At 49.9% G+C, this 115,343-nt stretch carries 103 protein-coding genes, 2 tRNA genes, 1 other RNA gene and 10 pseudogenes; 49 read left to right on the top strand and 67 right to left on the bottom strand.

Annotated features, from left to right (window positions below; translation table 11 throughout):
* Positions 1-21 precede the first annotated feature (21 nt).
* From I6L54_RS14875 to ydiK, 9 genes are all read right to left on the bottom strand, one after another.
* The gene (locus I6L54_RS14875) at positions 22-1,173 is read right to left on the bottom strand and encodes an acyl-CoA dehydrogenase (protein WP_040233722.1); all 1,152 of its coding nucleotides are present in this window, start codon (positions 1,171-1,173) and stop codon (positions 22-24) included.
* A 13-nt stretch (positions 1,174-1,186) separates the two neighbouring features.
* Positions 1,187-2,782, bottom strand: a complete 1,596-nt coding sequence (locus I6L54_RS14870) for an acyl CoA:acetate/3-ketoacid CoA transferase (RefSeq protein ID WP_040233723.1) — start codon at positions 2,780-2,782, stop codon at positions 1,187-1,189.
* 156 nt (positions 2,783-2,938) lie between these two features.
* Complete coding sequence (aroD, locus tag I6L54_RS14865) at positions 2,939-3,697, bottom strand: type I 3-dehydroquinate dehydratase (protein ID WP_005120262.1); 759 nt, start codon at positions 3,695-3,697, stop codon at positions 2,939-2,941.
* 34 nt (positions 3,698-3,731) lie between these two features.
* The gene (gene ydiB, locus I6L54_RS14860) at positions 3,732-4,598 is read right to left on the bottom strand and encodes a quinate/shikimate dehydrogenase (RefSeq protein ID WP_005120260.1); all 867 of its coding nucleotides are present in this window, start codon (positions 4,596-4,598) and stop codon (positions 3,732-3,734) included.
* A 21-nt stretch (positions 4,599-4,619) separates the two neighbouring features.
* Positions 4,620-5,855: an MFS transporter gene (locus I6L54_RS14855; protein ID WP_005120258.1), complete on the bottom strand. Its 1,236-nt coding sequence runs from the start codon at positions 5,853-5,855 to the stop codon at positions 4,620-4,622.
* A gap of 242 nt (positions 5,856-6,097) precedes the next feature.
* Complete coding sequence (locus tag I6L54_RS14850) at positions 6,098-7,318, bottom strand: MFS transporter (RefSeq protein WP_040233724.1); 1,221 nt, start codon at positions 7,316-7,318, stop codon at positions 6,098-6,100.
* Between the two features lie 146 nt (positions 7,319-7,464).
* Positions 7,465-7,821, bottom strand: coding sequence for a YdiL family protein (locus I6L54_RS14845; protein WP_005120255.1), 357 nt, complete (start codon positions 7,819-7,821; stop codon positions 7,465-7,467).
* A gap of 195 nt (positions 7,822-8,016) precedes the next feature.
* Positions 8,017-8,124, bottom strand: an RNA gene (gene rprA, locus I6L54_RS14840) — antisense sRNA RprA.
* Between the two features lie 188 nt (positions 8,125-8,312).
* Positions 8,313-9,422, bottom strand: a complete 1,110-nt coding sequence (gene ydiK / locus I6L54_RS14835) for an AI-2E family transporter YdiK (protein WP_040233726.1) — start codon at positions 9,420-9,422, stop codon at positions 8,313-8,315.
* A gap of 213 nt (positions 9,423-9,635) precedes the next feature.
* On the opposite strand from ydiK, the gene ydiJ reads away from it, so the two are divergent.
* From ydiJ to I6L54_RS14820, 3 genes are all read left to right on the top strand, one after another.
* Complete coding sequence (ydiJ, locus tag I6L54_RS14830; protein WP_005120252.1) at positions 9,636-12,692, top strand: D-2-hydroxyglutarate dehydrogenase YdiJ; 3,057 nt, start codon at positions 9,636-9,638, stop codon at positions 12,690-12,692.
* Positions 12,689-13,099 carry a 1,4-dihydroxy-2-naphthoyl-CoA hydrolase gene (gene menI / locus I6L54_RS14825; RefSeq protein WP_005120251.1) on the top strand — a complete coding sequence of 137 codons (411 nt, stop codon included), beginning with the start codon at positions 12,689-12,691 and terminating at the stop codon, positions 13,097-13,099. Before ydiJ ends, menI begins: the two co-directional genes overlap by 4 nt.
* A 77-nt stretch (positions 13,100-13,176) precedes the next feature.
* Complete coding sequence (locus I6L54_RS14820) at positions 13,177-13,365, top strand: YdiH family protein (protein ID WP_005120249.1); 189 nt, start codon at positions 13,177-13,179, stop codon at positions 13,363-13,365.
* Positions 13,366-13,433: 68 nt separating this feature from the next.
* Here the strand turns inward: I6L54_RS14820 and I6L54_RS14815 are convergent, their stop codons facing one another.
* The gene (locus I6L54_RS14815) at positions 13,434-14,285 is read right to left on the bottom strand and encodes a Vmh family MBL fold metallo-hydrolase (RefSeq protein WP_040233728.1); all 852 of its coding nucleotides are present in this window, start codon (positions 14,283-14,285) and stop codon (positions 13,434-13,436) included.
* Positions 14,286-14,407: 122 nt separating this feature from the next.
* Here I6L54_RS14815 and I6L54_RS14810 point away from each other — a divergent pair, with 122 nt between their 5' ends.
* The 8 genes from I6L54_RS14810 to ldtE all read left to right on the top strand — a co-directional run bounded on the left by I6L54_RS14810 (position 14,408) and on the right by ldtE (position 22,426).
* Entirely contained in the window at positions 14,408-15,283 is an 876-nt protein-coding gene (locus I6L54_RS14810; protein ID WP_040233730.1) for a LysR family transcriptional regulator, read from the top strand.
* 495 nt (positions 15,284-15,778) lie between these two features.
* Positions 15,779-16,147 (top strand): Fe-S cluster assembly scaffold SufA, encoded by a 369-nt coding sequence (gene sufA / locus I6L54_RS14805; RefSeq protein WP_005120243.1) that lies wholly within the window; start codon positions 15,779-15,781, stop codon positions 16,145-16,147.
* An 8-nt stretch (positions 16,148-16,155) separates the two neighbouring features.
* Entirely contained in the window at positions 16,156-17,643 is a 1,488-nt protein-coding gene (sufB, locus tag I6L54_RS14800; RefSeq protein WP_005120241.1) for a Fe-S cluster assembly protein SufB, read from the top strand.
* A gap of 16 nt (positions 17,644-17,659) precedes the next feature.
* A complete protein-coding gene (sufC, locus tag I6L54_RS14795; protein ID WP_005120239.1) occupies positions 17,660-18,406 on the top strand; it encodes a Fe-S cluster assembly ATPase SufC in 747 nt (248 codons plus the stop codon).
* Positions 18,381-19,652 (top strand): Fe-S cluster assembly protein SufD, encoded by a 1,272-nt coding sequence (gene sufD, locus I6L54_RS14790; protein ID WP_040233732.1) that lies wholly within the window; start codon positions 18,381-18,383, stop codon positions 19,650-19,652. Before sufC ends, sufD begins: the two co-directional genes overlap by 26 nt.
* Complete coding sequence (gene sufS / locus I6L54_RS14785; RefSeq protein ID WP_040233734.1) at positions 19,649-20,869, top strand: cysteine desulfurase SufS; 1,221 nt, start codon at positions 19,649-19,651, stop codon at positions 20,867-20,869. The genes sufD and sufS overlap by 4 nt, the downstream gene beginning before the upstream one ends.
* A gap of 12 nt (positions 20,870-20,881) precedes the next feature.
* On the top strand, positions 20,882-21,298 hold the full coding sequence (sufE, locus tag I6L54_RS14780; RefSeq protein WP_005120233.1) for a cysteine desulfuration protein SufE: 417 nt from the start codon (positions 20,882-20,884) through the stop codon (positions 21,296-21,298).
* A gap of 123 nt (positions 21,299-21,421) precedes the next feature.
* Positions 21,422-22,426, top strand: coding sequence for a L,D-transpeptidase LdtE (gene ldtE / locus I6L54_RS14775; RefSeq protein WP_005120231.1), 1,005 nt, complete (start codon positions 21,422-21,424; stop codon positions 22,424-22,426).
* A 67-nt stretch (positions 22,427-22,493) separates the two neighbouring features.
* Here ldtE and lpp read toward each other — a convergent pair whose 3' ends face one another.
* From lpp to ynhH, 3 genes are all read right to left on the bottom strand, one after another.
* Positions 22,494-22,730: a murein lipoprotein Lpp gene (lpp, locus tag I6L54_RS14770; protein WP_003029373.1), complete on the bottom strand. Its 237-nt coding sequence runs from the start codon at positions 22,728-22,730 to the stop codon at positions 22,494-22,496.
* 308 nt (positions 22,731-23,038) lie between these two features.
* Positions 23,039-24,451, bottom strand: coding sequence for a pyruvate kinase PykF (pykF, locus tag I6L54_RS14765; protein WP_003029366.1), 1,413 nt, complete (start codon positions 24,449-24,451; stop codon positions 23,039-23,041).
* A 7-nt stretch (positions 24,452-24,458) separates the two neighbouring features.
* Complete coding sequence (ynhH, locus tag I6L54_RS24355; protein ID WP_245163452.1) at positions 24,459-24,653, bottom strand: protein YnhH; 195 nt, start codon at positions 24,651-24,653, stop codon at positions 24,459-24,461.
* Positions 24,654-25,028: 375 nt separating this feature from the next.
* Here ynhH and I6L54_RS14760 point away from each other — a divergent pair, with 375 nt between their 5' ends.
* From I6L54_RS14760 to I6L54_RS14745, 4 genes and pseudogenes are all read left to right on the top strand, one after another.
* Entirely contained in the window at positions 25,029-26,051 is a 1,023-nt protein-coding gene (locus tag I6L54_RS14760; RefSeq protein WP_040233736.1) for a methionine ABC transporter ATP-binding protein, read from the top strand.
* Entirely contained in the window at positions 26,044-26,712 is a 669-nt protein-coding gene (locus tag I6L54_RS14755; protein ID WP_005120223.1) for a methionine ABC transporter permease, read from the top strand. The genes I6L54_RS14760 and I6L54_RS14755 overlap by 8 nt, the downstream gene beginning before the upstream one ends.
* Positions 26,713-26,733: 21 nt before the next feature.
* Positions 26,734-27,546, top strand: a complete 813-nt coding sequence (locus I6L54_RS14750) for a MetQ/NlpA family ABC transporter substrate-binding protein (RefSeq protein WP_040233739.1) — start codon at positions 26,734-26,736, stop codon at positions 27,544-27,546.
* A 13-nt stretch (positions 27,547-27,559) separates the two neighbouring features.
* Positions 27,560-27,754, top strand: a pseudogene (locus I6L54_RS14745) (penicillin binding protein PBP4B); the annotation flags it as partial.
* A 34-nt stretch (positions 27,755-27,788) separates the two neighbouring features.
* Here I6L54_RS14745 and I6L54_RS14740 read toward each other — a convergent pair.
* The 6 genes from I6L54_RS14740 to ttrB all read right to left on the bottom strand — a co-directional run bounded on the left by I6L54_RS14740 (position 27,789) and on the right by ttrB (position 35,731).
* Positions 27,789-28,187: a hypothetical protein gene (locus I6L54_RS14740; RefSeq protein ID WP_040233740.1), complete on the bottom strand. Its 399-nt coding sequence runs from the start codon at positions 28,185-28,187 to the stop codon at positions 27,789-27,791.
* Entirely contained in the window at positions 28,165-29,634 is a 1,470-nt protein-coding gene (locus tag I6L54_RS14735; RefSeq protein ID WP_072041513.1) for a PAAR domain-containing protein, read from the bottom strand. Before I6L54_RS14735 ends, I6L54_RS14740 begins: the two co-directional genes overlap by 23 nt.
* 11 nt (positions 29,635-29,645) lie before the next feature.
* Positions 29,646-30,224, bottom strand: coding sequence for a hypothetical protein (locus I6L54_RS14730; RefSeq protein ID WP_223236937.1), 579 nt, complete (start codon positions 30,222-30,224; stop codon positions 29,646-29,648).
* 688 nt (positions 30,225-30,912) lie between these two features.
* The gene (gene ttrA, locus I6L54_RS14725) at positions 30,913-33,978 is read right to left on the bottom strand and encodes a tetrathionate reductase subunit TtrA (protein ID WP_040233746.1); all 3,066 of its coding nucleotides are present in this window, start codon (positions 33,976-33,978) and stop codon (positions 30,913-30,915) included.
* Positions 33,971-34,996 carry a tetrathionate reductase subunit TtrC gene (gene ttrC / locus I6L54_RS14720; protein WP_040233748.1) on the bottom strand — a complete coding sequence of 342 codons (1,026 nt, stop codon included), beginning with the start codon at positions 34,994-34,996 and terminating at the stop codon, positions 33,971-33,973. Before ttrC ends, ttrA begins: the two co-directional genes overlap by 8 nt.
* The gene (ttrB, locus tag I6L54_RS14715; RefSeq protein WP_005122827.1) at positions 34,997-35,731 is read right to left on the bottom strand and encodes a tetrathionate reductase subunit TtrB; all 735 of its coding nucleotides are present in this window, start codon (positions 35,729-35,731) and stop codon (positions 34,997-34,999) included.
* Positions 35,732-35,957: 226 nt separating this feature from the next.
* On the opposite strand from ttrB, the gene ttrS reads away from it, so the two are divergent.
* The 9 genes from ttrS (at position 35,958) to ydhT (ending at position 44,910) form a co-directional block, all read left to right on the top strand.
* Positions 35,958-37,691 carry a tetrathionate respiration histidine kinase TtrS gene (gene ttrS, locus I6L54_RS14710; RefSeq protein ID WP_137378468.1) on the top strand — a complete coding sequence of 578 codons (1,734 nt, stop codon included), beginning with the start codon at positions 35,958-35,960 and terminating at the stop codon, positions 37,689-37,691.
* Positions 37,666-38,250 (top strand): tetrathionate respiration response regulator TtrR, encoded by a 585-nt coding sequence (gene ttrR / locus I6L54_RS14705; RefSeq protein WP_005122830.1) that lies wholly within the window; start codon positions 37,666-37,668, stop codon positions 38,248-38,250. The genes ttrS and ttrR overlap by 26 nt, the downstream gene beginning before the upstream one ends.
* 92 nt (positions 38,251-38,342) lie before the next feature.
* Positions 38,343-38,552 carry a fumarate hydratase FumD gene (gene fumD, locus I6L54_RS14700; RefSeq protein ID WP_040233753.1) on the top strand — a complete coding sequence of 70 codons (210 nt, stop codon included), beginning with the start codon at positions 38,343-38,345 and terminating at the stop codon, positions 38,550-38,552.
* 498 nt (positions 38,553-39,050) lie between these two features.
* Positions 39,051-39,677 carry a ferredoxin-like protein gene (locus I6L54_RS14695; protein ID WP_005122832.1) on the top strand — a complete coding sequence of 209 codons (627 nt, stop codon included), beginning with the start codon at positions 39,051-39,053 and terminating at the stop codon, positions 39,675-39,677.
* 121 nt (positions 39,678-39,798) lie between these two features.
* Complete coding sequence (locus I6L54_RS14690; RefSeq protein ID WP_005122834.1) at positions 39,799-41,901, top strand: aldehyde ferredoxin oxidoreductase; 2,103 nt, start codon at positions 39,799-39,801, stop codon at positions 41,899-41,901.
* A 9-nt stretch (positions 41,902-41,910) separates the two neighbouring features.
* Entirely contained in the window at positions 41,911-42,579 is a 669-nt protein-coding gene (locus tag I6L54_RS14685; protein WP_005122835.1) for a YdhW family putative oxidoreductase system protein, read from the top strand.
* A 64-nt stretch (positions 42,580-42,643) separates the two neighbouring features.
* Positions 42,644-43,312: a 4Fe-4S dicluster domain-containing protein gene (locus I6L54_RS14680; protein ID WP_005122836.1), complete on the top strand. Its 669-nt coding sequence runs from the start codon at positions 42,644-42,646 to the stop codon at positions 43,310-43,312.
* Complete coding sequence (gene phsC / locus I6L54_RS14675) at positions 43,309-44,094, top strand: thiosulfate reductase cytochrome B subunit (protein WP_005122837.1); 786 nt, start codon at positions 43,309-43,311, stop codon at positions 44,092-44,094. Before I6L54_RS14680 ends, phsC begins: the two co-directional genes overlap by 4 nt.
* Positions 44,095-44,097: 3 nt before the next feature.
* Positions 44,098-44,910, top strand: coding sequence for a protein YdhT (ydhT, locus tag I6L54_RS14670; RefSeq protein WP_040233754.1), 813 nt, complete (start codon positions 44,098-44,100; stop codon positions 44,908-44,910).
* A 9-nt stretch (positions 44,911-44,919) separates the two neighbouring features.
* Here the strand turns inward: ydhT and I6L54_RS14665 are convergent, their stop codons facing one another.
* Genes I6L54_RS14665 through I6L54_RS14650 form a run of 4 tightly spaced genes read right to left on the bottom strand, consistent with a single transcriptional unit; the run spans position 44,920 to position 48,025 of the window.
* Entirely contained in the window at positions 44,920-45,597 is a 678-nt protein-coding gene (locus I6L54_RS14665) for an ABC transporter permease subunit (RefSeq protein ID WP_005122840.1), read from the bottom strand.
* A complete protein-coding gene (locus I6L54_RS14660; protein WP_040233756.1) occupies positions 45,587-46,372 on the bottom strand; it encodes an amino acid ABC transporter permease in 786 nt (261 codons plus the stop codon). Before I6L54_RS14660 ends, I6L54_RS14665 begins: the two co-directional genes overlap by 11 nt.
* Positions 46,372-47,190, bottom strand: coding sequence for an amino acid ABC transporter ATP-binding protein (locus I6L54_RS14655; RefSeq protein ID WP_040233758.1), 819 nt, complete (start codon positions 47,188-47,190; stop codon positions 46,372-46,374). The genes I6L54_RS14660 and I6L54_RS14655 overlap by 1 nt, the downstream gene beginning before the upstream one ends.
* A 1-nt stretch (position 47,191) precedes the next feature.
* A complete protein-coding gene (locus tag I6L54_RS14650) occupies positions 47,192-48,025 on the bottom strand; it encodes an ABC transporter substrate-binding protein (RefSeq protein ID WP_040233760.1) in 834 nt (277 codons plus the stop codon).
* Between the two features lie 248 nt (positions 48,026-48,273).
* On the opposite strand from I6L54_RS14650, the gene I6L54_RS24615 reads away from it, so the two are divergent.
* Positions 48,274-48,453 (top strand): hypothetical protein, encoded by a 180-nt coding sequence (locus I6L54_RS24615; protein ID WP_005122845.1) that lies wholly within the window; start codon positions 48,274-48,276, stop codon positions 48,451-48,453.
* Positions 48,454-48,898: 445 nt separating this feature from the next.
* Here the strand turns inward: I6L54_RS24615 and I6L54_RS14645 are convergent, their stop codons facing one another.
* Together I6L54_RS14645 and I6L54_RS14640 are read right to left on the bottom strand one after the other, a co-directional pair.
* A complete protein-coding gene (locus tag I6L54_RS14645; protein WP_003832695.1) occupies positions 48,899-49,039 on the bottom strand; it encodes a hypothetical protein in 141 nt (46 codons plus the stop codon).
* Positions 49,040-49,131: 92 nt separating this feature from the next.
* Positions 49,132-49,356 (bottom strand): hypothetical protein, encoded by a 225-nt coding sequence (locus I6L54_RS14640; RefSeq protein WP_005122848.1) that lies wholly within the window; start codon positions 49,354-49,356, stop codon positions 49,132-49,134.
* Between the two features lie 482 nt (positions 49,357-49,838).
* On the opposite strand from I6L54_RS14640, the gene I6L54_RS14635 reads away from it, so the two are divergent.
* The gene (locus I6L54_RS14635; protein WP_040233764.1) at positions 49,839-51,320 is read left to right on the top strand and encodes an APC family permease; all 1,482 of its coding nucleotides are present in this window, start codon (positions 49,839-49,841) and stop codon (positions 51,318-51,320) included.
* A 92-nt stretch (positions 51,321-51,412) separates the two neighbouring features.
* Here I6L54_RS14635 and I6L54_RS14630 read toward each other — a convergent pair whose 3' ends face one another.
* Both I6L54_RS14630 and I6L54_RS14625 read right to left on the bottom strand, forming a co-directional pair.
* Complete coding sequence (locus tag I6L54_RS14630) at positions 51,413-52,111, bottom strand: cache domain-containing protein (protein WP_040233766.1); 699 nt, start codon at positions 52,109-52,111, stop codon at positions 51,413-51,415.
* Between the two features lie 24 nt (positions 52,112-52,135).
* Entirely contained in the window at positions 52,136-52,861 is a 726-nt protein-coding gene (locus tag I6L54_RS14625) for a FadR/GntR family transcriptional regulator (RefSeq protein WP_040233767.1), read from the bottom strand.
* Positions 52,862-53,165: 304 nt separating this feature from the next.
* Here I6L54_RS14625 and I6L54_RS14620 point away from each other — a divergent pair, with 304 nt between their 5' ends.
* The 4 genes from I6L54_RS14620 to I6L54_RS14605 all read left to right on the top strand — a co-directional run bounded on the left by I6L54_RS14620 (position 53,166) and on the right by I6L54_RS14605 (position 58,273).
* On the top strand, positions 53,166-54,593 hold the full coding sequence (locus I6L54_RS14620; RefSeq protein WP_040233769.1) for an aminobutyraldehyde dehydrogenase: 1,428 nt from the start codon (positions 53,166-53,168) through the stop codon (positions 54,591-54,593).
* 11 nt (positions 54,594-54,604) lie between these two features.
* Complete coding sequence (locus I6L54_RS14615; RefSeq protein WP_005121279.1) at positions 54,605-55,078, top strand: ester cyclase; 474 nt, start codon at positions 54,605-54,607, stop codon at positions 55,076-55,078.
* 90 nt (positions 55,079-55,168) lie between these two features.
* Positions 55,169-57,061: an NAD(P)-binding protein gene (locus I6L54_RS14610; protein ID WP_040233771.1), complete on the top strand. Its 1,893-nt coding sequence runs from the start codon at positions 55,169-55,171 to the stop codon at positions 57,059-57,061.
* 3 nt (positions 57,062-57,064) lie between these two features.
* Complete coding sequence (locus tag I6L54_RS14605; protein ID WP_040233774.1) at positions 57,065-58,273, top strand: c-type cytochrome; 1,209 nt, start codon at positions 57,065-57,067, stop codon at positions 58,271-58,273.
* A gap of 77 nt (positions 58,274-58,350) precedes the next feature.
* Here the strand turns inward: I6L54_RS14605 and pdxR are convergent, their stop codons facing one another.
* On the bottom strand, positions 58,351-59,829 hold the full coding sequence (gene pdxR / locus I6L54_RS14600) for a MocR-like pyridoxine biosynthesis transcription factor PdxR (protein WP_040233775.1): 1,479 nt from the start codon (positions 59,827-59,829) through the stop codon (positions 58,351-58,353).
* A 105-nt stretch (positions 59,830-59,934) separates the two neighbouring features.
* Between pdxR and puuE the strand changes: the two genes are divergently transcribed.
* The 6 genes from puuE (at position 59,935) to I6L54_RS14570 (ending at position 67,525) form a co-directional block, all read left to right on the top strand.
* Positions 59,935-61,197 carry a 4-aminobutyrate transaminase gene (puuE, locus tag I6L54_RS14595; RefSeq protein WP_005121273.1) on the top strand — a complete coding sequence of 421 codons (1,263 nt, stop codon included), beginning with the start codon at positions 59,935-59,937 and terminating at the stop codon, positions 61,195-61,197.
* Positions 61,198-61,412: 215 nt separating this feature from the next.
* Positions 61,413-63,545, top strand: coding sequence for a TonB-dependent receptor (locus I6L54_RS14590; RefSeq protein ID WP_040233777.1), 2,133 nt, complete (start codon positions 61,413-61,415; stop codon positions 63,543-63,545).
* Between the two features lie 9 nt (positions 63,546-63,554).
* Positions 63,555-64,565 carry an ABC transporter substrate-binding protein gene (locus tag I6L54_RS14585; RefSeq protein ID WP_040233779.1) on the top strand — a complete coding sequence of 337 codons (1,011 nt, stop codon included), beginning with the start codon at positions 63,555-63,557 and terminating at the stop codon, positions 64,563-64,565.
* Between the two features lie 164 nt (positions 64,566-64,729).
* A complete protein-coding gene (locus I6L54_RS14580; RefSeq protein ID WP_040233781.1) occupies positions 64,730-65,785 on the top strand; it encodes an ABC transporter substrate-binding protein in 1,056 nt (351 codons plus the stop codon).
* Positions 65,772-66,776: a FecCD family ABC transporter permease gene (locus I6L54_RS14575; RefSeq protein ID WP_040233783.1), complete on the top strand. Its 1,005-nt coding sequence runs from the start codon at positions 65,772-65,774 to the stop codon at positions 66,774-66,776. Before I6L54_RS14580 ends, I6L54_RS14575 begins: the two co-directional genes overlap by 14 nt.
* Entirely contained in the window at positions 66,773-67,525 is a 753-nt protein-coding gene (locus I6L54_RS14570) for an ABC transporter ATP-binding protein (RefSeq protein WP_005121267.1), read from the top strand. The genes I6L54_RS14575 and I6L54_RS14570 overlap by 4 nt, the downstream gene beginning before the upstream one ends.
* On the opposite strand, the gene I6L54_RS14565 is transcribed toward I6L54_RS14570, so the two are convergent.
* Positions 67,515-68,234, bottom strand: a complete 720-nt coding sequence (locus I6L54_RS14565; RefSeq protein WP_040233785.1) for a substrate-binding domain-containing protein — start codon at positions 68,232-68,234, stop codon at positions 67,515-67,517. The genes I6L54_RS14570 and I6L54_RS14565 overlap by 11 nt on opposite strands.
* Positions 68,235-68,546: 312 nt before the next feature.
* Between I6L54_RS14565 and I6L54_RS14560 the strand changes: the two are divergent.
* A pseudogene (locus I6L54_RS14560) lies at positions 68,547-68,860 on the top strand (MBL fold metallo-hydrolase); the annotation flags it as partial.
* A gap of 67 nt (positions 68,861-68,927) precedes the next feature.
* Here the strand turns inward: I6L54_RS14560 and I6L54_RS14555 are convergent.
* The 3 genes and pseudogenes from I6L54_RS14555 to I6L54_RS14545 form a co-directional block, all read right to left on the bottom strand.
* Positions 68,928-69,004: transfer RNA gene (locus I6L54_RS14555), tRNA-Val, on the bottom strand.
* Positions 69,005-69,007: 3 nt separating this feature from the next.
* Positions 69,008-69,084: transfer RNA gene (locus tag I6L54_RS14550), tRNA-Val, on the bottom strand.
* 199 nt (positions 69,085-69,283) lie between these two features.
* Positions 69,284-69,577 (bottom strand): annotated as a pseudogene (locus I6L54_RS14545) (glutathione peroxidase); the annotation flags it as partial.
* Here I6L54_RS14545 and I6L54_RS14540 point away from each other — a divergent pair.
* Positions 69,518-69,727, top strand: a pseudogene (locus I6L54_RS14540) (GNAT family N-acetyltransferase); the annotation flags it as partial. The pseudogenes I6L54_RS14545 and I6L54_RS14540 overlap by 60 nt on opposite strands.
* Positions 69,728-69,729: 2 nt before the next feature.
* On the opposite strand, the gene I6L54_RS14535 reads toward I6L54_RS14540, so the two are convergent.
* The 5 genes and pseudogenes from I6L54_RS14535 to I6L54_RS24350 form a co-directional block, all read right to left on the bottom strand.
* Entirely contained in the window at positions 69,730-70,278 is a 549-nt protein-coding gene (locus tag I6L54_RS14535) for a GNAT family N-acetyltransferase (RefSeq protein WP_005121261.1), read from the bottom strand.
* A gap of 33 nt (positions 70,279-70,311) precedes the next feature.
* Positions 70,312-70,584 carry an EmrE family multidrug efflux SMR transporter gene (locus I6L54_RS14530; protein WP_137378465.1) on the bottom strand — a complete coding sequence of 91 codons (273 nt, stop codon included), beginning with the start codon at positions 70,582-70,584 and terminating at the stop codon, positions 70,312-70,314.
* A gap of 77 nt (positions 70,585-70,661) precedes the next feature.
* Entirely contained in the window at positions 70,662-71,702 is a 1,041-nt protein-coding gene (locus I6L54_RS14525) for an IS481 family transposase (RefSeq protein ID WP_040233787.1), read from the bottom strand.
* Positions 71,703-71,796: 94 nt separating this feature from the next.
* A complete protein-coding gene (locus tag I6L54_RS14520) occupies positions 71,797-72,708 on the bottom strand; it encodes a pentapeptide repeat-containing protein (protein WP_040233789.1) in 912 nt (303 codons plus the stop codon).
* A gap of 181 nt (positions 72,709-72,889) precedes the next feature.
* Positions 72,890-73,024: pseudogene (locus tag I6L54_RS24350) on the bottom strand (hypothetical protein); the annotation flags it as partial.
* A gap of 176 nt (positions 73,025-73,200) precedes the next feature.
* On the opposite strand from I6L54_RS24350, the pseudogene I6L54_RS14515 reads away from it, so the two are divergent.
* A pseudogene (locus tag I6L54_RS14515) lies at positions 73,201-73,311 on the top strand (transposase); the annotation flags it as partial.
* A 265-nt stretch (positions 73,312-73,576) separates the two neighbouring features.
* Here the strand turns inward: I6L54_RS14515 and fecE are convergent.
* The 8 genes and pseudogenes from fecE to tnpA all read right to left on the bottom strand — a co-directional run.
* Positions 73,577-74,344, bottom strand: coding sequence for a Fe(3+) dicitrate ABC transporter ATP-binding protein FecE (fecE, locus tag I6L54_RS14510; RefSeq protein WP_005121257.1), 768 nt, complete (start codon positions 74,342-74,344; stop codon positions 73,577-73,579).
* Entirely contained in the window at positions 74,345-75,301 is a 957-nt protein-coding gene (gene fecD / locus I6L54_RS14505; RefSeq protein WP_005121256.1) for a Fe(3+) dicitrate ABC transporter permease subunit FecD, read from the bottom strand.
* Entirely contained in the window at positions 75,298-76,296 is a 999-nt protein-coding gene (gene fecC / locus I6L54_RS14500; RefSeq protein WP_005121255.1) for an iron-dicitrate ABC transporter permease FecC, read from the bottom strand. Before fecC ends, fecD begins: the two co-directional genes overlap by 4 nt.
* Positions 76,293-77,195 carry a Fe(3+) dicitrate ABC transporter substrate-binding protein FecB gene (locus I6L54_RS14495; protein WP_005121253.1) on the bottom strand — a complete coding sequence of 301 codons (903 nt, stop codon included), beginning with the start codon at positions 77,193-77,195 and terminating at the stop codon, positions 76,293-76,295. The genes fecC and I6L54_RS14495 overlap by 4 nt, the downstream gene beginning before the upstream one ends.
* Before the next feature lie 74 nt (positions 77,196-77,269).
* Positions 77,270-79,588 carry a TonB-dependent Fe(3+) dicitrate receptor FecA gene (gene fecA / locus I6L54_RS14490; RefSeq protein WP_040233791.1) on the bottom strand — a complete coding sequence of 773 codons (2,319 nt, stop codon included), beginning with the start codon at positions 79,586-79,588 and terminating at the stop codon, positions 77,270-77,272.
* Between the two features lie 86 nt (positions 79,589-79,674).
* Positions 79,675-80,628 (bottom strand): ferric citrate uptake sigma factor regulator FecR, encoded by a 954-nt coding sequence (gene fecR / locus I6L54_RS14485; RefSeq protein WP_040233792.1) that lies wholly within the window; start codon positions 80,626-80,628, stop codon positions 79,675-79,677.
* Complete coding sequence (fecI, locus tag I6L54_RS14480) at positions 80,625-81,146, bottom strand: ferric citrate uptake sigma factor FecI (RefSeq protein ID WP_005121249.1); 522 nt, start codon at positions 81,144-81,146, stop codon at positions 80,625-80,627. Before fecI ends, fecR begins: the two co-directional genes overlap by 4 nt.
* 164 nt (positions 81,147-81,310) lie before the next feature.
* Positions 81,311-81,505: pseudogene (tnpA, locus tag I6L54_RS14475) on the bottom strand (IS200/IS605-like element IS200F family transposase); the annotation flags it as partial.
* A 176-nt stretch (positions 81,506-81,681) separates the two neighbouring features.
* On the opposite strand from tnpA, the pseudogene I6L54_RS24345 reads away from it, so the two are divergent.
* The 3 genes and pseudogenes from I6L54_RS24345 to I6L54_RS14465 all read left to right on the top strand — a co-directional run.
* A pseudogene (locus tag I6L54_RS24345) lies at positions 81,682-81,817 on the top strand (hypothetical protein); the annotation flags it as partial.
* Positions 81,818-81,998: 181 nt separating this feature from the next.
* Complete coding sequence (locus tag I6L54_RS14470) at positions 81,999-82,952, top strand: pentapeptide repeat-containing protein (RefSeq protein ID WP_040233795.1); 954 nt, start codon at positions 81,999-82,001, stop codon at positions 82,950-82,952.
* A gap of 78 nt (positions 82,953-83,030) precedes the next feature.
* A pseudogene (locus tag I6L54_RS14465) lies at positions 83,031-83,393 on the top strand (transposase); the annotation flags it as partial.
* Positions 83,394-83,442: 49 nt separating this feature from the next.
* On the opposite strand, the gene I6L54_RS14460 reads toward I6L54_RS14465, so the two are convergent.
* Both I6L54_RS14460 and I6L54_RS14455 read right to left on the bottom strand, forming a co-directional pair.
* Positions 83,443-83,802: a TIR domain-containing protein gene (locus tag I6L54_RS14460; protein ID WP_040233798.1), complete on the bottom strand. Its 360-nt coding sequence runs from the start codon at positions 83,800-83,802 to the stop codon at positions 83,443-83,445.
* A gap of 10 nt (positions 83,803-83,812) precedes the next feature.
* Positions 83,813-84,397, bottom strand: a complete 585-nt coding sequence (locus tag I6L54_RS14455) for an NUDIX hydrolase (RefSeq protein WP_040233800.1) — start codon at positions 84,395-84,397, stop codon at positions 83,813-83,815.
* A gap of 87 nt (positions 84,398-84,484) precedes the next feature.
* Between I6L54_RS14455 and I6L54_RS14450 the strand changes: the two genes are divergently transcribed.
* The gene (locus I6L54_RS14450) at positions 84,485-85,240 is read left to right on the top strand and encodes a DeoR/GlpR family DNA-binding transcription regulator (protein WP_005121244.1); all 756 of its coding nucleotides are present in this window, start codon (positions 84,485-84,487) and stop codon (positions 85,238-85,240) included.
* 302 nt (positions 85,241-85,542) lie between these two features.
* Here I6L54_RS14450 and I6L54_RS14445 read toward each other — a convergent pair whose 3' ends face one another.
* From I6L54_RS14445 to I6L54_RS14425, 5 genes are all read right to left on the bottom strand, one after another.
* A complete protein-coding gene (locus I6L54_RS14445) occupies positions 85,543-86,445 on the bottom strand; it encodes an alpha/beta hydrolase (protein ID WP_005121242.1) in 903 nt (300 codons plus the stop codon).
* 793 nt (positions 86,446-87,238) lie between these two features.
* Positions 87,239-88,093 (bottom strand): DMT family transporter, encoded by an 855-nt coding sequence (locus tag I6L54_RS14440; protein ID WP_040233802.1) that lies wholly within the window; start codon positions 88,091-88,093, stop codon positions 87,239-87,241.
* A gap of 278 nt (positions 88,094-88,371) precedes the next feature.
* Entirely contained in the window at positions 88,372-88,797 is a 426-nt protein-coding gene (arsC, locus tag I6L54_RS14435; protein WP_005121239.1) for a glutaredoxin-dependent arsenate reductase, read from the bottom strand.
* A 12-nt stretch (positions 88,798-88,809) separates the two neighbouring features.
* Positions 88,810-90,099, bottom strand: coding sequence for an arsenic transporter (locus I6L54_RS14430; protein ID WP_005121238.1), 1,290 nt, complete (start codon positions 90,097-90,099; stop codon positions 88,810-88,812).
* Between the two features lie 43 nt (positions 90,100-90,142).
* Positions 90,143-90,463, bottom strand: a complete 321-nt coding sequence (locus tag I6L54_RS14425; protein WP_040233803.1) for a transcriptional regulator — start codon at positions 90,461-90,463, stop codon at positions 90,143-90,145.
* A gap of 86 nt (positions 90,464-90,549) precedes the next feature.
* On the opposite strand from I6L54_RS14425, the pseudogene I6L54_RS14420 reads away from it, so the two are divergent.
* Positions 90,550-90,982, top strand: a pseudogene (locus I6L54_RS14420) (NADPH-dependent FMN reductase).
* Positions 90,983-91,121: 139 nt separating this feature from the next.
* Positions 91,122-91,592, top strand: coding sequence for a GNAT family N-acetyltransferase (locus tag I6L54_RS14415; RefSeq protein WP_040233805.1), 471 nt, complete (start codon positions 91,122-91,124; stop codon positions 91,590-91,592).
* A 230-nt stretch (positions 91,593-91,822) separates the two neighbouring features.
* Here I6L54_RS14415 and I6L54_RS14410 read toward each other — a convergent pair whose 3' ends face one another.
* From I6L54_RS14410 to crrC, 4 genes are all read right to left on the bottom strand, one after another.
* Positions 91,823-92,359, bottom strand: a complete 537-nt coding sequence (locus I6L54_RS14410; protein WP_005121234.1) for a GNAT family N-acetyltransferase — start codon at positions 92,357-92,359, stop codon at positions 91,823-91,825.
* 74 nt (positions 92,360-92,433) lie between these two features.
* Positions 92,434-95,550 carry a multidrug efflux RND transporter permease subunit KexD gene (kexD, locus tag I6L54_RS14405; protein ID WP_040233806.1) on the bottom strand — a complete coding sequence of 1,039 codons (3,117 nt, stop codon included), beginning with the start codon at positions 95,548-95,550 and terminating at the stop codon, positions 92,434-92,436.
* A 37-nt stretch (positions 95,551-95,587) separates the two neighbouring features.
* Positions 95,588-96,499, bottom strand: a complete 912-nt coding sequence (locus tag I6L54_RS14400) for an ABC transporter six-transmembrane domain-containing protein (RefSeq protein WP_040233809.1) — start codon at positions 96,497-96,499, stop codon at positions 95,588-95,590.
* Between the two features lie 205 nt (positions 96,500-96,704).
* Positions 96,705-97,094, bottom strand: coding sequence for a colistin resistant protein CrrC (gene crrC / locus I6L54_RS14395; protein ID WP_040233810.1), 390 nt, complete (start codon positions 97,092-97,094; stop codon positions 96,705-96,707).
* Positions 97,095-97,375: 281 nt separating this feature from the next.
* Between crrC and I6L54_RS14390 the strand changes: the two genes are divergently transcribed.
* Together I6L54_RS14390 and I6L54_RS14385 are read left to right on the top strand one after the other, a co-directional pair.
* Entirely contained in the window at positions 97,376-98,080 is a 705-nt protein-coding gene (locus tag I6L54_RS14390; RefSeq protein WP_040233812.1) for a response regulator, read from the top strand.
* Positions 98,077-99,147: an ATP-binding protein gene (locus I6L54_RS14385; RefSeq protein WP_005121228.1), complete on the top strand. Its 1,071-nt coding sequence runs from the start codon at positions 98,077-98,079 to the stop codon at positions 99,145-99,147. The genes I6L54_RS14390 and I6L54_RS14385 overlap by 4 nt, the downstream gene beginning before the upstream one ends.
* Here I6L54_RS14385 and I6L54_RS14380 read toward each other — a convergent pair.
* The 9 genes from I6L54_RS14380 to I6L54_RS14340 all read right to left on the bottom strand — a co-directional run bounded on the left by I6L54_RS14380 (position 99,144) and on the right by I6L54_RS14340 (position 110,253).
* Positions 99,144-100,070 (bottom strand): ATP-grasp fold amidoligase family protein, encoded by a 927-nt coding sequence (locus I6L54_RS14380; protein ID WP_040233814.1) that lies wholly within the window; start codon positions 100,068-100,070, stop codon positions 99,144-99,146. The two genes, I6L54_RS14385 and I6L54_RS14380, sit on opposite strands and share 4 nt — an antisense overlap.
* 296 nt (positions 100,071-100,366) lie before the next feature.
* Positions 100,367-100,861: a 2-thiouracil desulfurase family protein gene (locus tag I6L54_RS14375; RefSeq protein WP_040233817.1), complete on the bottom strand. Its 495-nt coding sequence runs from the start codon at positions 100,859-100,861 to the stop codon at positions 100,367-100,369.
* A gap of 383 nt (positions 100,862-101,244) precedes the next feature.
* Entirely contained in the window at positions 101,245-102,147 is a 903-nt protein-coding gene (locus I6L54_RS14370; protein WP_233614789.1) for a GGDEF domain-containing protein, read from the bottom strand.
* A 1,048-nt stretch (positions 102,148-103,195) separates the two neighbouring features.
* Positions 103,196-104,179 carry an alpha/beta hydrolase gene (locus tag I6L54_RS14365; protein ID WP_005127203.1) on the bottom strand — a complete coding sequence of 328 codons (984 nt, stop codon included), beginning with the start codon at positions 104,177-104,179 and terminating at the stop codon, positions 103,196-103,198.
* A gap of 138 nt (positions 104,180-104,317) precedes the next feature.
* Entirely contained in the window at positions 104,318-104,800 is a 483-nt protein-coding gene (locus I6L54_RS14360) for a glutathione peroxidase (RefSeq protein ID WP_005127202.1), read from the bottom strand.
* Between the two features lie 118 nt (positions 104,801-104,918).
* On the bottom strand, positions 104,919-105,656 hold the full coding sequence (locus tag I6L54_RS14355) for an SDR family oxidoreductase (protein ID WP_040233821.1): 738 nt from the start codon (positions 105,654-105,656) through the stop codon (positions 104,919-104,921).
* A gap of 328 nt (positions 105,657-105,984) precedes the next feature.
* Complete coding sequence (gene trpS / locus I6L54_RS14350; RefSeq protein WP_005127200.1) at positions 105,985-106,989, bottom strand: tryptophan--tRNA ligase; 1,005 nt, start codon at positions 106,987-106,989, stop codon at positions 105,985-105,987.
* Between the two features lie 253 nt (positions 106,990-107,242).
* Positions 107,243-109,027 (bottom strand): diguanylate cyclase, encoded by a 1,785-nt coding sequence (locus tag I6L54_RS14345; protein WP_040233823.1) that lies wholly within the window; start codon positions 109,025-109,027, stop codon positions 107,243-107,245.
* A gap of 116 nt (positions 109,028-109,143) precedes the next feature.
* Positions 109,144-110,253, bottom strand: coding sequence for an AI-2E family transporter (locus I6L54_RS14340; RefSeq protein WP_040233824.1), 1,110 nt, complete (start codon positions 110,251-110,253; stop codon positions 109,144-109,146).
* A 686-nt stretch (positions 110,254-110,939) separates the two neighbouring features.
* Between I6L54_RS14340 and I6L54_RS14335 the strand changes: the two genes are divergently transcribed.
* Positions 110,940-111,638 (top strand): RluA family pseudouridine synthase, encoded by a 699-nt coding sequence (locus tag I6L54_RS14335; RefSeq protein WP_005127196.1) that lies wholly within the window; start codon positions 110,940-110,942, stop codon positions 111,636-111,638.
* A 19-nt stretch (positions 111,639-111,657) separates the two neighbouring features.
* Here the strand turns inward: I6L54_RS14335 and mdtK are convergent, their stop codons facing one another.
* Positions 111,658-113,031 carry a multidrug efflux MATE transporter MdtK gene (mdtK, locus tag I6L54_RS14330; protein WP_005127195.1) on the bottom strand — a complete coding sequence of 458 codons (1,374 nt, stop codon included), beginning with the start codon at positions 113,029-113,031 and terminating at the stop codon, positions 111,658-111,660.
* A gap of 217 nt (positions 113,032-113,248) precedes the next feature.
* Here mdtK and I6L54_RS14325 point away from each other — a divergent pair, with 217 nt between their 5' ends.
* Positions 113,249-113,896: a riboflavin synthase gene (locus I6L54_RS14325; protein ID WP_040233825.1), complete on the top strand. Its 648-nt coding sequence runs from the start codon at positions 113,249-113,251 to the stop codon at positions 113,894-113,896.
* Between the two features lie 41 nt (positions 113,897-113,937).
* Here the strand turns inward: I6L54_RS14325 and cfa are convergent, their stop codons facing one another.
* A complete protein-coding gene (cfa, locus tag I6L54_RS14320) occupies positions 113,938-115,086 on the bottom strand; it encodes a cyclopropane fatty acyl phospholipid synthase (protein ID WP_005127193.1) in 1,149 nt (382 codons plus the stop codon).
* Between the last annotated feature and the right edge of the window lie 257 nt (positions 115,087-115,343).

Raw genomic sequence — 115,343 nt, 5'->3', positions numbered from 1 at the left:
CTATCCGGATGACAGAACGGCTTACTTGTTTTGATAATCTTTCAGGATCTGACGTCCGGCGACGTAGATCATGATTTCATCGGTGCCACCGCCAATGCGTTCGCAGCGCACATCACGCCAGAACCGGGATACACGGGCTTCATCGGTATAACCCAGACCACCCATTATCTGAATTGCGTCGTCGATAACTTCCATCGCTGTGCGCGCACAGTACAGTTTTGCCAGCGCCGCACTGGTACGCAGTGATTGTTCCTGATCGGCCTGCCAGGCGACTTTCAATACCATATTGCGCATGTTTTCGATTTTAACCGCCATCAGCGCCAGTTTTTCCTGGATCATCTGGTTATGACCAATCGGTTTGCCAAAGGCGATACGCTGGTTGGCGTAACGTGCGGCATCCTCGAAAGCGCATTCGGCAAAGCCGGTGCTGCGTGCTGCGTTGATCAATCGCTCCATTTCGAAATTGTACATCACGTTGAGGAAGCCCATACCCTCTTCGCCGACCATATCACTTTCGTCAACTTCAACGTCATCAAGATAGACTTCGCAGGTACTTAACATGTGCCAGCCGATTTTGTGCAGCGGATTAACTTTGATGCCGGGTTTCTTCGAATCCACCCACCACAGGGTAAAGGCTTTCTTCGGATCTTTCGGCTCGGGATCGCGAGCCAGGACCAGCATATAAGGGTACTCTTTGGCACCGGTAATAAAGGTTTTTTGCCCGTTAAGGTACACCTTGCCGTTTTTGCGGGTGTAGCTGGTGGTGGCGCTGTTGTTATCTGAGCCAGCTCCCGGTTCGGTTAACGCCAGCGCATAGGCCGGATCGCCCGTTTCCATGGTGCTTTCAGCGGTTTTACGTAGTTGCTCCGCGGAGCCAAAACGGCGCATACTGTGGATACACTGACCGTTAGTGATCAGAAAGGCAGGCGCACCACATTTTGAGACCTCCATCAGCGCCAGCATTTGCGTGACGTAATCTGCCGGAATGCCACCGAACTCTTCCGGAACGCCCAGCATCGAAATGCCGTTATCCGCAAGCGCGCGCATAAATTCTTTAGGGTAGGTGGAGGTTTGATCGCAGGTGCGGAAATATTCTTCCGGGAAATTACTGGTGATCAGTTCCCGAATGCTGGCAAGCAGCAGTTCTTGTTCTTCAGTTAATGAAAAGTCCATCAGGGTACTCCTTTTAATTGGTGGCGTCGGGCAAAACAAAACCCATCGTGGCATCGATAAATAATCTTTCGTCCATCAGTTTCAGGTCTGGAGAAATAACGGGGGTGAATTCCATTTTGTCCAAAATGTCTTCTTGTACAGAAACACCTGGGGCAATTTCCACTAAATGGAGACCATCTTCTTTTAACGTAAATACGGCGCGCTCGGTGATGTAACGCACATCCAGTCCACGTTCGAGGGCAATTTTTCCACTGAAGGTAATTTCAGGTAATTCGCTAACGAATTTCTTCACCCGACCTTCCTGCACGATATTCAATTTGCCGTTGGCAACATCTGTTTTCAGACTTCCGGCTGTCAGGGTGCCGCAGAAAATAATTTTCTTCGAGGTGGCGCTTATATCAATAAAACCGCCAGTGCCCATGATCTTGCCATTGAATTTATGCACACCGACGTTGCCGTGCTGATCGACTTCGGCGAAACTTAAATAGCACACATCCAGGCCGCCACCGTGGTAGAAGTCAAACTGGGAGGTCATGTCCAGAATAGCGCGGGTGTTGACGTTGGCTCCAAAAGCGATGCCCTGCGAGGTAATACCGCCGATTGGCCCGGTTTCAACCGTCAGTATGAAATCATCGGCGCAGCCTTCTTCACGCGCGACGAGACCAATACCATCGGCAATTCCAACGCCAACGTTACCCACTGCACCTTTGCGCATTTCGAACAGCGCACGTCTGGCTACCAGTTTACGTTGGTTAAGCGGTAGGGCAGTTTGCAGGCTGTCATCAAGGATGAAATCGCCTGAAATAAAGCGGTTAACCGGCGCTCCGCCATACAGCTGAGTCTGTTCAGGATCGATAACGACGATATCCACCAGATAGCCAGGGATCCGCACGGCTTTAGGGTGCAGTGTGGCTTTCTTCACCATTTTTTGTACCTGCATCATGACGATGCCGCCGTTGTTATGCACGGCCTGCGCGATGACCAGCGCATCGAGATACATCACTTCATCTTCAAAGGTGGCGTAGCCTTCGCTATCACAGGTGGTGGCGCGAATAAAGGCGATATTCGGCGCAATGGCTTTGTAGTAGAGATACTCTCTGTTATCAATTTCTACCAGTTTGATTAGATCCTCGGTGGTCACTTCATTGAGTTTGCCACCTTGTTGGCGGGGATCGACAAACGTGCCAATACCGATATCACTCAAAATACCTGGCTGATGGGCCGCAGAGGCTCGCAGGGTTTGAGTTAATACGCCTTGTGGATAGTTGTAGGCGGCAATTTTATTTTGTTCCGCAAGGTCGGATATACGTGGGGATTGTCCCCAGTGGCCGCACAACGCCCATTTAACTAAACCTTCCTGTGCCAATGGACTAATACCCCGGTCTGCGCGGTCGCCCAGTCCTGTCGGGCTAATTAGCGACAAATTACGTGGGGATTGGCAATTTTTATATTTCTCGGCTAATGCATTAATTAATGTTGTGGCTTCAAGTATCCCACCGCCAGCGCCTAATACGCAGAGGGTGGCTTCATCCGGAATATAATCAATTGCGTCAGCTGCAGATAATACCGGTACCCGACCATTTAGACGTGTTGGTCTTGAAAGTTTCATATAAACTCCAGGTTATATTCGTGCGAATGCCTATCGCTATATTCGATAATAGTGTTTTGTGCTATTTGAAAATATTTAATCGTCTGCCAGATATTCGTGGTAAAACGAATATCTGGGGCAGGGCATTATTTATTGCAATTTAAAAATATTCGGCTATTAAGCCTGGTGTAATATTGTCAGAACGGTGCGTAGATCGGTTACGGAGATTTGTCCTGGGGCCGAGGCTTTTTTCACCGCACCAAACGTCGCCGCTGAGCCGAAAACTTCGCCGGACAGTCGTGAGATCACACCGGTTTTCGCCATTGACATGGTAATAATTGGGCGGTCGGCGTAGCGTTCCTGCATCTCCAGCGTTGCGCTAAGCAATGTCAGCACATCCGTTTTGCTTTGCGGCATCAACGCGATTTTGGGAATATCTGCACCAAGTTCCTGCATTTTACGCAGTCGCTGGACAATATCATCGGCCGCAGGTGTCTTGTGAAAATCATGGTTCGACATAATAACGAAGACATTTTTCGCGTGCGCATGCTCGACGGTTGCTTTAACCAGGTCATCACCGGTGAAAAGCTCCAGGTCGATCATATCCACCAGACCGCTGTCCACTGCTGCGCGGTTTAATGCAATATAGTTTTCGACGGACAGCGCCTGTTCACCCCCTTCCTGTGCACTACGGAAGGTGAACAGCAACGGTTTATCCGCCATCACATCACGGATCGCACGTGCGGCTTCCAGTACTGCGTCAATGGAAGCGACATCTGCGAAATGGTCAACACGCCATTCCAGGATGTCGAAATCCGCTTCGCGATAGGCCAGTGCTTCGCTTTTTACCGTTGAGATGTCTTTACCCATCAGTGAGACAATGATCTTCGGCGCACCCTCGCCAATCACGAGGTTTCTTACGGTTACGGTTTTCATTGATTACCCTTTAACTATTCACAAATACTGCCCATCAGGCTGCAAAACCCATAACCTGTTTGACATACTCCAGCGGGAAATCTTTCCCGGTCCAGAGCTTGAACTGCTCAGCCCCTTGCCACAACAACATGCCGTAACCATCAATCGTTTTGCAACCGGCATGTTGTGCTTGTTGCAACAACCTGGTCATATGCGGGTTATACACACATTCGGTCACCAGCAGTTCCGGGCGAAGCAGGGAAACGTCAGTCACAATAGATTCGTTATCCAGCGGTTTCATGCCGACTTTCGTGCCGTTGGTCAAAATATCCGCGCTGGCGAGTGCCTCGGCAAAAGCCTGGCGATCGGCAAGGTCGATCACGGTGACAACGCAGTCGGTGTTTTCATTAACACGTTTAGCGAATGCCTGCGCCTTTGCAAAGAACTCATCTTTACGGTTAAAGATCTTAATTTCTTTGATGCCTTCAATGGCTGCCTGAGCGCCAATGGCTGTAGACGCGCCGCCCGCACCCAACAGTACCATGGTTTTACCTTTAATATCGAAGCCGCTTTCTTTAATCGCGCGAATATGACCGGTGCCGTCGGTGTTGTAACCACGCAGGTAGCCATCATCATTAACGATGGTGTTGATTGCGCCAACCAGTTTGGCGGCAGGTGTTAATTCATCAACGTATTCACAGGCCAGCTGTTTATTGGGCATGGAAACCCCGGTGCCGCGCATTTTTAACGCTTTTAAACCGGCAATTGCATTAGCAAATGTTGAGTTATCGACTTCAAATGCCATGTAGGTAAAAGGCAGACCCGCTTTTTCTAATGCTTTATTTTGCATTTCAGGGGACAGACTGTGTCTGATAGGGTAGGCCATCAGACCAATCAGTTCATATTTTGCAGTTACATCCATTTGATACTCCTTCTAAACAATTTATTGAAAATAACGTTCGCCCAACCGCACATCATTTTGGGGGATATTAAATACGCGGTAATAGCGAATAAAGACGATGATGGCGGTGGTGAATGCCAGCAGAGCAAATGCAAGGTCCAGCAAAATGATGTATTGCAGGCCGATGTTAGAAAGGTATCCGGTGATCAGTGGGATAATAAAGTTGGCTACACCACCCATCATCATATAAACACTGGTGACTTTGGCTTTGCTCTTCGGGAAAAACTCCGACATCACTGAGACACCGAGCTGTAAAATACCGCCAGCAGCAGAGAAGCCAATCAGAAACGATCCTGCGTTACAAACCAGTGGAGAGGGATACAAATAAATGACCGCAGCGGTAATGCTTGCCAGACCAGCATTAAAAACGTTAGCCCAAATGGGGCGAACCATTTTCTTCAGGAGGGCTGCGAAGATGAATACGCAGACCAGCGATCCCATGCTGTAGTAAGAGATGGTTTTTAGTGCGTCAGTTTCTGCCATACCAGCAAATGCCATAGCATATTTCGGCATCCAGACCACGATGACATAAAAGGTTGAGAATGCGGCAACCCCAAACAGCACGGAAGCGACACCTTCCAACCAGACCAGGGGTTTACTGTTCATTTGTGGCAGATCTTTGGCGAGACCCGCGTCCACCATCTGGCTGGGAAAGCGACTTTTTAACAGCATCAGGGTGATGATCACGAACAGTACACCCGGGATGATGACCGCATAGCCGTACCAGACATGGTTGAGCAGCATGGTACTGACGATGATGGGGTAAATCATCTGGCCAAACGACACCATGGCTTTAACCAAAATAACCGCCGAGCCGGATGCTTTAGGGAAACATTCCATTAACGCCGGATAACCGCCGGTATCCAGCGCTGAATTTGCTACGCCGACGCATACCGCGAGAATAAAGGCAATCATCAGATTGGGGCTGGCGGGAATACCGAAGAAGAACAGCATATATAGAATAACGCCTAACAAAATGATAGCCCGACGACCGAACTTATCTGAGAGAACGCCAAAGAATAGAATACTGACCAGTCGACCAAGACCAATACCGGAAATTAGATAGGCAATCCCTGCATTATCGGTTGAAAATTTTTCAGCCAGGGATGTCATGTTTTGCGCCAGTGTGATGACGCTAATACCGTGTAAAAAATAACTTAAATAAATACAGGTTATCGCCAGAAGAAATGGCGTGTTAAAGGTCTTTTTCTGAGACATTTTTTCACAACTCCTTGCGGATTTTAAAATTATTCTGTGCTCGTCGGTGTAGTTTAAATTTCGGCGACCTTGTGATTAATATACCGGGCAGTAGTTATTGTACCTACATAGCATGGCGTTTAAATTACCAGGTATATTGCATATCAAACTGTGAAACCTAATTCGTCAGACCGACGTTTTGCCGTTATTTTAATAATCCGTCAAATTATTTTGCAGAAGAGGGGAACAATATTGCATCCGCGTTATTGTGCGAGTGGTGCCATGTTTAACTGACGCTTTGCTGCAAGCCGGCTGCGATAGCCAATAAACAGTGCCAACAGGAAACCGAGCGCAGCGATACCCGCATCAAACCACATGATGTGCGCAATACTGGTTTCGGAGAGCCTGGCGGTTATTAGTGGGATCGTGAAGGTCGCGATACTGCCCGCGCTGTAGTAAATACCGGTAGCTTTACCTTTCGCCTGCGGAAAGCGAGCGGCCATTAGCGTTAGACCGATTTGCACGACGCCTCCGGCTGATGAGAACCCGATGACAAAGGCGAATGTAATCACGACCCAGGTCGTTGGATGCAGGCAAACCGCCAGCAGCGCGACAAAGGAGATAAAGGTGTACAGCATCAACAGAGACGTTGCACGACCCGCTTTTCTCGCCAGAGGAGCAGTAATGAATACGCACAGCAGCGAACCGCAGGTGTAAATACTTAACAGCTTGATAGATAACGTATACGGCATACCAGCGACAAACTGACCATACTGTGCCAGCCACTGGCTAACCAGATAAAATGTGGCCATCGAGATATATCCATACAGGGTGTAACTCCCCAGATCGAGAAGGGAACAACGATGCCCCGGATGAATAGGTTCCTGTAAAGCGGATGATGGCGTGATGGAATGCTTCGGCCCCGGATGTGCAGGGAAACGGCAGCGGAACAAAAATATGCCGTTGACCGCCATAATTCCCGCCGCCAGCAAGAAGGACCAGCCAAACCAGAGTTCAGCCCACACCAGCAGGCTGATAACCATCGGCAACAGAAATTGGCCGCTGGACACAAAGGCTTTAATCAGGATATTGGCGGTGCTGGGCGAGCGGGGGAAAGCTTCCATCAGGCTGGGGTAGGTTCCGGCATCAAGAAAACTGTTTGCCATTCCCGCTAAAAAACCAAAGGCGTAGGCAATCACAATGCTGTGAGTATTGATGATGCCAAAAAAGAAGATGAGGTAGCAGATCATGCCAAAAATGATAAACGGTCTGCGGCCATAGCGATCGGAGAGCATGCCTGCAACTAATAAGACGCTTAACCGACCGATACCAAGGGAGGAGATGACAATTGACACCCCCGCTGCATTGGTTTGCCACTGCTGTTCAAGTGAGGACATATTGAGGGACATCAGAATGACCCCCATACCGTGTACCAGGTAATTAAGGTACAGCCCTATCGCAGTGGAGAAATAGGTATTTTTCATAATGTGTTACTCAGCGAAGAGGCTAAATGGATATTGTTTTTTGTGTCGCGTAGGGCGTGTTAGCCTAAATAGTATGCAGACTGCGCATGAGCGAGGGCATAATGTCGGGGGCCCGTGTTGCAACGTAGTGGTGGCGTGATGACCGCCTAACACAAACGCTCGAGGTTGTGTGCATAGAGCTCCACTGCAGCAGATTGGTAGATTTTCCAGTCGAGAAAATGGTCGTGGTGATAAACTGCCTGAAAAGAAACCAGATCGGGGAAAAAACGCATTGTGTTATTACCAATACGATTATTTATTTTTTCGATGATCGCGTTAATTCTTAACTTTCTCTTTGCTTTCATTTCTGCACAAATGCGCGCGATGTTTTCCGGGATTTCTTTTTCCCCACTTTCCCATTGTTGCCAGGCAACAATGTCGCCATCACGCGCGATATACGCGGCGCTTTCTTCCACCGTCATAGCAAAAATATGGCGGATAGCCTGCAATTCTAATGCGTTCATTATTTCATCACTTCATAAAAGACGGTGGAATAGTAATAGCATTGTTGTGGATATTTCGGCTTGAAGAGAGTCACAGTATCTTGTGCAATATTATTTGTTATTAATCTGTGAAGTTGGTGCATTTGGCGTGAGAGTGAAATAAAACAATTGGCTAGCTGATGTGATGTAGGTCGTTAGGGGACGTGGAAATGCAGGACAAAAAAAAGCCCATCGTGGGAGATGGGCAAAGACTACACACAGCAATTCGTTGTTTCACTCAGGGGATTTCCATGCTTATAAATCAAAGTGTTGATCTAAAGCCTTGGGGTAATAGTAGGCATGCTGGTTTTTCACGTCGATCAGATTCATCCCAATAGTTTAAAAACTGTAAAGAATTTGCGACATAAATGAGTACTCCCACAGCGCTGGGATTGGGTTTCGTTCGGGGAGCTGTGATGTGTTTATCAGCAATATTAAACAATCAGGCGGCAATGTTGCCGCCTGATGCTGTATTACTTATTACTTTCGATTTCAGCGATTTCTTCGAGGATTTGTTCCGGGTCAGTGCCCGGTGCAGGGGCTTCATTGACCCATGCGGAGAACAGGCGCCATGAAACAGCCAGTACCACTGGGCCGATAAACAGACCAATCATACCGAATGCAATCAACCCACCGATAACCCCGGAAAGAATAAGGATCAGCGGCAAATCAGCCCCCATACGAATCAGCATGGGACGAATAACGTTATCCAGTGTTCCGACCACGCCACTCCACACCAACAGCACCGTGCCCCAGGTAGAATCACCTGTCCAGTAAAGCCAGATAATGGCCGGAATCAGCACCGGTAAAGGCCCCAGTTGCACCAGACAGGAGAGGATCATCAACACCGCCAGTAGCGTAGCGTAAGGTACCCCCGTTACCGCCAGACCAATACCCCCGAGGACGGCCTGCACCAGCGCGGTGACGACCACGCCTAATGCAACCGCACGAATGGCCTGTGCTGCCAACAGGATTGCAGCGTCACCGCGTTTCGATGCAAGACGGCAGGCGAAGTGGCGAATGCCTAGCGCCACCTGCTCACCGCGCCAGTACAGCAGGGCGCTGAATAGCAACATCAAGCCACAGTGCATCATAAAGCGGCCAATATGCGCGGCCTGACCAACAAACCAGGTGGTTGTGGTACCGATATAGGGACGAACCTTAGCCATGATAGCCGAACCGCCCATATCCAACAGGCTGTGCCATGCGCCATAGAGTTTGGCACCCACCAGAGGAATACTGTTTAACCACGTCAGATCCGGCAGCGTCATATCACCGGCGGTCACTGCATGGATCAGAGGACCACTGCCATCAACGATGCTGTTGACCAACAGGGCGATAGGAATAATGAATAACAGAACTAACAACAGGGTCATCACCAGCACGGCGAGTGAACGGCGTCCCCACAGCAATTTTTGTATACGTATCAGGATGGGCCAGGTCGCAATGACCACCGTACCTGCCCAGGCAAAACCGAGAATAAAGGGTTGCACAATCCAGAGACAGGCCACAATCATGATGGCTAAAAACAGCACCGATAGCAGCACTTGTGCAATATCCCTGGGCTGACGGAAATTTACCATAAATACTTTTCACCTTTGTCTTTGCGTCAGAACGTTGACGCGACGTGAACACGTTAATCACACTCTATAATGATGAGCAATTTCAGCGGTTTTGAACAGGCGGATTCTGCCTGTAAATCTGCTGAGCGTATTAGAAAAAAATGTGATACAACAAACAAAGCAACACGCAAACGATTAAATTCACAACACAGACCGCAGGAAAGGGTCACTATAATGATTCCACAAATTTCTCAGGCGCCAGGTGTCGTTCAACTGGTGCTCAATTTTTTGCAGGCGCTGGAGCAGCAAGGGTTCACGGGCGATACGGCAACGAGCTATGCCGATCGTCTGACAATGTCGACGGATAACAGTATCTATCAGCTTCTGCCTGATGCCGTGGTTTTCCCTCGTTCGACGGCTGATGTGGCGCTTATCGCCCGGCTGGCGTCAGAACCGCTCTTTTCGTCGTTGATTTTTACCCCTCGCGGCGGCGGCACAGGCACCAATGGGCAGGCGCTTAATCAGGGCATTATTGTTGATATGTCCCGTTACATGAGCCGCATCATTGAAATCAATGTGCAGGAAGGTTGGGTGCGGGTAGAGGCGGGGGTGATAAAAGATCAGCTTAACCAATATCTGAAACCCTACGGCTATTTCTTTGCGCCTGAATTGTCCACCAGTAATCGGGCGACGTTGGGGGGAATGATCAACACCGACGCTTCCGGGCAAGGTTCGCTGGTCTACGGTAAAACCTCCGATCACGTGCTGGGTATTCGCGCGGTATTGATGGGCGGGGATATTCTCGATACCCAGCCGATGCCGGTTGAATTTGCCGAAATGCTCGGTAAAAACAATACGGCGATTGGGCGCATCTATAAGACGGTTTATGAACGGTGTCGTGAGAACCGACAGTTGATCATTGACAAGTTTCCAAAGCTCAATCGCTTTTTAACCGGCTACGACCTGCGGCACGTCTTCAATGATGAGATGACCGAGTTTGATTTAACCCGCATCCTTACGGGTTCCGAAGGTACGCTGGCATTTATCACCGAAGCCCGCCTTGATATCACGCCGCTGCCTAAAGTTCGGCGACTGGTCAACGTCAAATACGATTCGTTTGACTCTGCATTGCGTAATGCGCCAGTGATGGTGGAAGCGCGCGCGCTGTCGGTCGAAACCGTCGATTCAAAAGTGCTTAATCTGGCGCGTGAAGATATTGTCTGGCACTCCGTCAGCGAATTGATTACCGATGTCCCGGATAAAGAGATGCTCGGGCTGAATATCGTCGAGTTTGCCGGTGACGATGAAGCATTAATTGATTCTCAGGTCAGTGCGCTGTGTGAACGTCTGGACGGGCTAATTGCCCGGCAGGAAGCCGGCGTAATTGGCTGGCAGCTGTGTACCGAACTAGCTGGTGTCGAGCGCATCTACGCCATGCGGAAAAAGGCCGTTGGTCTGCTGGGTAATGCCAAAGGCTCTGCGAAGCCGATTCCGTTTGCCGAAGATACCTGCGTACCGCCGGAACACCTGGCCGACTATATTGCCGAGTTCCGTGCGCTACTCGATAGTCATGGCCTGAGCTATGGCATGTTTGGTCACGTGGATGCCGGGGTGCTGCACGTCAGACCCGCGCTGGATATGTGCGATCCGCAACAAGAAGTGCTGATGAAGCGCATCTCTGATGATGTGGTGGCGCTGACGGCCAAATACGGTGGTCTGCTATGGGGCGAACACGGGAAAGGTTTCCGTGCTGAGTACAGCCCGGCGTTCTTTGGCAAGGAACTGTATCGCGAACTGCGCAAAGTGAAGTCGGTGTTTGATCCGCAAAACCGGCTCAATCCGGGGAAGATTTGCCCTCCGGAAGCCATCGATGCGCCAATGATGAAAGTGGATGCGGTTAAACGAGGGACTTACGATCGTCAAATCCCGCTGGCCGTTCGCCAGGAGTGGCGTGGGGCAATGGAGTGTAACGGCAACGGGTTATGCTTTAACTTCGATGCCAAAAGCCCGATGTGTCCTTCGATGAAAATTAGCCTCAATCGCATTCACTCGCCAAAAGGGCGGGCAACGCTGGTACGGGAATGGTTGCGTCTGTTGGCCGATCGTGGGATCGACCCCGTGAAACTGGAAAAAGAGTTGCCAGAAAAACGTGCCAGTTTACGTACGCTAATCGCCCGAACCCGGAACAGCTGGCATGCACGTAAGGGCGAATATGATTTCTCGCATGAAGTGAAAGAGGCGATGTCCGGGTGTTTGGCATGTAAAGCCTGTTCTACGCAGTGCCCGATAAAAATTGACGTTCCGGAATTCCGCTCGCGCTTTCTGCAGCTGTATCACACGCGCTATCTGCGCCCGCTCCGCGATCACATGGTCGCCACCGTTGAGAGTTATGCACCGCTGATGGCGCGCGCACCTAAAACGTTCAACTTTTTCATCAATCAACCACTGGTACGTAATCTGGCTAAAAAACACATCGGCATGGTGGATTTGCCGCTGTTGTCTGCGCCATCATTACAACGACAGCTGGTCGGGCATCGTTCGGCCAATATGACGCTGGAACAGCTTGAAGCTCTCAGCAAGGAGCAAAAAGCACGTACGGTGCTGGTGGTGCAGGACCCGTTCACCAGCTATTACGATGCACAGGTAGTGGCTGATTTCATCCGACTGGTAGAAAAATTGGGTTTGCAGCCGGTGCTGTTGCCATTCTCGCCTAACGGCAAAGCGCAGCATATAAAGGGCTTTTTAAACCGGTTTGCGAAAACGGCGAAAAAGACCGCTGAATTCCTCAACCGGGTGGCAAAGCTGAATATCCCGATGGTCGGTGTCGATCCGGCGCTGGTGCTATGTTATCGCGATGAATACACGCTGGCGCTCGGCGAGCAGCGCGGTGATTTCCATGTCTTACTGGTCAATGAGTGGTTATCGGCTGTACTGGCGTCACAACCGCCGGTCGCTATCGGTGGTGAACCGTGGTACTTCTTCGGGCACTGTACCGAAGTGACCGCTCTGCCGGGAGCGCCTGCACAGTGGGCCGCGATTTTTGCCCGTTTTGGCGCAAAGTTGGAAAATGTCAGCGTGGGGTGCTGTGGGATGGCGGGTACCTATGGCCACGAAGTGAAGAATCACCAGAACTCTTTAGGGATCTATGAGTTATCATGGCACCAGGCAATGCAACGATTGCCACGTAACCGTTGTCTGGCTGCCGGGTATTCATGTCGCAGCCAGGTTAAACGCGTAGAAGGCACGGGCGTTCGCCACCCATTACAGGCATTACTGGAGATTATAGGATGATCTGGAAACGTGAAGTCACACTCGAGGCGCTCAACGCCATGGGTGAAGGAAATATGGTAGGGCTGCTCGATATTCGTTTTGTGCATATCGGCGACAATACTCTGGAAGCCACAATGCCTGTGGACCATCGCACCAAACAACCCTTTGGTTTGCTGCACGGCGGGGCGTCTGTCGTGCTGGCTGAGAGCATTGGCTCGGTGGCTGGATACCTGTGTACGATGGGCACTCAAAAAGTGGTGGGCCTTGAGATTAACGCCAACCACGTTCGTTCTGCACGTGAAGGGCTCGTCAGAGGGGTGTGCAGCCCTGTGCATACCGGTTCACGTCATCAGGTGTGGCAAATCGAGATCTTCGATGAGCAGGGTCGGTTATGCTGCACCTCGCGACTGACGACCGCTATTTTGTGATGCATGTTGAGTTTGGTCATTATCTGCGCAGGTAATGGTGTTATACTGTGCAGGTTCTGAACACAAGCGAGGATGATATGTCTACCCAATTAGACCCGGCCCAACTGGCAATAGAATTTTTACGTCGTGATAAAACCGATCTTTCACCGGCTCAGTACCTGAAAAGATTGAAACAATTAGAGCTGGAGTTTGCCGATTTATTAACGCTCTCTTCGACTGAACTGAAAGAAGAGATCTATTTTGCCTGGCGCCTGGGCGTTCATTGATTCCGGTATGCCTGTCGTAATAAAAACCCCGACACATGTTCGGGGTTATTTTTTGCCTTAAATCTTGTTTACCACTTCATCTCACCGGTATTCACTTTCGCACTCAGTTCCAGAGAGCTTTCGTCTGCAAGGCCCGGCCATGCCGCGGTCATGGTTTTAATCACATAATCCGAACCTTTCTTCGCCTCTAATGCCTGCTCAAACGACTGCAAATAATCCTGAGTGAAGCGAATCGCTTTATCACCCGCCGGGCGTTCACCAATATAATGACCCGGGACCACCTGGGTGGGCTGTAAGCTCTGCATTTCGCTCAGTACGTTACGCCATGCACTACGCTGTTCTGCAGACTGAGTATCTGCCGTCCAGACGTGTATACCGGAAGCCACGCCTGTGCCGCCAATAATGGCCCGATTCGCCGGGATCCAGACATACGCCGCATAGTCATTAGGATGGCGTAATTCCAGCGTTTCGCCATCAACCGTAAATTGTGTTTGCGTGGTGGCCTGCGGAACGGTGAGCGATGTTGGCGCGCCGTCCTTCATTTGCGGGCCCCAGAACTGCAGCTTGGCCTCTTTGGTGGCGCGGATATGGTCTACCACCTGCGGCGTAGCCAGCACGTTGACGCCGGGGAAGGCTTTGACGAGTGGCTCAAGGCCAAAATAGAAATCCGGATCGCCAGACGTGATCACAATGGCTTTCAGCGTCTTACCGCTGGAGCGAATCCGTTGCACCAGTTTTTCACCGTCTTTGGTGCTGAATTGGGCGTCAAACAAAATCGCTTCTTTCGGGCCGGACACCAGCGTCGAAGAGACCGGGAAAATAGCCTTTTCCTGCGGATTGTAGACATCCAGCTGTAGCGGAGCGGCAAATGCCGAAGAGGCAAACAGGGGTAACAGCATAGCCAGTGTATTGATTTTCATAACGGGGAACCTTGTGCAGGATATTGTCTTTTGATCGTTCCCGTATTTTAAGGAAATTCGGATCTGTTAGAATTCCCATATCAGGACATGCTGAGTTTCATAAAACGATCGGATGGGATGCAATGGACAGAGTCATGGCGGCAACAGTTTTTAACCATATCTGTGATTTAGGCAGTTTGAGTGCCGCCGCGCGTGCGCTCGGGCTTTCCCGACCGATGGTCAGTCGCTATCTGGATGAGATGGAAAAGTGGACCGGGGCGCGGCTTATCCATCGTTCGTCACGACGGTTGACAATCACGCCTGCCGGCGAAGAGGCATTGCTGAAAACCCGCACCCTGGCACAGCTTTCGCGAGATATTGGTGCCGCCGGGCTCGCGCAAACCCCATCGGGTACGCTACGGGTGGCGTGTGCACATTTTACTGCCATACATATTCTGGCACCGGTGCTGCCCGCATTTCTTGCTCGCTATCCTGAACTCCGCATTGAAGTTGAGATCAACAATCAACCGGTAAGCCTGGTTGGGGAGCGTATCGATGTGGCGATCCGCATCACGGAAAATCCCGAACCCGGAACGATTGCCCGGCGCTTAGGGGATTGTGAATCGGTGTTATGTGCCTCCGTGGATTATCTTAACCAGCATGGCATCCCAAAAAACGTCGACGATCTTGCGCAGCATAATTGCCTTTATTACAGCGGGTTCGCCGGAAAGTCATGGCATTTTCTGGATGCGCAAGGGCAAGCCGTCACTGTGGCCATTAAAGGTAATTTAAGCGCCGGTATCTCGTCACTGCTATGTGAATCCGCCCTGGCGGGGATGGGGATTGCGTTGGTTCCTGAGCAGGAGGCGAGAGAAGGGCTGGCGCAGGGGAGATTAATACGACTTCTACCCCAACTACAGCCTAAACGCCTGCCGATTTATGGTTTATATCTTTCCCGCGATCACCAGCCTGCGGGGTTGCGACTGTTGCTGGATACACTGAATAAGACACAGTGCTAACGATGTGATTGAGCGTGTTTATAAAATAGTCAAAGCGCAATTTGTGTTAAAAAAAATTTTTCAGTGTATGAGATTCTTCTTATCGCCCCTTCAAGAGCTAAGCCATTGTGAGTGCCGGAGATAAGCGCCGGATGGGGTCGGAACCCTTAAGTCTGCCAGCATAGCAAGCAGACTTAAGGGTTTTTTATGGCCCACATGCGTTTTGAACCGCATTGCTCCCCGTAGTCATCCCCACCTATCCCTTAAATAGACATTATCTATACATCTTTTGGCATTTGACCTGCCGGAACGATTACACATTCATAATCTATTATTAATCAATGTATTGAATAAAAAAATCCATCCCTGTTAACCCTCGCCGCAGGGTCTATGCTTAATAAAAGTCGTCAAAAATGGCGGTTAACCCGAATGCCCCTGCTGTTGAGGGGTTGAAGTGATAATCATTATCACTAACATGGTGTTATAGCTTGAAAGCTAATGACTCGAGGTAACCCTATGGAATTGCATTCAGGAACATTCAATCCCAACGATTTTGCGTGGCGCGGGCTGACGTTAACGCCTGCGGCAGCGGCGCATATCCGTGAACTGGTGGCAAGGCAACCCGATATGTTGGGCGTGAGGCTAGGCGTGAAACAAACCGGGTGCGCGGGATTTGGCTATGTGCTGGACACCGTCAAGCAACCTGAGAAAGACGATCTGCTCTTTGAAACAGAGGGCGCCAGACTTTATGTCCCGTTACAGGCGATGCCGTTTATCGATGGAACTGAAGTCGATTTCGTGCGTGAAGGATTAAATCAGTTATTTAAATTTCATAACCCGAAAGCCCAGAACGAATGCGGCTGTGGCGAAAGCTTTGGGGTATAGGCGGTACTATGTCTCGTAACACTGAAGCAACTGACGATGTCAACACCTGGGCTGGCGGGCACCTCAATTACAAAGAGGGGTTCTTTACCCAACTCAAAACCGATGAACTGGCGAAAGGGATCAACGAAGAGGTTGTACGGGCAATTTCGGCAAAACGAAATGAACCCGACTGGATGCTGGCGTTCCGTCTGAATGCGTTTAACGCGTGGCTGACGATGGAAGAACCACACTGGCTAAAAGCGCACTATGACAAACTGAACTACCAGGATTACAGCTATTACTCTGCACCTTCTTGCGGCAACTGTGATGAAACCTGTGCCTCTGAGCCGGGAGCAGTGCAACAAACGGGCGCGAATGCGTTTTTAAGCAAAGAGGTTGAAGACGCGTTCGAGCAGCTTGGCGTGCCGGTCCGTGAAGGCAAAGAAGTGGCGGTGGATGCCATTTTCGATTCGGTGTCAGTCGCGACGACCTACCGCGATAAGCTGGCGGAACAGGGTATTATTTTCTGCTCGTTCGGCGAGGCCATCCACGATCATCCAGAACTGGTAAAAAAATACCTCGGTACCGTCGTCCCGGGGAATGACAATTTCTTTGCCGCGCTGAATGCGGCGGTGGCATCGGACGGCACGTTTATTTATGTGCCGAAGGGTGTGCGTTGCCCAATGGAACTGTCGACCTATTTCCGTATCAATGCAGAAAAAACCGGACAGTTTGAACGCACGATTCTGGTGGCGGATGAGGGGAGTTACGTCAGCTATATCGAAGGTTGTTCGGCGCCGGTACGTGACAGTTACCAGCTGCATGCGGCGGTGGTTGAGGTGATCATCCATAAAGATGCTGAGGTGAAGTATTCAACGGTACAAAACTGGTTCCCCGGCGATGGCAATACCGGCGGCATCCTGAATTTTGTGACTAAACGTGCGCTGTGCGAAGGCGAAAACAGCAAAATGTCATGGACGCAGTCAGAGACCGGTTCAGCCATTACCTGGAAATACCCGAGCTGTATTCTGCGCGGTGATAATTCGATCGGCGAATTCTACTCCGTTGCGCTGACCAGCGGGCACCAGCAGGCCGATACCGGCACCAAGATGATCCACATCGGCAAAAACACCAAATCGACCATTATCTCGAAAGGGATTTCCGCCGGACATAGCCAGAATAGCTATCGCGGCTTAGTGAAAATTATGCCTACCGCCACTAACGCCCGCAACTATACCCAATGTGACTCAATGCTGATTGGTGCGGACTGTGGGGCACATACCTTCCCGTATGTTGAGTGCCGTAACAACAGCGCTCAGCTTGAACATGAAGCGACGACCTCGCGCATTGGTGAAGACCAACTGTTCTACTGCCTGCAACGTGGCATCAGCGAAGAAGATGCTATTTCAATGATCGTCAATGGCTTCTGTAAAGACGTGTTCTCTGAGCTGCCGCTGGAATTTGCCGTGGAAGCGCAAAAACTTCTCGCCATAAGTCTTGAACACAGCGTCGGCTAAAATTTAAGGAAAGCACATGTTAAGCATTAAAGATTTACAGGTCAGTGTGGAAGAGAAGGCGATCCTGCGTGGGCTGAGTCTTGAGATTCGCCCCGGGGAAGTACACGCCATTATGGGGCCGAACGGTTCCGGGAAAAGCACGTTGTCTGCGACACTCGCCGGACGAGAAGATTATGCAGTCACTGGCGGGACGGTTGAATTTAACGGTAAGAACTTGCTGGAACTGTCACCGGAAGACCGTGCCGGTGAAGGCATCTTCATGGCATTTCAGTATCCGGTAGAAATTCCCGGCGTCAGTAACCAGTTTTTCCTGCAAACGGCACTGAATGCCGTGCGCAGCTACCGTGGCGAAGAATCGCTGGACAGGTTTGACTTCCAGGATCTGATGGAAGAAAAAATTGCGTTGCTGAAGATGCCGGCAGATTTACTCACGCGTTCGGTCAACGTCGGTTTCTCCGGCGGTGAGAAAAAGCGTAATGACATTTTGCAAATGGCGGTGCTGGAGCCTCAGTTGTGCATTCTGGATGAGTCGGACTCCGGGCTGGATATCGACGCGCTGAAAATCGTGGCAGATGGCGTGAACGCATTGCGTGACGGAAAGCGTTCGTTTGTTATTGTCACCCACTACCAGCGAATCCTCGACTATATCAAACCCGATTACGTCCACGTTCTCTACCAGGGGCGCATTGTGAAGTCCGGTGATTTTACGCTGGTTAAACAGCTGGAGGAGCAAGGGTATGGCTGGCTTAGTGAACAGCAGTAACGTGCTCCAACAGTGGCATCATCTGTTTGAAGCGCAGGGTGAGCGTCGCTCACAGCATGCGCAACAACACCTGCAACAGATGTTGCGGCTGGGGTTGCCGACGCGTAAACATGAGGACTGGAAATACACGCCGCTGGAGGGTTTAACCAACAGCCAGTTTGTCAGTCATGTCGCTGAGATAACGTCAGCCCAGTGTGAAGCGTTGGCGCCGGCAATTGATGCCATACGACTGGTATTTGTCGACGGGCAGTTCTGCCCGACGCTGAGCGACCGCATGGACGGCAGCGGCTTTGACATTACCGTTGATGATGCGCGTCAGACGCTACCGGCCGCCATCCAACCGGAAGTCTTTCTGCACCTGACCGAAAGCCTGTCGCGTAGCGTCACGCACATTCAGGTGAAGCGTAACCAGCGCCCCGCGAAACCGCTGCTGCTGCTGCACATTACCCAGGGGCTGGCGGGCGATGAGGTGAACACGGCGCACTATCGCCACCATCTGGAGCTGGCGGAAGGCGCAGAAGCCACCGTTATTGAACACTATGTCAGCCTTAGCGAGCTTCGTCATTTCACCGGCGCACGTTTAACCATGAACGTGGCGGTAAATGCCCATTTGCGCCATATCAAACTGGCGTTTGAGAATCCGGTTAGCCACCATTTCGCGCATAACGATATCCAGGTAGGGGCAGATGCGACGGCGGTGAGCTACAGCTTCTTACTCGGTGGTGCGGTATTACGCCATAACACCAGTACCCAGCTTAATGGGGAGAACAGCACGCTGCGCCTTAACAGCCTGGCGATGCCGGTGAAAAATGAAGTTTGCGATACCCGAACCTGGCTTGAACACAATAAGGGGTATTGCAACAGCCGCCAGTTACATAAAACGATTGTCAGCGATAAAGGCCGGGCGGTGTTTAATGGCCTGATTAACGTGGCGCAGCATGCCATTAAAACTGATGGTCAGATGACGAACAATAATCTACTGCTCGGTAAACTGGCAGAAGTGGATACCAGGCCGCAACTGGAAATCTACGCTGATGACGTGAAATGCAGCCACGGGGCGACGGTAGGGCGGATCGACGATGAACAGATGTTCTATCTGCGTTCGCGTGGGATTGGTCAGCAGGATGCCCAACAGATGATTCTCTACGCGTTTGCCGCTGAGCTGACGGAAGCCCTGAGCGATGAAACGCTGAAACAACAGGTACTGGCGCGGATAGCCCAACGTCTGCCGGGAGGCGTAGCATGACATTTCCCATTGAAAAAGTGCGGGCCGATTTTCCGGTTCTGACGCGTGAAGTGAATGGTTTACCGTTGGCGTATCTGGACAGCGCGGCGAGCGCGCAAAAACCCAATCAGGTGATTGATGCTGAAGCCGAGTTTTACCGTCACGGCTATGCGGCGGTCCACCGTGGGATCCATACGCTGAGCGCTCAGGCCACGGAAAAAATGGAGAATGTGCGCAAGCTCGCCTCGCTGTTTATTAACGCCCGCTCCGCTGAAGAGCTGGTGTTTGTCCGCGGCACCACGGAAGGGATCAACCTGGTGGCGAACAGCTGGGGCAACAGCAATGTGCGGGCTGGCGATAACATCATCATCAGCGAAATGGAGCACCATGCCAACATAGTGCCCTGGCAGATGCTGTGTGCCCGCGTCGGGGCTGAACTGCGCGTTATTCCGCTCAATGCCGACGGGACGTTGCAACTGGAAACGCTGCCGACGCTGTTTGATGATCGCACGCAACTGCTGGCGATTACCCACGTATCTAACGTGCTGGGCACGGAAAACCCGCTGCCGGAGATGATCGCGCTGGCGCATCAGTACGGCGCAAAAGTGCTGGTAGATGGCGCACAGGCGGTTATGCATCATCAGGTGGATGTGCAGGCACTGGATTGCGACTTTTATGTCTTCTCCGGGCACAAGCTCTATGGACCCACCGGTATTGGCGTGCTGTATGCCAGAGAGTCGCTGCTGCAGGAAATGCCACCGTGGGAAGGCGGTGGCTCGATGATAGCAACCGTCAGTCTGAGCCAGGGAACGACGTGGGCTAAAGCCCCCTGGCGTTTTGAAGCCGGAACGCCAAACACCGGGGGCATTATTGGGCTCGGTGCGGCTATTGAATATGTTTCAGCGCTCGGGCTGGCAGAAATCAGTGAATATGAGCAGTTCATGATGCGTTATGCATTGGAACAGTTGGCGGATGTGCCGGATTTAACAATCTACGGCCCGGAAAACCGTTTAGGCGTGATCGCCTTTAACCTCGGCAAACATCACGCGTATGACGTCGGTAGCTTTCTTGATAACTATGGAATTGCTGTGCGTACGGGGCATCACTGCGCTATGCCGTTGATGGCTTATTATCACGTTCCCGCGATGTGCCGGGCTTCTATTGCCATGTATAACTCCCATGAAGAAGTGGATCGCCTGGTGACGGGACTCAAGCGTATTCATCACTTGCTGGGATAACAGGGAGGCATTATGGCTGCGCTACCGGATAAAGAAAAACTATTGCGTAATTTTCTGCGTTGCGCTAATTGGGAAGAGAAATACCTGTACATCATTGAACTGGGTCAGCGCCTGCCGGAATTAAATGCCGACGATCGCTGCCCGGAAAATAGCATTCAGGGATGTCAAAGTCAGGTATGGATTGTTATGCGGCAGAATGCTGAAGGTATTATTGAATTACAGGGCGACAGTGATGCGGCAATTGTGAAAGGACTTATCGCCATCGTCTTCATTTTGTATGACCGGATGACGGCTCAGGATATTGTGAATTTTGATGTGCGTCAGTGGTTCGAAAAAATGGCGCTCGCACAGCATCTCACCCCTTCACGTTCACAGGGGCTGGAGGCGATGATTCGGGCTATTCGCGCCAAAGCCGCAACTCTTAGCTAAACTGATAAAACACGTCAACTTTCAGACCGACCTGAAAGCGTTCGTGTAGAACAACGCAGTGACTCGTAGGCCGGATCGGGCGCTCGCCGCCGTCCGGCAAGAACGCCAGGGGGGTGAGTGAGTATGAAACGCGCGTCTGTTATTACGTTAATGCTAATCGGCGCTTACAGCGCTATTCAGGCCGCATGGGCGGTCGATTATCCGTTGCCTCCGGCGAATAGCCGTCTTGTGGGGCACAATCAAACCTACACCGTGCAGGAAGGTGATAAGAATCTCCAGGCGATAGCCCGGCGTTTTGACACCGCTGCCATGCTGATCCTTGAAGCCAATAACACTATTGCCCCCGTCCCTAAACCCGGAACGCTGATTACTATTCCCTCGCAATTATTGCTACCGGATGCGCCACGCGAAGGCATTATTGTGAATCTGGCGGAACTGCGTCTGTATTACTTCCCGCCGGGAGAAAATAGTGTTCAGGTATTCCCGATTGGTATCGGTTTGCAGGGGCTGGAAACGCCGGTGATGGAAACCCGGGTTGGGCAGAAAATACCCAACCCGACCTGGACGCCTACACCGGGCATCCGTAAACGCTCGCTGGAGCGCGGCATCACATTACCGCCGGTAGTGCCAGCCGGGCCAAATAATCCGTTAGGGCGCTTTGCACTGCGTCTGGCGCATGGAAACGGTGAATACCTGATCCATGGCACCAGCGCACCCGACAGTGTTGGTCTGCGCGTAAGCTCTGGTTGTATCCGTATGAACGCGCCGGATATCAAAGCGTTGTTCGAGCAGGTGCGACCAGGTACGCCTGTCAGAGTGATCAACGAGCCGATAAAGTACGCCGTCGAGCCAAATGGTATGCGCTATGTTGAGGTGCACAGGCCATTGTCACCGGAAGAGGAGCAAAACGTTCAGACCATGCCCTATGTTTTACCGGTAGGTTTTAATCAGTTCAAAGGGAATAAGGCCGTCGATAACAGTCTGGTTGAGAGAGCACTGTATCGCCGTGCGGGTTATCCCGTGACCGTTAGTGCCGGGCAGACACCTGTTGTTGCCAACGGACCAGATGTGAAGTCAGCGCAGAATGGTGCGCCAGGGGAGGATGTGCAGATGCGCACAACGCAGTAACAGGGAAGGAAATAACGGGCAAAAAAAATGGCGCACAATGTGCGCCATTTCTATTACACAGATACTATTACTTACGGTATTTAGTAGCTGCGTTGTCCAGACGCTGGTTAGCGCGAGCTGCGTCATCTTTAGCAGCCTGAACGTCGGAACGCATTGCGTTCACGTCGTTGCTCAGCTGGTCAACTTTAGCGTTCAGAGTCTGAACGTCAGAAGACAGCTGATCGATTTTAGCATTGCTGGAGCAACCTGCCAGCAGAGTAGAACCCAGGATTACCGCGCCCAGTACCAGTTTAGTACGATTCATTATTAATACCCTCTAGATTGAGTTAATCTCCATGTAGCGTTACAAGTATTACACAAAGTTTTTTATGTTGAGAATATTTTTTTGATGGGAATGCACTTATTTTTGATCGTTCGCTCAAAGAAGCATCGAATTGGGCAAAAACAGCTAAAAACCCGAGAGAAAACAGAAAGCTTCCATCGGATTCATCTTAGATAATCTCGGATTGGATAGTGAAATCCGATTTGATTTTTTATTAATTGTGGCTATCGATAAAATAAAAAAAGCGCCGCAAGGGCGCTTTTTAAGCAAATTAATTCGCGATGGAATTATTACAGCACGTGAACAGATGCCGTATTGGTCGTGCCGCTCGGAACCAGTGCGCCGGAAACCATCACTACAACGTCGCCTTTCTGAGCCAGACCGCTTTCCAGAGCAACTTCTTTGCCCAGACGGTAGAAATCATCGGTAGAGCTGATTTCTTTAACAACTTGTGCAACAACGCCTTTGCTCAGCACCAGCTGACGCGCGGTAGTTTCATTGGTGGTCAGCGCCAGGATGGTGGCATCCGGGAAGTATTTACGCACAGCACGTGCAGATTTACCGCCCTGAGTTGCGACGACGATCAGCGGCGCATCCAGTTTTTCTGCAGTTTCAACCGCGCCACGGCAAACGGCTTCGGTGATGCGCAGTTTGCGGCTGTCGTTGTTGAAGTCCAGACGGCTGGTCATCACACGGTCGGTACGTTCGCAGATGGTGGCCATGATGGTCACAGCTTCCAGCGGGTATTTGCCTTTCGCGGACTCACCAGACAGCATAACGGCATCGGTGCCGTCGAGGATGGCGTTCGCAACGTCGCCGGCTTCAGCGCGGGTCGGACGTGGGTTTTTGATCATGGAATCCAGCATCTGGGTCGCAGTGATAACGACCTTACGTGCACGGATACATTTCTCGATGATCATCTTCTGCGCGAAGATAACTTCTTCAACCGGGATCTCAACGCCCATGTCGCCACGAGCGACCATGATGCCGTCGGATGCTTCGAGGATTTCGTCGAAGTTGTTCAGGCCTTCCTGGTTTTCAATCTTGGAGATGATCTGGATGTTTTCGCCGCCGTGAGCTTTCAGGTGCTCACGGATTTCAACGACGTCAGAACGTTTACGGATAAAGGATGCCGCAACGAAGTCAACACCTTGCTCACAACCGAAGATCAGATCCTGCTTGTCTTTTTCAGCCAGTGCTGGCAGGGCAATGGAAACGCCTGGCAGGTTAACGCCTTTGTTTTCGCCAAGATCGCCGTTGTTCAGCACTTTACAGATAACTTTGTTACCTTCGATAGCGGTAACTTCCATACCAATCAGGCCATCATCAACCAGTACGGTGTTGCCGACAGACAGGTCTTTAGTGAAGCCTTCATAGGTAACAGCAACGATTTCGTTGTTGCCCACAACAGATTTGTCGGTAGTGAAAGTGAAAGTCTGGCCCGCTTTCAGAGAAACGTCGTTGCCGCCTTCCAGCTTAATGGTACGGATTTCCGGACCTTTGGTGTCGAGCAGAATAGCGGCTTTTTTACCGGTTTTGCTCATGACGTTGCGCAAATTCTTGATGCGCTGACCGTGTTCTGCGTAATCACCGTGGGAGAAGTTCAGACGCATGACGTTCATGCCCGCGTCCAGCATTTTGGTTAACATCTCTTCGGATTCGGTTTTCGGACCGATGGTGCAAACAATTTTCGTCTTTTTCATGACAGTCTTAGTCTTTAAGTTGAGAAGGATATGGAAATCTGGCTTCCATCGCGCACGGATGGAAAGCTAAACCTGAGTTACGAAAGTTGTGATGCCTCGCTCTAAGGATAGGTGACATCGAAAGAGCGTGCAGAGGAATGTGTGCTTGCGTTTCAGCCCAACGGGATGGTGAATTTTGTAGTCGTTGAGTTTTACAGGTCAATGTGCTGAAACCATTCAAGAGACAATTGGCGCGCATTATACGCTGAAAATTATCAAAAAGGAAAATGGAAACAGCGTTTCAAAAGAGTTCTGTGCAGTTTCACAAGAAATATTCACTAATTTGTTCATAGGTATGGATAAAGAGGTCGTCCACCGTCGAGGTTTGTTGCGCAACAGCCTGCATTTGTCCTCTCAGTTGAAGGTTATTCGGTCATCCTGGCTCGAATGTCTTCATATTCCTAAAAGTTATATCAAATTCGTTTTAATTCATTTTAAAAACCAATCTCGCTGATTACACTCATTTGGACATCCATACTGCTAAACAGCCAAAAGCGATAGCAGAAGAACAATAAGCAGCAGCGGATACCCAAACGACATGATTGTCCTGAAAAATATTTCGAAAGTGTTTACGCCAGGCAGGCTTGCCATCACCGCTGTCGATAACGTCAACCTGACGGTTGAACAGGGACAGATTTACGGCATTATTGGTTACAGCGGGGCAGGTAAAAGCACCTTAATTCGTTTGCTTAATGGTCTGGAAAAACCGACCTCCGGCAGCGTAACGATTAACGGCCAGGATATCTCCGCCGCCTGTGGGGAATCGTTGCGTCAGGCACGGTTGAAAATCAGCATGGTGTTTCAGCACTTTAATTTACTGTGGTCACGGACCGTTAGCGAGAATATTGCTTTCTCTATGCAAATTGCCGGTGCGCCGAAAGCGATGATTAAGGCGCGAGTGGCCGAGCTGATTACCCTTGTCGGTCTGAGCGGTCGCGAAAATGCGTATCCATCGCAGCTCAGTGGTGGCCAAAAGCAGCGCGTAGGGATCGCCCGCGCGCTGGCGAATAATCCTGATGTACTGCTCTGTGACGAGGCTACGTCAGCCCTGGATCCGCAAACTACCGATCAGATCCTCGATTTACTGCTCGATATTAACCGTCGCTTCAAATTAACCATCGTGCTGATCACCCATGAAATGCACGTAGTACGCAAGATCTGCGATCGCGTGGCGGTCATGGAAAATGGCAAAGTCGTTGAAGAAGGCGACGTGCTTAGCGTCTTTACTCATCCGCAGCAGGCGATCACCCGACAGTTCGTTCGTCAGGTGAGTCAATACGCCGAGGAAGACGAATTCAACCCGCAGCTAGCCAGCGAACTTGGCGGCGTGGTGATCAAGCTTACGTTTACCGGGCAACGTACGCATCGGCCAGTGGTGGGTGAATTGACCCTACGCTATGGCCTGCCGTTTAACATTTTACACGGCAAGATGACGCAAACCGCACAAGGCGCTTTTGGTCAGCTCTGGGTGCACGTTGTGGCCTCTGAGGAACAATTGAACAATATTTTGGCCGACCTGCGCCAGAGCGACATTGAAGGCGAGGTGATTCAACATGGCTGAAGAACTTTTCCCGCATCTGAAGTGGGAACAACTGCTGGCAGCAACCCAGGAAACGCTCTACATGACAGCCCTTTCAGGCGCAGCGACCTTTATCTTGGGCATCGCGCTTGGTCTGGCATTGTTCCTGACCGCACGCGGTGGACTGTTTCACAATCGCGCGGTGTATAGCGGTATTTCGCTGGTGGTGAATATCTTTCGCTCGATCCCATTCATCATTTTGATCGTGCTGCTGATCCCGTTTACCAAAGCGATGGTCGGCACCATTCTCGGCGCCAATGCCGCGTTGCCTGCGCTGATTGTAGGGGCTGCGCCGTTTTATGCGCGGCTGGTCGAAATTGCTTTGCGTGAAGTCGATAAAGGCGTGATTGAAGCGACGCGTTCGATGGGCGCACGTCTGAGCACACTTATTTTTCGGGTTTTACTGCCGGAATCCTCTCCTGCTTTGGTGTCCGGCATCACCGTGACGCTGATTGCGCTGGTTAGCTACAGCGCGATGGCGGGGGTCATTGGCGCCGGTGGTTTAGGGAATTTGGCCTATCTGGAAGGCTTTCAACGCAACCACAGCGACGTCACGCTGGTGGCGACGGTGACGATTTTGCTCATTGTCTTCATCATCCAGCTTTGCGGCGATGTGATCACCTCTCTGTTAGATAAACGCTAATAAAATACGGAAACCATTATCATGAAAAAATCACTGACATTACTCGCCGCAGCAACCTTAAGCGCCCTGAGCTTTGCCTCGTGGGCAGATACGCTGACCGTTGGCGCGTCCAACGTGCCGCATGCGGAGATCCTCGAGCAGGCTAAGCCTATACTGGCGAAGCAGGGGATCGATCTGGAGATCAAACCGTTCCAGGATTACATTCTGCCGAACACCGCGCTGGCTGGTCGTGAGATTGACGCTAACTACTTCCAGCATATTCCGTACCTGAACAGCGTGATTAAAGATCATGCTGGCGATAAAACGTATGATTTCGTCAGCGCAGGAGCGATCCACATTGAGCCGATTGGTATTTATTCGAAAAAAGTGAAATCGCTTAAAGATTTGCCGGAAGGTGGCAAGGTCATCATGCGCGATGCGGTATCTGAGGAAGGCCGTATTCTGTCGATTTTCGAAAAAGAGGGCGTGATCAAACTGAAGCCGGGCGTAGATAAAGTGACCGCGCGCATTAGCGACATTGTTGAGAACCCGAAAAAACTGCAGTTCCTGCCTAACGTGGAAGCCGCGCTGTTGCCGCAGATGTATAACAATGATGAAGGCGATGCGGTGGTGATTAACGCTAACTACGCCATCGACGCCGGGCTGGATCCGGTGAAAGATCCGATTGCCGTTGAAAGCGGTGAAAACAACCCGTATGCCAATATCATTACCGTGCATCGCGGTGACGAGAAGAAAAAGGATATCGTGGCGCTGGTTGATGTGCTGCACTCCAAAGAGATCCAGGACTGGATCCGCACCAAATATAAAGGCGCGGTGATCCCGGTTAATAACTGATCCGCTTTTTGCCGGGTGGCGTACGAACGGTAACGTATCGATGACGTCAATCGATCCGGTTAACCATATGGCTATTGTGATTTTAGGTAACAGGGGACATTCACCAGTTGCAGGTCAGAAAGTGAATCCAAATGTATTTGTGAGTGGGTTACTCCCTGAGGTCACATACGGGTGGATTGTAGATCAGATATATGGTGCATTGAAATAACAATCAAGGAGGACTCCTTATAGGAGTCCTTTTTTTATATGGCTCCTCCACTAATAATTAAAGTTATAAAACTGGTCAGCCCAATTACCCACATTAATACTTCAAATTTAAATCCGATAGTTAATTTCGTGGGGAGTTCTTTAAAAAATATATACTCAGAGGTTTTTCTTTTACTACCATATTCAGTAGATAAAATCATTTTGCAAAAAGGTAACATTACCCTGACGTAAGAGAGGAAAAATATGGATTGATTTAAGTAATCATCTGTAAGTCTCAGTGGTATTTTGCTTTTTAGTATGAATAAATTGTTTATCTTTCTTGCTTGTGTTTTATTATATATTCTAAAAATAAATAATAAAATATAGGATATAATCATAACTACAAGAGCTGTCATCTGGATAAGACTTGCATTATTGCTTAAAAAGCTTTTCATATATAACTTCTCCATATTCTTTACTATATTTATCTCCTATATCTTCACCTACACTTTCCGCAGCTTTTGAACCAGCGATACCCACTGCCATTCCTGTGATAAGACATAATGCCGCACCAACACCGCCAACTTCTTCAGTTAATATTCCTAATACCCACATACAAGCCCTACGTCCTGCAATTCCCGCAATAGGTCCGACTAAGTTTCCGGCAGCTTGCTTAGCACCAAATTTACTGTATTCAACTATGGCAGTTTGGTAACACGCATCTTCCCGACCCTTTGAACATGCTTCATATACATTCTCTGAGTATCCTGAAAAATCTAGCCCAATACCAATATATCCTATCTTTTTAATTAACTGCATTACTTTTGCAGATTTCTCAATATATGAAGCATAACCCTCTATGGTACCAACACCAGTTTGATCCCATTTGTGAGTGATAGATCGCGTAGACAAACCCAATGCTTTTTTCAATACTTCATATTGAGGTAATCCCAATTGAGATTTACTAAAACGATTCAAGACGACATCTAATTGATTAAATAATATCTTTCTTCGTCCAAAAAACTCCTCGCCTGAGATGCGACCATTATTTTGTGAGTAAGTGGCTTGATATAATTTTTCAATGTCTTTAAGTATGTTATTTATTTCGTTATAATATTCACCCCCAATATCTTTAATATATCCCATTACATCACCTGATGTTCCAAGAGCACTACTATGAATTTGAGATGAAAAGATATCCACTGCTGTTTTATTATCATGTAATAGTATTGCTTCTTCATTTGATAATGGTTCAAGAGCTTTATCAATTTTATTTCTTGCTGTTTCAAGAGTCTGAATTTGTTTTGCATCTTGTTTTTTGGGGTCAGCAATAATTAAAATTGAACCCGGTTTTTTCTTCATGTCTGGATTTAATTTTTTATATAGTTCGCGCGTTCCCTCTGGCGGATTAATAAAAATATAAGGTTCATATGATGATGGTGTGGCCCCGTAAGGTAATACGCAAAATCCAGCATCTACAGGTTCGCGTGACGGTTCATCTTCATCTTCATCTTCTTCTACTGGACAGGATGGCCCCGGTCTCATAGTTAGCGGGGGTGGTGCGTTCTGTGGCGCTACAGACGCTACTCTGGTTACTGGTTGAGGAGCGGAGACAATTTTGCTTTCGTAATCGTATGACGCATAAATATACGAGTTAATAAATCGACATCTACACAAGCATGTTCCAACACTATGCGCAGTTCCGGCAGCACTTCTGCCATGAATAAAGTAACCAGGTTGTCCCCCCACTATTTGGTAAAGTTGTTTATCTGAGCCACATATATAGTGATCACCTTCACAAGCGGTTGGTTGCCCATTAATAATATGATTTGCACAACCAGTAACAATAGTTCCTCCACACGTTGTTTTATCGCCAACGATTAAAAAATATGCGCGTCCCATTTGCGTACTCCTTATTTTATTAAATTTAAATTCTCTGGGTTACAAAAAATCCATGAGTTTTCCCAGGTTGCCATATAAACACAATCATCTATTCTACTGGACTCCTTTAGTTTTATTCTATTGTATGCAATTAAACTTTGTTCTTTCAAATAATCAATATCATAACTACACAGTGATTTAGTATGATTTATGAAATCAGGAAATCTTTTTCTCCATATTTTACAAAACTCATCTGTTATCTTTTGAGGAATTTGTAATATTGGATGTTCGCTATCCTCAGTTATAATTCCAGGGTTATATTTGGCTGGGATTGTTACTTGAGCTAAATGATAATTTGAACTAATAATTTCATGCTCTTTATTAGCCCACAATCCGGCATGTAATAACAAATAATAATCGTCGGTTTTTTTAATCTGCTGATTATTCATCATCATTTCTTTAATATTGAAATCATCTAATGGATATACATCCCATTTTTCATTAAACCTCTGTGCTAAATATGTTGAATAAAATGCCGCGTCCATTTTTGAATAAAATATAGAAATGCCTTCAATATTCTTATCGTATTTTCGCCATAACGGCTCTAACATCTTTTCATTCTTATGTGTAGTCTTATTATGTATTCCAGTGATCCGACCTAAAACCCATAATTCATGCTCGCTTATGTACTGACAAACTTCTCTATTGCTTTGATAGAAATACATTTCAGAAACTTACTCATCGGTTAAAAGAACAATGAAAAACTAATTTTTATATCAATTATGTGATTCCTGTCGCATAAAACATAAAAAAGCCTGAATCTTTTTTTGAATGATTCAAGCTTTCAATAATTAATTTAATTAAAATATATTTTATAAATACGTTATGATTTTTTCCGATGCTTTTATTAACATGATTAACGATCTGCGACCTCCCGGAAAAATTTCTTATCCCAGGCCGGTCTGTTCCGCGCGTGCCATCGTTCTAAAAAATTTCCTGAAAAATAGTAGGATTCGCCTTTGACTTTAATTAAGTCTTTTTATCACACTTTTATTTAACTGCATATTGATCTCCTTTGCATAACGATTGCATCCAACCTGCATAACAGCGGGTGCTGTTACTATGAAATCGTATTCACGTAGTTGAGATTTCATAATTGTTAAATCAATCGTAAAATAATATGGTTACTATTAATTTTGGTCAAATTATAGTCGATTGTTTTGTTTGTTGTAGGTCTTATCCGGCCTACGACGTCATAGGCCGGGTAAAACGCGTTAGCGTTGTCATCCGGTACTCGGGTTACATTCGCTCAAGCCTCGCGGGTAGCCCCTGACGCACAGCGGCTCCTGAAACCCAATCCAGCCAGGTGTTAGCAACCTTTCGTGTCGGATCCGCAAAGCCCAGATCGTTGATATTGATTCCCGACGTTATCTTTTTATCAAACGGCATCGGCTCACCGTCGAGCGTATGCTGCGCAGCGCCCATCTCTTTATGTCCATAGCCATGCTCAATCGCGATTACCCCAGGCATCACGCCATGCAGTAAGCTGATTTGCGCTTCAACCTGACCGCCAGGTGTGGTGATACGCACGATATCGCCGTGTGCTAAACCATACCGCTTGCCGTCCTGCGGATTGAGCGCCACCAGATTAACCGGCTTCAGATGATGCAGGCGCGGGATCACGGCCGACGCACTGGACATGGTATTGGATTTAAAGGAAATCAGTTTCAGCGGCCACTCTTGTTCCGGGAACAACTCCTCGACCGCACGTCCATCAGACAGGCGCGAAGGATACCAGGCTGGGCAGCCGCTGTAACGCTCGCCGGTAATCGCATGGCGGTGCGCGGCGACGTTCGCATTCCAGATTTGTAGCGGCTTTTCCCACACATTGCCGACACGGTTATCGACCCGCCCGCTGTTATCCGGCGCAAAACGCCCGCCGCGGGAATAGATAAACGCCACCCGACTGATTTCATCTGCTTTCAGCGTTTGGGCGATCACCGGCAAGATTCGTTGCACCCCAGTCAGCGCGATATCATCTTCCCGCGCCTCTGCAACTGGCGCTTTACCCATAAAGGCAATGTTGGCGGCCAGCCGCAGATAATAATCTTCGGCGCGGTTGAGCGGATACTGATTGCCCTGCGGGTCGGTAATGGCATTGTCACCAAAGCCGGGGAGGCCAATGCGTTTTGCCACCGCGATGCAGAAAGCCTCCATCGAGGCCGGTTGACCGTCTGCGGTATTGCTGGTTGCGGCTCTGACGACCGGCCAACGCGCGGTGGTGGCTTTGCTGGCGACACCCGCCCATGGCGCACTGAATCCCCAGCTTTCGAAGTTATGGGTATCCGGCACGATGTAATCAGCAAGCGCCGTGGTTTCGTTCATAAAGGCGTCAATCGCGATAAACAGCGGTAGACGCGCAGGATCTTTGAGTTTCTCTTCCGCTACGCCGCGCAACCCTGCAATGCCGTAGAACGGGTTGGTCATATTGGAGATCCAGGCTTTCAGCGGATAAGGGTAACCTTCCAGTGCTGAAACCAGTAATTCGGTAAGCTGGCCTGCGACAAACGGATACCAGGGCGCTTTGGCCGGGAAGGGCGACTGCCCGGCGGCGACTTTGTTGCGGTACTCTTCGGAAGACTCATAGGCTGTCTTGCTGCGGGCGATGCTCAGACCTTTAGGTTTCACCTTCCCGGCAAAACTGTCCATATTGTAGCGCGGGCCGTCAGTTGCGCCGTTGAACTTACCGCCGCCGACGAACACGCCGCCTTCGAGGCTCAGGTTCCCGATCAACGCATTGAGCATCATTACCGACCAGGCATTATAAAAACCGTTACCCGCCATCATCCCGCCATGGGTGATCACTGCTGCTTTTCGTCCGTGACGGGTGAAAGCATCGGCCAGCGCGCCAATGTCTGCCTCAGAAACACCACACTGCTGGCTGTATTGCGCCATTGACAGTTTCTCAGCGGATTCTTTAAGACACTGGAAGCCACTTTTTACCGTGACCGTTTGCCCCCCGGCCAGCGTGACTTCACGGGAGATGAACAGTTGGGCACGTTGGCAACTGCTGGCGGCGACGATCTCTCCGGCTTCGTTAATGACTGTTGGTTCGTTGGCGGCGTCTGCGCGTAAATGCGCCAGCGTTAAATGCTGACCGGCGAGCGTTGGAATTTCATCGGTAATGACCAGATGGGTGGCGTTGGTCCAGCTTTTTTCCCCGGCCTGCTTCATGGCCTGTACGTCAGGAATAGCCAGGTAATCAGCGTTATAGCGCTGCTTTTCAATTATCCAGCGGATCATCCCCATCGCCAGTGCGGAGTCCGTCCCTGGGCGTACGGGCTGCCAGTGTCCACGATCGTCGGCAAGCACTGTCGTTAGCGGTAGGGCTGGTGCAACCACAACATAGCGGAAGTCATCACGTAAACGGGCGCTGGCGAGCTGGCGAGCCTGGCGTTTAAACGGGTTGCCGGATTGTGCTGGAGACGTCCCCATAAACAACGCAAATTCGACATTATCCCAGTCGGGTTTTACGTGGGTATTTTTATCCAGATCGCCCATCAATGCGCCAGATCCGGCACGATAGGCCAGACCACAGTATGCGCCATGGGCACCGAAGTTTTTGCTGCCGAAACTGTTTAGGGCAAAGCGACGCAAAAATGTATCACGTCCTTCATCACTGGTATTGGTGACCAGTAGCTGATTGGATTTTGGGCCGAAACCAGGGTGTCGGGCATCAATCGGCGTATCGGGATCGTGGATCGCCCGCAGACCGTCAACGTGCCCTTCGCCAAACAGATCGCCGCCTTCCACCACTTCTTTGATCAGTTGCTCAAAGCTGATGCGCTGCCATTTGCCTTCCCCACGTTTACCCACGCGTTTCATCGGCTCCAGAATGCGCAGCGGGCTGTACAGGCCTTCAAGTAAGGTGGCGCCACGGGCGCAGGCAGTGGAGCGGGCATCAAGGCCGGTTTCGCCCGCCAGTTGTTCCATCGCGGCGGCAAAGGGAACAGAGGAGTCAATGTGGTGTTCGTGAGATAGCGGATGGTACGGGTTGCCCGCAATACGCAACACTTTGCCTTGTTCGTTATCAACACGGACACGCACGCCACATTGCGTCCAGCAGCCGAAGCACTGCGTCATGGAGATAACCTGCTGCGGGTTCTGTTGCCAGCGCGTTTGGGCATGTGCTTCGGGGATGAGTGCATTACCAAAGATACGGTCGCGGGTTATTTTTCCTGATGTTCCGTCAAGCAAACCATCAATCGCACGCTTTGCCACGTCCCGATAACTCAGGCCGAAGGTCACCATGCCCCCGACGGCTAGACCGACTTTAAGCCACTGACGACGAGTTAAATTAGCCATGTTGCATTCTCCTTGTGATCGCGTTCAAGGCTTCACGAACCATAATGATCAGTGCGACCCACAGGCCAAAAGTGCCAAGAATAGCCAGCCAGCCATCTGTGCCACCGGGCAGGGTATAGGGGTTAAACTGGGCGTTAAATTTCGGTACGGTCTGTACCTGAATGAGTAATGTCCAGCGCATCAGCCAGCACAATGCCATTGCACTTATTGCCAGCGAAATACGTAATGGCAGTGATAACGGATGGCGTAACGCCAGAGCGCAAAGACCCAGTGAGATAACCCAAAGTGCAATCCAGCCGTTGGCGTAATGCCGCGCGGAAGCCACCACATCCAGCCACTGGCGAATTGCTGACCCCGATAGCGTGTTGCCACTTGTCCATACCACCACCACGATAGCCAGCGCGCACAGCGTGACTATCTGTCCCCATGCCAGTTTGCGCGGTAATGTTATCCCTGCGGTTTTCACCGTGGCGATAAGCAGAGCAAGGAAGGTTTGCAGGGCACTGAGGAACATCGCTACCGGGAAGGCGTAGCTGAACCAGATCGGACGCGCCTCGACAATCGAGACCTCGCGACCGGTATAGACCAACAGTCCAATCGCCGATAGCGCACTTCCCACGGCCAACCATTTAGTGACGCTGTAACTTTTTGCGGTTAATCGCTTAATCTGCTGTGCTATAAACCACAGCCCTAAAAACCCGGTGAACAGCGGTAAAAATAGCGCCCCCCACGGCATCCATGACCATGGCGTCGGAAAGGCATAGAAATGCCAGACGCGTGCCGTCTGGTGTAAATCAGCGGTTAGCGCCAGCGGTGCGGTAATCGCGCTGGTCAGGGCAATTAACAGCGTCAGGTTTTCCAGTTCCGGCGCCTCTTGTTTGCGCCAGTGAAGCACGCAAGCAAACAGTGCGGCGCAGGCGGCAATGCCGATAAAAAAGAAATATTGCACAGCCCAGGGTAACCAGCTTACGTCCTGGGGATGCGTCAGAACCTCTTCGATAATCAGGGTAGGGTTCATTTAAACCTCCTGCCAGAGCGCGGGCTGGGCACGCCCCATTAATGGTGTCACAAAGGCCTCATCCAGGCCCAGATAGAACACGTGCGGCGAGGTGCCACTTTCCGGTTTCAGGACCTTGATGGCGTCATGATGTTGCTGCAGCATTTGAGAAATCCGGCTGTGTGGATCCTTTATATCGCCGATGATGCGTGCGCCGCCAACGCACGACTCCACGCAGGCCGGGAGCAGGCCCGCTTCCAGTCGATGAACGCAAAAAGTGCATTTATCGGCGGTTTGCGTTTCATGGTTGATAAACCGTGCGTCGTATGGGCAGGCCTGCACACAGTAGGCACAGCCAACACAGCGCGTGTTGTCGACAACCACAATGCCATCTTCGCGTTGGAAGGTGGCCTGTACCGGGCAAACGGGGACGCAGGGGGGATTATCACAATGGTTGCACAGGCGCGGCAGCAGGACGTTGGTGACGCTTTGCTGGCCTTCAAGTTGCACCTGATATTGATTAACGTTGGTACGAAACTCACCTTGCGGCGTCTGGTTTTCAATCGCGCAACTCACGGTGCAGGCCTGGCAGCCGATACACCGACGCAGATCGACCAGCATGCCGTAGCGATGCTGAGGTGATCCTTCATGCCGCTCAGGCGAAAAGGGAAACTGGGCCTGTGCCAGGGGAACCAGTGATGCGCCAGCGGTCAGGACGCCAAGTTGCTGGAGAAACTGCCGTTTACTGCTGTCCATATTTTCTCCCGTCACGATGCAACAACGAAACATTGGCCACGCCGTTGATTGCGTGTGATGAATAAAGAACCTCGATGATTTACAGTGTAAAAATCGTGACGGGGAGTACTCTATTGTGGTTAACCACATACCCGGCTAGTTGTTGATCTAAAACAACATAATTGACAGGGATAATTCAGTGGGATGTAACATCGTTCGATGCCTGACGGTATTGGCCTCCGTGTGGATGCTCAGCAGCGTGGCGTGGGCAGATTCGTGGAATGTGGGTGTTTTGGCGATGCGTGGAGAGGTCTCTACACGTACCCACTGGCAACCGCTGGAAACCCTGTTAAATCAGCAAATTCCGGGTGAACAGTTTCATATTCAACCGCTGGATCTGCAGCAGATGCAGGAGGCGGTTAACCGTGGAACCGTCCAGTTTGTGGTCACCAATCCTGCACAATTCGTGCAGCTAAACAGCCATGCCGCACTTCGCTGGCTGGCGTCATTACGCTCCACACGTGGTGGAAAGGCAACCAGCAACGTGATTGGCAGTGCTGTCCTCGTCAGGCGCGACAGCGGGATTGGGAATGCACACGATCTGATTGGTAAAACGGTAGGTGCCATTGATGCCCAGGCATTTGGCGGGTATTTGCTGGGATACAAAGCACTCAGTGATGCTGGCTTGCGCCCTGAGCGTGATTTACGTCTGACGTTTACCGGTTTTCCTGCCGATGCCTTGCTGTATTTATTACGTGAAAAAGCGGTTCAAGCGGTGATTGTGCCCGTGTGTCTGCTGGAAAAAATGGATGAAGAAGGGCTAATCCGCAAAGCGGACTTTAGGGCTGTGATAACCTATCCAACGTCAATTCCTTGCGTAACCAGCACGCCGCTCTATCCTGACTGGTCGTTTGCTGCTTTGCCCGCGGTCAGTGATGAACTGGCCGATCGTGTCACGCGGGTACTGTTTAATGCGCCACAAAACGCCGTCTTTCGTTGGGGCGCGCCGGCCTCGACCCGCGAAGTAGAAGCCTTGCTGCGTGATGTCCGTCAGCACCCACAGCAGCGCCAACTGTGGCTGGATGTCAAAAGCTGGTTTATTCAACATCGTCTGGCCATGGGGGCGGCGGGTATCGTCCTGTTGTTGCTGACGCTCAATTACATCTGGGTCATGCTGTTGGTCCGCCGGCGCGGAAGACTGCTTGAGCGTAATAATGTGCTGTTGCGCAAACAGGAACAGGCGCTGGAAACCGCGCGTCAAATGAGTGTGCTGGGGGAAATGACGTCCGGATTCGCTCATGAACTCAACCAACCGCTTTCGGCTATCCGCCATTATGCCCAGGGCAGTCTGATTCGTCTGCGCGGCCAGGATCAGCAGCATCCGTTGTTACCCGCCCTTGAACAGATTGACGTGCAGGCGCAGCGGGGGGCCGATACGCTACGCAATTTACGTCAGTGGGTCAGTCAGGCGCAGGGAAATCCGGTGATGACCGACGACTGGGAGCCCATTAACGTTCATGATGCGATCCATCATGTCTGGCAGTTATTACGCATGGCACAGCAATTCCCGACGGTAGCGTTACAAACGCAGGTCGACAATTCGTTTACGGTTACGCTGCCGACCGTTTTGCTGGAGCAGGTTCTGGCTAATCTGGTACTAAACGCGGCCCAGGCCGGGGCGAAAACGGTGTGGTTCTCAGCGTGCAGTGAGGAGCATGGTGTGCGCATTCTGGTGCAGGATAACGCCGGAGGGATCGACGATGCGCAGTTATATCAGGCATTCCAGCCCTTTATGACCACCCGCAAGGAAGGTATGGGACTCGGGCTGGCCATTTGTCAGCGACTGGTTCGCTATGCAAATGGCGACATTAGCATCAAAAATCACCCAGCACCTGACGGTCTGGCGGGCGTAGTGGTGACATTACATTTTAAGCAAATACAGGAAGGAGGACGTCGTGGCAATAATTCATCTGTTGGATGACGATGTAGCGGTTACTCAGGCCTGTGCATTTTTACTGGAAAGTATGGGGTATGAGGTACGTTGCTGGGAGCAGGGCGAAACGTTTTTGGCTCAGGCCGATCTGCACCAGGTCGGCGTATTGCTGCTGGATATGCGCATGCCGGTACTGGATGGACATGCCGTGCATGAAGCAATGCGTCAGCGCGAGAGCACCCTGGCGGTGGTATTCCTTACCGGGCATGGTGATGTGCCCATGGCGGTTGAACAAATGAAGCGCGGAGCCGTAGATTTCTTACAGAAGCCGGTTTCAGCCGCGCCGCTACAGGCTGCGCTGGAAAATGCTGTGCAGGCCTCGGCAGCGGCTTTTTCGCGACAGGAAATTGTTGCTTGTTATCAGCAACTTACACCGAAGGAGCGAGAACTGGCGAATCTGGTTGCAAAGGGATTGATAAATCGGGAAATCGCCGATGCCATGAATATTGCCGTTCGCACGGTTGAAGTGCATCGGGCGCGGGTGATGGAAAAAATGCGGGCCGGAAGCCTCGCCGAGCTGGTAAATCGACTTCAGCGGATCCAGTAAAATTGTGACATTTATTTGATTTTCATTGGATTTTGTCTAATTCGCCAGAGTGATATATGCTGTGGGTTTGAGTTAATGACGAGCGGGTGAATATGGGAAATCAGACCAAAGACGACGAGCTGTACCGCGAGATGTGCAGAGTAGTCGGTAAAGTAGTGCTGGAAATGCGCGATCTGGGGCAAGAGCCTAAGCATATCGTCATTGCTGGCGTACTGAGAACAACCCTCGCCAATCAGCGTGTGAAGCGCAGTGAGTTAGAAAAACAGGCCATGGAGACGGTGATTAAAGCATTGGCCGGTTAATCCATAAAAGAGGGCGGTAGAATTATTCTGCCGTCCTCTTATTTTAATCTTCGTTATCTTCCAATAAATATAATTTAGTTCGGTCACTAAAATTACAAATTCCGTTATATATTTTATTGCATATCGATTGGTATATAACACAATATTTGTGATTGCACTCCCAAATATTTTCATGCATATGAAATGTTATTTCAATCTCGCTTAATGATAATAAATATCACTCCACATTAATTATTTTCCTTCCGATTTTTAATTGATAACGATCAAGGTTACAGGGGGGGAATAACCACATTATTTATTCACCTAACCCTAAAGGATTATACCCGAGTTTAGGGTATGGATTGATTCAGTTTAACCACCGTCATCTGTGCGATCAGGTTAGGGCAAAAATTCACGTGTTGTTGGCAACATTTATGGCCGATTTGACCTGATCTGCATTCATTAAAATTAGCCTGGATCTGTTGCTACTACAGCGTTTGCGAAGAGGATGCGAAATAAATGAACCAGGTTGATCGTCCATTTTTAGATTGTGGTTTAACGCGGCTTGAGTTTCTGCGTATATCAGGGAAGGGTCTGGCAGGATTAACGATTGCCCCAGCTCTGCTATCCCTTTTGGGTTGTAAGCAGGAAGATATCGATAGCGGCACCGTCGGACTTATCAATACGCCGAAAGGGGTGCTGGTGACTCAACGAGCCCGCTGTACTGGCTGCCACCGCTGTGAAATTTCCTGTACTAATTATAACGATGGCGCTGTTGGCACTTTTTTTTCCCGCATCAAAATTCATCGTAACTACTTCTTTGGCGATGATGGAGTCGGGTCCGGTGGCGGGTTGTACGGCGATTTAAACTATACAGCAGATACCTGCCGTCAGTGTAAAGATCCCCAGTGCATGAAAGTCTGCCCGATTGGCGCAATTACCTGGAAACAGGAAGACGGTTGCATTGCCGTAGATCATAAACGCTGTATTGGCTGCAGTGCCTGTACCACGGCCTGCCCATGGATGATGGCGACCGTTAATACCGTAACGAAGAAATCCTCAAAATGTGTTTTATGCGGGGAATGCGCTAATGCTTGTCCGACTGGGGCATTAAAAATTATTGAGTGGAAAGATATTACTGTTTGATGGATAGCAGGGCTGCCTGATACGCGTCATTTATTGCCAGAAAAATCGCAGTTTTTGAATAAAAGAACTGCCTGAAAGGTGGCGAGTATATCTATCGAACCTTCTTGCAAAGGAAAACATGATGGCTAATGGTTGGACAGGTAATATTTTACGGGTCAATCTCACCACGGGTAATATCACCGTTGAAGATTCCAGTAAATTTAAGAAATTTGTCGGTGGGATGGGCTTTGGCTATAAAATTATGTACGACGAAGTTCAGCCAGGCACTAAACCTTTTGATGAAGGAAATAAACTGGTTTTCGCGACCGGGCCGCTAACCGGTTCAGGCGCACCCTGCAGTTCTCGTGTCAATATCACCTCATTATCGACATTTACCAAAGGCAATTTAGTGGTCGATGCCCATATGGGCGGTTTCTTTGCCGCACAAATGAAATTCGCGGGTTACGACGCCATTATTATCGAAGGGAAATCACCTTCTCCGGTTTGGATCAACATCAAAGACGATAAGGTCAGCATCGAAAAAGCGGACTTCATATGGGGTAAGGGTACGCGCGCAACCACAGAAGAAATTTGCCGTATCACCAGCCCGGAAACCTGCGTTGCAGCCATTGGTCAGGCGGGTGAAAATCTTGTTCCGCTTTCCTGCATGATTAACAGCCGTAACCACAGTGGCGGGGCCGGTACTGGCGCAGTCATGGGGTCGAAAAACCTGAAGGCCATTGCGGTAGAAGGGACCCAGGGGGTCAATATCGCCGATCGCAAAGAGATGAAGCGGCTTAATGACTACATGATGACCGAACTTATCGGCGCCAACAATAACCATGTTGTGCCGAGCACGCCGCAGGCCTGGGCTGAATACTCTTCACCTAATTCGCGCTGGACGGCTCGCAAAGGGTTGTTCTGGGGCGCTGCGGAAGGTGGGCCAATCGAAACGGGGGAAATTCCACCGGGAAACCAGAATACTGTCGGTTTTCGTACCTATAAATCCGTATTTGATCTCGGCCCGGCCGCTGAGAAGTACACCGTCAAAATGAGTGGCTGCCATTCATGTCCAATTCGCTGTATGTCGCAACTCAATGTTCCCCGTGTGAAAGACTTTGGTGTGCCGAGTACCGGCGGAAATACCTGCGTGGCGAACTTTGTACATACCACTATTTTCCCGAATGGGCCGAAAGATTTTGACGATAAAGACGATGGGCGCGTCGTAGGAAACCTGGTTGGCCTGAACCTGTTTGACGATTATGGCATCTGGTGTAACTACGGGCAGTTGCACCGTGACTTTACTTACTGCTATTCGAAAGGTGTTTTTAAGCGTGTGCTGCCAGCAGAGGAGTATGCAGAGATCCGTTGGGATCAACTGGAGGCAGGCGATCCGAACTTTATCAAAGATTTCTACTATCGACTGGCGCATCGCGTAGGCGAACTTAGCCACCTTGCGGATGGCTCGTATGCCATTGCTGAGCGCTGGGATCTGGGCGAAGAGTACTGGGGTTACGCGAAGAACAAACTGTGGTCGCCGTTTGGTTTCCCTGTTCACCATGCGAACGAAGCCTCGGCGCAGGTGGGGGCGATCACCAACTGTATGTTCAACCGCGACTGTATGGCGCATACCCATATCAACTTTATCGGCTCCGGTTTACCGCTGGCGCTACAGCGTGAAGTGGCGGGCGAACTGTTTGGTTCACAGGATGCATACGATGAAACCAAAAACTACACCCCGATTAATGCCGCCAAAATCAAATACGCCAAATGGACGCTGCTGAAAGTCTGCCTGCACAATGCGGTTACGCTGTGTAACTGGGTCTGGCCAATGACAGTTTCGCCACTGAAGAGCCGAAACTATCGCGGAGACCTCGATCTGGAAGCGAAATTCTTCCAGGCCGTAACGGGGGATGAAACAACTCAGGCGAGTCTGGATTTGGCCGCGGAGCGCATTTTTACCCTGCATCGTGCTTATACAGTCAAGTTGATGCAAACCATGGATATGCGTAATGAGCACGACCTGATCTGCTCCTGGGTGTTCGATAAAGATCCGAAGATCCCGGTCTTTACCGAAGGGACCGACAAGATGGACCGGGAAGATATGCGTCAGTCGCTTACGATGTTCTATCAGGAAATGGGCTGGGACCCGGCGTTGGGCTGCCCAACTCGCGACACCCTTCACCGCCTCGGCCTTGAGGATGTGGCAGCCGACCTGGCTGCACACAATCTGTTGCCGGCGTAAGGAACGCAGATGACGTACGTGAGTAACGACCTGGCCGCTGCAGAGAATGTGCATGGTGACGACGTGGATAGCCAAAAGAGACAGTGGCTGCATGCGTTACGCCAGCCTGCCGCACACCGGAGTTCGTCATTAATTCAGGAACCCACCACCCCGGAGTCGATAGTGGCGGATTTTATCCGCCAGCATTCTGCTTCAGGTCAACTGGTGGCACGCAGCGTGTTTCTGTTGCCACCTTATTCGGTTCCTGAAAGTGACCTGGCGACGCTGCTGGACACGATGTGCCAGCACGCATCCGACGCAGATATTATCTGTATCCAGGGCTCAGAGGATACCTACTTCTACTCGACGCAAACCATGACGGCAAACTATGCCGGGATGTGTGTGCAGGTGGTGGAAAATGATATCTGCCATGCCATTGCAGAAGCGGTACGTTTTGACTGCCAAACGTATCCTCGCCCCTATAAGGTCGCCATGCTGGCGCAGCCGCCATACCACTTTGAACCTGAGCAGGTTACGGCGGCGCTCACGGCAATGGAAACGCATCCTGATTATGCAGACATACGTGCTGTGGAATCGTCGAATGCGGAACCTTATCTGTTTAGCGAGCGCTTTATGAGTTACGGCAAAGCGTATGGCCTGTGCGAATGGCTTGAGGTTGAGCAGTATCAGAACCCCTGAATTTTTCAGGTTGATGTCATGGAACGTGTGGACGATCACTGTCACAGCATTAGAGGATAACCCGATGTCCTTCACCCGACGAAAATTTGTCATTGGCATGGGGACGGTGATTTTTTTCACCGGCCCAGGCCAAAACCTGTTAGCGAGTACGAAGAGTAATAAAAACGTTCGTTATGTCATGATCCACGACGAATCATTGTGCAACGGATGTAATATTTGCGCCCGAGCGTGCAGGAAAACGAATCATGTTCCTGTTCAGGGGAGTCGTTTATCGATAGCCCATATCCCGGTAACGGATAACGATAACGAAACGCTGTATCACTATTTTCGTCAGTCCTGTCAGCATTGTGACGATGCCCCCTGTATTGAGGTGTGTCCTACCGGTGCTTCCTGGCGAGATGAAAACGGGATTGTGCGAGTCGATACCTCTCGTTGTATCGGCTGCAGTTACTGCATTGGCGCATGCCCGTATCAGGTACGCTATCTCAATCCACAAACCAAAGTGGCGGATAAATGCGACTTCTGCGCCGAATCACGTCTGGCGAAAGGTTTCCCGCCAATTTGCGTCAATTCTTGTCCAGAACACGCGTTGATTTTTGGCCGTGAGGACAGCCCGGAAATTCAGACCTGGTTGCGGGAAAACAAGTACTATGAATATCAACTTGCAGGCGCCGGGAAGCCCCATCTGTATCGTCGGTTCGGTCAACATTTGATTAAAAAGGATAATGTATGAACGCGTCGCAGAATGCCGAACAGTTTCACGCACAGCTTGCGCAGTACGTCCCAATGTTTTCGCCGGATTACTGGCCTGTCTGGTTGGTTTTCGCCGGGTTAATGCTGGTGGGGATGTGGCTGGTGCTGGCACTCCACGCAATGTTGCGCTTACGTTCAGCGAATAAAGCGTCCGCAGGACACGGAGAGAAGGTCTATTTATACTCGAAAGCTGTCCGTTTGTGGCACTGGTCGAATGCGCTGTTATTTCTGTTGCTGCTGGCCAGCGGCCTGATAAACCATTTCACCGCTGTCAGTGCCCCAGTGATGAAAAGCCTGCTGACTGTGCATGAGGTTTGTGGCTTTTTGCTGCTTGCCTGCTGGATTGGTTTTGTCCTGATTAACCTTATTGGGGGGAACGGTCATCACTATATTATTCAGCGTCAGGGCTGGATCGGCCGGGCGCAGAGGCAGACGCGATTTTACCTGTTTGGTATTATGCAGGGCGAAGCGCATCCATTCCCGGCATCAACGCGTTCGAAATTCAATCCGTTACAGCAGGCGGCGTATGTCGGCGTGATGTACGGTTTGCTGCCGCTACTGCTGATCTCCGGGTTGCTATCCTTGTACCCACAGGTTGTGGGCGATCTGTTCCCTGGCGTACGTTACTGGTTGCTGCAGGCGCACTTTGCGCTGGCTGTCGTGAGCGTGTTTTTCATTTTTGGACATCTTTATCTCTGCACTACAGGACGCACACCGGGCGAAACCTTTAAGTGCATGGTGGATGGCTATCACCGGCATTAAGAGATGATGATTACGCGTGGTGACTTACGGGCCTGGCGCGTCGGGCCCGTGATGTATCGCTGGTTTCTGCGTGCGTTTCCTGAGGGAGGCAGCTATGCGGAGGTGCACCGTGCACTCCAGCAGGAAGGGTATAGTGACTGGGCAGATAGCCTCGTGGAATACGGCTGGTCAAGATGGCAGGATGAAGAGAATTTTGTCCAGCAGGATATCTGTGCGATGGGCCGTGTTGTCTGCCCGCAGACGGCAGACGACAACGGTAAACAATTGGCGAGCGCGGCTGATGGCGACAGTCTCGGTAGCGCGGGCGATAACATTAAAATCGTCAGCGCCGGGTACGCCGCGCAGATTGCCTGTGCAGGTTACAGCGCACGTATTGGCTGCGTGGGTTATAACGCTCATGTTGCCAGTTCCGGTGAGCGTGGCCGTATTGCCATCGCGGGAAACTCCACCCGTGTCAGTAGTGTGGGAGGCGGTACACGCATGGCCAGCACGGGTATGCGGGTGCGCATCAGTTCGCTGGGCGACAGAAGTCGTATCGCCAGCAGCGGTGATTTAACCCAGATAGCCAGTTTTGGCGCAGAGTCGAAAATCGCCAACTGCGCGGACAACGTGCAGATCATGGCCAACGGAGAAAACACCGTTATTGCCAGTACTGGCGTGGTCGATTCAATAATCCTCGGCCCCGGCGGATGCGCGGCGCTTGCCTATCACGACGGTAAGAGAATGCGCTTTGCGGTGGCTATTGAGGGTGAAAACAACATTCGCGCAGGGGTGAAGTATCGGCTCAACGAAGACCATCAGTTTGTGGCATGTTGAGCCGTGTTGTTATTTCAACGCGAACCGACGCTGAGTGATCTTCTCCAGGCTAAAACACAGCAGGTAATAGACCAGTCCGGTAAAGACAAAAATGGCAGCCGGGTAAATTTGCACCCGGCTGTTAACCTGACCCGCAACCGTCGTGAGTTCAGGCACGTTGACGATAAACGCCAGCGACGTGTCCTTGAGCAGCCCGATAAAAATCCCCGTTAGCGAGGGGAGTACGTTGCGCAGAACCTGCGGCAACAGAATTAACCCGAGCGCCTGGAGCGGACGAAACCCCTGAACGATGGCCGCATCATACTGACCGCCTGGCAGCGCAGTGATACCCGCGTACACAGAATGCATCACCGAGGCGGCGGTAAACCAGGCCAATGCCAGCGTGACGGTTATGGCTCCCGGCAAATCACTGCCTGTGAGCATGGGCAACAGATACCACATCCAGAAAATCACGAAGATTAACGGAATACCACGAATAAACTCTGCCCAGATAAACAGCCCCTTACGTATCGCCCCAGGAAAACGCCAGGCACAGCAGGCGAGTGCGATCCCGGCGGGAAGCGCCAGTGCCGCTGCGCCAATCGCCATCAACAGCGTGAGCAGAACGCCCCCCGGTTGCCCCTCTGCGATCCGTCCCCACAGGAGGTAGTCCAGATTGTCGGTAATAACCGAAATATTAGCGATCATGCAGTAGGCTCCTGAAACGGAATATGCGTGTTTTACGCGCCAACGGTTTACCTGCTGCAGACACAGGGCCAAGACGGGTTAACAACATCCCCAGAACAATACCGGTCAGCAGGTAGAGTGCCGTGCCGACGGCAAAGGCTTCCAACGCATGGGCGTTATAGCTTTCAATTTGCCGCACCTGGTACGTCAGTTCGGCAAAGCCAATGCCGCTGGCCAATGAAGACAACTTCATCAGATTAAGATATTGCCCCACGATCGGCTGCCAGGCATTTGCCAGCCCCTGAGGGAGCAGGATGTGACGAAAAGTCGCCCATGACGAAAACCCCTGTGCTATGGCTGCCTCGCGCTGCCCGCCAGACACAGCCTGCAAACCGGAGGCTACCTCTTCGACCAGAAAGGCCGAGGTAAAGACACCCAGCCCCCATGCGGAGCAGAGAAACTCCGGTGTTAACCACCAGACATCCCCCGGCAGAATGGACCAGGAATGTTCCGCATTAATGAAGGTAATCACGTCGCGAGGAAGAAGATTCCACGCAGCGAAGTACCAGAACATCAGTTGAACGAGTAAAGGGGTATTGCGAAAAACAGAGACCCACACGCTGACCATGGTGGTCGCAAAGCGCTGTCCTGTCAGGCGCAGGCTGAGCAGAAAGATGGCAAACACCGTGGCGAGTACCACGCCGGCTAGCGTGACCCAAAGCGTGGTCAGAAAACCGGAGATTATCCATTGCAGAGGTTGCCCGCTCAGCACCCCCTGCCAGTCCATTGCATGCATTATAACGATGACTCCTGGTGTAACGGGTCGAGCACTTTTTTCAGAAAACGTTGAGTCCTGGGGTGCTGAGGGCGAGTGAAAAACGCCGCAGGAGGCGCGACTTCGAGAATATCGCCGCCATCAATAAACACCACACGATCGGCAATCTCCCTGGCGAAATGCATTTCATGGGTCACGACAATCATGGTGATACCGCTATGAGCCAGACTCTTCATGACCTGCAACACTTCGCCGATCATTTCTGGATCCAGCGCGGAGGTGGGTTCATCGAACAGGATGATTTGCGGCGAGGAGGCCAGTGCGCGGGCGATAGCAACACGTTGTTGCTGTCCGCCGGAAAGTTGGGCGGCATACGCATCGGCTTTCTCGGCCAATCCTACCTGTTCCAGCAGTTCAAGTGCCCGTTGCTCAGCATCCGCTTTTTTCCAACCGTGAACATATTCCAGCGCCAGCGTGATGTTCTGCTGTGCCGTCAGGTGGGTGTAGAGATTGAATTGCTGGAACACAAAGCCAATTCGGCTGCGGAGCTGACGCAATGCGGAGCCGCGCAGCTGACCGATCGGTTTGTCATCAATAAAAATATCGCCGCCGCTCAGTGACTCCAGTTGGTTTATCAGGCGAATAAGCGTCGACTTTCCTGAGCCAGAAGGCCCGAGAATGGTGACGACTTCGCCCGGTTCAACCGACAGGCTGACACCGTTAAGCACGGTATGATTGTCATAGTGTTTTATGACATTACGCAGTTCAACACGTGCCTGGCGCAGATGCGTAAAATCCGCAGCCGAAGCTGCGGGACGATTAAAAAGGCCTGTGAGCATATTACTTCGCTTCTATTTTGAAGGCGCGGGGCTGCGGATTTTTGGTTTGCGGACCAAACCAGACATCATAAATTTTGGCTGCCTGACCGGTAGACTCGAGCTTTAACAGCTCGTCGTTCACGGCTTTCAATAGCGCAGGTTCACCTTTTTTCACTCCCACACCAATTTCTTCTTTGCTCAACAGGTCGGGCAAAATTTTGAAATTTGCTTTATCCGGTGCACCGCCTAACAACCCTGCCAGAATGGTGCTGTCCTGGGTGATCGCCTGGACATTACCATTACGCAGGGCGGTTAATGCCAGCGGAATATCGTCATAGGCCAGCACACGTGATTGTGGAAAACGCTGATGCAACGCCTGCTCACCTGTCGTCCCTTTCACCGCACCGATACGAGCCTTACTGTAGTCATCAAGCTTATCCGGCGATTTTGCCGGAACGAGGAATTGCTGTCCGGTAACGAAGTAAGGGGCGGAGAAATCGATAACCTGTGCACGCTCAGGTGTAATAGTGATATCCGCTACGATTAAATCGGCCTTACCGGACTGCAATAACGGTATACGATTAGCCGGATTGGTGGCGACCAGTTCCAGTTTAACGCCAAGTGATTTAGCCAGCGCTTCTGCGAAATCAACGTCGTAGCCGACAATTTTATGCGTTTTTGCATCAATAGAGCCGAACGGTGGATTGGCGTCAAAGGTGGCGATTTTAACCACGCCTGCGGCTTTGATATCGGCCAGTTGATCGGCCTGAGCGTATGACGCGGCAATGCCTGACGCCAGCAGGACACTGAGTGCCAGCCATGTTTTTTTTGTGCTGTGAATCGTCGTTGCCATCATTTTCTTTGAATCCCTGTTGTTTTGGTTTGTGCTTTTTACGCTCCCATAACTTGCGGCGGTGACCAAATAAGAAAAAATTCTTATCTATATACAAAATGATATTAGTGAAAGAGGTGTTAATTACGGGTGAAAATAATGAAAAATCGAAATGCAAAATAGTGCACAACGTTGGCAAAAATTCGCATTTCATTTTTTACGCATTCTGCGTTGGAATACGTTGTGTCCAACAGACAGAGGAGGCGGAGAAGATGAATGGGGTTAAATATCTTTGGTTGCGTATAAAGAATCGACATCCACAGACTCCACAACATAGTGCGGAACGAAATCTTCAGCGTGTTGTGGAGTCTGTTCTTCCTGTCGCCAGCCTGTATGGGGTGGATATCGCCAACATTGATCCGGAGTGGTTCCGTGATAAAACAACACGCTGAACTTCGCCAGACGCGCGAAGTGTACTGGAATGAAGTGTGCAAAATAATCAGTAATACTACTGAATCCTAATTCTGACCGGTAACATACATCAAAACAGGTTGCGTGATAATTTTAACGATCTCTATTATCTCATTGTCGTTGTCCGTGAACGCAGTTTTACCCGCGCCGCAGCGAAGCCGGAGAACGGCTTATCAACAGTATCAGTCCGCGTTTCGATGACATTGCAACGGATCTACTGGCATTAACTGATATTCGTCAGCGTGTGGCGGGTAATATCCATCTGACGCTCGGGGAACATGCGTTGCAATTTTTCCCGGTTATTACCTGTACTATCCCAGCCGTAGACAACATACCGCAGCCTTTGCACAGTTGATTGAGGCGTTGCGTTATACGGCGTGAAGCACAGGCTGACTAAAAAAAACCGGCATTGCGCCGGTTCAGAAATTAGATTTTGCAGGCATCGCCGCAGTCATTATCAGCAATAATTTCCTGCGCTTTTTTGTCCGCATCTTCCAGACGTTCAGCATTACGCTCTTGCGCTTCTTCCAGTCCATCAAAGACCAGATTATCGAGATCAATTTCCATCATTCACCTGCTCAGGTTCAGCGTTTAACACCGTTCCATTATATTGCAAAAATGTTGCTGAACAGCAGCGATTATTGCTACTAAGCACGTTCTTATACCAGGTCAGCGTATTTTTCCGGCAGCGTCTCCCACAGATGGCGGTTCGCGGCGCTGAGAATAATATTGCGCATATATTCCCTGGCCGTCGCGCCTTGACGCAGGCGTATTGCTTCCAGCAGCAGAAGGTGCTGCTCAACCGCACGCTCGGTTTCCCATACCCCGTCTTCAATCGCGGCCAGATCGCGGGCAGTTACGTTGACGGCGTTGGGCTCAAACATCAGACGGGTGACAACCAGTTGCCAACGTAGCAGGCCTGGTGTTTCCGCCGCTCATGGGACGGTTGAAAGATCTGACAGGAAATTATGATGTGTCTTTGGTTATTGTTGCGTTTGCCCTGGTGAGTGACGGTGGGTTGGCACTGTACGTTCTGTTAATGTTTCCCTCGCGTAACTCGCGAGTCGCTGGAAAAGAAGAAAGCCTGCGTTAACTCAAAAATCGTCGTTTCCACTGATGCGTACCTGGGCAGAAACACCCATCCGGAGGGTATCAACCATCTTACCCCTCACCCCTGAAAACCTCTCATAATTCACCTTTTATGTTAATTAAATGTTAATAAATTGAGGCGTATCCTTGTTTATTCAGGAACGTGATGTGCGATTTGTTTTAACAAATATGCGACAAAATGACTATACATATAACTTAATATCTTTTATACATTAATTGTTCAACCCTGCGACTATTCCACAAAAGAGAAAGCAATATGGAACAGACACCTGATAAGAAAAACGATAATTTTCAAAAAGATGGCAAAGAACAGTTCAACCGCTCGATCGGGCTTATTTCAAATTTTGCGTTGGGTTTTACCTACCTGTCGCCGCTTACCGCTGTTTATTCGCTGTTCGCGTTGGCAGTGACGCTGGCGGGCCCCCCCGCTGTGTGGTGGATTTTGATCGTCGCGTGTGGGCAGTTGTTAGTCGCCCTGGTGTTTGGTGAGGTTGCGTCTCAATATCCGATCACCGGGGGGCTGTATCCCTGGGCGAGAAGGTTGTGGGGTAAGAAATATGCGTGGATCGCCGCCTGGATCTACCTGTGGGCGCTGGTGGTGACGATTACCTCGATCGCGGAATACACATCAACATTTGTGGAATCACTCTTTCATTATGGCCAGACACCCGCCACCATGCTGGTGACCTCCGTCTTGCTGCTGCTCTTGATGATGGCCGTTAATATGTCCGGGACAAGGAATCTGGCGAGGGTCGCCAAAATTGGTTTCTGGTGTGAAATCGTCAGCGTGATTGCGCTGGGTATTTACCTGCTAATTTTCCACCGTTCACAGCCTTTCTCCGTCATCTTTGATTCGATGGGGGTACTGGCGCATGACGGAAGTTATTCCACCGCCTTTATGTCTGCCGCGTTGATGGGCCTGTTTATGTTCTTTGGCTTTGAGGCGTGCGGTAACGTGGCAGAAGAGGTGCAAAATCCAAGCAAAAAAATTCCGGTAGCCATGGTTTTAAGTATCGTGTTTGGCGCGATCTCCGCCATTATTTCCGTCATGGGCTATCTGTTGGCGTCACCGAACCTGGTAAGTATCGTGAATGGTAAAACCGCCGATCCGATCCCGGCAATCCTCAATGAAGCGCTGGGGGAAACCGGTGCGACGGTCTTTATCGTCGTCGCGATTATCGCGATGCTGTCGTGCATTCTGTCTCTGCAAGCGGCATTAAGTCGTCTTATCTTTTCTTTCTCCCGCGACAGAATGCTGCCGGGCAGTGAGTGGATGGCCAAAATTTCTAAAAATGGTGTCCCGGATAATGCCATGGTCGTCAGCTGCGTGTTGCCGGTTATCATTTGTGTCTGGGTCTATTTCCAGCCAGATAACTTATCGCGTATCACCGCATTCGCTGTGATCGGCATTTATATTTCATTCCAGATGGTGGTACTGGCCGCGCTGCGTCAACGCCTGAAAGGCTGGAAACCCGCCGGAGAGTGGACGATTGGAGGTTGGGGGGTGATTGTAAACGTGCTGGCATTGGCTTACGGTCTGTGTGGGATCTGGTTACTGGCACAGCCTGCTGACAGCAGTGATTTCATCGATCGGTGGACAGTACTGTTTGGCCTGGCGATTGTGGTAGGTTCAGGATTGATCTACATGTTCCTTACCCGACCGTTTGGCCGCTCGGCTGCACCGGAAAACGATGCTATTGCCTACGCCACGAAGCTCAATATGGGGCAGGATAACTAAAATTAAGGGCCTTCGGGCCCTTAGTTTCGCACGTTTTGCGCGCCGGATACGACGCTGGCATCCTTATCCGGTAACGCTCAGTCTTGAATTGACTATTTCTGGTAGTGATAAAGGATAAAGTAGTCGCTTTGATACACCACCGTGCTGTGCGCAGGTGACAATAATTCACCGACGCGAAAGCGCGGCCAACTGGAAAAGATGATCCGGTTTTCCAGATTGGTCAGAATGACATAATCAGGGTGAGTGCAGGAGAGCAGTTCGGCTTCTATCTGGCTGACCAGCAGATCGACGGCGGCGACGCCGAGGAACTGATCATGGTAGTAAACCGGAACCGCTGAGGTTAGGGTATAGGAGATGTTACAGATATAGTCGACATACGGGCCATGGATGTACGCTTCACCTGCCGGAGGCGAATGCTTAAACCACTCAAAGGTTCTGAAATCCAGCCGCTGTTGCGTCGCCTGATCCAAATCCAGATGTGCCTGACTCAATCCATTATCTTTTTTATACCACCATTCCAGCAGCCAATATTCTTTGCTGGTTGCTGTACTCTCAATATGGCTGGCGAAACCTGCGCCCGAACAGTAGTGATTGTTGTTCAGTGTGCTCTTGATGTGTTGCTGAACCGTTGATCTGACAGCGGGGTCGAGGACAACTTCGGCTGAGCCCTTTTGCACACCGGCAATGGCCTCGTGAATGCTCCTCGCCAGCGCAACGGTAGACTCTACGGTAGAGACGGTAATATCATCAATTTTACGGATTAATGCGCTTAAGGATGTCGAAGAGCTCATGATCTGTCCTGCCTTCACTGATTGTCAGTTCGAGTTATATTTCAGCTTTTTTTCAATAAGGTAATAGGTAAACGTGTCGATGATCTGCGTGGCGTACTGGACTGACCCGGTCTCGTTATGGGCGGCTAGCGCGTCGGCCAGCGCCGAATAAAGCGCAATAATTTCCGCATGAATATTGTCGGCGCGATAGAGTATTGCCACCAGTGATGCCCACTCGGCCTGGACCTGAAGCTCCTGGTTGGCCAGCCGTGCCGAATGAGAGCTGGCCGCAATTGCCAGCAAACAACGCATATCGGCCTGAGTCATTAGTTCAGGTGAGTCGGCTTTCCTCAGCACGTCTACAAACTCGCGAAATTTGGCAATATCCGCCGCGGTCATGCGTCTGGAGGCTAACCTGGCGCTGTGGCTGATAATGGCGCAATGCATTTCGCCTAAATCCGAAAGGTAATCGGTACTGATCGATTTAAACGGATGCAGGGCGCTATTTTTGCCATCAATATTCTCGCAAACGAAGCTCCCGCCATTACGGCCACGAACCGTATGGATAAGATTATTAGCCCGAAGCGTATTGAGCGCTTCTCTGATAGTGATATGTGAGACACCCATCATTTTTGCCAAATCGGTTTCATTGGGCAGCTGTTCTTTTGGCTCCAGCAACCCGGTAATAATGGCGTTTGAAAGGCGCTGCACTATCTGGTCTGAACGACTGACCTGCCCGATAGGCGCAAATATGACCGCATGAGTAATCATAATCTTTTCTGCACTCAATTCCCTGAAACAACGACCATTTTTAACACATGCCCGCGGGGCACGAAAGGTCAGAATGGCCGCGTTATTTTACCTGCCCATGCGCAACATCGCTGCACAGGCGGATGTGTGTCCCGATAGCGTCAAAACGCACTGCGCGCTGACGATGAAAAGCCTTACCCTGAAAATGTAAAATTTAAGTTAAAAATGCGAGGTTTATCATAGTGTCAATGTTGCGCATTTGAAAAACTTTTACAATATATATATTACATAAGATTCTTTATGTATTAATTGACGGGAGACAAGCATGAGAACCCTGAAGCATTTTATAAACGGGCAATATGTAGCGGGTAACACAGAAGACATGTTTGAGCTGGTGAGCCCGGTTGACGGTGAAACGTACGCGTTATCGCCTAATGCCGGTGCGACTGAGGTGGAGCTTGCCTACTTGGCGGCCGCGGCGGCCTTTAACACGTGGAAGAAATCGACACCAGCCCAGCGGCAAAAAGCACTGCTGCAACTGGCGGATGAGATAGAAAAAAATGTTGAACGACTGGTCAACGCGCAAAGCCAGGAAACCGGTCAATTGCGTCATTTTATCGAAAAAGAAGAGATCGCAGCCTCGTGCGATGCGATCCGTTTTTTTGCCGGCGCAGCGCGTTGTCTGGAAGGGAAGGCCGCCGGAGAATATTCCGCCGGGTTCACCTCAACGATTCGTCGTGAGCCGTTGGGCATTGTGGGACAAGTTACACCGTGGAACTACCCGTTTATGATGGCAGTGTGGAAGATTGCACCGGCGCTGGCCGCAGGCAATACGGTAGTTTTAAAACCGAGCGATACCACCCCGGTAAGTACGCTGCTCCTGGCTGAACTGGCGGCACCCTTATTTCCGCGCGGGGCGTTTAACGTCGTGTTGGGCAAGGCCAGTACTGGCTCGCTGGTGGTTTCTAACCCGACGGCTTCATTGGTGTCGATTACCGGTTCGGTACGCGCGGGTCTGCAGGTTGCGGCATCAGCAGCAGCGAACCTGACAAAGGCCCATCTTGAACTGGGTGGCAAAGCGCCCGCCGTTGTGTTTGCTGATGCCGATATGGACAAGGCGATTACTGCCATCACAACCGCAGGATTTTTCAATGGCGGACAGGATTGTACTGCCGCCACGCGCATCCTGGTGGAAGATTCTGTCTATGCGACGTTCCTGGAAAAACTGATCCAAAAAACCAAAAGTATCAAGTTTGGTCCTCCGCAGGATCAGGATGCGTTATATGGCGCTCTGAATAGCAAAAACCAGCTTGAGCAGGTGAAGGGGTTTATTGAGCGTTTACCTGCACATGCGAAAATTGAAACAGGTGGTCATGCGGGGCCTGGATCGGGTTTCTACTTTGAGCCAACGATAATTTCCGGCTTGCATCAACATGATGAAGCCATCCAACACGAAGTGTTTGGCCCGGTAATGACCATCCAGTCGTTTTCTGGTGATGAAGACGCGTTGCGCAAGGCGAATGATGTGGAATATGGTCTGGCCGCGAGCGTCTGGACCTGCAATCACAGTCGCGCTCAGCGTTTCAGTATTGATCTCGATTTCGGCACCGTATGGATTAACAGTCATATTCCTCTGTGCGCCGAAATGCCGCACGGTGGATTCAAAAAATCCGGCTACGGAAAAGATCTCTCCTCTTATTCGCTCGATGAGTATACCCGGGTGAAACATATCATGTGTGATATTTCCGAATAACAGGTAATACGATGAAAACATTAAAAATAGCCGCACTTTCATTGGTGATGTTCTCAGGATTCAGCCTGGCAGAAAGCTCACCGCTGAACACGGTAAAAGCGTATATGGCAGCATGGAATGCGCATAATGCGCCGCTGGCTGCCCAGTACCTGGCGGATGATGCCGTTTATTACGATGCCGCCGCAGGAGAGCCGGTAACCGGTCGGGAAAAAGCTGAAAAAGACGTGATCGGTGCATTTATTAAGGCGGTCCCGGATCTGACCTGGAAAATGGTCGGTAAACCTGTCGCTGATGAAGATACCGTGGCATTTCGTTGGGAGTTCTCGGGTAAAAATAGCGGTGAATGGGCGGGAAGCCCGCCGACAAATAATCCGATCAAATTTGAAGGTGTCAGCTATATTCATGTTAAGGCAGGAAAAATCACCTGGCAGGGTGATTATTATGACGCTAAAAAACTGGATGAAGAGCTAAAGCCAGTGAAGTAGTCGGCGGTATCCTCCTTGTATCTGCGAGGGGGAACCTCTCATTTGTAGTGTTTTTTAGGACAATGTGTCAGTGGCAAAAGGACAAAGTTAATGGCAATTACCCGACGTGATTTTCTCAACGGCGTGGCGGTGACTATCGCTGCGGGACTGACCCCTCTGGATCTGGTCAGAGCGGCAGGAAAGGGGCACGAATTTATTGATGGAAGTTATTATCCGCCGGCGTTAACGGGGCTACGCGGTAACCATCCGGGGTCGTTTGAAATGGCCCATGCGTTAGGCCGTGAACATAAGCACTTTGATTTAAGCACTCTGCCCATCGAGGAAGAGTACGATCTGGTGATTGTGGGCGGTGGTATCAGCGGACTGGCCGCGGGTTGTTTCTGGCATGAACTGGCCGGGAAAAACAGCAAAGTGTTGATCCTCGATAACCATGATGATTTTGGTGGTCACGCCAAACGCAACGAATTCACCTCAGCAGGCAAAAAACTTATCGGATATGGCGGGAGTGAAGCTTTTCAGTCACCCGCGCATAATTTCAGCCCCGAAGTGAATAAGCTGATGGAAACCGTCGGCGTGAGCGTCACGCGGTTGAAAAAGAGTTTTGACGTTAATTTCTATCCCGACTGGCAGCTTAGTCGCGGCGTCTTCTTCGATAAAAAGAATTTTGGTGAGACGAAAATAGTCAGCGGCGATCCGGGGCGTGCGGTATCCGATGATATTCCGCCGGATCGGCTCAATGGCCGGAATATCGAAGACTTTATTAACGACTTCCCCTTGAGTGAGGAAGATCGTAAAGCCCTGATCGATCTGCATGTGCATCCGGTTGATTATCTTGCTGGGATGACGGTTGATGAGAAAACGGAATGGCTGGATACACACAGCTATAGTGAGTTTCTTTCCACCAGGGTCGGTTTAAGCAAAATGGCGTTGCTCTATTTCCAGCAGCGTTCCAACGATTTCTTTGCCATCGGTATTGAAGGCATATCCGGTAGTGATGCTCGTGCGTGCGCATTGCCGGGAATGGAAGCGTTAGGGCTGCCGCCGCTGGACGGTGAATCGCTGGCCGACCTCGAAGAGCCATATGTCTATCATTTCCCGGATGGCAATGCGGGTCTGGCACGGTTGCTGGTCAGACACATGCTGCCGGACGCGCTGCCGGGCAATACCATGGAAGATTCTGTCCTCGCCAGACTGGATTATGAAAAGCTCGACCTGCCGGAAAATACCACGCGTTTACGCCTGAACAGCACGGTGATTAATGCGGCAAACGTGGAGGGGGGCGTTGCCGTCACCTGGCTACGCGATGGCAAAATGCATCGCGTGCGCGGTAAGAACGCCATTATGGCGGGCTATAACATGATGATCCCGTATCTGGTACCGGAAACGCCAGAGCAGCAGCAGGCCGATCTCAAACTGAACGTGAAGGCGCCGCTGGTGTACACCAATGTGGTGGTCAAAAACTGGCAAGCGTTTAAGCAACTGGGGGTTCATGAGTTTTATTCACCGGCCGCGCCATACAGCCGAATCAAGCTCGACTATCCGGTCAGTATCGGCGGATATCAACACCCGGCCTCGCCGGACGAGCCAATGGTAATTCATATGGTCTATGTGCCCACGTATCCCGGCAGTAATCTGTCCGCGAGGGAGCAGTTCCGTTTGGGACGCGCTTATTTGCTGGGGACTACGTTTGCCGCGCATGAAGAGATGATCCGTTCTCAGTTGCAGGAAATGTTTGGTTCAACCGGTTTTGACAACCAGCGGGATATCGCGGCCATTACTGTTAACCGCTGGGCGCATGGTTATGCGTATTACGCTAATTCACTGTTCGACGATATGGAAAAAATGCCGGAGATTATTGAGCGGGCGCGTAAACCTATCGGACGTATTGCTATCGCTAACTCTGATGCTGACTGGAGCGCTTATGCTCATGCTGCGATCGATCAGGCATGGCGCGCGGTTAATGAACTCAAGGATATGGGGTGATCTATGCGTAATGTAACCGTTCTAATCACCTGCCTGTTTACCGCTTCTGTCTCGGCCGCTGAATCTAACGGTGAGTACATCGCGAGGATTTCAGACTGCGTGGCATGCCATACCGCGGAAGGCGGCGCGGCGATGGCGGGAGGCAAGAAGTTCCCCACGCCGGTTGGTGATATCTATTCGACGAATATTACCCCGGATAAGACTCACGGTATCGGTAACTATTCTTACGACGATTTTGAGAAGGCCGTGCGCCAGGGGATTGCTAAAGACGGTCATCCGCTGTACCCGGCGATGCCTTATCCTTCTTACTCGAAACTGTCCGACGCAGATGTTCAGGCGCTGTATAGCTATTTCATGCATGATGTTAAGCCGTCAGCAGAGCCCAATAAAGAGAACGCTATTCCCTGGCTGATCTCGGCCCGCTGGCCGCTGCATATCTGGAATTGGTTGTTTACCAATGCGCCAACTGCCGCTGTTGAAGACAACAAAGCGGATGATACGGCAGCGCGGGTAAAACGGGGTGCTTATCTGGTGGAAGGTCCGGGGCACTGCGGGTCATGCCATACCCCGAGAGGGATGGCGATGAACGAAAAAGCCTATACCAATGCCGATGCTGAGTACCTGAGCGGGGCGATGATCGACGGCTGGTATGCGCCATCGCTGCGGGGAACCGGGATGTCTGAGCAGGCGTTAACGTCATTGCTGCTGACGGGGAAAAGCAAACATGCTGCAGTATCGGGATCGATGTCTGAAGTCGTCAGCCAGAGCACACAGTATCTGACGGACGAAGATGCCACGGCGATTGCGCAGTATCTGTTGAGCCTGAAAAGCGCGAAGACGGAATCGGCGCGTACGGCAGCCGCTACGGCCTCCTGGTCGAATTCGCCGGAAGCGGGTAAAGTGACCTATAACCGCTACTGCTCGACCTGTCATGGTCTGGAAGGGAAAGGGACCGATGATAATGCACCTTCGCTCATTCACAACCCGTTAGTGATGGTAGATGACCCAACGCCGTTGTTCAGGGTGATTGCCCACGGCGCAGAAACACCGACGACACGGGGGAATGTCTCTTTTAAGATGCCAGCCTATGGCGGGTTGCTCAGCGACAGCGAAATGCGCGATGTGATCAATTACGTGCGTAAAAGCTGGGGTGAAGGTAATGGTGAGGTTAGCCAGGAAGATCTGTCCGGGATTAAAAAAGCCTCACATTAATCTATGCAATGATGCCGGATGGCGCTGCGCTTATCCGGCCTACGAATTACGCATTTTTGTAGGCCGGATGACAGTGCTTACTCGGTGTTTATCCTGATAATACCCGCCAGTCGGGTAAACGCCGCAGCCATCTCATGTTCTTCAATACTGGCAAAGCCCAGCAGCAGACCGCTGCGTTTTTCTTCTTTCACGTAGTACCGCGAAAGCGGGCGAACCAGAAGACCTTGTGCGTTGGCCTGTTGGGCAATGGCGCTATCATCAGTACCCACAGGTAGCTGTAAAATCAGATGTAGTCCGGCGTTGCTGCTGTAAGGTCCCAGATAATCCTCACCAAGCTGGCTGATGATGAGCTCTACCAACGTATGGCGTCGGCGGCTATATAACTGGCGCATTTTACGGATGTGCGCCGCATAGTAACCCTCACGAATAAACTCAGCCAGCGCCGCCTGAATCAGGAGATGACCACCACGATAGAGATCGTTATGTACCTTCATCAGTGGGGCGGCAAGCGGTTTGGGTATCACAACGTACCCGAGCCGCAGTGCCGGATAGAGGGTCTTGCTGAAGGTGCCGATATAGATAACCGGAGCATCTTCTTCCAGTCCCTGCAATGACGGGATGGGTTGGCCGGAAAAACGAAACTCGCTGTCGTAGTCATCTTCCACAATCCAGCTGTGCGTTTCACGAGCCTGATAGAGTAGCTGCCGTCGTCGACCAAGGCTCATTACCGGGCCAAGCGGATATTGATGTGACGGTGTCACAAAAATAAGTTTCGGCGCAGGTTCGACGCAAGCAGGCGGAACCATGCCTTGTTCATCAACCGGGATGGCCGAAAAGTTGACGGCATTGATGCGTAGAATGTTTTTTATTCCCCAGTAACCGGGTTCTTCAATCCACGTATTATCGCCAGGATTACACAACGAGCGGGTTACCAGATCCAACGCCTGGTGAATACCCTCGGTAATCAATATTTGATCTGGCGTACAGCGCACGCCGCGTGCGGTGCGCAGATAATCCGCCAGCGCTTCTTTCAGTTCAATCAAACCACCAGTGGCATCGTAGGTGAGAAACTCCGGGCGTAGCCGCCTTGCCAACCGATCCTGAATCTTTTTCAGTGCGCGATGCGGGAAAGAATGCACGTCCGGTACACCAGGAATAAAAGCCCCCCACTGGCGAGGGCTGGCGCTGGCATGCCCTAGCAGTTCAAGGCTACGGGAGGACAAACTGGCGTGGTCTTCACGTGTCGCAGGTGAAACCGGAGGTTTATTAGGGGCCAGACCGAGATTGTCCAGCACGCTGTCGGTCACAAATGTACCGCTGCTGGTGCGCGCGGAGATATAGCCTTCGGCCTGCAACTGCTCGTAAACCCGCAGGACAGTATTCCGTGATAACGCCAGCTCACTCGCCAGGTCGCGTGAAGGGGGCATGCGGGTAGCGGGTTTCAGGCCCCCCTCAAGGATGCAGCTACAGATGGCGGCATACAGGCGACGATGCAGCTTCTCGTCAGTCTGCTGGCTAAATGCATGCTTGATCACATCTCCGGCAAGTGAACGCATTTGGATCCTTAAAATAAAACGATTTGGCTCTCGATTAAAGTACCAGATGGCGTCTAAATTTAAAGGGTAATTCAACCAATTGTGTCTATGGACAAGGTGTAGAGAATGAACAATAAAAACCTGCAACAACGTCGTCTGGATGCCACCCCACGTGGCGTGGGTGTGATGTGTGATTTTTATGCCCAGTCGGCTGAAAACAGCACGATTACCGATATTGAAGGCAATCAGTATATTGATTTCGCCGCCGGGATTGCCGTGCTGAACACCGGGCATCGCCATCCGCGTCTGGTGCAGGCCGTTGAAGCGCAACTGCAAGCCTTTACCCATACGGCTTATCAGATTGTTCCCTACGAAAGTTATGTATCGCTGGCGGAGAAAATCAACGCCGTGGCGCCAATTGACGGTAAGCGTAAAACGACATTCTTTACCACCGGGGCTGAGGCCGTGGAAAATGCGGTTAAAATTGCCCGCGCTCACACCGGTCGCCCTGGCGTTATCGCCTTTGGCGGTGGTTTCCACGGGCGGACATACATGACGATGGCGTTAACCGGCAAAGTGGCGCCATACAAAAAAGGTTTCGGCCCGTTCCCGGGGTCCGTTTACCATGCGCCGTATCCTTCTGCGCTGCAGGGGATTTCAACTGCAGACTCGATTAAAGCGATAGAGCGTTTGTTTAAAGCGGATATCGATCCGAGCCAGGTCGCGGCGATTATCTTCGAACCCGTCCAGGGTGAAGGCGGCTTTGTTGTCGCACCGGCGGAATTTGTCGCGGCAATTCGCCGTATCTGCGATGAGCATGGCATCGTGATGATTGCCGATGAGGTGCAAAGTGGGTTTGCCCGCACCGGGGAGCTGTTTGCGATGGATCACTATGCTGATAAAGCAGACCTGATGACCATGGCAAAAAGCCTTGCGGGTGGGATGCCGTTGTCGGGTGTCGTAGGCAAAGCCGATATTATGGATGCGCCCGCGCCGGGTGGACTGGGGGGGACTTACGCCGGGAACCCGCTATCGATTGCGGCAGCTCATGCGGTACTGGATATTATCCGTGATGAAAAGCTGTGCCAGCGTGCGGCAGCGCTTGGCGAGCAACTGCGTGCTGTGCTGACCGATGCGCGTGCAGTATGTCCTGAACTTGCCGAAGTGCGGGGATTAGGCTCGATGATTGCCGCTGAATTCTGCGATGCGGCCACGGGGGAACCCAGTGCTACCGCCGCGCAGCGCGTGCAGAAAAAAGCGCTCGAGCAGGGGCTGCTGCTGTTAACCTGCGGCCAGTATGGCAACGTGATCCGCTTCCTTTACCCACTGACTATCCCGCAGGATCAGTTTGCAAAAGCGTTAGAGATAATCAAAACGTCGATGAAGTAATTTCGTTCAGCACCGATCGTGTGTAAAGCCGACAGTAGCCATTACCGTCGGCTTTTTTATTGTCGCCAATTCGTCAGTTCCCATCGTTATATATTTACATATATATCGATTAGGCCTATTCTATTCATCATACAAATATAATAAACGTGCCCCGCAAGAGAAGGCGCTTGTGTTAGCGACCGCCAGTCTTTCTATCTAACGAATTGAATCAACACATGTTAAATTGCAAAATCACCCCAATTGCCTCCGGGTTGCTGACTTTTTCTTGTCTTGCTGCCCCCCTGTCGGCCCATGCTGATGACACCATTACCGTTACTGCCTCCGCGCCTGCTCAATCTTCTTTCCCCGGGCAGGAGCCTGCGGCGGCTGAAAAAAAGGCGACGATCGGTAGCCTGGGCCAGCGAGAGTTAATTGATGTTCCGTGGTCGGTACAAACACTGTCGAAAAAAGTGATTGATCAGCAACAAATCAAAGATGTTAAGGATGTTTATCGCTACATACCGTCCGTGCAGGGAGAGGGTGTTCGACCACAAACCCGTGGCATGCAAGGGAGCGTGGTGCAAAACCATATGATTGATGGGCTGAATGCCGTTTCCACCACCGAATATCCGACAGAGCAGTTCCAGAATATAGACGTACTGAGCGGTATCGCGGGTTCACTGTACGGGCCAGCCAACCCGGCGGGGATGTTTAATCTGGTCTCGAAACGCCCTCTGGATATGCCACTGCATCGGGTTACCGTAGGGCAAGGTACAGGGTCAGGAACGCTGGCATCACTGGATTTCAGCGGGCCTGTCGACGCGGGAGACAGAGTGAAGTACCGCCTCAACCTGATGAATGATGAAGGGCGCAGTTACACCACTGATAGTCATGTTCGCCGACAGTACGCGGGATTGGGCCTGGATTTTCAGCTGACCGATAAAACCGTGCTGGAGAGTAATTTCAGCTATTACCATTATTACGAAAAAGGCATGCCGGGCAGCTTTGCGCTGGCAAAAGGCGTGCAGTTTCCTTCGGCATTCGATCCGACTAACAGTAAATATGGTCAGTCATATGCAGGTCATGATGATGAAACGACCACCGCGGACATGCACATCAAGCATGATTTTGACGGTAACTGGATGCTGGATCTGGGGGCCTTACACCAGGTTGCTGACCGTGAATCGACGGCAGTAACCAACACCCTGACGGATAATCGGGGTCACTACACCACCACGACCTCGAATTCAGCGGCCAGTCGCTTTACGATCAACAGCTATTTAGCGAACCTGACCGGCAGCATTGATTCCGGCTGGTTGACGCAGGATATCGCGACCGGAATGCGCGGATTTGTATGGAAAAACTATAACCCGAGAAATGGGGGAACCTTTACGCTGGGGCATTCTTCACTTGATCAGCATCCCGACTATCCGCGCCCGCCTTATCCTGACTTTACTAATCGCTATCATTCGGCGACCACTACGCAGCATGCATTTCTGTTAAGCGATACGCTGCATTTCACTCCGCAATGGAGTTTATTGCTGTCTGGTAGCGAAAACCTGTTTACCGTCAGCAATTATAACAAATCCGGTCATGAAACCAGTCGCCAAAAGGATAACGGCATGAGCGGCTCCGCCAGCCTGATGTATAAACCGGTTGAGAACGTCACGCTGTACACCACCTGGGCTGACAGTTTGCAGCAGGGCGATACCGCACCTGCCGGGGCCAGCAACGCAGGACACGTACTGGATCCGTATCGCAGCCATCAGGTAGAGGTGGGGGCAAAATATGCGCCCGTCAAAGATCTGCTGCTCACCGCGGCGCTATTTGAAGCAAAACGTCCCTTCGCTTATACCAACGACAACGGCGAATTTGCTCAGGACGGTACGCAGAAAAACCGCGGGCTGGAACTGATGGCCGATGGGCATATCACAGAAAATTTACGGGTGTTAGGGGGAGCCGCCTGGTTGGACCCCATGCTGCACAATACTGCCGCCAGTAGTGCAGATGGCAAGCAGGTTGTCGGCTTGCCACGCTTTACCTCGAATGTGCTGGCAGTCTATAGCATTGAACAGGTTCAGGGACTGGATGTGGATGCCAACGTGCATTACGTCGGACGTCGGGCTACCGATAACGCGAATGACACCTGGGTAGGCAGTTATACCACGGTGGATATAGGTAGCCGTTACGCCACCAGACTGTGGAACACACCCACGACTTTCCGGTTTGATATCACTAACCTGACCGACCGCCGCTACTGGACCAACATTGTCCCCGGCGCGTTGACGGGTTATACGGGGGCCGGGGCGGCCAGTGCGCAACTTGGCGCCCCACGTCAGGCGCAGATTTCTGTTCAGGTAGATTTTTAAGGATTGCTGATGAAAACGTGCCACACATGGTTGCTCTGTGTGTGGCTGGCGTTTCCCGCCCTGGCCACGCGTCAGGTTGTGGATGATGCCGGTCACACTGTAACCGTCCCCACACAAGTTCAACGTATTGCGGATAGCTGGTTTGCCCATCACTCGGTGTTGATGACGCTGGGGGCGGGACGTCAGATTGTCGCCACCGTCAACCATCCACAGAGCCAGCCGTGGATGTTCAAAATAAACCCATCGCTGAATCAGGCCTTACAAATTCACGGGACGTCATTCAATAGCGAGGCACTGCTGGCTCTGCATACCGATGTTCTGTTTGTCGCAAAGGGCAAGGGGGATGCGCAGAGTTACAACCAGGCGGGTATCCCGACGCTGGAAATGGCATTTACTGATTATCCTTCGATGGAAAAGTCAGTCACGACCACGGCGGACGTGTTAGGCACGGATCAGGCTCACGCCAGGGCGGTGGCATATAATCAATTTTTAACCCGCACTATTGCGGATGTTCGCGCGAAAACGGCGACGTTAACGGAAAATCAGCGCCCGCGGGTTCTGCACATTCAGTCGCTGAACCCACTGAAAGTCGACGGTAGAAACACGTTGATTGATACCTGGATTGCGCTCTCTGGTGGGCGGAACGTCGCCGGGGAAGTGGACGGTAACATGAAAGAAGTCTCACCCGAGCGGGTGCTGTATTGGCAGCCGGAGGTGATTATTCTCGGGGCGGGATGTGGCGATATTGCCAGTTCACCTTATGCAGCGTTGTTCAAAGAGCTTAACGCGGTGAAACAGGGCAAAGTCTGGCGCAATCCGGCGGGCGTCTTCCCCTGGGATCGCTATGGAACCGAAAGCGCGTTACAGCTGCTGTGGGCCGCGTCAACGCTGCATCCAACACTGTTTAGCGGTCTGGATATGGTTAACGTAACCCGCGATTTTTACCGCCAGTTTTTTGATTATTCGCTTAGCGAGGCGCAGGCGATGCGGATTTTAGCCGGGCTACCCCCTCAGGGGTAAAGCGGGAAGCGCTGACGGGCAAATGCAGGCCAGTTCAGGGCTACACGCTGTATTTGCCGTGACGGCATGTGTAGCGGTATACCGTGTCTGGCGATATTGGGTTGCCAGTCATTACGTTATATAATTTAATGCATATCGAATTTTTCCCAGTCCAGATGGTATCTATGTTAACTCTTCGCTCTTTTGTGCTGGTTTGCGCCAGCATGTTTTTTGCCTTTTCCGCACAGGCGGATCGCACTATCACCGATCAGCTTGGGCGTCAGGTCACGATCCCTGACCATATCGATAAGGTGGTTGTGCTGCAACACCAGACGCTGAATATTCTGGTGCAACTGGATGCTGCGCAGGATATCGTCGGCGTGATGTCGAGCTGGAAAAAACAGCTTGGGCCAGAGTTTGCCCGGTTTATGCCGACAATAACTACGCTGCCTACGCCTGGTGATCTCACCAGCGTGAATATCGAAAGTTTGCTGGCGATTCATCCTCAGGTAGTGTTTGTCGCCAACTATGCGCCCGCCGAGATGATCCAGCAGATTCAGAATGCCGGTCTCCCGGTGGTGGCTATCTCGTTACGTCAGGATATTGCCGGGCAACAGAATAAAATGAACCCGACGATGGCTGATGAAGAGCAGGTCTACAACGAAGGCTTAAAGCAGGGGATCCGCCTGATTGCGGATGTGGTAGGGCGTAAAACGCAGGCGGAAACGCTGATCAATTACGTCTTTACGGCGCGAGCAAAATTCAATGCGCCAGTTGCTGCCATACCGGAAGCGCAAAAGGTTCGCATTTATATGGCTAACCCTGACCTTATGACCTACGGTTCCGGGAAATACACTGGCCTGATGATGCAACATGCGGGTGGGTTAAATGTGGCGGCGGCCAGCGTGAAAGGTGCACGTCAGGTGGCGCTTGAGCAGGTGCTGGCGTGGAACCCGCAGGTGATTTTTGTTCAGGACCGATATCCGCAGGTGGTCACAGAGATCCAAAACGATCCTAACTGGCAGGGTATTGATGCGGTGAAAAATCATCGTGTCTGGTTGATGCCTGAATATGCCAAAGCCTGGGGCTATCCGATGCCGGAAGCGTTGGCAATAGGTGAGCTGTGGATGGCCAAAAAACTTTACCCGGATGCCTATAAAAATGTCGATGTGGATGCGCAGGCGCAGGATTACTATCAACGTTTTTATCGTGTGAACTGGCAGTCTGATGCTGCTAAGTAAACGGGGTTTCCCCCTGCAATCGTTACTGATAGCAGGGGTATTGGTGCTGGGGGTCAGTTCGCTGTGTCTTGGACAATATCCGCTGTCGCTACGTGAAGTGTTTTATCAACTCACCCATTTTGGCGATGCGCAGGGTATTGCCAGTCAGGTGATATGGACAGTCAGACTACCGCGTATTCTGATGGCGTTGCTGGCGGGGGGGGCGCTGGGATTGTGCGGCGCTACCTTGCAAGGGGTGTTTCACAACCCATTGGTCGACCCGCACATCATAGGCGTAACCTCGGGGGCGGCCTTCGGCGGGACGCTGGCCATTCTGCTGGGCCTTGAGCCGTGGCTGATGATGGGTTCAACCTTCTTCTTCGGTCTGGCGGCGCTCATTCTGGTGTATGCCATTGCGGCCTTACAAGGGCTGGAAAATACGCTGGTGCTGATCTTGTCTGGCATTATTTTGAGTGGTTTCTTTGCCGCGTTGGTGAGCCTGATTCAATACCAGGCCGATACGGAAGAAACCTTGCCGAACATCGTATTCTGGCTGCTGGGCAGTTTTGCCACGGCTAACTGGCATAAAGTCCTGCTGCTGGCGATCCCGGTATCCATTGCGGCGACGATATTGTACCAGTTGCGCTGGCGGATAAATCTGTTATCGCTCAATGATAAAGATGCTAAAGCGCTGGGCGTGGCGGTGGTTCCGCTGCGGCGTAGCGTGCTGGTATGCTGCGCGTTTTTAGTTGCTGCTCAGGTGGCGGTCAGTGGCAGCATTGCCTGGGTTGGGCTGGTTATTCCCCATCTTGCGCGGCTGCTGGTGGGAGTTGATCATCGTCGCTTGCTCCCGTGTGCTTTTTGGATGGGGGGCGGATTTATGATTGCGGTCGATGATATCGCCCGCACCCTGATGCATGCGGAAATACCGCTGGGGATCATCACCGCGTTGCTCGGCGCACCGCTGTTTACCTTCTTACTCATTCGTACCAGTCGTCGGGGGAAACAATGACATCTGTTGCGCTCAGCGTGAATCAGCTTAGCTATGGCTATCGCTCTCCACTGTTTGCCCCCCTCACTTTTCAGTGCCAGAAAGGCCAGATCTGGGCGGTGCTTGGGCGCAACGGTCTGGGTAAGAGCACGCTGCTGGATACGCTAACGGGCACGCGACCCGCGCTGGGCGGGAGTATTGACGTTCATGGGGGGATAGGCATTGTGGCCCAGCATTGCCATCTGCCGTTTCCCTATACGGTGAGCGACGTGGTGTTGATGGGGCGGGCGCAGCACGTAAAATTGTTTGCTCAGCCCAGCCGTCAGGATCAACGACGGGCGGAGCAAGCGTTGGAACAGCTAAACATTGCGCATCTCGCCGCCACATCGTTTAGCTCACTTTCTGGTGGTCAGCAGCAACTGGTGATGATTGCCCGTGCTTTGGTTACGGAATGCCAGACGCTGTTGCTTGATGAGCCATGTTCAGCGTTGGATCTTGCCAATCAGCAGGTCGTGCTGCAGCTCATCAGCGATTTGGCACACCGGCAGGGCTGTAGCGTGCTTTTCTCGACGCACGATCCGTTGCACGCCTTACAGATTGCAACTCATACGCTGCTGTTGCTTCCTGAGGGAAAATGGCTGGCAGGGCCGACGGACGGCGTGGTGACAGAAGACAATCTGTTCCAGGCCTATGGCCTGCCATTGAGAAAATTCAGTGTGGAAAACTATCAGACTCCGTTTATTGCGCCGCTGTTTGCGATCAACCGCTAACAGGCAAGAATCCGGCGGCGGTCAGGAATGCCTGACCGTCGTGGGCAAGCATAAATTTAACCAGTCTCATCACCTCTTCAGAAGCATCGAGCACCGCCAGTTGGTATTCACACAAGATGTTCTGTTCAGCAGGAATAGCAACGTAGCGAACATCGGACGGTGAACCGAGTGCTTTTGCATAATGTGCGTAACCAATAAACAGATCGGCCAACCCCTGGCGAAGAAGCCAATAGCTTGCCAATTCGCCAGGCGGGATGCTGAGCGTATCGCGGCCACCAACCAGTTGCAGGGCGCGTGTACGAAGCTGTCGTCCAAGGCCCGGTTCCAGTGCATCCATGTTGTCGAAAAATGCCCAGGTATAATCACCGGAAGGGTCGCAGCCCGGTGTGGATGTGCCAATACGCAGCGCCGGGTCGCGGAGTAAATCCAGCCACTCACCGCGCCGGTTGGTGACCAGACCCAGTTGATTCCAGCACAGTGTATGTGTGGAAACGGCCTGGTGTGTGTCCAGTAGCCGTTGCGGATGTGCCCGATTTGCACTGGCGAACAGTGCGCACGGTTCCCCGGCTTCAATACGCTCGCGCAGCAAGCCTGCCGGGCCATAGCCGACGTTGACCTCAATGCCGCTAAGGCGGGTGAACTGCTTGAGCAGTGGGGTAAATGCCAGTCGTAAACTTCCCGCAGCAAGCAGGGTGATTGAAGAGGGCATAATATCTGATCTCTGGGCTATGGCGGTTATGTGAAGAAGATGAATGGTACGCTCAGCACAAGGGATTTTGAAGGCATCTGATGATGCCATTTCGCTGGCATCATTTGGTGTTGTATTCACTTTCAAAGGGTTATTTGATCCAGCGTGCGGGGGGGATGCTGACGCTGTCTTTTTTTGTTCGATGCTTTGACCGTAATGAAAGATCCTGAACGGGAACGGAAGAGGGCATGCGTACAGGGGGAAGACAAATGACAATCTTGTGTGAGACCTGCGGAATGTCCTGTGACGATACGCAAGGGGCTATAACGCATTATAACGTTGTTACGCCTGGGCGGACATTTTGCGGGGGGGGGAGTATTATGCATATTGATGATGGGGTGGGGATAATCCTCGTGGGCGATATTCTGCAGGTCGCTCCCGGTGCGGATGCAGTGTCGTTTATGTGGAGCTACCCCAATATGCTGCCATTGCCGGCAAGCGCGGTTATCCACATTATGCGCGCGTTACAGGATGTCAGATTCGACCGACTCTATGGCGCGTTTGAAGGTCAGGATATTAAATCCAACGCCAGACAGATTGTGGTGCGATCGGTGCAGAAGTATCTTGCTTGTCTGCGCAAAGAATAAGATGTGTTTCAGGAGAACGTTTGAGAATTTTCTAAGCTAAAAGGCACCAAATCAAAGGGATATGATTTGGTGCGTCCGAGTGGACTCGAACCACCGACCCCCACCATGTCAAGGTGGTGCTCTAACCAACTGAGCTACGGACGCAAATGGTGCGTTCAATTGGACTCGAACCAACGACCCCCACCATGTCAAGGTGGTGCTCTAACCAACTGAGCTATGAACGCAACGTTGTAGGTGACAACGGGGACGAATATTAGCGGCACAGACCGAATGAGGCAAGAGGGAATTAGCATTTTTCTGCATGTTTTCACGCGATTGCAGAGTAATTAAGCAAGTTGATTATATTTTGTTGATTTTGCAGCGTGTTTTTTATTCAGACAGCGAACTGGAGCATACCAGGGTCGGTTTGAATTACAGGGGCGCTCAGACTTTAAGCGCTGTAAGGATAGTGGTTTCTATTTTCTCTGGGGTAGTGAAAGGGGGAAAACGCTCGAGCGGCTTGCCGTCACGCCCGATCAGGAACTTAGTAAAATTCCACTTGATCCGCCCACCCAGCGCGCCGGGTAATTCGTCTTTCAGGTAACGAAATACCGAGTGCGTAGCGGCACCGTTGACTTCCACTTTCTCAAACATCGGGAAGCCCACACAGTAGTTGATGTGACAGGTTTGCGCAATTTCGTCGGCTCCACCGGGCTCCTGATTACCGAACTGGTGCAGGGCAAAACGAATGAAGCGCATTTGCGCTGGTTTATTCTCGATGATGGCTGTCGCGGCAGTGGATTGGGTAGAAAACTGATTCAAGAGGCGATGAACTTTTGCGAAGAACAGAAATTCTCTGCGGTTCAGTTATGGACATTCCATAATTTATATTAACCAACCTGATGAGCGTTCCATTCGTCGCGCGTGATTTCCCAAAGTTCAGAATCCAGCAAACCGCTGACATACTCTTTCTTTTCCGTCTTGATAAGCCGCATGCCGCTACTGTCTGAAATACGTTTGGAACGGATATTGAGAGAGGCTTTCGGCGCACGCAATACCGTCTTATTTAACGTATTAAACCAGTAATCCGTAGCGACATTACTGGCCTCACGCATAAAACCCTGACCCTGATATTCCGGATCTAACCAAAATCCACGGTTATTATCCTCAACGTCATAAAGGCAAATTAAACCTATGAGAGCGTCAGGGGCCTCACGGAGTCTGATAGTCCAGATCCACGCAATCCCTTTTTTCATATCAGGCAGGGCAATGTTATTGACGTAATTCTCCGCACCGTTATCAGGATAGGGCCAGGGTACTGAGGAAACCATATAGCGAACTATCTCCCAGCGTGGATAAAGTACCTGAATCTGCGAGGCATCTTCGGCTTCTAATGGTTTTAACAGCAAGCGTTCTGTATGGAGTTTTGGTATTTTCATATGCGCTTTTCCTACAAGAGCAAGATAAGAGAATCAATGTGGGGAGGATTTTGAAAAAATATTAATAACCAGAACCCCAGCACAAATAAGAAGCATGCCTGCGATCGCCGGAAAATCAAGTTTTTGCCCACTTACCAACCAGCTCAAAAGGCTGATTAATATGATTCCAGCACCTGACCAAATTGCGTACGCAATACCTGTTGGAATGGTCGACAGAGTCTGGGAGAGAAGATAAAAGGCCGTGCAGTAGCACACAATAGTTGCTACAGATGGCCATAGGCGTGTGAATCCGTCAGAGAACTTCATCAGGGTTGTACCTATGACTTGTATTAGCTCAGACCTGATCTGGCAGTTACCGGTTATTTATACAGGTATCTGTCAGATTACATCTGGCTTAAATTTTTCTCAGCCCAGATGCGTTTTCCATCAAGTAATGTTTTCATTGGCGTCCGCCCACAGCACATTTTTCCCTGATGAGTTCGCTCATTATTATAATAAGCCAGCCATTCATCAAGATCCGTTTGTAATGTATCGAGAGCACCATACAGTTTTTTGCGGAACGTTACCTGATAAAATTCCTGCAATATTGTCCTGTGGAACCGCTCGCAGATACCGTTCGTCTGCGGGGACATCGCTTTCTTTTTCGTATGGTCGATATCATTTATCGCCAGATAAAGCTGGTAGTCATGCTGTTCCACCTTACCGCAGAACTCTGTTCCTCTGTCGGTCAGTATTCTCAGCATCGGCAGCCCCTGAGATTCATGAAATGGCAGCACACGATCATTGAGCAGGTCAGCCGCTGTAATTGGTGTTTTAGTGACATAGAGCTTGCAATGGGCAACTTTAGAGTACGTATCAACGAACGTCTGCTGATAAATACGCCCGACGCCTTTCAGGTTACCCACATAGAACGTGTCCTGTGAGCCCAGATAACCCGGATGAGCGGTTTCAATTTCGCCACAGGCCTCGTCATCACTTTCTTTTCGTTCCAGTGCGACTATCTGTGCGTCGGTCAGTTCGATGCCATCATACGCCACTTTTTCTTCCAGCGCTTTCAGACGTTTTTTGAAGTTCTCAAGGCAGTGTCTCAACCAGACGGAACGGACACCACTTCCGGAGATGAAGACGCCTTGTTTGCGCAGTTCGTTGCTGGTCTGGTGCTGACCATGTGCCGGGAACGCAATGGCGTAATCCACCACGGCGTTTTCAGTGGCATCGTCTGTCCGATTTTTGAGATTGGGCGCACGTCGGCTGCGGTTAATCAGTGCATCCACGCCACCTTCATCAACCAGTTCGCGATAACGGTAAAATGTATCGCGTGAGACGCCCATGATTTTACAGGCTTTCGATACATTACTGAGTTCATCAGCCAGATTGAGCAAACCGGCTTTGTGTTTGATGACGGGATTGTTAGCATGAAGCATGAGAGTTACCTCGTGTTTTGTATAAGGATTCGACACCCATATCAAAACCGGTAACTCTCAACCTTTCAAGGTCCAGTGTCAGATCAAGTCGCGACTAATACGCCAAATCCGCAAATTGAATACGTGGCCTGGCAATAATGTTTCCTGCGATTGAATATGAAACCACTATGTTCGAATTTTTTTCTTCAATCAATGTTTTACTAAACAATGGTTGACACTCTGGTTTAGCCATGTTCTTAATGGATTCGAATAATTTATCGAACTTATTGAAATTATTGAAATTATTGAAATTATTTGTTTCCAACAACATTATCTCACTCAACTTTTTTGCTGCTTCACGCTGATTATCTTCGCTAAAATTGTCACGTATTAAACTAGTATCAAGTAGTTGCTCAGTTTCTATACTTGTTCTACTTAGATTTGCCCCGGAAAGGTCAGCATTACTCAAATCCAAATCGCTCATATCAAGTTCGCTTAAATCTTCCCCTGATAGATCGAGGCATCCCGTATCAATATATTTTTGTCCGGCTTCTGATAGGTTGTTTTTATCCAGAAAATATATGGTGCTAAAATATCTGGCTCCTGATATGAACTGCGCTTCACTTAATTGTAATTCTAATTGTTCAGATACGTTTTCTTCACTAATCTTCAGTGAGTATGCTCCATCCGTGTCCTTGGTTATACATAGTTCATATTCACCTTGTAGCGATTTTTCTGACTCATCAATAGTGAATCTAATAGACATGCCGGAGTTATGAATAATACTGTTCAGTGTTTTTCGCGGGGATATACCCTCTGAAGCCAAAGAACGCGAGAGACTATTGATGACAGACTTAAGCCGCTTCTCCCCTGAGTCTTTAATTCCCAAAGTAAAAATGTACTTCAGACACTCGCCTACGCCATGCAGTTTAGTTGCTTCTTTGTGCAATGTTTTATCATCTGGGCTCATTGCAGCGTTTACCAGTATATCCATATGTTTTTGTGCTAAAGCATTAATGTTGTCCATTGACATCTCCTTATTGATTGGTTTATCGCTAAGGCGATTCTCTTACTAAGAGACAACGAAAAATATCAAAAAGTGCTCCGGTTTGGCATTAATTTATATTGAATGCATCAATGAATTGATGCATTCAATATAGATTCAATATCTATATTGAGTTTTGATTCTCAGTACCGACAAATCGCTATTAGTGCGCGCCGCCGCCACTCCCTGCACCGAATGGCGGTTTGGCAAACCATACCAGGCCGAGTAGCACGAGGAAAATCCCTGCAGACATCCAGAAGATTTCGTTAGCAGAAATAATCAGGCCCTGGTGAGTAATGCCAGTCAGTTAAGCAACTGACTGGCCCTTTTTGTGCACAGAAAACCCCCAGCCAGGCTGAGGGTTCCGTAAAGCTTTCAGCTTTGGGCCAGTTATTAAAACCCCTTTTGATTTGTTAAAACATCTTGCGGTCTGGCAACTGCAAAAGTTCAACAAGAAATCAAAAGGGGGTTCCAATGGGGGAGGAGAAGAGCTTAGCGCACACCCGATGGAACTGTAAATATCACATAGTTTTTGCGCCCAAATACCGAAGACAAGCATTCTACGGGGAGAAACGCAGGGTGATATCATGCAGGGAATCACCTTGCTTATACCTGTCCCAGATAATCGTTTTCTGCTCTGGCGTGTAGTAAATACGCGTTCTTCGTTTCATGGCAACGTCCCCCTCGATTAAGGATAGCGTTGCATCGACCCGTTGAACTCACAGCACAAAGCGGGCATTCTAAAACAAGTTGATGTGCTCATCGTAAGCGTTCAGAGCCAGTCAGAAAGACACAGCGGCACAGTTCCCGTTTCGTTTAGCCGAGGTTTGCTTCATACGACCTGTACAATCTACATTATCACACACATCGGTCTGCCAGATATCGGCTCGGGATGGATCTCCGTTTCCACGCTGAATACGCTTCTCAGCAATCCAGGATTCATCACTGCTTCCGGTGTGCCTTGTGCCATCACATGTCCGTTGGCCATGACCACCAGATGATCACAGTATCGGCTTGCCTGATTAAGGTCGTGCAGCACTGCGACTACCGTTTTTCCCTGACCTCGGAGTGCGCCCATCAACCGCATCAGTTCCACCTGATGATTGATATCGAGATAGGTAGTTGGCTCATCGAGCAGGACAACGGGCGTATCCTGCGCCAAGACCATCGCCAGAAATGCGCGCTGGCGTTGGCCGCCAGAAAGATCGGTTAACCGTCTGTCGGCAAGATGATGGATTTGGGTCTGGCTCATGGCAACATTGACCCGCGCATTGTCTTGCGCACAAAGACGCCCCCAAAGTGGTAACCACGGGTTGCGGCCGTAGGATACCAGTTCTCGGACGGTGATCCCCTCTGGCGTTAAATGATGCTGCGGCAGCAGTGCCAGCCTGCGGGCAAGCTGGCGCGATGAGAACGTATTGATGGGATTGTCGTCAAGAAATACGGTGCCGGACTGCGGCATTAACAGCCGTGAAAAACAGTTTAACAGCGTCGATTTCCCACAACCGTTAGGGCCAAGTAGGGCAGTAATCTTGCCCACAGGCAGTGTGAGTGATACGCCGTCTAATACCTTGGTTGTACCGTAACTGATCGTCAGTTTTTCCGTTCGTAATGTCATTTATCGCATTCTCACAAGCAGCCAGACAAACCATGGCGCGCCGATAATGGCGGTCAGCACGCCAGCTGGAAGCTCCAGCGGGGGATGAATAATTCGCGCCAGCAGGTCGGCCATCACCAACAGTAACGCACCTGTCAGGGCCGAAACGGGCAGCAGCCAGCGATGACGTCCACCGGTAATGCTGCGCACCATATGTGGCACCACGAGACCAATAAAGCTAATCGGACCGCAGACGGCCACGCCCGTAGACGTCATGGCGACAGCCAGTAGCAAAGCCCGAAACCGGGTGCGCGACACCGACACGCCGAGCGTGGTCGCGCGCGCATCACCCAGCGCCAAGAGATCGAGATTGCGGCAAAAACTCAGGCTCAGCGGCAGAAACAAAATCAGCAGCGGGACGGCAACCTTCACAAAGCTCCAGTCACGACCCCATAAGCTGCCGGTCAGCCACAGCAGGGCGCTGTTCACATCCTGTGGGCGCGAGAGCATCAGATAATCCGTCAGGCTGGCCCAGCAGGCAGAAAGCGCGACACCTGTGAGCGCCAACTTCACCGGCTGGCTGGTGTTCGCCAGCATTTTCAGCAAGATCAGGCCCGTCATACCGCCGGCAAATGCCAGTAGTGGCAGTGCAACCACCGGCAGGGACGGTAAGAGAAGCAGAGTGCCCACAGAGGCAAAACTGGCGGCATGGTTTACGCCGAGAATATCCGGCGATGCCAGAGGGTTACGTACGATCCCCTGTACCAGAACGCCTGCAACCGCGAGGGCGGCACCCACAAACAGCGCCAGTAGTAGTCGCGGCAGGCGGTATGCCGTTAACACGTAATGATATTCGAGTCCGGTCTGCCAGTCGGTTATCAGGGCGCGAAAGGGAACCGAGATCACCCCCATTTGCAACGACAGTACCGAAATTCCTGTCAGCGCGAGGGCGATGAAAATGACTATCGTAATTTTCATCCGCGCCTCCTGACCAGCCAGACAAAGCAGGGCGCGCCAATCAGCGCCAGCACGGCTCCCGCGGGCAATTCGCCGGGGAAGGACAGTGCCCGCGCCAGAACATCCGCCAGTAGCATCAACGTGGCGCCCAAAAGCATGCTCATCGGCAGCACCTTGCGTAGATCGAATCCCACCCAGAAGCGAGCCAGATGCGGCATCAGCAGACCAATAAACGCCACTGGACCCGCCACACTGACGCAGGCGCCGACGAGAAGCAGCAACAGAATATTGATGATCAAACGTAGCCTGGGCAGATTGACCCCCAGCGTGCGGGCGGTGCTATCGCTGACGTTAAGCAGATTCAGTTGATTAGCCAGCAGCAACACCACCGGTACAGCAATCGCCACCATCGGCAAAAGCTGCCAGAGTTCCTGCCAGCGTGCGTGGGATACGCCCCCCGCTAGCCAGTAAAAAATACCGTAGGCGTGATCTTCAGACAGCAGCAGGGTGATACGGGTCAAGGCCATACAAAAAGCCGAGAAGGCGATACCCGCAAGGATCAGTTTGTTTTTGTCTTGGGTATGGCGAAATCCACCGCCTGCGGCCATCACCAACAGCCAGCTTATGCCGCCGCCGCAGGCGGCGATAAAGGCGATGGAGTAACCCGTAACGGGTGTTGGGCTGACGGCGCTGGTGAGCGCCATCGCCAGCGCCGCGCCGCTGTTTATGCCGAGCAATGACGGGGAGGCCATTGAATTATGCGTCAGGGTCTGCAGCAGTGTTCCCGCAAGAGCCAGGCTAGCGCCGATCAAAATGGCGACCAGACTTCGCGGCAGACGAAGGTTTTGCACCAGCGCATGTGCCAGCGTCGGCGTAGAGTCGGGCAGCAAGGCACGAATCGCGTCAACCCCAGAAATAGGAATGGCCGAGTAGCAAAACAGACTCAGCCAGAAAACAACGATAAGCGCGGCAAGAGGAAGCCCCCACTGCAGCGCTGGGTGTCTGAGAACTGTCATTTCACATCAGATAAAGGCTGGTGATGAAAGATTTTTACCGTGTCGCTGGCAATACGTTCGGCCGCAAAAATGCCGCGCATTCGCGCCCAGGCGTTACTATCGACCGAAGCCGTCTGCTGTTTTTGCACAGCCGTTAATATCTGCCATAGCGGGTCTTGCTGCCAGCGTTTCACGATGCTCTCTTCGCGATAGTGTGCGACTAACAACCATGCAGGATTGACTGCCAGCAACTGTTCCAGACCAATGGATGGCATCGACACACCGGCCTTCATCGCGGGCACCGTCAGCCCAAGAGCGGCCAGGACACTCCCGGTATAGGTATCACGCGTGTGCAGATTGAACTGCTGTTCACGGGATGTACCGAACAAGACCAGCGTGCCTTTTGGCAACTCGCTGGCCCACTTTGACATCCGTTGTTTGTGTTGCTCCAGGCGTGATTGCATCTGTGCCTTTTTGCCGACAACGTCGCCGATGATGGTCGCAGACTGCAGATTTTCAGCATAGGTTTCATTACGAGACTTAAGCAGCAGGACCGGTGCGATTTGCCGCAAGGCGTTGCAAATCCCCGCATGGCGGCTGCTATCGGCAATGATCAGATCCGGTTTTAGCATACTGATGGCTTCTAAACTCGGCTGCGCACGGGTGCCAACAGACTGCCAGGTTTTCAGATGGGCGCGAACCTCTGGAAGAATGCGCGTCGCATCATTATCGTCGGCAATGCCGACCGGACTGACATCGACGGCGGCCAGCGCGTCTGCAAACGACAGTTCCAGCACCACTATCCGCTGTGGCGTTTTATCAAGCGTAAAAATGCCGTGCTCATCCTGTACCGTGGTGGCAAAGGCGTGGCCTGTGACAAGCAGCAGGCCTGCAACAAGAACTCGAAAAAATGTGAACATGGGTGCTCCTGAAAGCCGGGTGGCGCTTCGCTTACCCAGCCCACAAAACAGCATGCAGGCCGGGTAATCGGGGATTAGAACTTCAACGATCCCTGCATGTAGAGTGTGCGCGGCTGGCCGGCGTAAATGCCTTTGTTGTTGTCGTCATAAGAGCGGGTAAAATATTCTTGGTCGAAGATATTTTTCACACCAAACGCAAGGTTCAGATCTGCCATCTGCGGACCGAAGTCATAGGCTATGCGCGCGCCCCAGAGCATGAAACCAGGGATCCGGCCGGTGCTGCCGTCGGCGCTCTCTTTAACGGTGTTGGCGTTATCCGCAAACTGGCTGGACTGGAAATCGCTGTTCAGGTTGAAGGTCCAACTGCCCGGTTTATAGTCCACGCCCAATGTGCCTTTGTGTTTCGGCGAGAACGGCACTTGGTTGCCGTAGGTGTCGCCTTTCTCGCGGATCTCGGCGTTCACATATGCATAGCTTGCGTAGACGGAGATGTTGTCGAGGACTGGCGTCAGCGTGCCAAGGTCATAGCGAGCCTGAGTTTCCAGTCCGGTATGGCGCGTTTTACCGCGTGCGGTCACGGTATCGTTGAGCTGGTTGGAGTCGTACTGATTATTAAAGTTAATCAGGAACAGCCCCATTTCTGCCGTCAGCGCACCATCGTCGTATCGGGTTCCGAGCTCCCAGGTTCGCGCTTTTTCCGGTTCCACATTGCCGCTTTGCACAGCCTTGCCAATTTGGCTGTACTGTACGGTGCCGAACGAGCCTTCAGTGTTTGCATAAAGATTCCAGCTATCAGTTAGGTGATAGAGCACGTTTAGCGCTGGAAGCGGGGCGTTATAGCTCACTTCCTCGTGCGTACGTTTAATGGCGTTGTTTTGGTATGACTCGATATGTTCAAAGCGTATACCCGGCGTGATGGTCCAGTTACCCACGTCGATTTTGTCATCCAGATACCACGCGTGCGCTTCGGTACCGGAACGGGTGTCGCGATCGTAAGGGCTGGCGCTGGTCGGCAGCTGTCCGCCGCTGGTGGTGGTGTAGTAACGCATTTCATGCGTCGATTCACTTACATAGCGGTAGCCGACGCCCACTTCGTGCGCGGAAGAGCCAATCATAAAGCTCTGGCTGTAGCGCGGTTCAATGCCTCGCACCCAGTAGTTACGCGGTGAAAGGGTGGTACGTTTGCCTTGTTCTAAGTAGCCGCTGCGTAGGGTTTCGGTGTAGAAGCCCTGAATGTTGAATTTATGCTGGTTATCCGGCTGGAACTGATAGCCAAGGTTTGCCAGCTTGCGACGACCCCAGAAGCGATCGTTCGGACGCGTGGACTGCCAGCGGTCGGCGTCGTAATCTGCGCGGGACAGGCCGCCGGGCATGTCGGCTTCGCCGTCATAGTATTGCAGCAGGCTGTTGAAAGTGTGCACCTCGTTCGGCGCATATTTACTTTTCAGCATCAGGTCATCGATGCGCGTGGCGCTATGCTCGCGCCAGTCGCTGCCGCGGGTGCCGGAGTAAAGCAGGGCAGTGCCAAAACCATTATCCGCCGTGCCGCCCACCATCAGGTTATGCGTCTCTTTCGGATTATTTTGCGAAGAAGTTGGGCTAAGCTGCCCTTCCATACCTGCTTCGATACCGAAGTCTTGAGGAATGGCGCGGGTGACAAAGTTCACCACACCCCCCACGTTTTGTGGCCCGTAACGCACCGCGCCACCGCCGCGTACCACATCGATGGCGTCCATATTTCCGAGCGAAACAGGCGCCAGTGAAAGCTGCGGCTGACCGTAAGGGGCAAACGGCACCGGAATACCGTCCATCAGCACCGTTGAACGGCTGGCAAGGCGCGGGTTCAGACCGCGAATACCAAAGTTCATCGCCAGGTCGTGGCTGCCAGTCCCGTTGTTTTCCGGGGCGGTGACGCCAGGGATACGGTTGAGCACTTCGCGCATGGTCGTCGCGCCGGTTTTGGCGAAATCCTCACGGCGGATAACGTCACGTGCGCCAGCATGTTCGAAAACGTCATTTTCACGCGCGTCGCCCAGCCAGTCGCCCACCACAGTCAGGGCATCTTCTTTCGGTGCGGGCTCCAGCGTCCAGCTGTTATTGCCCAGCGGTTTTACCTGCAGGCCGCTGCCGCTCAGCAGATGTTGCAGACCGGTTTCGACATCGTAGTCACCGTGAAGGCCGTTGCTCTGTTTGCCGCGTGTCAGGCTGGCGTCCACCGACAAGGTAATTCCGCTGTGTGCGGCATATTGGTTAAGCGCCTTGTCGAGCGCACCTGGGGCAATATCAACCTGCGCTGCGAAGGTTGATAACGAAAGGCCGGCCAGTGGCAGCAGGCACAGGCGAATGGCATTAACCAAAGGTGTTGTTTTGTGCAAAACGCGTGAATGCGTCATACCTTCTCCATCATCATTTTTGTTGTGTTCAGCTATGAGTCGAACGAGAAGGGGAAAAGGGACAATAAAAATGAGAATTATTTTTCTTACAACGCTGAGATATTGACCCAGTATCGTGTAACTGACTGAATTTTAACTGGAAGAGTCTGAGCAATAACATTCAGAATTGCATCGGTATTTTTCAGTGGGAAAGTCCCGCTCAGGCGAAGTCCCGCCACTGCCGGATCACAGCGCAGCACACCGTTGCGATAACGGCTCAGCGTGGCAATGACCTCACCCAGCGGTTTATCACTGAAACTCAGAACGCCCTGTGTCCAGGCTGCGCTTTCATCATCCGATGTGGCGATTTCAGCAAATTCAGACGCGCTAAACTGCAGGCCCTCGCCAGCGTTGACGATACGTTTTTCCTGCGGATGATTTGCCAGGCGGACTTCAACAGCATGCTGCTGTACGGCTACGCGCGTGATGTTATCGTGCTGAAAGACAGTAAATTCTGTGCCTAATGCGGTGAGCTGACCCTGGAGCGTCATCACGCGGAAAGGTCGCAGTTGGTCGTCTTTGGCTGTAACGATGGCAATTTCACCGTACCAGAGGTGGACGGTACGCTGATGCGCATCAAAACGAACATCAGCGGCGCTTTGTGTGTTGAGCGTCAGCAGTGAACCATCTTCCAGCCGCTCATGGCTGACCACGCCTTTAGCGGTGCGGTAGTCGGCACGCAGACCTTCACCGGCCTCAGATTGCCAGAGCTGCCAGCCGCCGCCCACGCCAAGCAGTAACAGCAGCCCTTTCATGACGTGACGACGGGTTAGGTGCGTATCATGCAGCGCCCGGCTGGCGACATCGCCCGGTACATGGTTGAGCTGGTTGCGTAGGTTTTCAACCTGTTGCCATGCCCACTGATTGTCTTGGTCTAGCTCATACCATTGTTGCCAGCGAGCTTCCTGCTGCGGACTAACGCGATCGCCGCTCAATACCGCATACCAGTGTGATGCTGAGCGCAATGCCTGACGGCGAGAATCGGAGATAGCAGCGTTCACAAGCCGTGCTCCAGACGAAACAGCAGACAATGTTCGATAGCCTTTGCCACATACTTTTTCACCGAGCTGACGGAGACGCCGAGCTTAAGCGCGATCTCGCTGTATTTGAGCCCCTCCAGTTGCGAAAGCAAAAACGCTTCGCGTCTTTTTCCGTTCAGGCCGTCAAGCATGCTGTCGATGAGTTGCAGGGTTTCGAGCTGGCTCTCACGTTCCTCGGGCGAAGGCGCGAGATTTTCCGGCATCAGCGCCAGCATCTCCAGATAGGCTTTTTCCAGCGCGTTTCGACGAAACAGGTCGACCATCACCCGTTTGGCAATAGTACACAGGAAGGAACGAGGGTCACGGACAGTCTTGAGCGAGTCACTGCCCATTACCCGTAAAAATGTGTCCTGGGCAATATCATCAGCATCAAAGGCAGATTGGAGTTTGCGCGTCAGCCAGCTTTTCAGCCAGCCGTGATGTGCGCCATAAAGCGACTCGAGCGTGAAGCAAGCGGTAGTAGTGGCGCGGTCAGACATGCGGATTGCATCAAAAGTTAATTATCACGCGTCTACATTAACATGAGAATGGTTATCATTACAATTGGAAATGAAATGAGATAAAAATGACATTTTAAAGGGGTTATGATTTTGGCATTAATAGCATCCCTTAATGGCTACATACGGCGCTGGCTTTACGCTTACAGCATATGGATATGATCTGCGCAGCATTCCGCTTCCAGGATTCGTACGTTTTTCCACTCGCACAGCTTTCTTAAGATGCTGCCTATCGCCCTGCGTTTCTCCCCGTAGAATGCTTGTCTTCGGTATTTGGGCGCAAAAACTATGTGATATTTACAGTTCCATCGGGTGTGCGCTAAGCTCTTCTCGTCCCCCATTGGAACCCCCTTTTGATTTCTTGTTGAACTTTTGCAGTTGCCAGACCGCAAGATGTTTTAACAAATCAAAAGGGGTTTTAATAACTGGCCCAAAGCTGAAAGCTTTACGGAACCCTCAGCCTGGCTGGGGGTTTTCTGTGCACAAAAAGGGCCAGTCAGTTGCTTAACTGACTGGCATTACTCACCAGGGCCTGATTATTTCTGCTAACGAAATCTTCTGGATGTCTGCAGGGATTTTCCTCGTGCTACTCGGCCTGGTATCGGTTTGCCAAACCGCCATTCGGTGCAGGGAGTGGCGGCGGCGCGCACTAATAGCGATTTGTCGGTACTGAGAATCAAAACTCAATATAGATATTAAATCTATATTAAAGGCATCTATTCATTGATGCATTCAATATCAATTAATGCCAAACCGGAGCACTTTTTGATATTTTTCGTTGTCTCTTAGTAAGAGAATCGCCTTAGCGATAAACCAATCAATAAGGAGATGTCAATGGACAACATTAATGCCTTAGCACAAAAACATATGGATATACTGGTAAACGCTGCAATGAGCCCAGATGATAAAACATTGCACAAAGAAGCAACCAGACTGCATGGCGTAGGCGAGTGTCTGAAGTACATTTTTACTTTGGGAATTAAAGACTCAGGGGAGAAGCGGCTTAAGTCTGTCATCAATAGTCTCTCGCGTTCTTTGGCTTCAGAGGGTATATCCCCGCGAAAAACACTGAACAGTATTATTCATAACTCCGGCATGTCTATTAGATTCACTATTGATAAGTCAGAAAAATCGCTACAAGGTGAATATGAACTATGTATAACCAAGGACACGGATGGAGCATACTCACTGAAGATTAGTGAAGAAAACGTATCTGAACAATTAGAATTACAATTAAGTGAAGCGCAGTTCATATCAGGAGCCAGATATTTTAACACCATATATTTTCTGGATGAATGCAACCTATCAGAAGCCAGACAAAAATATATTGATACGGGATGCCTCGATCTATCAGGGGAAGATTTAAGCGAACTTGATATGAGCGATTTGGATTTGAGTAATGCTGACCTTTCCGGGGCAAATCTAAGTAGAACAAGTATAGAAACTGAGCAACTACTTGGTACTAGTTTAATACGTGACAATTTTAGCGAAGATAATCAGCGTGAAGCAGCAGAAAAGTTGAGTGAGATAATGTTGTTGGGAACAAATGACTTCGATAGGATCGATGAATTATTCGAATCCATTAAACACATGGCTAAACCAAAGTGTCAACAATTGTTTAGTAATAGATCGGCAGAATATGGTATGACCATGCACGCTTCATATTCAATCTCAGAAAACATTATTGTTAGTCTTTACAAAACAATATATACATATGAATGGGAGATAAAGGGTGGTGAAGGAGAGGCCATAGAAATACACCACAAAATACACCACAGCCCCGAATAAATATCCTCCGGCATAGCCGGAGGGAGTATTAGAAATTCTATGTCATTCCAGTAATATACAAACAAAAAGGAATGACACATGTCCCAGCCCTTCGATTTCGATAAAGCGCTTAAGGCCATCCAGTCCGGCCAGGCATTAACGGGTAAGGATGGTATCTTAACGCCATTAATTAAACAGTTAACTGAAGCTGCTTTGTCTGCTGAACTTGACTCCCATCTGGCTTCGGAAGTGGAGGCTAACCGTAAAAATAGTTCAGGCAAAAAGACCATTAAAGCCCCGACCGGCAGTTTTGAACTGGCAACCCCGCGCGATCGTAACGGCACTTTTGAGCCACAACTGGTGAAGAAGCATCAGACCACGCTGTCCGATGAGATCGAACGCAAGATCATTGTATTGCCCGCGCTTGCGCTCCCCATCTCTCCTGAGAGTCATAGATCCCATTGGCGATGGTTTAATTGCCTGCACATTCGCAGGCAATAGCACAATAAAATTACGCCAACGGGATGTCTTCAAGGCGGAAATAAACGGTGAGTCCATGCTTATGTGCGACATCGATGTCCATATCAGCACCTTTAGAAGCGCCTTTAATACGGTAAATCGCATCACATTTGGTGATAAGTCGATGGGCAACGGGGTAGATCATAGATTCGCCGATTTCATCGTCAATAGCCGCAGAACCGGCAGCTTTTGCCAGTGGTAGTGCCAGCCATTCGCCGATTACAGGAATGTGTCCTCTTTGATATACCGCTAACGCTGCATCTTCCAGGCGAGCAAGATTCGCATCGATAAGATTTTGTTTTCCATCCGTACCGCTACGGTAGGGACCAGCAATGAGAATAAGTTGTTTCACAAAGAGAACCTCATAGAATGTTTTTCAGCGCAATGTGATAAAGCAACATAATGGTTTTGCCATCGACGATAAGACCACTTTCAATTGCGGCAAGTGCGCTTGCAAGCGGCCACTCAAGCACTTCGATATCTTCTCCTTCAGCCGCAATTCCACCACCGGCACCTGTCTTGTCGGCAGCATCATATTCCGCGATGTAAAAATAGAGCTTCTCCGTGACCGAGCCTGGGCTCATGTACGCCTCGAAAACCTTCTGTACGCTGGATACACGAAAACCGGTTTCTTCTTCAACTTCGGCTTTGATCCGTTTTTCAGGAGCCATGTTGTCAAGAAGACCTGCAGCTGTTTCAATGAGATAGCCATCGTGACCATTTATAAATACCGGAAAACGAAACTGACGAGTTAAGATCACTGTTTTCCTGTCACGGTTATAGAGCAGTATCGTGGCTCCGTTGCCGCGATCGTAAACTTCACGACTTTGGCGCTGCCAATCACCGTTTCTTCGTTGAATATCAAAAGTGTATTTTTTTAAACAATACCAGTCATCGGATAATGTTAGGTTATCGACGATGCGTATTTCTGCACGTTTAGGTTGCATGAAGACTCCTTGATCCGTAGAGTTGACATCATAATCAGCACTATCGTGCAAATACAAGTATAAACATGCATAAACAGGAACGGTCACATGCTCGCTCATCAACGTAAACACCTTATTCTTGAACAACTGCAGGTTGAAGGGCAGGTCCAATCGAAAAATCTGAGCGATCGATTTGGCGTTTCAGAAGACACCATTCGACGGGATTTACGTGAGCTTGCCGCAGAAGGGCGATTGCAGCGCGTTCATGGTGGTGCTTTGCCATCGTCTTCAGCTGTTGCGACATTTTCCGAGCGTAAATCATTAAAAACAGATGTGAAAATGAAGATCGCGCGCAAAGGCACTGAACTCATTTCTTCGGGACAAGTTGTTATTGTGGATGGTGGCACGACCACATCAGAGCTGATTGCCTGTCTGCCGGAAGATCTGCATATTACCGTGGTGACACACAGTCCCAGCATTGCACTGGGGTTGGTCGATAAACCCGAGGTTGACGTCATTTTGATCGGTGGCCGACTGTACAAACACTCCATTGTCAGTGTAGGGGCGGCCGCTATTGAAGGCATAGGCAATATTCATGCGGATATTTTCTTCATGGGGGTAACGGGTATTCATCCTGAAGCGGGATTAACCACGGGTGATTATGAAGAAGCGTGCATCAAACGTGCATTTTCCGGCAGAGCAGCGGAAACGGTCGTACTGGTGTCGCCGGAGAAGGTCAACGCTGCGTCATCGTTTGTCATCGGTGAGATAGGGCTAATCAATACTATCGTGGTTGATAGTGAAACCGATGATAATTGGCTAAGGAGTATTGAAGGAAAGGGCATCACCATTATCAAAGCGTGATTCTCTGTTAATCGAACATGAGAAATCGCATAAAGAACAGATACAGCCACGCCAGTACACTCCAGCCGATCAGTAACTGTCGCAGATAGCCCAGCACTGTAAGAATCACGTTTTCCATCGTTTGTTCGTGAGAGGGCACATATTTGTAAAGTCGGAGGGAAAGGACAACGAATAGGGGATCTTTGGGAAGGATCTTACTGACTATGGCATTAGTTGGGGTAGGACTAGCGACCGCTTTGAGCGAGAAGCGGACGTCAAAATCATGGCGATAGAGATGTTATGCCACATTAGACATAACATCCCTATTGCGCTCTTGAAGTCAGGCCTGTGAGGTGTTCCCTCACCATATCCGTTAACTCGAAAATACAATCGAGATGTGTACTTCCTGCCACAATTCGACTGATTACATTCGGATTGCAACAGTTCCTGAGAAACTCATCCATTCGGCTAACATTAAACAGTTCATCATGCTCAGCAAGCAGGATTGTTACTGGAATAGAGATCTCCTTAAGTTGCCTTTGGGGATTACGAGGGGTAAGGGCGTTAGCCATATTAACGCTGTATGTCTGAACAAAGTCAGGCCTCGCATTGATAACCTCACAGGGGAAGTTAAGCCTCACTCCAGCACGACGGCCATACAGAAAACCTCCACTCATTGCATTGATTATGAAGTTCAAACGGTTTATCGATGCAAAGGGGGAGGAGAAATCGCGGTTCAGATCAGGAGGTGAAAAAGGACCCAATGCTGGAGCGAGTAAGATCAGGCTTTCAACAATCCTCGATGGAGAGTGTCGAGTAAAGTAATTTATCAGCATGCCGCCGCCACTGGAATGGCCAAGCAAGTGAATTCTGGCATCAGGAAAAGAGGTTCGGACATAATCAATGACAGAATCTACATCCCGCCAGATTTGATCAGGGCTGGAAGCTTCCCCCCGGACACCGGCCGAACGACCATGCCCACGGATATCGACGAGAAAAATACAGATGGGCAGAGCGTAACTCAACTGTCGTGCAAGAATGTCGTAGCCGGCGTCAGAGTTTACCCCACCACCATGGTAGACAATAAGAACCTCATCATGAGAGGCCATTGGCTCGTACACCCGGAGATATAAATCATTAATCCGACTTTCGGTGATGTTCTCAGAATGGGGTAACGAGGCGTTAAACTGCTCATAGCGCTCGACAAAGCGGGTGAAGTCAATCACGTCCTAAATTCCTTATTCAATAAGATTCACTATCTGTGAATTTGTGACATGAAGCATGCACCATATTCTGTAGGAACGAGAGACTTTTTAACATAAGACTACTTCCGTCACCGCCGCAGGCGTCCTTAGTACGATCTTACCTTAAGGGGTTTGCTTCCTGCACCTTATATCCCCAGTCTAGATCCCCGATAAACAGCCATGATGATTCCGGAGTGCCTGCACTGCTATGTAGTGGGATCTTTTCTCCACCGAATAGTGCATGTATATGTTAGAAATGTCCGCTCCTGGCACTAAGCAGTCGTAAGAGGCGGCACTGTTTTTCACGTGAGATTTGATTAGTTGAAGGTCATAAGTACGGATGATCAAATCGGTGATGAGAATGTGATGTGCAAAAGGCAGGCATACAACAACTCGAAGACTGAACAATGTGCGATGGCTCGAAATGGGCTACGGGAGTATGTATATGAGGGCTGAATGACCTGTGTGGTTATGGAGCGGTTTTACCACACTTGAGGGCGTGATTTCGGGGGCATTTTTAGGGCGGGGACATAAAAAGGGACACACTAATAACTGCTATACCCAGGTATTAACTGTCCCTGCAGTTTCTTATCTTACTGATTTATATATATTTTAGTTTTAGGCTGATTGTTTTTTTCTGTATAATTGCAGAGTAATTAAGCAAGTTGGCTATGTTTTGTTGATTTTGCAGCGTGTTTTTCGCGCAAAGGGCGTGACAGGGTGCATGTGGGCGGTGAGTCAAAACACCGAAGCACAGTGCTGCGACTCCTCAACGTTACCCTTTTGCTGATTTCTTACTCTGTGTTCGATCGGATGAAATAACAATGGCTATGCCAGTCAGAACGATCAGTGTGCAAACCAGAATTCTCAAATCAGGCAATTCGCCAAGAAATAGCACCCCACCTACCGCAGCAATACAGGGCACGCTCAACTGCAGCGTGCTGGCGGTTGCGGAAGACATAGTGGCAACAAGTTGGTACCAAAGTACGTAAGCCATACCAGAAGCCAGCCCGCCGGAGAGCAGGGCAAGGATGACGCCGTTGGCGTCAGTATGCACGGGCTCCTGCCGTACCAAACTCAGGATGAAAATAACCGGAAGGCTCAGAATGAAATTTCCTGCAGTCGTCCCGGCAGGAGAGAGGATATTTTTCCCACGCACAGAGTAAGCTCCCCATGCCAGGCCTGAAGCAACCATCGTCAGGGCGGGTATAAAAGGGGGAGCGGTTGCGCCAGGGAGCAGCAGCATAATGATCCCCCCGATGGCAATAACGATCCCGGTGGCTTTGTATCCGCTAAGTGTTTCACCTTTTATTAATCCCCAGCCAATCATGCAGATCTGCACTGCGCCAAACAGCAGTAATGCGCCTGTTGCGGTATTGAGCTGAACATACGCGATTGAGAAGAATAATACATAGGCACACAGCAACAGGGCATCGATGATTTTCCAGCGTATTTCTTTCAGTTTCCCCCGGGCTATATGCCAGAAAAACAGCATTGCTGCACCACCGAGTAATCTCAGAACGCTGAATGTCTCAGGATCCGAATATCCATTCTTTAAGGCGATACGACAGAGGATAGAATTGGCTGCAAATGCAGTTAGCACCAAGAGAACCAGCAACAGCTTTTTCATACCCATCCTTAATGTTGACGATCTGTTGCAGAGTACAGAGTGAGTACATCAGGACAGACATGCTACCGCTGCTTTCGCTTATAATCCAACACGATAACGTTGCGCAGGGGGCTGGCGCTATCCCTCATAGCGGAGGTATTTAATATCACACTGGTGATGAAGTAAGTTTTAAAGAATCCCCGGCAATATGGGAGATTTGAGTACGGTTGTCCTGCGTGAGCGTGACGTGGACACCTGCACGGCGAAGACGGGTGCCCGACTTGTGTTGAAGGGTCAGGTTACTTAATTCGTTTCCCGGTATCGTCGATTACTTTTTCTCCATCCTCTTTGGTAAAAGCGCTTTTCTGACCTTCAGGTAGAATATCCAGCACAATTTCTGAAGGACGACAAAGACGTGTGCCAAGTGGTGTCACGACCACCGGCCGATTAATCAGGATCGGATGCTGAAGCATAAAATCAATCAACTGCTCATCAGAAAATCTGTCTTCACCAAGCCCCAACTGCTCATAAGGTTCAACGTTCTTACGCAGCAATGCGCGTACTGAAATACCCATATCTGAAATCAGTTTGCTAAGTTCATCACGAGTCGGGGGCGTATCCAGATAATAAATAATGGTTGGTTCGCTACCGCTGTTACGGATCATCTCCAGCGTGTTGCGCGAAGTGCCACAGGCCGGATTGTGATAGATGGTAATGTTGCTCATATCAGTATCTCATTACAAAGTGACAGAGAGCCGCCACGCCAGCGCGGCCAGAGTGACGAAAAGCACGGGCAGAGTCATGATTATTCCCGTGCGGAAGTAATAACCCCAGGTGATGGTCATGTTTTTCTGTGCCAACACATGAAGCCACAGCAGGGTTGCCAGACTGCCTATTGGGGTGATTTTAGGACCTAAATCGCAGCCAATCACATTGGCATAAATCATCGCCTCTCTGACGATGCCGGTCGCGGCACTTCCGTCAATGGACAATGCACCAATTAGCACCGTCGGCATATTGTTCATCACAGACGACAGGAAGGCTGTCAGGAAGCCGGTACCAAACGTGGCAACCCATAAACCTTTGTCTGCCAGCATATTGAGTACGGCAGAAAGATACTCAGTGAGTCCTGCATTACGCAGGCCATAAACGACCAGATACATACCCAGCGAGAAAATCACAATCTGCCAGGGTGCCCCGCGCAGTACTTTCCCGGTATTAATGGCATGGCCACGCTTTGCTACCACGAAGAGCACCGTAGCCCCAACGGCTGCTATCGCGCTAACAGGGATCCCCAGCGGCTCCAGAACAAAGAAACCGACCAGCAGAAACAGCAAAACAATCCAGCCCGCCCTGAACGTCGCAGGATCTTTAATCACACTGGCAGGTATTTTTAGCAGTGAAACGTCATATCTGGCTGGAATATCGCGGCGGAAAAAGAGGTGAAGCATGACCAGCGTGGCCGCTATGGCTGCAAGGTTCACAGGAACCATCACGGAGGCGTACTGTGTAAAGCCCAGACCAAAGAAATCCGCCGAGACAATATTGACCAGGTTGGAAACAATCAGCGGCAGGCTGGCGGTATCAGCGATGAATCCTGCAGCCATGACAAAGGCCAGGGTCGTCGCCTGGCTGAACCCCAGTGCGAGCAGCATCGCAATCACAATCGGCGTTAATATCAGTGCTGCACCGTCATTAGCAAACAGTGCAGCAACAGCAGCGCCAAGCAGCACTATCCAGGTAAACAGCAGGCGACCACGCCCGTTACCCCATCGGGAAACGTGCAGCGCGGCCCATTCAAAGAAACCAGACTCATCGAGCAGCAGGCTGATGATGATCACCGCAATGAATGCCGCTGTTGCGTTCCAGACGATATTCCAGACTACAGGGATATCATGAATGTGGATAACCCCCGTTCCCAGCGCCAGTACGGCTCCGATACTTGCGCTCCAGCCAATGCTGAGTCCTCTGGGCTGCCAGATGACGAGGATCAGCGTCAGTATAAATATACTCCCTGCCAAAATCATTTCAGGTTCCTTTATATATGTTTATATGTATATGATAAATTTTTCAGCATGATGTGCAGGCTGATTTTGACAGCCATTTACCTACATCGTCTCTCAGACACTGCCAGGTCGTCGTGATCGTCTCAGCCGCCCATGCTGGCATGTGGGGGGACAGGCGGTAGTGAATCCATTTGCCTTCCCGGCGGTCAAGCACCAGCTCTGCTTCACGCAGAATGGCCATGTGGCGAGAGATCTTGGGCTGTGATTCAGTGGTAGCCGCGCATATATCACATACGCACAGTTCGCCAGACTCCCGGAGAAGCATGACAATGGCGAGGCGGGTTTCATCCGACAGGATTTTAAAAAGCTTAACAGGCTGTAGCATTATTCACTCCGTTCCCTTTAGAATATACATATGGTAAATCATATGTATTTATTTTGAAATAACCAGAGTATTCTGGGGGAGAAATAATGGAACACTTTCCTGCACTGAACGCTGATTGCTTCGATAAGCAGATTTCTGAACGCCTGTAGATCCAGGAACCGCCACGCATTCTGATTCTGTATGGCTCGGTAAGAGAGCGTTCTTACAGCCGTTTTGCAGCAGAAGAAGTGGGTCGCTTACTGACGGCGATGGGAGCGGAGGTCAGGCTGTTTAACCCCTCAGGTTTACCCCTGCCGGATCCCCAATCAATCATCAATTGCCAAAGCCTGGCAGGAATTCGATGAAAACGGGCGGATGAAACCTTCGTCCTGGTATGATCGTATCGTCGATGTCACCGAGGAGTTGTTTAAAATCACGCTGCTGCTCAAGGGGCAAACCGGTTATCTTGCCGATCGCTACAGTGAACGAAAAGAGAGCCATCAGGAGCTTTCATCCCGCGTCAATCAGGAAAGAATATAGCGACCTTTGTTGCTGAACTCAGAAATGTCCGCCCCTGATATGAAGCGAGTGCATGATGAACGCTGTGAGCGAGGTGCAGAAGCCCTGTCTCACTCCAAAAATGGTATTGTTCTATCAGCCACGCTCATAACGAGGTTTTATGAAAATCAGAAGGTTCAAAAATGGAGATGAAAATTCGTTATTTAGCGTATTTTTATCTTCTGTACATACCCTCGCATCCCACTACTACACACATGAACAAATAGATGCCTGGGCCCCATCAGATATCGACCCGGATCACTGGACCAATCGCATGAGGGCACTACGTCCCTTTGTTGTTGAAGTGGGTAGTGAAATAGCTGGATATGCGGATGTTCAGCCCAATGGGTACATTGACCATTTCTATGTCTCGGGAGCCTACCCGAGACAGGGAGTAGGGACGCTACTGATGGACCGCATTCATGAAGAAGCCAGAGAATGTGGTATGGGTGAACTTACTTCAAATGTCAGTAAGGCTGCGGAAGCGTTCTTTCTACGACACGGCTTTCATGTCGTAGAACGAGGTTTCCCTGTGTGTCGTGGCGTGACACTACAAAATGCACTGATGCGGAAATATTTGGCGAAACAATAGAACACTGACTGAAGACCGTCGAACTGATTATGTGAGTATCGTACCAGACCCTGACAATCACACTTCACCGCGAATATTGCCAGACTGCTCATGTAAACATCCCGTATAACCCTGCCATGTGATTTTAGATATCTTGACTGAATGTGTCGTAATGTTCGCAACATCCGCTTATGGCACAGGGCTGCTGTTGCTGTCCTGATAACCTTAGATTTCAATCGATTCAGAGGTCTCTAACTTGTCCATTCTTTATGCAGTAACGCATAGATGCATGTGTCGTCATACCTTGCCTTACCATCCTCGTCCTCAAAGGAGACAAACTCTTTTAAACACCCTTCATGTCGCATATGCAAACGTTCACAGAGTTTTTGAGAGGCCAGATTGTAAACTTCTACCCAGGCATACAAACGCCTGGCATCTTTTACTTTAAATAAATAATCAAACAGTGCAGCAACTGACTCGCTCGCATATCCCTGACGTTCATAACGTTGATTAAAATGCCAGCCCACTGACCAGGTATTGCTGTCTGGCTCGTTGCTATTGTCTGCAAAAAGATGGCCGATCAACTCATCAGTTTCTTTTAAACAAACGGCAAACTGTCCTGGTTCACCGGCCCGCTTAGTCACTTCTGCCTCCGCCTCGGCTATCGAATGTAGTTTTTCCTCATTAAAGCAGGGTACACGTGGTGTAGAGAGATAATCAAAAAGTGCTGCTGCATCTTTTTCCTTAAAAGACCGAATAATTAATCTTTGGGTGAAAATGATGTTCATAGTGTCCTTAACTGTTGAATACCAGCCAGTCAAGCGTTAAGTAAGCTTGTAGCTGGCTGGGCGTATAATTGTTATTAGCCGTTCCGGCTATTATCCTTGCGGCCTTTTCGCAATTCAGTAATTCGGGTAATCACCACGAAAAATACCGGAACGAAGAAAATTGCCAGTAACGTTCCGCTAATCATCCCGCCGAATACACCAGTACCAATCGCATGCTGCGTGCTGTCGCTGGCTCCACTGGCGAGCATCAGCGGAACAACGCCTAATGTGAAAGCCAGAGACGTCATCAGTATTGGCCGTAAGCGTTGTTTTGCTGCCGTCAATGTTGCATCAATAAGACTCTTTCCTTCTTTCATTAATTGTCTTGCGAACTCGATAATCAGAATCGCATTCTTGGCGGAAAGTCCAATCAGGGTTATCAGGCCCACTTTGAAAAAGACGTCATTCGTCATATTCGCAACGGATACGGCCAGCACGGCACCGAGCAGTCCCAAAGGAACAACGAGCATGACCGCGAAGGGAACGGACCAGCTTTCGTACAGAGCAGCCAGCACCATGAATACCACCAGTACCGAGAGCACAATAAGACCTGGAAGCTGTGATGCGGACTCCTTTTCCTGTAACGAACTTCCCGCCCACTCACCGGCGAACCCTGGTGGTAAGTGCTCAGCCAGCTTGTCTATTGCCGCCATTGCAGTACCCGACGATTTTCCCTGTGCGGCACTCCCGGTTATGCGTATGGCAGGATATCCCTGATAGCGTATCAGTTGCTGTGGTGCAACATTCCACGAAAGCGTCACAAAAGTGGATAACGGAAGCATCTGTCCCAAACGATTTTTGACAGACAAAGCCAAAAGTTGTTCTGGTTGCATTCGGTAGGGCGCATCCGCCTGGACGATAACCTGTTGAACCCGGCCATTATTGGTATAGTCATTAACATAATTGGAACCTGCTGCAACGGAAATTGTTTGATTTATCTCATCAAACGACACACCCATGGCCTCCGCTTTTTCCCTGTCGATATGCAGGGCAAGGCTTGTTCCCTCACCAAGCCCATCAATATAGACATCGGAAAGGTGAGAATTATTATTTGCCTGCATAATAAGCTTATCGGCCGCCTGCTTGAGTGCCTGATAGCCTTTCCCGCCTCTGTCCTGCAAATAGTAAGTGAACCCGGATGATGTTCCCATATCAGAAATGGCCGGAGGCAGCAGGCTCATCGTTACGGCGTCCGGCACGTTTGCCATTTGGGCCTGAATATAGTCGGCTTCCTCTTGCGCCGTGGTTCCTTTGCGTTGCCTCCAGTCCTTGAGGGTGGTGAATGCCATGGCCGAGTTCTGGCCTGAGCCAGAAAAACCGAATCCCAGAATCATAATGTTACTTTCTACCGCCTGCCGGTGGGCGATTTCCTCTTCAAATGTATCGACGACCTTAAGCGTCCGCTGCATCGTGGCATCAGAGGGAAGCTGGATTGAGGACATAAAATAGCCCTGATCTTCATCGGGTAAAAATGATGAAGGTAAGGAAGACAGACCGGCAAACAATGTCAAACATAATGCAGCGTAGATCATCATCACACGGCCAGTACGCTTCAGAAAACAGCCCAGAGCAGTGGTGTAAAACGAAGTCAGACGATAAAAGTGAGCGTTAAACCACGCTGAAAATGCGCTGCTTTTACCCTGATGTCTATCATGCGGCTTGAGCAGGGTTGCACAAAGCGCAGGGGTTAACGTCAGCGCCAGGAATGCCGACAGTAAAATGGATATCGCCATCGAAATGCTGAATTGTTGATAAATAATACCCACGGATCCGCTGGCAAAGGCCATAGGGATAAATACCGCAGTGAGTACTAGCGTAATGCCAATGATGGCCGGCGTAATTTCCCGCATCGCTTCTCGTGTCGCTTCCAGCGGAGACATTTTTTGGTCTTCCATCAGTCGTTCGACGTTCTCTACCACAACAATTGCATCGTCAACAATAATCCCGATGGCCAGCACCATTCCAAACATGGTTAAAATATTGATGGAATAACCGCTTAATAGCATGACGGTAAAGGTGCCGAGTAGCGCCACAGGTGCCACAATCGCTGGAATAAGCGTGCAGCGTATTTTGTGAAGGAAAAGCAGCATAACGAAAAAGACCAGAACCATAGCTTCAACAAATGTCTCAACCACCTTCAATATCGATAGCTTTACGAACGGAGCCGTATCGAAAGGCACGGTGAATGCCATTCCCTCGGGAAGTACACCGGACAATTCTGTTAAGCGCGCGCGGATACCCGACGCGGTACTAATCGCATTTGCACCAGGAGAAAGCTGAATAGCTGCCGCCGTTGCGGGGACGCCATTTTCACGGATTCCAAATGCGTAACTTTGTAACCCGGATTCCACGCGGGCGACGTCTGCCAGCGTCAGCCGGGCGGCGGAGACCTGTGATTTAATCGTGATATTGCGAAATTCTTCAACCGAAGAGAGTTGTCCTTTTACCGTTATAGGATAAGTCACACTTTGCCTGCTAGTCGCAGGTTCATCTCCGGTTCTGCCCGGTGAAACAATCACGTTTTGTTGACTGATGGCACTTAATACATCCGTAACAGAGAGCCCATAGCTGTGTAATTTCATCGGGTCCAACCATATGCGGAGCGCCTTTTCTCCGCCAAAAAGCTGGACTTTACCTACACCAGGTACACGCCGAAGTTCATCAGTAACATTCCTGGCAAAATAATCGCTTAAGTCAGCTTCCTGATATTCTCCGTTTTGAGATTTTAATCCCACCATCATTAAAAATCCGGAATTAGCTGCCTCAACATTGATCCCATTCTGTCTTACCGGCTGCGGCAAGCGAGATTCCACAATCTTAATTTGGTTTTGCAGATCCATCTGGGCGAGTTTGATATCGGTTCCAGGTTTGAAGGTTACGGTAATTGACGCCATCCCCGTCGTGTCGCTGGAGGATTCGAAATAGAGTAAATTGTCAACACTCGCAATTTCACGCTCGATTAAAGACACGACGGACGTGTTCATTACGTCCGGACTCGCGCCAGGGTAACTGACTGAAATGATAATACTCGGTGGAGCAACGGCAGGATATTGCGCAATCGGTAAATGAGGAATAGACAATATTCCTGTCAGGACAATAAACAGCGCGATAACCCATGCAAAAATGGGGCGATCAATAAAAAAATGCGGCATCAGATGTACTTCCAGTCAACGTACGAATGGTCAAAAATCAACATGTATTACCTGATAAAGAGGCCTCATCGTCTGTTGAGACTCGCTTACCGATCTCCCTGAGCTGGGAGAATTTTTCCAGGAGATGTGGGGCGTCATCCAAGCTGGTTGAAAACATCCACATATACGTCATGACGGAATAAATATGTCCGGCATTAATTCCCGATTTCAGGCTCATCCTGATAATGGCCATGGAAAAGAGAGCAGAAACCAGAATGCCTATGGATAAATATCCCCATGCCTCTCTGTCGGATAGCACCACACGCAGGCGGGCAAGCGTGTCATAGTGTCTTTTCAGAGCTCCAAATGATGCCTTATGAACATAATCGACCTCTTTTTCGAGGCGATTATTAAGACGCTGATATAATGTCTCGTTTTTATGGGCATAGTCGGAGACGAAGCACATCAGTATTGCCACGATGATCAAACAAATTATTCCTGTCCAGAATTCAATCCATAACAGCATTATTGCTGCTCCGAAAAGGGATATGATCGAGGTGATCAATACAGGCAGGTGCATCTCGAAGAAATCCACGAATTCTCGTGATAGCGATACTCTCGCAGCAATAGTCGAGTGATTAAGTGAATATTTTCGCTGGGCTAATACTACAGTCACAGCAATACTGGCGTAGATACGTGCAAACGTTCGCGTATCTACACTACGTCTGGCGACCCCCATGCACCACATGAACAGAACCATCAGACCATAAAGGACCGCACGTGACATCTGACCTGCCAGGATGGCATTTATCGCCATGCCCGCCAAAACGGGGTAGAGCAGGAATGCAACGTTTTCAGCAATAACCAGCATGAAAGTAATGCACAATTTCTTTCTGTGCCGCCAGGCGAGTCTCTTAAGCGAGATAGCAACCCCGGGAGCCGTAGGTTTGTTGGTGCCTTTATAAATCATGATAAATGTGTCTTAAGCATTGGAGTGAAAAAATATTCTGCCGTTGGTTTATTATTTCAGTTAAGTAACACCAGACGGCATAATAGAGCCGTCATATAAGACATGCGCTAAGTGTAACGTCATGATGTCAATCGTGAATGGATGTTTTATGGAGGATATGTGTACTCACTCCTGAAGATGTGCATTATGCTGACAAGGCATAAGATCAAATCATTCTTATACATAAACACACAGGTAGTCCGCAAAAGAAAACCAATAAAAAGCATTCATAATAAAAAATAAAATCATAAATGTCTGGCAAAGTATTTAAAAGAAGATGTAATGCAGTGATGGTAAATATAAATAGCAAAATCAGATCTAATGTTACTGCAATAAGGTTTTTTAAAACCCCTGGTTTTTTCTGAATAATAAATGATAATGCAGAAATGATTATCAAAACACGAATCAGTAAGGATGAAGGTATAGTTGATTCTACTTTTTCATTGATTGCACGCACAAAATAAAGCCAGGGAGATAATAACCCACATGTAACCATTAAAAATAAAAATGAGGCCATCAAATTCTCACGTCGGAAAATAAATTTAGTCAGCGTCATAGCGTTCCTTACACAACAGTACATGTTGCATGTAACTTTCAACCTGGTCGTATATTATCGCTTAACGATGTTGATTAATTATTTATGGAAAGTGTAGTGAATATGGAGGAAGTGGCCGGTTAAGTTCATAAAAATTTTGTGATGAACTTTTTCAAAAAGTATCTGTCAAACCGAACTAATCTGAAGCTAAGGTTTATAATTGAGTAAAAATCATTATGCATGACAATATAAGAGCCTTTTAGGGTAAAATGCATATTGTCATCAGTACTGTGGAAGAAAATATGAAAAGCAACAATCTGATTATCGTAGCAGAAGACGATGATGACATCTCCGCCATACTGACAGGCTATTTAAATAAGGCTGGCATGAAAACCTTAAGAGCCGAAGATGGTGAGCAGGCAATCAACCTTACCCGTCTAAACAGGCCTGATCTCCTGTTGTTGGACATCAACCTGCCCGTGTACGATGGCTGGAATGTTCTGACAACGTTAAGAAAGGAAACCAACGTACCGGTCATTATGGTTACAGCACTGGATCAAGACGTTGATAAACTGATGGGCTTGCGGCTCGGGGCTGATGACTATGTGATAAAACCCTTTAATCCCTCTGAGGTTGTCGCCAGAGTTGAAGCCGTACTTCGCAGAACAAGATCGGTTGCAGAGCCTACACATTCGCGGCCCTTAAGAACACCTTTTCTTACAATTTATCCTGATGAATTTTACGTTGAAATCGCGGTCCAGGGTGGGGTTTCCTCGCCGGTATTAACTACCACTGAATTTAAGCTTCTAACCTATTTGGCCAGAAATCCAAGGAAAGTATGTTCACGTGATGAGTTACTCGATGCGTGTTTGCCTGAGGGGGATTCGCTCGATCGCACCGTAGACAGTCATATGAGCAAACTCCGGAAAAAGCTTGAACATGCCGGACTTAAAGGTATTCCTGAAAGTATCAGAGGAATAGGCTACCGCTTGGGCGACAAAAAATGAACAAAGAAACAATTCTGAGCCGCCAGATATTGACATATATGCTGTCGTTAACATTCGTTATTATTGCAATTGCTGTCCTGGGCTCCTACTTATTTTATAGTTTCTTGATTGACTACCTCCCGGGAGGGATAAACGCTGGAGATGAAGATGATATGACCTTTCTTGACTGGATATGGATCTTGATCGCTTCATTGACCAGTCTGCTTGTTTCACTATTTTTTACCGTAAAACTATCTGCAAGAATATTAAATCCCCTGAATGATGTGGCATACAGCCTTAAACAAATCTCTCAAGGAAACCTTAGTGCAAGAGCGATTAGCAGCGGTTCTCAGTTGGGGGAAATGAATAAACTCGTTGATGATTTTAATGAAATGGCGGAGAAGTTACAGACGCTGGATGTTCAGCGGAATTTATGGAATGCTGCTATCGCGCATGAACTCCGAACACCAGTTACTATTTTGCGGGGCAGGCTTCAGGGGCTGGTTGATGGCGTATTTGAACCAGAACCGCCGCTCTTTAGAAATCTCCTAAAACAAACTGAAGGTCTGACTAACTTAATCGAGGATCTTCGTGTTGTGAGCTCCTCAGGAGGGGCCGAATATTCCTTGATGCTCAGCGAAGTCGATCTCGCGGCAACGATCTCCAGTGCACTTGATACTTTTTTGCCTGATTTCGAAAAGAATGGCTTCAACATTGTTACTGAGCTTAGCTGTCAGCGTTGCATCTGCGATCCATTACGCATTATTCAGTGCCTCACCGTTCTTTTTGACAATGCCTTAAAGTATTCCACCTCTCAAACACTTTTAGTGAAGAATGGTATTATGGGGAATGATAATTTTATCCTCATTCAGGACAAAGGACCTGGAATTCCTGAAGAACTCCAGAAGTCCTTATTCCAGCCTTTCCAGCGAGGAGAATATGCTAAAAATATTAACCCCGAGGGTTGTGGTTTAGGATTGTCGGTAGTAAAAGCCATTATGCGCGCCCACGGCGGAGACGTTAGCTACAGTGTAACTCAAGAAAATGGCTCGCTTTTCAAACTGTCATGGCCTACTTCAGGACATTAATAAACAGGCTCAAATGAGCCTTTTTTAGCAAGAGACAGATCCCACATACTGCCGAGTTTAGCGTCCCAAATTTCTGGGGTGATTTTAAGTTTGCCTCTATTGGGACTTAATGTTATTTCGCTGAAATAGATATCTTCTCCTTTAAGCATAAGATCGACACGGCAATAGTCTATTTCTTTTGCTAGCTCCTGGGCAGCAATAACGGATTTATGAAATGATTCGGGTTCATCTACTGGCGTTGGAGTATTTGGGTACTCCATCTGAAAGGGTTGTAAATTCCATGCTCTGTCATAGACATTAATGAATCCGTACCCATTGCTGTCAGTAAAGTCAGCCTCAATAAAACATGGTATACCGTGAAAGCAGTGTATCCTTAACATTTCAGGAGTAACGTTCCTGTTTCGATTGGAAAACAGATCCAGGTACATTTCGCAGAGAATAACAGGATATATGTTTTTATACTGCCATTCTCTAGTTGTATAATACATATTCTTTTTAAGTGATAATTTTAATTTTTTTATAGCCTTAGTGGAATCAAACGCCGATTTTTCTGTACAGATAACGGCGCTACCGCTGTCATGATTGCATTTCAAAACAAATTTAGGAGGTAGTTTATCGAAGTCGATATCTTCAACGCGACGATAAACACCAATCAATGGAACAAGCTTAACTAAACTTGTGCTTCTATTCACATATTCCCTGACAGCAAGTTTATCAGCCAATGTTGTAAAAAATGGATTGTGTTCGAATATGAGACGATGACAAATCTTCTCATTAAGCGTTAATGGATTAAGTAGGTCTGGATAGCGCCCTGAAAGTTTATGAAGTCTTTTCGCATGAAATGAAATATCTTTGGTGAAAATTGTTCTGCATTTTTTGAGTAAATACTCAATGTGTTTAATGTGGTAATTTATTTTACTCATAACTCCTCCATTCAGTTCGGTAATTCTGACAGAGGATTATTGATTTATATTTAGCAAATTATGGAGAGTATATGGACCGATATGCTTCTTTATTAACAGAAATTAATCAGGGACATTGCCCGCTCCTGGCACGAAGCGGGCCGCCTGAAGCGCCGCAAGATCTGCTATGAGCGAGGAGCGGAAGTTCGTAATTATTACCATAATAGACGAGTCAATAATATTATCCTCTCATACCTAAACGGAGACGGGTGAGTCTTGCGGATCTGACTTCTGTTCGTATCTCAATAAAAAAGGTCTCAGCGTTCCTTCTCTTCAATCCAGGCAATCAGCTCGGCGAGCCTCTTTTCAGAAAACACGGCTATACCATGTTCGGTGAGTAGCGATGCGGCGATTCCCATTCCTGACTTACGCTGGCCGCTGAATGAACCGTCATAAATGAATTGGCTACCGCATGTTGGACTTCCGTCGGTCAGCAGCGCAGCGGTACAACCTGACTCCTGAGCGGTACGTAACGCCAACCAGGCGGCAAGCTGATAGTGCTCAGTTACATCTTGTCCAGTAATTTCAAGTATTCTGGCCTGAGCCTGCACTGCGTCCTTACCCTCAGCAGAAACAATCTCAGCAGGAGGGCGTGGAATTGGCAAGCCGGCGGCCAGCTCAGGGCAGTGGATCACGAGACGCTGCTCTTTATGCCAGCGCTGCAACTGATTGGTCATTTGCGCTTTCTCGCTTCCGTCATAGCGCACTTTGAACCCCACAAGACAAGCACTCACCAGTATTTTATTTATCATCGTTATCGTATATTATGGGGGCTGGATGCCTAGATTATAACACCTCGCTTTTTATATAGACATGCCTAATGCAGTACCAGCGGGCAGTGGACTTTACAATAGTTGGTTGCGCAATGATTTAATTATCGTTAAATTAGTATGAATTTCAATTAATAGATGTCCGAATGATATTTTTCGATAAATAGCATCGAGGCATGAAAAAAGCAGCGTCAAGCAATGTGGGATAGGTATGTATGACGGTAATCCAGTTCATTCAGAGAGTGAACGTAAGTCTTTCCTGATACCCCAATCCGCTGGCTGTTGATCGTTTAAGTTACTTTGAAACTAAACTAGAATCACTTAATTAATAAAGCAGGATCAACTCTTCAATTATTTTTTTTGGGTTAATTATGAGAGCGCTGAGCGTATATGATGCAATCTCTTCCAGCTCTTTTGGCTCGATAAAGTGCATCATCAGCCGCAGTAATGACTTCAGAAGAAGAGTCCTTTTTCTGTTTGATTGCCACTCCAATGCTTAGAGTGATACTAATACTGCCTTTGTCCTCATCTGAAACCGATGTTTTTATCTTTCTAATGAAGTCCTCAGCATTAGTATCGTCGAAAATTACAATTGCAAATTCTTCGCCACCAGACCTGGAAATAAAAACCTTATCGTTTATATAATGGCTTAGCGTCAATCCTATGTTTCTCAATACATTATCCCCGGCCCCATGACCATATATATCATTGATACTTTTAAAATGGTCAATGTCTGCAATGCATATCATTCCCGCCCTGTTTTCTATCTCTCTGAGTTTAACGTTCAGATGCCGTCTATTTGGTAATCCTGTCAATTCATCTGTTAATGAAAGGTGAACCGCAGATTTATAATTATGATTGGCGTATGATATGAATTTATTAAACGAATAAATAATCATAAGCATGGCTGGGGCGTATAGAAGAGCTGCTATTACAGATGCTATATCTCTCTCTATCAAATTAAGACCTCCAGCCATAGAAGCCAGAGATGAATTCAAAAGCAAAAACAAACTAATTCTTAAAGTTAGTAAATGCCTCTCTCTAGAGTGGATGTTAAACGACTTCCTAATAAACCATGCGGTTACTATTATAGTACAAGTATTTATAAAGAAATAAAAGTTTAGCTTTGATATGTCACCCATGGCCAACGAGAGAGCAATAATTAGCGTAACCATAAAACCGGTATAAATGATTACCATCCGGTAAAGAAGACCTTTTGGGGATTCAACCTCATGAATTAGTTTGTCGTGTATCTTAAAGCTCATCATGCAATCCTGATTTAGTTCATGGGGTGATAGTACCACGTAATCATTCATGATGGTGATGGTTTATGCTGTTCAGGTTGCAGGCTCAGTTGCTGTAAGTGAAGAGACTAGTTGTATAAAAGCGCGACGTGATTAGCAGATTTTTTCTAATTTCTACAAATTCCACATATAAATCATCAAATTCTAGCGAATACTGAACGATAGCTGTTAGATGACTAAGTTGCAGTGTAAACAATTCCTTCCAATAATGTATAAGTCTTCATCACATGAACAAATTCACTACCTATAGGCTATTGAATGTCATTACCTCTAAAAGAGATAAAAATCATTTGACCTAATAACGGCAATAGTATTCATATAAAGATATTGCACTGTTTTTATTGAGTTACTAAGGCTAAAATTTAGCATTAAACGCTTTTAGTTAGGATATTATTCTAAATTCTCTCCAAAGTCCGCTGTTGGCGCTCAGGAAATATTCAAACCATCATGTTTGGCGCGAATCAGCATCATTCTGGGCTGTCATGTCATTCCGTCCAGTCGAATCAGGCTGTGGCAGGCTATCTCAGTAAAAACTGAATCAGCTGAACAAAGATATACACTGCCGCAGTCATGTGTATTGCCCGTCCTCCCCACCTAAGATATCGCCATTCATGACGTTCTCTAGCGTCGGCTTCTTCAATGGCGGGGTCAGAATGCTTTATTTTCTTTGTCCTGAATTCATTCATTACCCACAAAACAAGAATAACGGTAATGACGGTTTTCTGAAGTATGAGATAATCCACAAAGAGTGACTCCCACCTGCTCACTGATGCAAGCAGAATAGATGAACGATCTCCACGTAGCAACCAATTAATTTAGGGGTCTTATTCATTTTAGCCCTTGCTGGACGTTGAGGTGATTCTGTCTATCGCAGTTTCATCGAATGCTGATACGCGGTCGGTAGTGCGAAATATCTGACAGGTTGCTGTGAGCGAACAGGAGATGAATGCTTAAAGCCTTCTGAACTCTATAAAAGTAAGTTTTTTGGCAGACACCAGGACCAGAGCAGTTGTTACTTCTCTGGAAAATGTGAGTTGTGGATAAGGAAATGTTCAATCGAATCGACTAAACCGGGAGCTAATGGTAGCGCTGGTTCAGCGTATGAAGAGATATTCGCCTTGCGATCGTCCGAAGTAACCTCTTTCATAACATGGTTCATATTGGGTAGTAGAACCAGGGATGCTTGAGGATTCGCGGCCTTAAGCATTCTTGCATCCGTTTCTTCCACCTGGAGATCTCGTTGCCCTTGTAGCACTAACACGGGTTTGGAAATGGTCGAAATGAGATGACTTGGATTATATGAAAACGCATTGATCAAAAATCCCTGAACCGAAGGATTAAAGAGATTTTGTAGTGCTGGATGAATATTCGTTGTATCCACCCTCCGGCGATGCTCCAGAGCATCAATTATCGGCAGCGCTTCATTTAATAACAACGCGTTTGCCGGATTAGCTTTAAGTTGTCCCCTTAACACCTCGCCCATCGGCCTCCCGGGCATTGCGATAAGAACCACACCGCATACATCCTGTTCTTGAGCCGCGGCAAGTGCGACTACGCCTCCTTCGCTGTGTCCTAAAACCCAAACACAGGAAGTTTGCATTTCACGTTTAAGTACTTTTAGCCAGGAACGAACGTCGTCAACATAGTCAGCAATCGTCACCGCATTGGCATCTTCCACGGCCATTACGCTAGCGAACATTCCACGTTTATCGATACGAAGTGTTGCAAAGCCTTTCGCAACAAGGGCTTCAGCAAGAAGTCGGTAAGGTGATGCATTCACACCAAGCGGGTTGTTTCCATCCCGATCAGTCGGGCCGGAGCCTGGAACGATAAGAACAATGGCAGTTGGTTTTGAACTTGGAGTGAGCAACGTACCTTTTAAAGGACCCTTTGGGCCAGTGGCATCCAGGGTGGTTTCGGAAAAAGTCACCGGTGCTGCGGCCAAACTCACAAATGGACAAGCGCTCAAAAGTGCAATGGAGGTTGTAATGTTCATCGATGATTTTCCGGTAAAACTCAGAGTATCTGTCGATTTATATTATAAACATGACCTGCTCTCAATTGATTAATTCATCAGTGGCATTAGCAACATCCGCTTCTGGCACCAGGCAGACAATTCAAATGACAAAAATACCTAGATTTCAAGTGCAGCCAGGATGACAGTTTCCATTTTCTCCGGGGTAGTGAACGGCGCAAAACGCTTTAGCGGCTTGCCATCGCGTCCGATCAGGAATTTTGTGAAATTCCATTTTATCCGCCCCCCCAGCATGCCGGGCAACTCGTTTTTTAGATAACGGAATACCGGATGCGTAGCGGCGCCGTTAACCTCCACTTTTTCAAACATCGGGAAGCTTACACCGTAGTTGATGTGGCAGGTCTGCGCGATTTCGTCGGCGTCGCCGGGTTCCTGCCTACCGAACTGGTTGCAGGGGAAACCAAGCACTACCAGTCCGCGAGCTGCGTACTTTTTGTATAGCACTTCCAGACCTGCATATTGTGGCGTGAAGCCACAATGGCTCGCGGTATTTACCACCAGAACCAGCTTTCCAGCATAGTCAGCCATAGGGATACGCTGGCCGTCCAGGCTGGTGGCTGTTAGTTGATAAAAGGTGGTCATAGCGAACTCCTCAGAGCAGGACCTGTCAGACATCGGCATAGCCATACAGCACGGTGCTGCTGGGGCAAGTGAGAAGCGGAGGTGAGTCCGCTCGGTTTAGTGCTGTCAGATTCAGTACCTAATGCTCCAAATCTTCGCGAGTGGGTCCTTGAAAGTAAAGGGTACTAATATGGCAACTCCGCGGTTGAGTCAGCACAAAACGAATTGTTTCCCAGACAGAACGTCCATTCATTAGATGCTCTCCCATTCTGGATTGAGTGTCGACAAGAGGATCTAACCCGGTCAATTCAAAATCCGGTGGGTATAACCCGGTTACCCGGATATTTTCTTTGGATAACTGTTTCGACAGTTTAGTTGTAAAACCACTCATCCCGTGTTTACTGGCAAAAAAAGCGGGATGGGCAATTGAATCCGTAAAATTCGGAATGCCGCATACAGATATAATCGAAACGATGTCAGCACTGTCTGAGCGCCTTAATCCTGGAAGCAATGCCTGTGTTAGTAGAATTGAACCTGTCAGGCCTGAGCTGACGGTATTGTAGATTTCTGAGTCCGGTTGTTCGTCTAAGGTCCCTGACAACCACTGAGCAGCATTGAGGAGTAGAATGTCGATGGACCTGTCTATATCTAAGAGTTGTGAAGCAAACTGAGAAATAGATTCAGGCTGGGTTAAATCACACAGATACCCTTTGGCAACACCACCTTCAGCGGCGATGATGCTGCAGGTTTTGTGAATATCCTCAACCCGCCGGGCAGAAAAATCCACGTTGACGCCTTCTCGAGCCAACCAAACGCACAACGCCTGACCAAATCCTCCGCCGCCGCCGGTGATAACGGCTCTTTTACCTTTCAACATAACGATGCTTCCCTTTCGTGGTGAGTTTGTGTCGCTGGATATATAGCATGGTGATACGGGGTCACATCTTCCCGTTAGTGCCATTTACGGCGGGATAAAAATAGCGGTTTGCATGCGTGAAGGGGGCTCATCCTGGTCGTTGCTTTCAACCTTGTCCCGCGAATGGTGCCAGGTGTCGGGTATCTAAATGGCTGGATCCGATATTTACAATCAGTTGGATCGCACTTAATCACAGCGTCATGTTCCACGTGATGCGGGTACAATGCGGCGCAAAACAGAGTCATCCCTCCCGGTGATTATTCTCCGCCGGGAGGGACACCAATCCAGATTAAAATACCGACAATCCCAATCCTTGTTTTACTTCTCTTAGTGTTTGCTGCGTGATGTCGTAGGCCTGCGCGCTGCCTTTTTTAAGCATCGCCATCAGCATACCTTTATCCTGAATATAGGTTGCCCGACGCTCACGCATGGGCGCGATGAGTTCTTGCAGGCACATTTCCAGCTCATTTTTGCATGCCCGATCACCCAATCCTCCTTGCTGATAATGCGCTTTCATTTCTGCGACTTTGGCTTTATCCGGGTGAAAAGCATCCAGGTAGCTGAACACGACATTACCCTCAATTTGCCCCGGATCGGACACTTTTAGGTGGTTAGGATCAGTGTACATTGCGCTGACGGCGCGATGGATAGTCTCTTCACTTGCTGACAGGAGCAGCGTATTACCGAGTGATTTCGACATCTTGGCGTTGCCGTCAATACCAGGAAGACGACTGGTTTCGCTTAACATAGCTTTACAGTGATGCAGAACGGGGGTCGGTAACAGGCTATTCATCTTGTGCACGATTTCATTAGTCTGTTCGATCATCGGCAGCTGATCGTCGCCGACGGGAACCAGACTGGCTTTGAATGCCGTAATATCTGCTGCCTGGCTGATGGGGTAAACCAGGAAACCGACCGGCAGCGAACGGGCGAAACCTTTTTGCGCAATTTCATTTTTGACCGTTGGGTTACGCTCGACGCGAGCCACGGTAACGATATTCATATACAGCGCGGTGAGTTCGGCAAGGGCAGGTAGTGCCGATTGTAAACAAAGGGTGGTGAGTGAGGGATCAATACCTGCAGCGAGATAATCGGCCAACACTTCGGGTATGTTATTTTGGATCTTTTGTGGATTGCTGCCGTTATCGGTCAGACCTTGCAGGTCTGCTACCAGAACAAACTGCTGATAATCGTGTTGCAGTATCGCGCGTTGGCGCAGGGAACCTACATAGTGGCCAAGATGCAGTGGCCCAGTAGGGCGGTCGCCGGTTAGGATGATGGATTTGTTGTTCATAGAAGACTCCTTAAGCATAAAACCGAAAGGGGTCTCAAAATGCAAATAACCGCCTTTCGGCGGTTATTTAAAAATGGATAAACACATTCTGACCGCCTTTAAGAAGGCAGCCACCAACGTTTGTGGTTAAAACCGTTGCAATCGTGTTTTATATTCATCAGTTCAACATATCACTACCAGGAGTAGAGGTAAAGTAATGCTCTGCCCACCCGGAGGGGTCAGGAAGTACCCGTCTGGGTTTACGCACCGCTTGTCAGCTCGCTTCCAGCATCCCAAAGCTCACTATGCGGGAACGCCCCAGCTCTTTTGCGCGATACAGCGCGACATCCGCGGCACGTAACAGGTTATCGCTCTGGGCGTGCTGCGGGTAGCTGGCAACACCAATAGACACATCAACGTGACCGATATCAGAGACGCCAAAGCTGAGCGTCAACTCGCGTACGCCGTTGTAAATGTCCGTCGCGAAGCGATTGGCCGCCTCTTCATCCATACCGGCAAGCAGAACCAGAAACTCTTCACCACCGTAGCGGAAGGCCATTCCGTGGTCGTGAACAACGCGCTGAATAATTGCTGCGATACTTTTTATCACCCCATCACCTGCCTCATGACCAAAACGGTCGTTGATGCTTTTGAAGTGATCGATATCGATCATCAGGCAACTGATCGGTTCCTGGTTGTGGACAGCCTGACTCATCTGGGTGCGCAGAGTGTCTTCAAGGTGATGGCGATTGCGCAGACCTGTCAGTGGATCATAAAGCGCTTTTTCCAGTAGTGCATCGCGCAGACGTTGGTTAGCTAATGCCAGTCCAAGTGCCTCGGCCATCAGCTCCAGATAAGCACGGGAAGGGGCAGAATTGTCGCTGAGATTCTGGAATGAGAGCAGGCCGATGGCTTCCCCCTGGGCGATCAACGGTACGCACAGGGTATGATCCTGACACGACTCAGGCAGGTGGTAGCAGGCGATATCCGGCTCACCTTGCACGGGAGGATGACTTTGCCCACGGCGCACTGCCCAGCAGTCATCCGGATGGAAAGGGTCAGTTTTGCCTTGCGGCGAAAGCCACTCGGCGGCACAGCGCATGTGCCAGGCTTCCCGATCAAGAATGTAGAGCCGTCCGGCAACGCCAGGGGCAATGTTCGGGGCAAAAAGCTGCGCAACATTGATTACATCGGCAAAGTTTTCGCAGCCCTGTAAACGCTGGGTCATACGCGCCAACAGTTCACGGATTGCCCAGTCGGCATCCCGCTCTTTCTCCAGCCGCTGCCGCGCCAGGCCGTTCTCACGAAAAATACGAATGGCTTGCGCCATATCGCCAATCTCATCAATCTGATTAAAGTTAGGCGTTTCTACGGCATAATCCTGCGATGCGAGACGATGAACCACGTCGCTCAGACGCACAACCGGACGCAATACGCGGCGTTTCAAAATAAAGCCGAGGACAAACAAAAACAGCAGTGCGGTTAAACCGACCATAACTTCGGAGAGCGTACGCAGTATGCGGGAGGTCCTGGTGGCATCGTCAATGCTGTTACGTACACGGTTATCGAGCAACTGCCGGAAATGATCTATCCGCACCTGCGCCCGTTCCAGTTCCTGTTCGTAGGCTTTGCCGTAGAGCAGGGTGATTGCCTGTGACGTTTCTCCGCGGGCCATACTGGCGAGCGCGGTTGCTTGCTCTTCCTGCAGCGCATCGACAATTTGTAATCCTTCATGCAGCAGCGCCAGCTCTTCACCTGTTGCGCCGAAGTCCTTTAATTTTGTTAACCGCTGCTCAACCGCTTTTAGCGACGACGCCTTCTGGCGATAGGCATTCAGTGCATCTGGATCTTTGGCGATCACGTACTCGCGAGCTAAATCGGACAGTGACCAGGCATCGAGCTCCACCTCTTCGGTTAGCTGATCAAATTTATATCGCTGCTCTACCACCTGACGTTCAGTATTGTCTGCTCCGGATGCCATCAGCATAACAACGCCGGAGGCAATGGTCAGGCATACCGTCGCACTGTAAGCCCAGTTGGTGATTGTGGCTATTCGCACTTTTTCGTTCCTTCTGCGACGATTAATGAATAAGCATGATTGAAATTATAGGAAACGTATGATTTTGCGTGAAAACAAAAGGCGACCCGCGGCCGCCCTTTGTTATCGTCATGCCATCATAAATCTGGAGGGTTTTTTCCTTCTTCCATGAAGGCTTCATCGATACCTTCTACGTTGCCCTCATGGTCACGTCCGGAGAACAGATTCCAGCTCGCCAAAAACAGTGCAGCGATCAGTGGGCCAATCACAAAGCCGTTGATACCGTAAATCTCCATCCCGCCGAGGGTGGTAATCAATATCAGGTAGTCCGGCATTTTGGTGTCTTTTCCTACCAGTAGCGGACGCAGAATATTGTCCACCAGTCCGACAATAATGACGAAGAATCCGACAATAAACAGTCCTTGCCACAGTTGGTGGGTGGCAAAGAGGAAAATAGCCGCAGGGACCCAGACTATCGCCGAGCCAACTGCAGGCACCAGCGAGAGGAATGCCATTAGCGCGCCCCACAAGATGCTACCGTCGATGTCGACAATGGCGAAAGCAATGCCGCCCAGCGTGCCCTGTACAACAGCGACAACCGCCGTGCCTTTGACAGTCGCCCGCGTGACACCCACGAATTTGGCAAACAAGTGCTGCTTGGCAAAATCAGACAGCGGTAAGGAGTCCAGAATCTGACGCACCAGATACGGTCCATCCTTCAACAGGAAAAACAGCAGGTACAGCATGATGCCAAAGCTGATGGCGAAACCGAAGGTTCCTTTACCAATCAGGAAAGCACTGCCTGCGAGGTACTGTCCGCCCTGGAGCGCAATGTCGGAGAGTTTTTTCTGGATCTGCGCGACATTATCCAGATTGTGTTCTGCGAGGAACCCTCTGGCCCAGTCAGGAAGATACGAAAGAATAGAACTGACCACTTCCGGAAACTGCGTATCGTTTTGCTGCAACTTGGTGTAAACCACATTCAGTTCGATTGCCAACGACGACAGGATCACCATCAGAGGAATAAAGACAATCAAACAGATAATACCTATAGTGATTAACGATGCCAGACCGTTACGTTCGCCAAGCGCACTGCGCAGTTTGTTTTTTACCGGATTAAAGATAGTCGTCAGAATTGCGGCCCACAAGATTGCGGAGAAGTAGGGGGACAACACGTCGAAAAACGCCCAGGTCACGAGGGCAAGAATGAAAATGAAGAAACCTTTGGTCAGTCCGTTAAATCGCATTAGTGAATCCTGTAACTGAGAAACAGTCTCGACTATAGAACTGTTCAGCAGAATTACCAACTGTGGATGTTGATTCCGGCTTAACGCCGCCTTGATGATCAAACAGTGAACTCAGAACAAAAAATTGCCCCGTGTTGGAAAGATCCAATGCCAGTATGTATAGTACAAAAACGGCTGCTGCATAACGCTATAGGAATGCTTGCCAGAATGCCCTATCTTTGAAGTAATGAGTTTCTTATTTATATTTAAAATACGGCATGCTGATGTTAATGATAATGACAGATAACACAGTCGAGCCATTAAAACCTTCAGTGTAGAGTGCGCAGGGTGAAGTAATGCCGAATAAGCATATAAGCCCCAATACTAGCTGTTTTATTGCAGACATGACGATGGCCGAAGAAAACTGGATGGTTAATGATAATTATTTGTTCAAGATATACAAATGGGAAATATGTGTATTAATGTACACGTTGACCTGAGTCTCACAATTCATATCGGGTATTTAATAGCGGTTCTGCAAAAAAATAGCATGGCATTTATCATATGTTCAACATTATCTCATCGAAAGCAGACAATTTCGAATACCACTGTATTGGGTTAATTATCGTCCATCATGCAGCGAGTTGATTCGCCAGCCAGTTGAAAATTCGTTATGATCCACCCCCACTTTTTAGTCTGGTTGTCTGATGTCTACGATTCTCGATACCTTTGTTGCTCCGCCGTGCCATGACGAAATAGAAATCCTTTACCAGGATGAACATCTGCTGCTTATCAATAAACCCAGTGGGTTGCTGAGTCTGTCGGGGAAAAATCCGCAAAATCTTGATTCGGTGCACTATCGTCTGGTACAGACATACCCGGGCTGTACGCTGGCGCATCGGCTTGATTTTGGTACTTCGGGTCTGATGGTCGTTGCACGCAATAAAGCAATCAATGCTGCGCTCTGTCAGCAGTTCAGCCAGCGCTCGGTGACTAAGGTGTACAGCGCATTGTTATGTGGACACCTGAAACAGGATGACGGTGTGATTGATGCTGCCATTGTCAAAGATCCAGCACTGTTTCCGTTGATGTCGATTAGTGCCAATAGCGGTAAACCTGCGCGTTCCCGTTTTCGGGTGATTGAGCGCTTCAATCAGCTACTGAAGGACGGAAGGTCACTGCCCCTGACGCGGGTGCAACTGATGCCGGAGACCGGACGAACCCATCAGCTACGTCTTCACTGTCAGCATTTGGGTCATCCGATCTGGGGCTGTGATCTTTATGGTGGACGCGAGTGGCCAGGCACGGAGCAGACGTCACGGCTGATGTTACACGCCAGCGAACTGCGGCTGGTACATCCCATCAGCAAAGAACAAATCAACGTCTGCCATGCCAGCCCATTTTAACTCGGCGGCTATTACGGTGTTATCGTGCTGCACGTTGCAGAATGACGGCTGACGGCTGGCGTTGCAGAAAACGCATCCGCAGCATCATCAGCACCGCGGCAGAGGTCAGGCCAATAATAAAGCCCATCCAGAAGCCCGCTGGCCCCATGCGGTCGACGACCAGATCGGTGAGCGCAAGAATATATCCACTTGGCAACCCCAGCACCCAGTACGCTGTGAAGGTGATAAAGAAAATGGAACGCGTATCTTTATAACCACGCAGGATCCCGCTGCCAATAACCTGAATTGAGTCCGAAATCTGGTACACGGCAGCCAGTAACATCAGTTGTGCAGCCAGTGTGACAACTTCAGGATTATTGTTGTAGAGCAGGGCGATGTGCTCGCGCAATGTGACGGTGAAAATGGCGGTCATCATCGCCATACATACGCCGACACCTAAGCCAGTTCTGGCAGCGGTCTGAGCATCCAACGTTGATCCCTGACCCAGGCGGTATCCCACACGAATGGTGACGGCAGCCGCTAAAGACATCGGCAAGACAAACATTAATGAGCTGAAGTTCAGCGCGATCTGGTGTCCGGCCACGTCGACAATCCCCAGCGGGGAGACCAACAGCGCCACCACGGCAAACAGCGTGACTTCAAAAAATAATGCCAGCGCAATGGGCAAACCCAGCTGTACCAGGCGTTTCATCACCGCGATGTCAGGTTTCTGGAAGCCACGCTCATTACGGATATCACGCATTGATCGGGCGCGTTTTACGTAAGAAAGCATGGCGGCAAACATCACCCAATACACCGCTGCCGTTGCCACACCGCAGCCTACACCGCCCAGTTCTGGCATGCCCAAATGGCCATAGATGAAAACATAGTTAACCGGAATGTTCACCAGCAGGCCGAGAAAACCCATTACCATTGCCGGTTTGGTCTTGGCCAGGCCTTCGCACTGGTTACGGGCAACCTGGAAGAACAAATATCCGGGCGCACCCCATAGCAGCGCGCGCAGATAGCCAACGGCTTTGTCGGCCAGTGCAGGATCAATGTTATGCATAGAGCGGATAATGTATCCCGCATTCCAAAGCACAATCATAATCAGAACGGATACGATCCCCGCCAGCCAGAAACCCTGACGTATTTGGTGAGCAATGCGATCGCGGCGCCCGGAACCGTTAAGTTGCGCAATTACTGGCGTCAGCGCCAGCAACAGCCCGTGACCAAACAGAATTGCGGGTAGCCAGATGGACGTACCAATCGCAACGGCTGCCATGTCCGTCGCGCTATATCCGCCGGCCATCACGGTATCGACGAATCCCATTGCGGTTTGAGCGATTTGCGCAAGAATCACCGGAATTGCCAGAGCTAATAACTGACGCGCTTCACTTACATACTTTTGCACGTGTACACCACTATATTGTTGTTATTTGAGAGACTAAAAAAGCCGCCTTATATGGCAGCAAGGAGAAAATGCAGGGGAAATTTCAGTCTATTGTAGCGAGGAATCTGTATTTCTCCAGTGAAAAAATAGGCGGGAGTGGCGCATTGCTGGCAACCTGATTTTCCACCTGCTATTGTGCACAGCAGAGATGTCTTAATTGAGTTCAGGAGTTACAGGTATGTTTACGGGTATTGTGCAGGGCACCGCGAAACTGGTGTCGATTGATGAAAAACCAAATTTTCGCACGCATGTAGTGGAGTTACCTGAATACATGTTGGATGGGCTGGAGACCGGCGCATCGGTGGCACACAACGGCTGTTGTCTGACGGTGACCGAAATTAACGGTAACCAGATAAGCTTCGATCTGATGAAAGAGACGCTGCGAATCACCAATTTGGGTGACCTGAAAGTCGGGGAGCTGGTCAACGTTGAACGTGCGGCAAAATTCAGCGATGAGATCGGCGGACATCTGATGTCAGGCCATATTATGACTACCGCTGAAGTATCCAAAATCCTGACCTCTGAAAATAATCGTCAGTTATGGTTTAAAGTTCAGGATCCGTCGCTGATGAAATATATCCTGTACAAAGGCTTTATCGGTATTGACGGTATTAGCCTGACGGTAGGCGAAGTCACACCGACACGCTTTTGCGTGCATTTGATCCCGGAAACCCTGGAACGTACGACGCTTGGCAAGAAAAAACTGGGGGCGCGAGTCAATATCGAAATCGACCCGCAAACACAGGCCGTTGTTGATACGGTTGAACGTGTATTGGCCGCACGTGAAAGCGCTATGAGTAATGTTACTGGCGAAGCGGGCATTTAAATCGGAATAAAAAGCCCCCGGTAGTTCGGGGGCGATGCTGTCTAACGGGGAACACGGAGCCCGTGTTCAACGCCACGAGAGAACACAACCTGCCACAGCTGGATGTCGCGCGCGCGAAATGCGCCAGCACAGGCATTCAGGTAATAACTGAACATCCGTTTAAAGCGTTCACTATAGTTGTCGGCAATTTCTGGCCAGGTGGTCATGAAACGCTCATGCCAGGCCATCAGGGTGGTATCGTAATCCGCACCAAAGTTATGCCAGTCTTCCATCACGAAATGTGGCTCGCTGGCGTTGGCAATCTGACGAACTGACGGTAAACAGCCGTTCGGGAAGATGTATTTATTGATCCACGGATCAACATTATTGTCGGTTTTTTTAGAGCCGATGGTATGTAGCAAAAAAAGACCGTCTTGCTTTAAATTACGGTCAACAACGTCAAAATAGGTGTTGTAATTTTTCGGTCCCACATGCTCAAACATACCGACGGAAACGATACGGTCAAACCGGTCATTGAGGTCACGGTAGTCCTGCAGCAAAATCGTGACATCCAGCCCTTCACAGCGCGTCTGCGCCATTTTTTGCTGTTCTGCCGAGATAGTCACGCCAGTCACGCTCACCCCGTATTGTGACGCCATGAACTGGGACAAGCCTCCCCAGCCGCAGCCAATATCGAGTACGCGCATACCTGGTTTCAATTGCAATTTCTCGGCAATCATTTTTAACTTCGCCTGCTGGGCAGATTCCAGGGTATCGGCATCTTTCCAGTAGGCGCAGGAATATTGCATGTAGGGATCAAGCATGCGGGTAAAGAGATCGTTGCCAAGATCGTAGTGTTCCTTGCCAACGACCCAGGCACGTTTTTTGGTTTGTAAATTAAACAGACGGGCCGTTGCGATACGTAGCGTATCTCTGAAGTGGCGGGGGAGTTGGCTTTCAAGACCTGCACGCAGGACTTTGTTAAAAAACATATCCAGCCGATCGCATTCCCACCAGCCGTCCATATAACTTTCACCTAAACCCAACGATCCTTCCTGTAACACGCGTCTGAAAAAGTCGGGGTTTTTAACGCGAATATCTGCCGGTGCCGGGCCATTAATGGTAATGCCTGCACGGCTCAATAACTCATTGGTGATTCGGTACCAGTCATCATCCGGTACGCTGACGTCTTCTATACATGATGAACTCATAGCTTCTCCATCACTGGTCGGTGATCAGAACCTTAAAACAGCGTAGACGCTTTTTTGGGCTTTGTGAGAAATCTCACGGATTTAATCCGCGAATCTATAATCCGACGTAGAACAGAGGAAGGGAGAAACCCTTGCCGAAAAGGCCATCCATGGAAAAACGGGAACCTGCTTGTTCCCGTTACTCTATAAATCTTATCGTTTTATTAACAACCAAAAATTAGTATAGGCCTGAATTTTTGGCTATTCAACCGATAATT

This window comes from Citrobacter pasteurii (assembly GCF_019047765.1).
Taxonomy (GTDB): domain Bacteria; phylum Pseudomonadota; class Gammaproteobacteria; order Enterobacterales; family Enterobacteriaceae; genus Citrobacter; species Citrobacter pasteurii.
Note: the sequence above shows the minus strand (reverse complement) of the source record. Positions and strands in the feature narration are given on the sequence as shown.

What these genes read in the sequence shown, in the direction of transcription:
- I6L54_RS14585 (WP_040233779.1), top strand. Translation starts at nt 63,555, where the DNA reads ATGAAAACGTGCCACACATGGTTGCTCTGTGTGTGGCTGGCGTTTCCC.
- I6L54_RS14590 (WP_040233777.1), top strand. Translation starts at nt 61,413, where the DNA reads ATGTTAAATTGCAAAATCACCCCAATTGCCTCCGGGTTGCTGACTTTT.
- I6L54_RS14410 (WP_005121234.1), bottom strand. Translation starts at nt 92,359, where the DNA reads ATGAACATCATTTTCACCCAAAGATTAATTATTCGGTCTTTTAAGGAA.
- I6L54_RS14755 (WP_005120223.1), top strand. Translation starts at nt 26,044, where the DNA reads ATGGCTGAAGAACTTTTCCCGCATCTGAAGTGGGAACAACTGCTGGCA.
- I6L54_RS14415 (WP_040233805.1), top strand. Translation starts at nt 91,122, where the DNA reads ATGAAAATCAGAAGGTTCAAAAATGGAGATGAAAATTCGTTATTTAGC.
- ttrB (WP_005122827.1), bottom strand. Translation starts at nt 35,731, where the DNA reads ATGGACAGCAGTAAACGGCAGTTTCTCCAGCAACTTGGCGTCCTGACC.
- I6L54_RS14850 (WP_040233724.1), bottom strand. Translation starts at nt 7,318, where the DNA reads ATGAAAAATACCTATTTCTCCACTGCGATAGGGCTGTACCTTAATTAC.
- ttrS (WP_137378468.1), top strand. Translation starts at nt 35,958, where the DNA reads ATGCTCAGCAGCGTGGCGTGGGCAGATTCGTGGAATGTGGGTGTTTTG.
- I6L54_RS14730 (WP_223236937.1), bottom strand. Translation starts at nt 30,224, where the DNA reads ATGTTAGAGCCGTTATGGCGAAAATACGATAAGAATATTGAAGGCATT.
- sufA (WP_005120243.1), top strand. Translation starts at nt 15,779, where the DNA reads ATGGAATTGCATTCAGGAACATTCAATCCCAACGATTTTGCGTGGCGC.
- I6L54_RS14385 (WP_005121228.1), top strand. Translation starts at nt 98,077, where the DNA reads ATGAACAAAGAAACAATTCTGAGCCGCCAGATATTGACATATATGCTG.
- ydiK (WP_040233726.1), bottom strand. Translation starts at nt 9,422, where the DNA reads ATGGTAAATTTCCGTCAGCCCAGGGATATTGCACAAGTGCTGCTATCG.
- aroD (WP_005120262.1), bottom strand. Translation starts at nt 3,697, where the DNA reads ATGAAAACCGTAACCGTAAGAAACCTCGTGATTGGCGAGGGTGCGCCG.
- I6L54_RS14370 (WP_233614789.1), bottom strand. Translation starts at nt 102,147, where the DNA reads ATGATGAGCTTTAAGATACACGACAAACTAATTCATGAGGTTGAATCC.
- I6L54_RS14335 (WP_005127196.1), top strand. Translation starts at nt 110,940, where the DNA reads ATGTCTACGATTCTCGATACCTTTGTTGCTCCGCCGTGCCATGACGAA.
- ydiJ (WP_005120252.1), top strand. Translation starts at nt 9,636, where the DNA reads ATGATTCCACAAATTTCTCAGGCGCCAGGTGTCGTTCAACTGGTGCTC.
- I6L54_RS14450 (WP_005121244.1), top strand. Translation starts at nt 84,485, where the DNA reads ATGCTCGCTCATCAACGTAAACACCTTATTCTTGAACAACTGCAGGTT.
- I6L54_RS14355 (WP_040233821.1), bottom strand. Translation starts at nt 105,656, where the DNA reads ATGTTGAAAGGTAAAAGAGCCGTTATCACCGGCGGCGGCGGAGGATTT.
- I6L54_RS14685 (WP_005122835.1), top strand. Translation starts at nt 41,911, where the DNA reads ATGACGTACGTGAGTAACGACCTGGCCGCTGCAGAGAATGTGCATGGT.
- phsC (WP_005122837.1), top strand. Translation starts at nt 43,309, where the DNA reads ATGAACGCGTCGCAGAATGCCGAACAGTTTCACGCACAGCTTGCGCAG.
- I6L54_RS14570 (WP_005121267.1), top strand. Translation starts at nt 66,773, where the DNA reads ATGACATCTGTTGCGCTCAGCGTGAATCAGCTTAGCTATGGCTATCGC.
- I6L54_RS14635 (WP_040233764.1), top strand. Translation starts at nt 49,839, where the DNA reads ATGGAACAGACACCTGATAAGAAAAACGATAATTTTCAAAAAGATGGC.
- sufE (WP_005120233.1), top strand. Translation starts at nt 20,882, where the DNA reads ATGGCTGCGCTACCGGATAAAGAAAAACTATTGCGTAATTTTCTGCGT.
- I6L54_RS14870 (WP_040233723.1), bottom strand. Translation starts at nt 2,782, where the DNA reads ATGAAACTTTCAAGACCAACACGTCTAAATGGTCGGGTACCGGTATTA.
- cfa (WP_005127193.1), bottom strand. Translation starts at nt 115,086, where the DNA reads ATGAGTTCATCATGTATAGAAGACGTCAGCGTACCGGATGATGACTGG.
- ldtE (WP_005120231.1), top strand. Translation starts at nt 21,422, where the DNA reads ATGAAACGCGCGTCTGTTATTACGTTAATGCTAATCGGCGCTTACAGC.
- I6L54_RS14620 (WP_040233769.1), top strand. Translation starts at nt 53,166, where the DNA reads ATGAGAACCCTGAAGCATTTTATAAACGGGCAATATGTAGCGGGTAAC.
- I6L54_RS14625 (WP_040233767.1), bottom strand. Translation starts at nt 52,861, where the DNA reads ATGATTACTCATGCGGTCATATTTGCGCCTATCGGGCAGGTCAGTCGT.
- puuE (WP_005121273.1), top strand. Translation starts at nt 59,935, where the DNA reads ATGAACAATAAAAACCTGCAACAACGTCGTCTGGATGCCACCCCACGT.
- I6L54_RS14815 (WP_040233728.1), bottom strand. Translation starts at nt 14,285, where the DNA reads ATGAAAATCAATACACTGGCTATGCTGTTACCCCTGTTTGCCTCTTCG.
- I6L54_RS14535 (WP_005121261.1), bottom strand. Translation starts at nt 70,278, where the DNA reads ATGAAAATACCAAAACTCCATACAGAACGCTTGCTGTTAAAACCATTA.
- I6L54_RS14665 (WP_005122840.1), bottom strand. Translation starts at nt 45,597, where the DNA reads ATGATCGCTAATATTTCGGTTATTACCGACAATCTGGACTACCTCCTG.
- I6L54_RS14455 (WP_040233800.1), bottom strand. Translation starts at nt 84,397, where the DNA reads ATGCAACCTAAACGTGCAGAAATACGCATCGTCGATAACCTAACATTA.
- fecI (WP_005121249.1), bottom strand. Translation starts at nt 81,146, where the DNA reads ATGTCTGACCGCGCCACTACTACCGCTTGCTTCACGCTCGAGTCGCTT.
- sufD (WP_040233732.1), top strand. Translation starts at nt 18,381, where the DNA reads ATGGCTGGCTTAGTGAACAGCAGTAACGTGCTCCAACAGTGGCATCAT.
- pdxR (WP_040233775.1), bottom strand. Translation starts at nt 59,829, where the DNA reads ATGCGTTCACTTGCCGGAGATGTGATCAAGCATGCATTTAGCCAGCAG.
- I6L54_RS14440 (WP_040233802.1), bottom strand. Translation starts at nt 88,093, where the DNA reads ATGAAAAAGCTGTTGCTGGTTCTCTTGGTGCTAACTGCATTTGCAGCC.
- I6L54_RS14530 (WP_137378465.1), bottom strand. Translation starts at nt 70,584, where the DNA reads ATGAAGTTCTCTGACGGATTCACACGCCTATGGCCATCTGTAGCAACT.
- pykF (WP_003029366.1), bottom strand. Translation starts at nt 24,451, where the DNA reads ATGAAAAAGACGAAAATTGTTTGCACCATCGGTCCGAAAACCGAATCC.
- I6L54_RS14650 (WP_040233760.1), bottom strand. Translation starts at nt 48,025, where the DNA reads ATGATGGCAACGACGATTCACAGCACAAAAAAAACATGGCTGGCACTC.
- I6L54_RS14430 (WP_005121238.1), bottom strand. Translation starts at nt 90,099, where the DNA reads ATGATTTTGGCAGGGAGTATATTTATACTGACGCTGATCCTCGTCATC.
- sufC (WP_005120239.1), top strand. Translation starts at nt 17,660, where the DNA reads ATGTTAAGCATTAAAGATTTACAGGTCAGTGTGGAAGAGAAGGCGATC.
- I6L54_RS14340 (WP_040233824.1), bottom strand. Translation starts at nt 110,253, where the DNA reads ATGCGATTTAACGGACTGACCAAAGGTTTCTTCATTTTCATTCTTGCC.
- ydiB (WP_005120260.1), bottom strand. Translation starts at nt 4,598, where the DNA reads ATGGATGTAACTGCAAAATATGAACTGATTGGTCTGATGGCCTACCCT.
- I6L54_RS14750 (WP_040233739.1), top strand. Translation starts at nt 26,734, where the DNA reads ATGAAAAAATCACTGACATTACTCGCCGCAGCAACCTTAAGCGCCCTG.
- fecA (WP_040233791.1), bottom strand. Translation starts at nt 79,588, where the DNA reads ATGACGCATTCACGCGTTTTGCACAAAACAACACCTTTGGTTAATGCC.
- I6L54_RS14855 (WP_005120258.1), bottom strand. Translation starts at nt 5,855, where the DNA reads ATGTCTCAGAAAAAGACCTTTAACACGCCATTTCTTCTGGCGATAACC.
- I6L54_RS14580 (WP_040233781.1), top strand. Translation starts at nt 64,730, where the DNA reads ATGTTAACTCTTCGCTCTTTTGTGCTGGTTTGCGCCAGCATGTTTTTT.
- I6L54_RS14565 (WP_040233785.1), bottom strand. Translation starts at nt 68,234, where the DNA reads ATGCCCTCTTCAATCACCCTGCTTGCTGCGGGAAGTTTACGACTGGCA.
- I6L54_RS14760 (WP_040233736.1), top strand. Translation starts at nt 25,029, where the DNA reads ATGATTGTCCTGAAAAATATTTCGAAAGTGTTTACGCCAGGCAGGCTT.
- I6L54_RS14645 (WP_003832695.1), bottom strand. Translation starts at nt 49,039, where the DNA reads ATGGAAATTGATCTCGATAATCTGGTCTTTGATGGACTGGAAGAAGCG.
- I6L54_RS14495 (WP_005121253.1), bottom strand. Translation starts at nt 77,195, where the DNA reads ATGTTCACATTTTTTCGAGTTCTTGTTGCAGGCCTGCTGCTTGTCACA.
- menI (WP_005120251.1), top strand. Translation starts at nt 12,689, where the DNA reads ATGATCTGGAAACGTGAAGTCACACTCGAGGCGCTCAACGCCATGGGT.
- I6L54_RS14845 (WP_005120255.1), bottom strand. Translation starts at nt 7,821, where the DNA reads ATGAACGCATTAGAATTGCAGGCTATCCGCCATATTTTTGCTATGACG.
- I6L54_RS14740 (WP_040233740.1), bottom strand. Translation starts at nt 28,187, where the DNA reads ATGAAAAGCTTTTTAAGCAATAATGCAAGTCTTATCCAGATGACAGCT.
- I6L54_RS14680 (WP_005122836.1), top strand. Translation starts at nt 42,644, where the DNA reads ATGTCCTTCACCCGACGAAAATTTGTCATTGGCATGGGGACGGTGATT.
- I6L54_RS14365 (WP_005127203.1), bottom strand. Translation starts at nt 104,179, where the DNA reads ATGAACATTACAACCTCCATTGCACTTTTGAGCGCTTGTCCATTTGTG.
- ydhT (WP_040233754.1), top strand. Translation starts at nt 44,098, where the DNA reads ATGATGATTACGCGTGGTGACTTACGGGCCTGGCGCGTCGGGCCCGTG.
- I6L54_RS14425 (WP_040233803.1), bottom strand. Translation starts at nt 90,463, where the DNA reads ATGCTACAGCCTGTTAAGCTTTTTAAAATCCTGTCGGATGAAACCCGC.
- I6L54_RS14630 (WP_040233766.1), bottom strand. Translation starts at nt 52,111, where the DNA reads ATGAGCTCTTCGACATCCTTAAGCGCATTAATCCGTAAAATTGATGAT.
- I6L54_RS14615 (WP_005121279.1), top strand. Translation starts at nt 54,605, where the DNA reads ATGAAAACATTAAAAATAGCCGCACTTTCATTGGTGATGTTCTCAGGA.
- I6L54_RS14875 (WP_040233722.1), bottom strand. Translation starts at nt 1,173, where the DNA reads ATGGACTTTTCATTAACTGAAGAACAAGAACTGCTGCTTGCCAGCATT.
- I6L54_RS14640 (WP_005122848.1), bottom strand. Translation starts at nt 49,356, where the DNA reads ATGTTTGAGCCCAACGCCGTCAACGTAACTGCCCGCGATCTGGCCGCG.
- I6L54_RS14400 (WP_040233809.1), bottom strand. Translation starts at nt 96,499, where the DNA reads ATGATTTATAAAGGCACCAACAAACCTACGGCTCCCGGGGTTGCTATC.
- I6L54_RS14820 (WP_005120249.1), top strand. Translation starts at nt 13,177, where the DNA reads ATGTCTACCCAATTAGACCCGGCCCAACTGGCAATAGAATTTTTACGT.
- I6L54_RS14380 (WP_040233814.1), bottom strand. Translation starts at nt 100,070, where the DNA reads ATGAGTAAAATAAATTACCACATTAAACACATTGAGTATTTACTCAAA.
- I6L54_RS14690 (WP_005122834.1), top strand. Translation starts at nt 39,799, where the DNA reads ATGGCTAATGGTTGGACAGGTAATATTTTACGGGTCAATCTCACCACG.
- I6L54_RS14470 (WP_040233795.1), top strand. Translation starts at nt 81,999, where the DNA reads ATGGACAACATTAATGCCTTAGCACAAAAACATATGGATATACTGGTA.
- I6L54_RS14735 (WP_072041513.1), bottom strand. Translation starts at nt 29,634, where the DNA reads ATGGGACGCGCATATTTTTTAATCGTTGGCGATAAAACAACGTGTGGA.
- fecE (WP_005121257.1), bottom strand. Translation starts at nt 74,344, where the DNA reads ATGACATTACGAACGGAAAAACTGACGATCAGTTACGGTACAACCAAG.
- I6L54_RS14810 (WP_040233730.1), top strand. Translation starts at nt 14,408, where the DNA reads ATGGACAGAGTCATGGCGGCAACAGTTTTTAACCATATCTGTGATTTA.
- sufB (WP_005120241.1), top strand. Translation starts at nt 16,156, where the DNA reads ATGTCTCGTAACACTGAAGCAACTGACGATGTCAACACCTGGGCTGGC.
- I6L54_RS14375 (WP_040233817.1), bottom strand. Translation starts at nt 100,861, where the DNA reads ATGATAAATAAAATACTGGTGAGTGCTTGTCTTGTGGGGTTCAAAGTG.
- trpS (WP_005127200.1), bottom strand. Translation starts at nt 106,989, where the DNA reads ATGAACAACAAATCCATCATCCTAACCGGCGACCGCCCTACTGGGCCA.
- lpp (WP_003029373.1), bottom strand. Translation starts at nt 22,730, where the DNA reads ATGAATCGTACTAAACTGGTACTGGGCGCGGTAATCCTGGGTTCTACT.
- I6L54_RS14360 (WP_005127202.1), bottom strand. Translation starts at nt 104,800, where the DNA reads ATGACCACCTTTTATCAACTAACAGCCACCAGCCTGGACGGCCAGCGT.
- I6L54_RS14525 (WP_040233787.1), bottom strand. Translation starts at nt 71,702, where the DNA reads ATGCTTCATGCTAACAATCCCGTCATCAAACACAAAGCCGGTTTGCTC.
- I6L54_RS14605 (WP_040233774.1), top strand. Translation starts at nt 57,065, where the DNA reads ATGCGTAATGTAACCGTTCTAATCACCTGCCTGTTTACCGCTTCTGTC.
- fumD (WP_040233753.1), top strand. Translation starts at nt 38,343, where the DNA reads ATGGGAAATCAGACCAAAGACGACGAGCTGTACCGCGAGATGTGCAGA.
- I6L54_RS14655 (WP_040233758.1), bottom strand. Translation starts at nt 47,190, where the DNA reads ATGCTCACAGGCCTTTTTAATCGTCCCGCAGCTTCGGCTGCGGATTTT.
- I6L54_RS14610 (WP_040233771.1), top strand. Translation starts at nt 55,169, where the DNA reads ATGGCAATTACCCGACGTGATTTTCTCAACGGCGTGGCGGTGACTATC.
- I6L54_RS14660 (WP_040233756.1), bottom strand. Translation starts at nt 46,372, where the DNA reads ATGCATGCAATGGACTGGCAGGGGGTGCTGAGCGGGCAACCTCTGCAA.
- kexD (WP_040233806.1), bottom strand. Translation starts at nt 95,550, where the DNA reads ATGCCGCATTTTTTTATTGATCGCCCCATTTTTGCATGGGTTATCGCG.
- ttrA (WP_040233746.1), bottom strand. Translation starts at nt 33,978, where the DNA reads ATGGCTAATTTAACTCGTCGTCAGTGGCTTAAAGTCGGTCTAGCCGTC.
- fecC (WP_005121255.1), bottom strand. Translation starts at nt 76,296, where the DNA reads ATGACAGTTCTCAGACACCCAGCGCTGCAGTGGGGGCTTCCTCTTGCC.
- I6L54_RS14575 (WP_040233783.1), top strand. Translation starts at nt 65,772, where the DNA reads ATGCTGCTAAGTAAACGGGGTTTCCCCCTGCAATCGTTACTGATAGCA.
- I6L54_RS14390 (WP_040233812.1), top strand. Translation starts at nt 97,376, where the DNA reads ATGAAAAGCAACAATCTGATTATCGTAGCAGAAGACGATGATGACATC.
- I6L54_RS14520 (WP_040233789.1), bottom strand. Translation starts at nt 72,708, where the DNA reads ATGGACAACATTAATGCTTTAGCACAAAAACATATGGATATACTGGTA.
- fecD (WP_005121256.1), bottom strand. Translation starts at nt 75,301, where the DNA reads ATGAAAATTACGATAGTCATTTTCATCGCCCTCGCGCTGACAGGAATT.
- I6L54_RS24615 (WP_005122845.1), top strand. Translation starts at nt 48,274, where the DNA reads ATGAATGGGGTTAAATATCTTTGGTTGCGTATAAAGAATCGACATCCA.
- I6L54_RS14695 (WP_005122832.1), top strand. Translation starts at nt 39,051, where the DNA reads ATGAACCAGGTTGATCGTCCATTTTTAGATTGTGGTTTAACGCGGCTT.
- arsC (WP_005121239.1), bottom strand. Translation starts at nt 88,797, where the DNA reads ATGAGCAACATTACCATCTATCACAATCCGGCCTGTGGCACTTCGCGC.
- sufS (WP_040233734.1), top strand. Translation starts at nt 19,649, where the DNA reads ATGACATTTCCCATTGAAAAAGTGCGGGCCGATTTTCCGGTTCTGACG.
- ttrC (WP_040233748.1), bottom strand. Translation starts at nt 34,996, where the DNA reads ATGAACCCTACCCTGATTATCGAAGAGGTTCTGACGCATCCCCAGGAC.
- I6L54_RS14325 (WP_040233825.1), top strand. Translation starts at nt 113,249, where the DNA reads ATGTTTACGGGTATTGTGCAGGGCACCGCGAAACTGGTGTCGATTGAT.
- crrC (WP_040233810.1), bottom strand. Translation starts at nt 97,094, where the DNA reads ATGACGCTGACTAAATTTATTTTCCGACGTGAGAATTTGATGGCCTCA.